Source organism: Pantoea stewartii subsp. stewartii, from assembly GCF_008801695.1.
GTDB classification, from domain to species: domain Bacteria; phylum Pseudomonadota; class Gammaproteobacteria; order Enterobacterales; family Enterobacteriaceae; genus Pantoea; species Pantoea stewartii.
In genome coordinates this window covers 1-99,558 of sequence record NZ_VZPF01000002.1, presented here as the reverse complement: position 1 = coordinate 99,558, position 99,558 = coordinate 1, and the positions used below count along the sequence as shown (strand labels likewise).

Sequence of the window (99,558 nt, the reverse complement as noted above, 5' to 3'; positions counted from 1 at the left end):
TGAACCACTGCATAACGCTGTGCAGCTTCTTCCAGATGGTCTGGCGCGTCACGCTACCTTCCAGAGAATGACAACGGTTACTTTCAATCTGGCTCCGTGAAAACACCAGGTCATCATCAACGAAATTGCTCTCCAGCCGGTTACGCAGGCGCTTAATGATGCCGGGCGGTAGCTGTTTGGTGTCGTGCTTCACGTCAGCGCGGGAAACCAGTTCAAACACGATGGCCTGTTCCTCTGCGGTCATGTCAGCGGCCAGTTCGTCGCAGCTCACGCTGTCCCACTTCATGTAGGCGATATGGTCTGCGGCCAGACGTGCGGCGTCTTTGCGCTGCTGGCGCACAATCTCGATGCCTTTTCGGGTGGCGCGGGCTTCTGCGGCTTTTGTCTGTTTGGCAACCACGATGGTGGCCTGTCCGGTTTCCCAGTTAATGCAGGAATAGCGCAGGGCGCACACATCGCTGGTACGCCAGCCAGTGCAGACGGAAATATCCCACCAGAGCAGCAACCATTCCGGCTGCGTCTGTTGGATGCGTTCGCGCAGTTTGCGCTGTTCGTCGCGGTCATAGACAGGCGTCATGGTGCGTGATCCGCGTGTGCTGATGGCGCTTACAACGTTGCCTCGCAGTTCACGCGCTCTGGCGGTCAGGGTCTGGAGATTAAGCATGGCGCACCTCCTGAACAGGCAGGCGTCCGGCAAAGACCATCACGAAGCCAGCAGGCGACATTTCACGCGCTGCACGCTCTGACGGGGCGACGATGTGAACAATGGCGCTGCCGGTGGCACAGAGAGCCAGGAAGCGAAAACGGAAATTAGGGTGATTTTGGACAGGGATCGTCATCATGGCGATGAACTCCAGTAACAGTCTAAAACTGTCACCGCCTGAGTTCTCACGCTCATAAGGGGCGGTGACGCTGGCGGGGGTGAGAATACCGGCGTTACTGGAAACCGGCCAGCCCGAAGGCTGCCCCACCAGCGCCACCATTGACACGGTGCGGATCATGGCCGCTGTGAATGGATGCGCTGTGGCGTCGACACAAAAAAAGACGCGATTAAAAATGGCGTCTGGTGTCGCCAGTAACATACACGGGTTCTCACGCCCGGTCACGGATTTTGCCGAGACAGGAAGAAGATAGCAGGCATTTTCAGAATAAGGCAAGGAAAAGTTTTTAGCCTCTGCCAGCCAGCAAGGGATCGATCCAAAGGGCTGACCTGCACTTTTCGTGTAGGTTGATTCTTCACCTACGAAATTTTCGTAGGTCAGGCGGCTAATTGTCGGATAGCCCCAACAGACGCCGGGATTGAAGTTGGCGGCAATAACTGGAGTTTTCACACTGGCTGGCTTAAAATCAGGCTTCTCACGGTACTGATTAGCCGCCTGCATTTCGGGGCGGTTTTTCTTTTCCATCACTCGCTTCCTTTTTCGTTACGCTCCTTATCGCGGTTTTTAAGCCAGCTTTCGACTTCATCCACGAACCAGCCCTTGCGGCGAATTCCAATCCGAATGGCCTTTGGGAAATTAACGCTTTCATCTGAGCAGAATTCATCAAAAGAGCTTCGCGCATTAAAGCGGAGTTTTTGCATAATTTCTTTTGCAGTAATAATTTCACGTTCCAGATAAGACATCTTTAAACCTCAATTAAAAGTTTGCTTTAGTCAGGAGAACGTAACGCTTGTGCTTAATAACACTGATAAAACAGGAAAGTAATTTTACCACATCACGCCCGGTTAATATTGTTTATCTCGTTTTAAATATAAAAAAAGGCCAGCAGAATAACTGCCAGCCTGATTTGAGTTTTTAATTTCACACTACCAGCTTAAGCCCTCTTGTGCCGTCATTGTCTACTCTCTCACCGCGCTGCGCTTTATCGAAGAAATCACCAAGCCACTGCATCATTTTTCTTCTTTGCTCCAGATAAGTAGTGCGGTTATAAGCGTTCCTCACCGCATCTGAGCCTACGTGAGCTAAAGCGGCTTCTATCACGTCTGGATTGAAACCCTCCTCGTTAAGAGCAACGCTGGCTACAGAGCGAAGTCCATGCGAGGTAAGTTTTCCCTTGAACTCGGTTCTTACTATCAACTCATTAACCATGCCTTTAAAAACAGGCTGCGATGATTTTATAAAGGAATTGAATACGTATTTTTTATTACCCGTCACCGGTCTCAATTTCGAAAGTATATCCAATGCCTGCGTAGAAAGCGGCACTACATGAACTCTCTTCTTTTTCATTTTGTGCGCCGGAATAGTCCAAGTGTTTTCCACAAAGTCAATTTCTGACCACTCTGCCCTAACCCCCTCGATTGGCCTTGTCATGGTTAGGAATTGCCAATGAACAATCATTTTATAAAATTCATCAGAATCAAGCGATTCTATAGCTGATAATAATGATGGAAATTCTTCCGGCCTGATTGTGGCAAGGTTGTTTTTTTTGGCTTCAGGAATTGCATTGCCAATTTTGCTGAGTTGGTTAGCTGAAATTAAACCTGTGTTCATGGCGTAATTCATTATTTCATTAAGACGCTGTGCATTGACTCTGGCAGATGAAATCAGCCCTTTATCAATCTGCGCCGATAGGGCTGACAGCGCCATGCGCGGCGTGATGTCTCCTACAGGTATATCGCCCAGGCTTATGTTGAGAAAATTAATGCTTCTCTCGATTTGCTTCAAAAGTGAATCACTACGGTTCATATCTTTTTTAAGCCTGAACCACTGCTCGGCCACCAGACGTAAAGTGTTACCGTTATAATCCTGACGCTCACGCAAAATCCTTCTTTTTTCTTCCTGTGGATCTATTCCGTTTCTGAGCAGTTCGCGTGCTGACTCTCTGGCCTTTCTGGCCTCAATCAGGCTCACATAGGGAAAATTGCCGACCGTAAGCGTCTGGCGCTTTCCGGTTCTGGGATGGCTATAGCGAACGCGCCATATTTTAGAGCCGGTACTTTTAATGCAGATCAGCAGGCCGTCGCCATCATAGAGCGCATAATCAGCCGTTCCACTTTTTGCTGATTTAACTTCTACGTTAGTTAGTGGACGTGTTTTTTTCGGCATGTGGATTAACCTCAGCATAGTCCTTCGCGTAGTCCATAAATAAACGGATTTAATCGCGCATAGACAGTCTTAACCAATATCTAAAAACTTCATGTGTTACCGTTAAATCAGCCATTTATCGAAATTTACCTGACTTACCGATATTCACAGATAATCTAAATCGGCTATCCTGCGTAGGCTGGTCCGGTACCGGGTCTCCGCCTGCTTCGGCAGGCTCCGGGTCGTCAGTCCGTTCGCTGTACGCTGGCGGCGCTTCGTCTTCCGCATTCTCGATATCCTCGTCGGTGATGGATGCACCCACGCCCGTGACGTCTGCGTTTTCACGCAGGTCCGTCATGCCCGCCTTAACCGTCATCAGCCCCGCATCCACGGCAGCCACGATGGCGTTAACGGTGTTGGTGGCAACCGTAGAACGGTCAACGTCCGACATCTGCCAGAGCGGGTTAAACTCAAATGTGAAATCGTCAGGGAGCGCACTGCCCAGCTCTGAACGGTACATGACGTCGAACAGCTTACGCAGCGGCTGTCGCAACCGGCGCTCCTGCTGGGTGCTGATGGTGTCGTAATAGTTGGCAAGGTCAGCGTCACCGGTTGAGAAACCTTTAGGCGACTGACCAAACAGGCGCACCAGCGGAATACCGACAGCGCCGCTTATCTGTTCGGCGAACTTGCTGATAATGTCATCGAGGCCCGCAAACGAGTACTGATGGGTATCAAACTCGTCTTCGCCGTCCATCAGCGTGAGCCCTTCATTGCTCTGAAACAGGCGTATCATGTCCATGTTTTTCATCAGAGCGTCCAGAGCGGGGCCGCCCATCGCGATAAGCTCACGGAGTTTCTTGATTTTCATGGTGCGCAGGTGCGCCTTATAGACAAGCTGAGCAGCCCCCATAGAGGCGCTGTCAAACGCCGTCAGCCTGTCCCAGATGCGCTCTACAATGGACATGCCCCATTCGTTCTCAGTCTGGGCCTGCTGGTAAGGCAGTGTCACGCCGTCGAAACGGATCAGGCGGCTGTGATGAATTTTCCATGCCGGGATACCGGATGCTGTGGCAACCACATCATAAAATTCCGGCTTACCCAGGTGCGGCCCCATGTCTTTGATTCGCAACTGAAGGTTCGGGTTAATCATCCAGCGGTCAAGTGGCAGTATTCCTTTGAACTTACCCTTCCCGATGGTTTCAAGCCGCAATGGCGTGAATGGTGCCTGCCCCTCGATCATGATGAAGCCCACCGCGCCGCCATACAGACGCGACCACTTGATGATGTCGTTGAGCCTGTCCCAGATTTCCAGATCGTCAAACAGCGATTCCAGAACGCCGCGGGCTTTAGGCTCAATTTCAGACGTGATACGCAACCCCTTACGGGTCATGTCATCGGCGATAGCGTCCACCGCCGAGCCGATGATAGACGATGAGCGGTAGGCCCATTCAATCTGCATGCGGTTGCGACTGGTGAAGTTGGCGCGGTAAGTGGACGCAGCATGCTGATTGGGCTGCTGCATCCCCACGCGGGCCATGAAGTTATCGTAACTGTCAGCGGTCTGCACGGCGGCAGGCTGGGTTTTACTGCGTCCTCTTGCCATATCCTGCCTCAGTAAAATGTCGTGAAATATCGGCTATTTAACATAATAGATGTTATCCGCCCTTAGCCGTGAGCACTCGCCGGCTAACCGGTGCGGACGGGTTGTTTTAAAACGTTATCTGATGCTGATTGCTGTAACCGGACTGCATAAACATTGCATAAAACAGGCCCGGAAATGCATAGACCTGAAACGTGATGAAAAGGCTGTTTTACGCTGTTTACTGCCTGCCCAGCCGCATCCACGTACCCAGGCTGTCGCCGCTGGTTATGTAACCATCAAGTGAGTAGCGCACCGCATCCCAGCAGTGGTTGTGCTTGTCAGCCACTACGGGAAGCACTTCGCCTGTCATGCGGTCAACCTTGTACGAATAGAGCCGCGCTTCATCGGCCATGTGCTTGCAGCGCTCATGGATAATGATTTCTTCAAATCCTTTCAGATAGGTAATGCCATCCTCAACGCTGCCGGGCCATTTGCTGGCGGCGCTGATGCTGAATCCCTGACGCGCCAGATAGCTGATGGTTTCAGGCCGGCTGTTATCGCCGTGAATGGGCCAGCGTCTGGCATCGGGAACGCCGGGATACAGCTTATCGTCGGCAACTTTCCACCGGGCAAGCTGTTCGGCGGTCGCACCTTCCTTTCCTGCGTACATCTTCCAGAGGTCATCCAGTTCAACGCCGATACCGTAAGCCTCATATTCAATATAAAGCCGGGTGCCGATGATAAAGCAGCGGATAAGCGTGCTGGGGTCGTTGGCGAAGCCAAAGTCAGCGCCGAAGAACAGTCGGTCAGCCTGTTTCCAGAGGTCATCGGGAAATGCTTCGATGCGGTACTTGCCGGAAAAGATAACTGCCTCGCTGATCGTCCTGGGCATCCCGAGCCAGATGTGCTCGTAAGCCTCATAATCGATGCGCTTGCAGTATTCCATTTCCTGCCTGAGCACGTCAGGAAAGAAGGCGTTCTCATCGTAGTTGACGCGGCGAATCATTGCGCCGCCGTCCGGGGGATCTTCTTCATGCCGCTTCATCATGCGGTAAGTCGGATCCTGCTCCTCGCGGGGGTTGAAGGACACCCACACTTCTGACTTATTCGCGCGAACGGTAGGCGTCAGAATATCCCATGAATCCTGCGAAACGGTCTGGGCTTCTTCCACCCAGCAGATGCGTATACCGTGCATCGACTTGATGCTGTTGATATTGTTGCGAAGCCCCTTGAAGGTGAAACGGGTGCCATTCCGGCCTTCAATCTCGTTATTTTTGACCTTATAAAAGTGGCTCAGCCCGAGATTGATGATTTCAGACTCGAGCAGCGCCAGTACCGAGGCGTCGATTGAGTTCTGAAACTCACGTGCGCACAGGATAATCATGGTTTCCAGCGTGCCCAACAATACCAGGGCGCGGGCTATCTCAACGGATTTACCGCCGCCACGACCACCGTACATCCAGCGCCAGCGAACAGCCCCGACCGCCTGATCGTACAGTATGCCAGGTACCCAGTCGCTGCTGAATGAGTACAGCACGCCGTTGATTATTGTTGGGCTGTCGCCTTTCCCTCGCGCAGCTTTTCCATGTGGTCGGCCCACACGTCCTCCGGGCAGTTCGCCGGAGTGACAATGCAGACCTTACCGTAACTCAGGCCCGCGAGATCGACATTTACTTCCGTTTTGCTGGTACTCATGTCAATGCCGGTGAGTTGCGCCGCATTCTTGATGTTGGGCGCAACCTGACCGAATTTTTTATCCTCCAACGCATCCTGTGCCGCTTTGTAGGAAAGTTCGGCAAGGTCTTTAGCGTTAAAGGCTACCAGCATTGCAGCCTCCTGCCTCAACTGGCGAATACGCTGGCGAACATCCGGCCGCTTAAACAGTTTTGATGCCTGGGCTTCTGCGTTGCTCGGTGCAAACCCTGCGCAGATTGCTGCATCTTTCTGTGTCATCCCCTGCGCAATGTTTTGCGCAAACTGTTCGTGCTGAGGTTTAAGCAAGCCATGCTTTTCTTGTTCGTCCGGTGGCATGCTCTGCGCAGCCCGACTATCAGCCGCATTTGATGTCGTGGGCTTTTGCGCAGTTTTGCGCAGTTCCGATTGCGCAGTCTGGTTTTGCGCAGAACTTTGCGCAGCAGGCTTTTTGATATAACGCCGCGCAGATGAATAATTCAGTCCCTGCGCTTCACACCAGTCTTTCGGTGATATACCGCTTTTGGCGTGCTCGGACAGGAACCGATGCTGAAGGTCTCCCCAGTCCGGCTTTGCCATACTAACTCCTGACGAAAGTCACTTTAGTGGTAATGAGGCGTCGAATCAGCCTGGCGGCTTCGCGTTCCATATCTGCAATGGTTTCCGGCGTAGCAGGCTTGAATGCGTATTTCCGCTCAATCTCGCCCAGCACAGCGTTAACGTCTGCATTGGCCGGTGGAAGGATTTCAACTTTAAGGCGAGACATAGTGAACTCCGGTCAGGTTAAGTCAGCAATATCGGGCGCTCTCGAAAGAACGCCCTGTATTGCTTACGCCAGCTTTTTAGCCAGTGAAGCCACATCGTCGAATACAGTATCGACGTCATGGCCTGCAACTTTCAGCAATTCTTTCACCTTTGCCAGTACGGCATCAGTTTTATCGGTTGCTGTTGTGACCGGCTGTGCAGTGGTCGCGGTGGTACCGTCATACAGTGGTTCGGACATCGTTACTCCCTCTTTTTTTAGTAAAGCCCAGTCACTTAACCAGGCGTAGCTTAATTCTTTTTTGGCGCTTCACTTTGCGCCCCCTGTGGTTGAGACATGGCTCGCTCATCCAGTTTGCTTTTCAGTTCGTCAATCTGAGCCTGAAAGCGTTGCTCTACATCGTGCCAGCCGTCACGAATGGCTGTTGATTCGGCCTCTGCCTTCTGCGGGCTGTTCTTCCAACGGAACAGGCCCACCAGCCAGCCAGCAGCGAAACCAGTGACGAGCGCAATCAGCGCCCACGTAATGAGTGCGGTAGTGGTAAACATGTGTTTTATTCCTGACGTTCATCAGAGGGAGGTTAGAAAGCGTATTTTTTTACCGTGTCCTGAGCCATAGAACCTGCAACCCGACAGATAAAACTTGCGAGAACATAGGCTATTGCTGTGAACGTGTAACCAGCGTAACCGAGTAACCCTGTCATTATCAGAAACAGAACCCATCCCATTAGCCGTGAAAAAAATCGCCTGGGTTTGCTGAGGCTCTTTAAGAATTTTTGCAGGCTACTTCTGTTTTCATCACTCTGAATGTCACCATAGGCAACAGCTGTAATGATGCCTATGAAAGCCACCAGCATGCCAAGCGTCGAGAAAATCCATGAGACAGTGACCGTTAAATTTAACAAACCTTCTGAGGGTAAATATAACCCTGCAGCCAAAATGACAGCCACGCCCCATGAAATAACATAAGCAAGAAAAGTGCTCATTGAGTTTTACCTTGTCGGGATAATTCGATTTTGCGGATGCTGGCCTTGTCCTTGTTGCAGTTTCCCAGCACGGTTAACAGCCGTTCGTTTAATTCAAGGCTGCTGCCCCACGTAAGTGGATCGGGAATTTCCGGTACCGGACAATCAGCGGTTAATTCCACCGGGATCGGGACTGGTGGAACCTGAACGAATCTGGTTTCTGTGCGTGCGCAGCTCGCGAGCAGCGGTATCAGGAACAGGCAGAGCAGCGCATTTGTCTGTCTCCACCGCCTTACGGATAACAACAATGCGGTTTTCGCTGTCGGCGTTCGCCTGCTGTTTCTGGCTCTGCGTTGAGGCTGCAATGTCGTTAAACAGTCTAACGGCAGAGATAACATTGTTGGTGACAGCCTCGGCTGATTTTGTCTGCTGGATTGCCGCATCGCGCTGTTGCTCCACTCTGAGGGTTGAATCACGGTAATGGGCAGCGGTCAGCAATAACGCTGCTATCAACACCACCAGCAGGAAAGCCAGCACAGTGCGCCAGTTCGCTATGAGCCATGTCATTGATCCAACCCCCAACAGGTAAGCTCTGATTCCTGGTCACGGCGAATAACCTGCCCGTAACAGCCATTAGAGCGAATGCGGCAATCTTTCCCGCCGTCGAATATCCAGCGTTTAATTTCAGCGCATGCACCTTTGCGATCGCCGCTGTTTAACTTGCGGTAGAACGTCGATGGGAGACATTTTCCGGGGCCGATGTTCCACGGACAGAATGACGCTATGCCAACCTTCTGTGGCTCGGTCAGCGGTACATGAACGTTTTTATCTACCCAGGCTAACGCTTTGGCCTGCTCAGCTCTGTCGATGGCGCGGCATTGGTCAGCGGTCAGGCGCATGCCCTTCACTACGGGTTTGCCATTTACGCGTGTCACACCGCCGCAAATCGTCCAGACGCCGCCGTTGTCGGCGTAAGCGATGAGGCTTGAACCCTCTTTTTCCTGCTGAAACTGATCCATCAGTACAGGAGCGGAGGCACCACCAGCAATCAGGGCTAGCATTGCAGCGCTGAGGCGATTGCGTAGTTGCGGGGATATAGCCATAGCTACTCCTTAGCAGCATCAAGCACCTTGTTTATGCCCTGAATAACTTCTGGCGATTTCTGAACAGCCGGTGAGTCTTTCGAGCCTTGCAGATAATCAAGCACCGCCTGAGCACGGACGCGGTCTAACTCCAGGCGCTCGCGCTCACTGCGCATGCTCTCTTCAATTTCCTGACGCTTCAGCTTTTCAGTGCGCCGCTTATCCAGATACCCAAAGATGGCTATCACTAAACCTGCCACGGCGGTAATCATGTACACCCGGTCGAGTGTCACGACTCCGGCGAGGCTTGAAAGAGTTGCCATCCAGGTGCCCCCGCTGATTGCAGTGTCTGCGTGTTGGTTCATGCGTATCATATCCACCCCCGAAGCGGGGACTGTCCAATTAGGAATTGTCTACTTTCTGTACTGGACACGTCCGGTTAGTCTTTTACTGTCGAGATAAAAGAACCGCTATGCCTTTGGGTAGCCAATGTGAGGGTCCGCCTAAGTGCGGATTTTTTTGCATAAAGATCGCCCACTGCCATATGGATAACGTGAGTAATTTGCGCTGAATGGCAGGGACGAAAACGAAAAAACCAGCTCTATGGCTGGTCTTTGTAATTAGATGCGGGAGCCGATCCCCGCCGCTGGGCCATGGGTATAAGGTGCTCTGACGCTACTGCGATTAACTGCCCGGCACGTCTGCCCAGAGCGAATTAATAATCATCAGGCACACTCGCAAATGTGCCTTGTGATTACTATTTTGGGTTTGGTTTCATAACCAGTGGCCAGACGATCACCACAACACCCGCCACCAGCACACCATCTGCCAGGACCGACATCAGCTTGCTTGTAAAGTCGATAGCCACCACCATAAAAAGCAAGATTCCGGCAGCAGCCCAGCGAAACTTAGACATTACAGATGATTTTCCAGACGCAGGCCGAGAACGTTGGCGATCTCTTCCAGCACCTTGCGCTCTTCCGGCTCAACTTCGCCATCTGCTTCAGCAATCGCAACAGCAACATCGAGCACGTCTTCCGCTTCGCGGGGGTCATGCTTAACGTCTTCAATCTCTCGCAGTGCAGCGCGGCGACCAATTTTGAAGTTGGTATCCAGCTGACCGACGATAGTCGAACTGATTGCGTTGATCTCGGAGGTGAATGCGGCCAGCGATGGCTGATTACGCAGAACCTGTTCAATTTTCGCCTTCTCAGAGGGCTCACACTCGCCGTCTGCATAGGCCACCAGATAGGCCGCATTAACCACGGCCTGAGCCAGATCGCGCTTTTCGAACTTCTTGATATCGCTTACTGCTTTGCGTGCTTTTTTACCGAAACCAAACATGGTGACTTTCCTTTTAGTGGGTGAGCCAGCGCCCAGGAGTCGTTAGCCCACAGAGAATGTCACACTGACGATCCCTATGGCTCACCCCTGAAAAGGCTCTGTGGTTGTATTGCGCCGGACGTGGCGCGGATGGAAACTGGAATTGCAGGCATAAAAAAACCTCGCCGAGGCGAGGTCTTGAATTTGATTAGTGGCGTATGCGTATAAATCTGCCACTATTTGGACAGAATACGCCAATTTTATGCAATGTCAATTTATTTCGTGGCTTTCATGAACACTGCGTCAGCGTGAGCTTCTTCAATTTCGCACTTGCTCACCAGCATTTCGAAAAATGGTTTCCAGTTTCGTGACCATGATGATTGCGTGAGATCAGGAACGAGCAAAGCCACTGAACGGTAAGCCATGCTTGATGGCAACCGGCGATAACCCCGGCTTGAGCAACGCTCACACTCTTTATCAACCGGCACTCCCTGACGCTTTGACGCTTCCAAATCCCGAACCCGGCCTGTTCCGTTACAGCGACAGCGGGCATAGACGCGACCTTTGCCGTCACAGCGGGTGCATTTTTCGCGGACCATCTCATCAACAATGCGCGGCGGTATCTTTTCCTCGCCGTCCACAGCGCTGATATAGCCTGGATACTTCACTACGCTGCGCATGACGTGGTTAAACCCGGTGCCGTTGCAGTGCTGGCATGGTGCTGTTGATGATGCCGAACGTGCATATTCATCAAACGCCAGCTTTGAAAGAACCATCAGACAACGCCCCAGCTTTGCGCCAGCGGCTTTCCTGAGCAGCTTTGGTGCAGTGCGGTTGGCGTACTGCAAAAGCTGCTCGACAGTACGGTAAGTTTCCTCGTTGCTGCCCGTGGATTTAGCCAGTACAGCCGAAATACCAAACGGTGCCTTGGACTGACAGAACCCTACCGCGCCCATCAAATCCGTACCAGTCAGCGAATCACTGCCTGTAGCGGGTGTGGTGGCGTCATACTGCTGGCTCTTGGGATTGAAATATTTGAGTGCTGATTCCAGTTTCATGCCGCCGCCTTTTTGTTAAATGTGAGTTCCCGAACCTGATCGCCGTTCATAATCAAATCGTTGAAATCGCCGCCGTCACACCAGCGAACTGTAACTTTTTCAACATCGTTTTTAGCCAGTAAGTTTTTATGTGCGCACTCGAACGCCTTTGCGTGCCCTGTTGCCGTGTGCCTGTCCATGTCGGTAAAAATAATCAGGTGAGTTACCCCTGCCGGCGCGAGAAACTTCTCCATGAAATTTGCGTTGATGACTGACCAGGTATTGACGCCGTAAAGCTGCTTGCATGACAGGGCCGTTTCGATCCCCTCTGCGATACCCAGCGTTGACGCTACCGGGAAAAGCCGGATAGCAACTGAGGTGGCATATTCCAGATAGTTATCGTCCTGTAGCTTTTTCTGTTTTTTCGCCATATCTACATTCGCTTTTTTATCGCCATCCAGAAGCGTGCGGTGCAGGTAGCAGAGGTTCATTTTGCTGTCGGTGGCCAGTGACCATATCGCCTGAAACGTGCCTCCAGCGTGCAGAGGCTGGCTGGGGCAGTATCTGGACGCATCCGGCACAGGCAGAGTGAATATCCCTCTGCTGCTCAGATAAGCCTGCGCTGGCGTGTCTCGCAGACCCTGCATACCTGAGAACTTGCGCAGGACAGCATCACGCACCTGCTCCACCGTTGTGACCTGCTTTTGCCGCTGCGGTGCGCTGGCGTCACGCTGCCAGACGTTGCCGATAATCTGATCCACCTCTGCAAACAGTTCGCCGATGGTCTTCTGCTGCGTGAGTTCGAGCAGCTTCCAGCCGTCACCGCTGCCGCAACTGCAAATCCACGTTCCCCGACCCTCTTTGTCATCGATGCGGAATTTGCCCTTTCGGTTGCAGACCGGACATTCCTTTGTCCAGTGTTTAAGCCCGGTTACAGGTGGCATCCCGAACGCTTTAAACACTTCCGGCCAGCGCCCGATCACTGCGTCTCTGGTATTCATCAGGCGGCACCCCGCGCTTTACTGAATGCGATAAATTTCGCCTTGATATACCCGGCAACCTCCGGGCCCGTCTCCATCGGATAATCAGACAGCCCGTTTGGCCACTCTCCGAACTTCTCCCTGAACGTGTGAGCACACCATCCGTCTGATACGGGCTTTTTGCCGCTCATTGCCCTGTACCGCTGATAGCCCTTGATCTGGCTCCACCACGCCTGCTTGTCGCTGCGGGTGTATATGCGCTTTTTACCCGTCAGTTTGTGCAGTTTGCGTGAGGTGTCCGTCTCGACGTTCTCACCGCCAACGGGCTTGAATCCGCATTTCGGGCAGACATAAACCCCGGCGGGTTTCATGAAATGGCACTGTGAGCACTCTTTGGGTTTCTTCTCGGCTTTCTCGCTGTCGCCGTAACCGGCTGCGGCCTTCATGCCGTCACTTTTGCCAGGCAGTTCGTCGTACTCGATATCGTCCGGGTAGCCCAGGCGGTGAATACTGCCGCTGTGATCGAAGATGATACAGTTCTGCTTTCCGGGTGCCGTGCGCAGGCCGCGCCCCAGACACTGTATCCAGCGCATTTCTGATTTGGTCGGGCGGGCATAGATAATACAGCGCACATCGCTGTCAAAACCCGCCGTCAGCACACCCACGTTGACGATTACCTTCGTGGCACCCTGTTCGAATCGGTGAATAATCATCCGGCGCTCATCGGATGGCGTGGCGTCAATGATGATCTCAGCAGAGACGCCAGCACGGTTAAACTCTGTCGTGATAAATCCCGCATGTGACTGATTGACGCAGAAGCACACGGTCGGGCGGTTCTCGCCATGCTGCAGCCAGTTACTGACGATATCGCCCACCAGCGCTGAATCGCCCATAATCTCCGCCAGCTGCTCCTCGTTGTAGTCCTTGCCGAAGCCACCCTTCGCGGACATTTTCACTCCGTTCAGATCCGGGTTTGTGGGTGCGTAGAATTCATACGGACTCAGGTCACCAATACCGATAAGCTCCTTCATCGTGGTTGGCTTGATGAGGCGCTCGTAATACTGGCCCATCCAGGCCGAGAACGGCGTGCCTGACAGGCCGATTACCCGAATGTCGCTGTCGCGGATAACCTCAAGCAACGCACGGCGTTTCATGTGGGCCTCGTCCACGATCAGCAGGTCAATATTTTCCGGGAATTCACGGCGAATCAGCGTATCTGCCGAAGCAATCTGAATCAGGCGATCCGGGTCGTGCGGCTTGTAATCTCGCCAGACGTAGCTGATCTGGTCTTCGGGGATGCCGTACTGAACGAAACGCGCAGCAGTCTGGTGTACCAGTGTCAGGTAAGGCGCTACAAACATCGTGCGTTTACCGCTGGCAAGCGCACGGTCGGCCAGGAATGCCGATATGAAGGTTTTCCCATACCCAACAGGGGCATACAGAAGGAAAGTGCGATAATCATTCCAGTCCTGGCGCAGCATCTGCAAGGCTGTAACCTGTTTGAGTTTAGGCTTGAGATTCAGCACAGCAAACCTCCCTGAAAACTACCGGATGAGCATCCGCATTTTTTGGCGCCTGTTCCGCTACTGATTTATCTGTGTAATAATCACTCATGGTGGTCGGCCTCGTAATTCTGATTGCCAGCAGCGGCCGGAGCGGTATTCCCGTTCAAAGATCTACCCTCCGGCTTGCTGCGCCCTCCGTTAAAAAGTTGTTCCTTCCATTCCTCAATAATCCGCTTGCTGTCCTCGCGGTGCGCCGGGTGCGGCATCATGCGATAGTCACGGTCATAGTCGATGGTGTGGAAATGGGGGTTGGTGATTTTTGGTGCCACAATTCCCACGGCACGCTTCACGTCTTCCTTGGTCGGTACGCGCTCCAGATATTTTTTGAATTCAATCTCACCTGACGCCTCGAGGCCGTCTGCAATTTTGCGAAGCTGCTTAACGGCGCGGAAAAGCTCTTTCACGAAGTCATTGTCAGCGGACGGCATAGGTTCGCCGGGGATCTCCACGCCGTTGATGTACAGCGGAATGCTGTCGAGAAACGCATCGCGGTTAAGGTGTTTGTTAACCTCGGCCGTGGTGATAATCGGGTAAGCCTTGACCAGGCCGAACAGCTTCACGGCGGTTGCGCCATCGTGGCGGCCAGACTTGCCGTTAGCGCAGCGCACAGCGGCGATCAGCGCGTCCTGATGACGCAGGCTGAGCATGTCGTAATCGCCAACAACGATGTAATGCGTGCTCAGGTCTTCCATGTTGACCGGCTTTGCATGGCTGTTGTGGGGCTTGTGCTCTTTGCGGGCTGGCGCATTCTCCTTGGTAATACGTTCTGCCTCATGTTGCGAGACGCCATTTTTAACAAGCTCAGCGACCACTCTGGCAGGCTTCCAGTTAACCTGAGCGCGAAATTTATCAATGATTTTTTGTGTCTTATCTTTGTTGATAATCATTCTCGTTTAGTCCAAAAAAATATGGGGGTACTTAAGTAAGTGATCTCTGGCAGATCGGAGAAAAAGCACCTTTGCCAGTAACACAGTCCCAAATCTGAGCCGCTTTCAGTTCCGTTCTCACCACCACCCCTCTGCAAGCTGATCGCCGCCGATCTGTGCAGCGGCAACCGGCTTGGCATGGTTACTGGCCAAGGCGGGTTTTTCGGTCAGCCCCATAGCCGCATTCTGATAACGCTGCACATACAGGCGCAGGCGCGTGTTAGCCTCGCGGCGTCCGGCGTTCTGCTGGCGGTATGGGGTCGGTTCTGCATCGAATGCAGCCTGATAGACTTCGGCATACTGCGTTGCTACCTTGTGCCGCATCGACACAGGAAGCCCGTTAAGCTGTTCCTGAATCCACTTGCCGTCTTCCTGCACGTAGAAGGCTGGCATGACGACTGAGAGGTAATCAGGCTGCATGGTCTGGGCCTGTCAAAGTTGGGTGCTCATAAGGTATTTCAGGGTTGATATGGCAGAGAATGGCAACGTCTTCTGGAACACCACGAAATTTCCATTTACCAACCGCCTGACTTGAGCGCGGCTTACCACGCTTAGGAAAATTCATTCCAATGTTAGTATTTGTTTTGTAATGCTTTTTAAGTATTTCGTAGAGATTCATAACTTGACCTCGAAACTAAAGTATCATACAAAATTAACACAACGAACCCAAAGTATCAATTTGAAATGCTACTTTAGTTTCCTAAAATATGAGGCAATCCATGAGCAACTTATCTGAAAGACTTATCAGCCGCAGAAACAGCTTAAATCTCACTCAAGAGGGTTTGGCAAAAAAAGCTGGCGTAACACGGGTGGCAATTAGCAAAGCTGAGTTGGGTCTTACTAAAAACTTCAACAGTAATACGTTATTCAAAATCTCAAAAGCGCTTAATTGCGACGCTCAGTGGTTGCAAACAGGCAAGGGTGATGCGGATAACGGCAAAGCTAATGAATGGGATACAAACGTTTCCAGCGCTCCCCAAAAGGATTTTAAATACTCATACCCAACCCTGAACTGGGTGCAGGCCGGGCAGTTCATGACTGCTGGTGATGATTTCAACATTTACGATATAGATAACTGGAAGGATTCGGTGAAGTACGCTGGTGAGAATGGGTTTTGGCTGGTAGTTAAAGGTGACTCGATGTCGTCACCAGTTGGTGTAACATTCCCTGAGGGAATGAGCATATTGATAAACCCCGATGCGGATGTTTACCCGGGCTGTTACGTTCTGGCCTATAGGAAATCTTCTGGCGAAGCAACTTTCAAGCAATACGTATGTGACGCTGGCGACGAATACCTTAAGCCCATAAACCCTCAGTATTCAGTCATAAGGATCGATGAAGATTGCATTATTGGTGGGGTAATAGTAGATGCTCGATGGGATATATTTTAATAAAATTCAATGAATAAGCCGCTTTTGCGGCTTTTTTTACAACCTCGAGCGAAAAAAAAGTATCATACAGCCTTGACCACGAATGATACTTTAGTTACATTTAATTCCAGAGCGCGACCGAGGAAGTAATAATGTTAAAGCAATTCGAACTTCAGAAACAAAAAAATGCTTTAGAAGCATCGCAAAAAATAGATTCTATCCTTTCAATTCTGTTGATTGCTTTGAGTACAGGTGATGTACAAGAAGAAGATATTGAAAATGTCATATCTACAGTTTGGGATATTAATACAAACAATCTCAAAAATTTGTCAATGGGTGAATGAATATGTCAATTAATATCGATGAACTCAATGAAGCATATACGCTTTCAAAGTCCTTGAACGTTATCATCAAAAAAATGATGGACTCGCTTCCTCCTGATCAAGATGATAACTCAGCAGCCTTTTACGGTCTGTCACATATTTGTGAATCAGTGACCGACAATCAGGGTAAAGCAATACAAAAACTCCTTAAAATCGATAATAATTAATTAAACCAATTTAATATTCACGCCCAACGGCGCGGGATTCGTGCAACCAAAATCAGGAGTGCGGGAAATGAAAGATGATGAACTTAGCAGCACTGATATCTATATCAGTCAGATAGTGGATTCATTCACCGCTATTGAAGTTGCCTATAAGAATTGCAGCAGTATTAATAGCACCGACATTGTTTCAATTATGGGCTGTGCTGAGCGTTCAGGTATGCATGCGGTTAACGAGTTAGAGAAACTTCTCTATAAATTTAAGAAGTAGTCACCTTACCAGTTTCAGCAATCAATAACTCATGGTGTTTAGATTATGAAAAATACAGATATTAATTGCGTTAACTGTGCGGGCTCTAAAGAAATTTTAGATGATTTAAAGCGCTTCCATAATCGCATTCTGCAAGCAATTACGGCGATTGACATTATTCACAATTCTGATTGTGACCATATTGAAATTGATTTGGGCCTGAAATGCGCGATTAGTTCTGCGTATGAAACTATCGAAAACATGCAGGTGCGCATCGACCGTATGGATAAAGCTAATGAGCATTAAAAACTCAACCGCATACCGTCACGCTCAGACCTGCCACCTGTCGAAGCATGACGTAATTGCAAACCTTTTTCTCCGCGCTGCTTATGGGGTGAAGTGATGGAAATTGACAATTTCGAAGAAGCCAAAAACATTTCTGAGCAGTTAAATGTTTTAGTTCAGGTTATTTATTCTTCCCAGCTATCTAATCATGAAAAAGATGTTTTGACAGGCCTGAGCCTCAACTTAAGTAATGAACTCTATCACTTCTGCAAGGCAGGGTTTGAAAAGGACGAAGCGGAATGACCAGCATCCTTGAGAACAACCGCAATTATCTGGTTGCTGCGACAATCAATTCAATGCTGATGAAAAATGGTCATAAATTTTGCACTGTAAAATTATCAAATGGTGAATCAGTCAGGTTACAGATTAATGAGACAAAGCTGATTGGCGCTCTGGTTCATTTCTTTGAGACGGCGGTTTATGCAGCTTACCCCAACGATCAGGCAGAGAGTGAAATAAGAAGCCATTACCAGAACTGCCTTAATACGAATAAAGACAGATTAACTTCTGTCGGCGTTGAATTCATGAGCGGGCTGATTGAAAACGTTGCAGAGGAAGCATTCGCCAGCAGTGGTGATAAATGAGCCTTACAACTTTTAAAGCGCCTGAATGGGTAATCGTTCAGGCAACGAAGAAATTATCGCAGTACAGGAAGCGCCGGATATTCGCCTGCCGCATTCGTAGTACCGGCTACCTCAGCCTGGCAGTTAATCCTCGTTGGCGTCTGCTGTCGCGGAATAACGGCAAAGACTGGCAGTTAATGACACATGAAACCTATAACGGAGTTAAGGACGGAAAGAAATGAAAAAATTATCAGTAATTAAAGAAGACTCAATCGACGAATCATTTCGCATCGTCAGCTCACCAGTATTCGTCGTGACCCGTCACGGCTGGTCAAAGCGTTGCCTGAGCCGCAGTGCCGCCATCAACAATCTGGCGCATTACATGGTCACCAAAACTTTTCATCACGCGGGTCTTCAGACCAACGACCCCATGCTTGATGGGTTTAACCAGCCAGTTCCGCACAGCGTTGGCCCGCACACTCAGCAGTATCTTTTTGCGCACAACCGGACGGCCCGCCGCATTCGCCGCATCCTGGCTAAAAAGCGCGAGTTTAAAGCCTGGGTGGCAAAGCACGAAGCCATCAAAACACAGTATGCCGAACACCTGGCTAACAAACCTTACTGAGAGGAAAAAAATGAAAGACGAACTTATGCAGGTCTGGTATCGCGTCACGTTCATGGTTACCGATCTTTTGGGTGAACGCCGTGAGTATTCCATTTTTTGCCAGGGCAGCAGCGAGACAGGAACGGCAGTTTCGGCGGTAGTGGGGATTCTTAACAGCAAGGAGGAACTTTCCTCACCAACGTTTAAATCTATCCGCATTGCTACTTATCACGAAGCTGAGCAATTCGATGCCGCGCTTGACGAACTGGCCGATCAGGATACAGAAAAACTGGAGGAAGAAGGCGATGAGTAAAACACTGGTTATTAATTCTGGCCTTCTTCGCGCCGCGCTGGTTTGCGTTGCCAGAAAAGACCCTCGTTATTATTTGGAGGGAGTGCATATCACGCCACAGTATCTGGAGGCAACCAATGGACACGTTGCGCTTCGGATGGAACACGGCTTTAAAACCAATAAAGACGTCATCGTCTGGTTTGGCGGCGCGGTTCCGGCTCGTGCAGAAACTACTGAGATTCATTTCAGTAAAGAACCCTACGCTGTGCATCGTGATGAAGCGGGCGAAAGAATTGGCTTTACTGTCATCAAAATTCTTGAAGGCCGGTTCCCTGACATGGACAGGGTGATCCCGAAGTCAGTCGATGAAAATGCTACCCCCGCACTGAGCGCTCATTATCTCAGCTACCCGCTGAAAATGTTTGGCAAAGGCAGCGACCTCATTCGTATTCGTCTGGCACCATCCGGTGAAACAACCGCATGCCGCCTCATGTTCGATCGCTCAGTAATGGAAAAGTTTGGTAACGCTCAGTTCGTTGTCATGCCTATGCGTTACAGCATCGAGGACTTCCCAGAGGTGAAAGCATGATTAACAAACTCCCGGTAGTGGTTGGCGTGGAAATTCCGCTTGATGAGTTTGGGCGCTACAACCTGAACACGCTGCACAAGGCCAGTGGTGAGGGTGAGAACAAAGAGCCTAACCGCTGGCTCAGGACGAAACAGGCGAAAGAGCTCATTGCGGAACTCGAATCTAAGTTGTTGAAAATGTTCCAGACGCCAAATATGGCGGCAGCTCAAAAAGTAGTCGATACGGCGATTGGCGGCGCTTCGCCCGGTACATATGCACATGAGTTGATTGCTGTGTCTTATGCCGGCTGGGTTAGGGCTGACTTCCAGCTTGACGTTAACCAGGCTTTCATCGACTTCAAGTCTGGCAGTAGTCATATCAGCCTGGAGAACATGCCCTCACTGGCGCACCTGACCGGACGCTTTGAAGAGCTGCGGCATATCGTTTCGCGTGATGAGCAACAAGAAGCGGAATTGCTGACCATTTGCAGCCTGATTATGAACGGACGCAAGAAAACCAAAGGCAAGCGCCAGTTGATGATCGAAGCGCTGGATAAAGCCGGTCAGGTATCGATGGTGCTTAAAGGCGGTGGCAAATGAAAAAAGTTGCTGAGCTGGTCATGTTCACCCTGTTCTTTTCCAGCCTCGCGGGGCTGGGATTAACAGCGGGGTTCTTCTGCTTCATTGGTTTTAGCCATTGGCTCAAGGGGGTGATCGGATGAAGTTTGATTTCAGAGATAACGGAGCCACGGCCACGCTGACTATCACCAGCAGCCTTTTTGAATATCGCAGGCACCAGCGGGCGGTTGATGCCGCCCTGCTCTCTGCTGATGTTCGGGCCAGCACGTCAGGCATCTTCTTTCGCAAGACGGTAATCAGCGGGCCGGTTAAACGTGGTTTGCGGGCATATAAGGCAGTAATGCGGGAGGCTGCACAGTGAGCAATATTCAACTGCCTAACGGCCGCATCAATATTGAAGGGCTGGATGGTATCGCCGATCACCTCAAGGCGCTGGCCATCACCAACAAAACTATCGACAGCATCAAAGTGCGCGTCGCAGAAATTGATCCATCGGACATTGGACGTTTTCGCCGCACAACTGATGCGCTCACTGCATGGCGAAAAATGCAGCGCCGGATTACCGAACGGCTTTCTGTTCTGCGTCAGGAAGAGAAGCAGATGAACCGTATGCGCAGCCAGTTTGAGAGCGAAGAACTGCTCAGGCTGTTGCGCAGCGAGGTGTCGAAGGAAAGTTTGCTGAATTGCCGCGTTCTGGCGCAGGCAATCGCTGAGCAGCGTTTGCAGGAAGAGTTGAATAAGGCGGTGGGCAAATGAGCCAGGAAAATATTTTTGAACTGATTGCACTGGTGAAAGAGGCAAAAGGTGATCCGTCCGCTGTAGTGGATATCGTTTGGGAGGCTGGATATCGTCAGCCGCCGCGCACGGAACAGGAAGCCGCGCAAATCACTATCGATACATTCTTCTACTGCGACAGCTACGGTATGCCATCCGATTTCTGGCCGAAGGATTATGACGGCGTTCTGTGTAACGAGCTGATGAAAGCTGTGCTTACAGAGGCTGAGGATGATGCTATATGCAAACTCGACCCAACCAAAGTGGCAAAAAGCATTCTGGCTGCCGGGTTCGCTAAGGTGGTTCCCAATGACGCAGCGTGACATGGCAGACCTCAACGACGAGCTGGCGATGCAGAAGCCATTCAAACTACCAGAAGTAGAGACATGGCGATCCCCTGATGCTGTTCGGGCGCAAATGGCTTATCGGGTTTTGGTTGAGAAAGCTCTTACCGCCGCGACTGCATTGCAGGTTTCGATTCCTGATGGCTGGAAGCTTGTTCCGGTAGAGCCAACGGAAGAAATGGTCATTCGCGGTTTCGAGTCTGCACCCAGCGTCATTTTTAGTGACCCAGCAGATTGGGCGGCATACGAGGCAATGAGCGGATGTCAGCAGGCAGCACACGAGGCCAAACTTTGCTATTCGGCAATGCTGGCAGCCGCGCCGGAGGTGAACGGTGGAAAAAATGACTGACACGCAGCAGCGCACGTTCGATTTCATCCGCGGCTTTATTCGGGAAAATGGTCTGTCGCCAACCATCGTGGAAATTACCGAAGGCATGGGATGGAAATCACCAAATTCAGCGGTGAACCACATTAACGCACTGGAGCGTAAAGGCTATCTGAAAATCAAGCGTGCTACCGGGCGAGGAATTACATTGCCAGCCACCAGCTACGAGCATGAAAGCCTTGCACGTGATGCAGCGACACGTATTCACGAGATGCTGCACATTGCGTTTCGTGATGGCTGGCCTGAAGTGAGGATCAAGGCGGCCATTCAGGTTGAAGTGATTAATGCATTGCAGTGGGCCGCGCCCACAGGACGGTAATTTATGACAACTGTCATTCATCTTGAGCCCAATGAGTGGGTTACTGAACAGGTTCTGATTGCGGTATCGGGCCTGAAATCTGGAACTATTGCTCGCGCCCGTAAAAACTCATGGCTTTTGGGTAGAGAGTATAAGCACGTTTCGCCAGACGGAGAGCCTAAGCCCACCAGCGAATGCATGTATAACCGAAAGGCAATTGATGCGTGGGTTTCGGCCCAGAAACATCCCATCGGATGACCGGAAGAATTTAAAGAGATAGACTGACGAGGCTCCTGGACGTCAGGAGGGAACAATGAATAAAGCAGTTTACCCGACAGGCGTCGAAAACCACGGCGGCTCACTCAGGATTTGGTTCCTGTTTAAAGGTCAGCGCATCCGGGAAAATCTGGGCGTGCCTGACACCGCCAAGAACCGCAAGGTTGCCGGAGAGCTTCGTGCCTCTGTCTGCTTTGCAATTAAAATGGGAAGTTTTGATTACGCTGCGCAGTTTCCAGAATCATCCAATCTCAAGCGGTTTGGGCTGGAGAAGAAAGAAATTTCAGTGGCAGATCTGGCGGATAAATGGCTGGATCTGAAAAAAATGGAAATCAGCGCCAATGCACTACACAGGTACAAGTCGGTAGTAAAAAACATGCTTCCGAGGGTTGGGGGGAACAGGCTGGTTTCTTCTGTTACGAAAGAAGAGCTGCTTTTTGTCAGAAAGGAACTTCTGACGGGTTATCAGGTACTGGAGCGGGGAAGGAATATCCCCGTGAAGGGGCGGACGGTGCCAACGGTTAATTACTACATGGGTACACTGGCCGGAATGTTCCGATTCGCTACTGAAAATGGCTACCTGGAAACCAACCCTTTCGCCGGTATATCGCCTCTCAAAAAGGCCAGGGCGTTACCGGATCCGATCAACAAGGATGAGTTTAGCCGGTTCATCGCTGCATGCCATAACAGGCAGGCGCGAAATCTCTGGACTGTTGCCGTTTATACCGGTGTGCGTCACGGGGAACTGGTGGCGCTGGCATGGGAAGATGTGGATCTGAAAGCCGGAACCTTGATGGTAAGGCGTAATCTGACGTCATTGGGAGAGTTTACGCTACCCAAAACGGATGCGGGTACTGACAGGCTCATTCACCTGCTAGAGCCTGCACTGAATGCGCTGAGGGATCAGGCAGAGCTTACCCGCATGGGTAAGCAATACCTGAAAGAGATAAAGTTGCGGGAGTATGGCCGGACAAGCACGCACCCCTGCACCTTTTTATTCACACCTCAGCTAACGCGGCAGGGCATCAGCAACGGCCATCATTATGCGGTAGGCGCATTGAACACCATGTGGGCCTCTGCAATAAAACGTGCCGGTATAAGATACCGCAATGCCTACCAGTCACGCCATACCTATGCGTGCTGGATGTTAAGTGCAGGTGCTAACCCGACCTTCATTGCATCGCAGATGGGCCATGCCAGCGCCCAGATGGTTTATAACGTCTATGGAAGATGGATGCCTGAGAGCAGCATGGAACAGATAAATACTCTCAATCAGCAGTTCAGAGACAGTGCCCCATTGGTGCCCCACAGTGCCAAAGCAGACAGTTAGATATCATATTAATCAACAGGTTAAGCCGTTAGCCTCAGCATAAAGATCAGATGCTGAGGCGCAATCGCCGCCAGCCGTCCTTCAGCTATCCAGCGCTCAATTATCGCTGTTTTGTCGTCCATCAACGTCTTCAGATCGCCGGCCAGTTCACCTTTCAGCAAGGGCGCACCCTGCAGCATTTCCAGGCAAAACAACTTTGATGCCTGTGGATAATCGCGAGAAACCTCCAGCTTAAGGCGAATATACTGACGCACGGCGCGCAACGGCTCCTGCTCGTAAGTCAGGGCACGTAGCGGTGCCAGCCAGACATCCAGGATCTCTTTTAATACGGCAACATAAAGCGCTTCTTTAGAGGGATAGTAGTACAGCAAATTGGTTTTGGAGACGCCAGCCTGCTCCGCGACTTTCTCCAGCCGCGTCCCGTGAATACCAAACTGGGAAAAACAAGTCAGGGCAGCCTGCAGAATTGCCGCACGTTTCGCTGCAACGGCGACCGCACGACGCGTTGGCCCGGTCGTAGCCTTTTTCATAAGTATCTCCTTCACGTTACCGTTACGCATCACGGCAACAGACTGTTTTCAGGCGGTAACGTGCCGACAGCTGTGATATACGGCGCAGGGAAAAGTCCACACTGACAGGGCCATAAGCACTTATTCTCGCGCCACTATTCATCGGAAGAGGCCGATGGCATGCTACGTTTCCAGCGCAACTCGCTGACAATGACTCCGCAGACAATCAGGATACCGCCAAGAATGGCAGCGGCCGGCAGACGCTCGCCTGCTAAACGCCCCACCACACCCGCCCAGACCGGTTCACCGGCATAAATGACCGTGGCGCGTGTCGGTGATACGCTGCGTTGAGCCCAGTTCATTGTTACCTGTATCAGCGCACTGGCTGCGCCGAGCCCGACCGCGCTGACTAACAGCGGGGTCGATAACGCAGGCACGGATTCACCATTCGGGATCATAAAGCAGAAGGCACACAGTGAAGCGACAGTCAGTTGAATGAAGGTCACCCGACGCACATCAACCTGACCGGCAAAACGACTGATAAGAATGATTTCTCCGGCAATAGCCAGCGTGCTGAGTAACGTCGCGGCTTCCCCTTGATTCAGCGCAATTCGGCCATCCTGCGGCCCCGCGACCAGAATCAATCCGCAGAACGCCAGTGAAATACCCAACCACGCCATCAGTTTTGGCGGAAGGCGCAGAAACAGCCACTGCAACAGCGGCACCACGGGAACATAAAGCGCGGTGAGAAACGCTGACTGACTGCTGGATATCGTCTGCATGCCCCAGGTTTGTAAGCCTTAGCCCCCCGCAATCGTGAGGCCGATCATCGTGCCCGCTTTGACTTCGCGCCAACAGACAGCAGCAAGATAGCGGCGGATAAAAAACGCCAGTAACAGCGCAGCGGTAGCAAAGCGTAAACCGACAAAGAAGAACGGACCTGAATAATGCATCGCCTGATGCACGACCAGAAACGTTCCCCCCCAGATTACCGTAATAAAAATAAGGACCAGTTCCTGACGCGTAATACCGACGGTCAGTTTGCGAGTCGTATCCGACATAATTCACCTGTATCTGTTTTCAGGCGCTATTGTGATCAGTGATCCGGGCGAATGCAATTCCGTTTCCTGCTGCGTGACTGTCGCCTCGCATCAGGCGGCACCCCGTCACCTGACACGGTCTGGGCTGGAGCGATAACAGGTGAACATACCTGCACCGGTTTGCGATCTTCTGATGCATGAACGTTCAGTGCCACATCGCTTCACGTGAGGCGGCTTGATGTTCATCGAAGGACATGTGCGTGAAAGCCTGTGTGACATTCCACCTTTTAGGTCTACGGATCGCTGAAAATTACATTTAGAAACAGACTCTACGCTAAGAATTGACTTAAAAGACGACGATTAATCCTTAAAAAAACCCATTCTCAGCATTTTCAGTGTCGTTACGCTGACTGTCTGACCGGTGATTTCTCACAGTCAGGTAAAGCTCTTCTATACTTTTCGATGTGTTGACTAACTCCCGGAGAGATCAATGGCTAAGATTCTGGTGCTTTACTATTCAATGTATGGACACGTTGAAACCATGGCGAACGCTGTCGCAGAAGGCGCACGCAAGGTGCCTGGCGCCCAGGTAGATGTGATGCGCGTCCCTGAAACCATGGATGCACAACGCTTTGCGGAAGTTGGCGGTAAAACTCAGCAATCCGCGCCTGAAGCGACGCCAGAGATACTGCCTGACTACGATGCCATCATCGTGGGCACCCCTACCCGTTTCGGCAACATGTCAGGGCAGATGCGAACATTCTGGGACCGGACAGGCGGCCTGTGGGCCTCTGGCGCGCTCTACGGCAAAATTGCCAGCGTCTTTACCTCCACCGGTACCGGAGGAGGACAGGAACAAACCATTACGTCTGTCTGGACCACCCTCGCCCACCACGGCATGGTCATCGTGCCTATCGGCTATGGTACCAAAGAGATGTTTGACATTTCTGAGGTCCGCGGCGGTACGCCTTATGGTGCCACGACGCTGGCCGGTGGTGACGGTTCACGTCAGCCAACCCAGGAAGAATTGATTATTGCCCGTTTCCAGGGCGAACACGTTGCCGGGCTGGCAGCAAAACTTAAGGACTAACCTTTCAGAAGGAGATCAGTATGTCGACGAATCAGTCAAAAGCACATCACGTAGGTGAATGGGCCAGTTTGCGTCACACCTCGCCCGAAATTGCCGAGGCCATTTTTGAAGTCGCAAACTATGACGAGCGCCTGGCGGAAGAGATCTGGCGTCAACAGGGAAGCGATGACGTATTAATCCGCGCGTTTGAAAAAACCGATCAGGACGTCCTCACGTGGGACGACAAAACGGTTGAGCGAAAGAACGTCTGACGGCATGGCGGGCCTGGCCCCGCCCTTTTTTTATCGTTGACCACGGAGAATTCTATGTCTTCCTATCAAAGCATCAACCCGGCAAACAATCAGTTAATGAAAAGCTGGCCTTCCCATGACAGCGCGGCCGTGACGCAAGCGCTGGAAACGGCGGATCGGCTGTTCCACTCTGACTGGAGTAAAGGCGCTATTCAGCCACGACTTCAGGTATTGAAAAAACTGGCTGATCTGATTGATGACCGTGCGGAAGAACTGGCGACTATTGCCAGTAAAGAGATGGGCAAGCTGATCGGCCAAAGCCGTGGCGAAGTCAAAATCTGCGCGCAAATCGCCCGCTATTACGCTGAGCATGCAGAACGCATCCTGAAGCCACAACCTTATGAAAGTGAGTTTGGCGACGCCTGGGTTGAGTATCATCCCATTGGTGTGCTGGTTGCGGTCGAACCGTGGAACTTCCCCTACTACCAACTGATGCGCGTGCTGGCACCAAATCTGGCACTGGGTAATCCGGTACTGGCTAAACACGCCAACATCGTGCCGCATTGTGCCGATGTCTTCGAAAAGCTGGTGAAGGAAGCGGGCGCGCCTGAGGGTGCCTGGACCAACCTGTTTATCTCTACCGATCAGGTTGCGGAACTGATTGCCGATGACCGGGTACAGGGCGTGGCTCTGACAGGATCCGAACGGGCGGGAAGCGCCGTTGCTGAACAGGCCGGTAAGCATTTGAAAAAATCCACGCTGGAATTGGGCGGCAATGATGTCTTTGTGGTCACGGAGGATGCCGATCTGGATGAAGCCGTTCGTCAGGGCGTGCAGGCGCGGCTGAGCAACTGCGGTCAGGTCTGTACAGCAGCAAAGCGTTTTATTCTGAACGAGAAGATTGCGGATACCTTTATCGATAAATTCAGTGCGGCGCTTAACGCTGCGGTGTTGGGCGATCCGCTGGATGAGAAAACTACTCTGGGACCGCTTTCGTCGGCTGATGCGCGCGATCGTCTGGTTAAACAGGTTGATGAAGCCGTCGCAAACGGCGCTAAGCTGGTCACAGGTGGTAAAGCGGTGGCGGGCGTAGGGTGCTATTACCAGCCCACGCTGCTTACCCATATCACCCGCGATAACCCTGCCTATTTTCAGGAGTTTTTTGGCCCGGTGGCGCAGGTTTATGTGGTCGCCAGTGATGACGAGGCGGTGGCCCTGGCCAATGATTCACACTATGGGCTGGGCGGTTCCGTGTGGACACGCGATATTGCACGTGGCCGTAAACTGGCCTCCGCCATTGAAACGGGCATGGTGTTCATCAACTCGCAGAGCGACACCTCTGCGGAGCTGCCTTTCGGCGGTGTGAAGCGTTCTGGCTACGGACGCGAACTTTCCGATCTGGGTATCAAAGAGTTTGCGAACCAGAAACTGGTGGTTGTGGCCGGATAAGCGCAGCCTGAAGCGTAAAAAAACCCCGTCTTAACGGGGTTTTTTGTTTTCAGTGACCGAAAGATATTAGTTGGCGGCAGCGGGCTGCTTCGCAGGACTGTTATCTGTTTTATTTTGCGCGTTGGCGGCGTTTTCCGCTTTGGCTTTGTCATCCGCCGCTTTCTGGGCAGCAGCCTTATCAGCGCTGGCCTTCTCATCCGCCGCCTTTTGCGCGGCGGCTTTATCAGCTTTCGCTTTCTCGTCAGCCGCTTTGTCCGCCTTTACCTTATCGTCAGCCGCTTTCTGGGCAGCCGCGTTATCAGCCGTCGCCTTATCGGCGCTGGCTTTATCGTCAGCTTTTGACTCCGCAGGATTCGCCGCGCCCGCGTTGGCACTGGCCGCTGGCTGCTCTGCCGCCGCCGGTTGCAACGCAGTCCCCTGCAGCGCGCTGTTCAGCACCTGGGTAAACTGCTCCCAGCTGCAGTAACCGTTCGCGTCAGTCGGGCAACCCGCCAGTTGCAGGGTGACGCGCTTCGGTGGCGTTTTCAGACTTAACACCTGGGCATCGCGCAACTGATCGGCGGTCTGATACACGTATTCCATCTTCAGCAGGTCTTTGTTGTTTTTGGCATCATGCCAGCGTTCAAACACCACCTGCCCACCGATGGGTGTTTTCTCATAGGTCTCTGGCAGATCATAAGGTTTGACCTGTAAGGCGCTCAACAATGACGCTATGTTGGAGTCATGCCCTACCATCAGGGTCACTTTGGGTGAGTCAGCTTTATCCTGATCGATGAGCTGGCTGCGGATATAATCCACCAGCGGAGCCGCGACGTTGCGTGCCACATCTGGTGTGGTAAACAGCGTGTCCTGATAACCGTTTTTGATCGCTGACAGTGACTGCCACTGCTCAGGGGTTTTAATTTGCCCCCAGGCAACCTGATCCAGCGGGAAGCCTTCGTAATATTGCAGCGTAAAGGCATCCATAAGGGAATTCCCCACTTTCAGCGGTCCGTTCACGCCAGGCTCTTTGCCGTTTTCAACAATAAAGGTATTTTGCCCACTGCTCAGATCGCACTGCTTTTTGTTATTACAGGCCGGAGAAGACTTGTAGTCGACAATTTTGTCCAGACGCTGATACGCTGGCTTCAGGGCCAGCTTCTCATTAGCGGCAGTCATGTCCGCCAGCGCTTTTTTGATGAATTCTTCATTGCCGTCGGTGATCACGGGATTAAATACCGGATCCATGCTGCCCATTTCATCCTGATGGGTCACCGTAATATCACAGCCCGGGAAGGCACCATTTACAAAAAACTGGGCCGTCGCTACGGTACGTTGCAGGCTGTTTGCGTAGACAAACACACTGTTGCTGTCCGGACAGGCGCCGTTCTTCACCAGGCCCTGCTGCGCAAGCCACTGGCGCGTGTAGTTACCCATATAGACTTCCAGCACGCCACCTTTGGTGGTCAGTTGCCCGCCGGGCACCTCCCACTCTGGCCAGCTTTTTTTGGTGGACTGTGCCAGTACGCTACCGTTATCCGCAAGCGGCGCACGCAGATTATGGCGGCTAAACATCAGTACCTGCTGGAGCTGCATCTCGTTATCCGCGGCGTGGGCCAGCGTCCCGATCGGTAATGCAGCGAGTACCGACAATGCGCAAAGACTCAGTTTCTTGATCATTGTGCCTATTCCATTCATTCAGTAAAAAAACACTCTGGCTATCAACCGATTAGCTCGCAATAGAGCGACGTGACGGATAGTGTAACTCAGCTTGCCCCTGAAAAGCGCCAGGTGACAGTAAAAACAATTACTGGACTATAGCAGAGATACCGGACGCGGGTAAAAACAGTCCAGTTTACTGAAAAGGCAGGGATAATAATCAAGAAACGTGTCAGGCACGTAAAACGAAACAGGCCAGCACGCTGTGCTGGCCTGTAAATGTGGCGGAGGAAGAGAGATTCGAACTCTCGGATGGTTTCCCATCGGCGGTTTTCAAGACCGCTGCCTTAAGCCGCTCGGCCATCCCTCCGGGTTGTCATACTATTGCAAAGGCAAGATGCGATAACGCTGTCTTACCACTTCACTCTTAAAGAGATGAAGTGGCGGAGGAGGAGAGATTCGAACTCTCGGATGGTTTCCCATCGGCGGTTTTCAAGACCGCTGCCTTAAGCCGCTCGGCCACCCCTCCGCAATGACGCGCACTATAAACATCCCCTATGGAGATGTAAAGCCTGTGATAATCCGTTCGCCTGAAAAACAGTCAAAAAAGCGTTATTCGTTGTCAAAATCGCCAGTGTGCTCAAAGAATTAGCGTTTTTTTCGCGTAAAGAAGGGTAAAACCTCTTTTCCCGCTTTATCGCGCTGCGTATTCTCAACGCATATTTGGTGTTCTGCCTTACAGGAGCGCAACATGGACAGAATAGTTTCATCATCATCGCGACAGTCATTACTGAGTACGCACAAGGTCCTGCGTAACACCTATTTTCTGCTGGGCCTGACCCTCGCCTTTTCCGCGCTGACCGCAACAGCGAGTACACTGCTGGCCCTGCCCGCCCCGGGTTTGATCCTGATGCTGGTGGGCTTCTATGGTCTGATGTTCCTGACCTACCGTCTGGCTGACAGCCCGACGGGAATTTTAGCTGCTTTCGCATTTACGGGCTTCCTGGGCTACTGTCTGGGTCCTATCCTGAGCACCTATCTGGCCGCAGGGATGGGTGACGTGATCGCCCTGGCGCTCGGCGGAACGGCACTGGTGTTTTTCTGCTGCTCTGCCTATGTCCTGACGACAGGACGGGATATGTCCTTCCTTGGCGGCATGATGATGGCGGGCTTTGTCGTGTTACTGGTCGCCGTTGTGGCGAACCTGTTCCTGCACTTGCCAGCGCTGCAACTGGCGATTAGCGCCCTGTTCATTCTGTTCTCGGCGGGGGCTATTTTGTGGGAAACCAGCAACATCATTCATGGCGGCGAAACCAACTATATTCGTGCAACGGTCAGCCTGTATGTTTCCCTCTATAACATCTTCGTGAGCCTGTTAAGCATTTTAGGTTTCTCACGTAGTAACTAACGCACTGCATGTAAACTGAAAAACCCCGCTCAGGCGGGGTTTTTGCTTTTTCTGTGGGGCCAGTTTGGTAAACTGCAGCCCGAACGAATCTGAGGATGCACTATGAATTACAACGGTGACGAAATTGCTGTCGATGCCGAAGGTTATCTGAAAAACCATCAGGACTGGAGCGAAGGCCTGGCGCTGCAGATTGCGGCAGAAGAAGCCATCACCATGACAGATGCCCATTGGGAAGTCGTGCGCTTCGTACGCGACTTTTATCTGGAATTTAATACTTCCCCCGCCGTAAGAATGCTGGTGAAGGCGATGGCAAAAAAGTATGGCGAAGAAAAAGGAAACAGCCGTTACCTGTTTCGCCTTTTCCCCGAGGGCCCTGCTAAGCAGGCAACTAAAATTGCCGGTCTGCCAAAACCGGCAAAATGCCTGTAATCAACCCGTGGTGAAGCCGTGCGGCATGTCAACGGCATGATGCGGCTCCACCAGGACCTTTTCTACACGGGCTGTGCGCGGCCCGCCCGCTTTTAACCAGTCAAGTAATGCATTGACCTGTTCGGCATCGCCGCAGGCCAGGACTTCCACACGACCATCTTCAAGGTTCCGTGCGTAACCCTGCACGTTAAGTGTGTTTGCTTTCGCCTGGGTGCTGTAACGGAAACCCACGCCCTGCACCGTGCCCTGTACCCAGGCTTTGTAACAGACCTTCGCCATGGCCTTCTCCTGCCTTTCGTTGCAATTTGCCGTTATCCACTGGACAATAGCGCCTCATTTTTTCAGGTAAGCATAGCAAATATGACCGTTCGATTGATTCTCGGGAAGGGACGTGAAAAGTCCCTGCTCCGTCGCCATCCCTGGGTTTTCTCTGGGGCCGTTGCTCGTCTGGAAGGCAAAGCGCAACAAGGTGAAACCATTGATGTCTGTGACAGTAATGGCAAATGGCTGGCTCGCGCCGCCTATTCACCGCAGTCACAGATTCGCGCCCGCGTCTGGAGCTGGCAGCAGGACGAATCCATCGATATCGCCTTTTTCGTGCGGCGTTTTCAGCACGCGCTGGTCTGGCGTGAATGGCTGGCTGAGCGCGATGGGCTGGACAGCTATCGCCTGATCGCTGGCGAGTCGGATGGTCTGCCTGGCGTGACTATTGACCGTTTCGGACGCTTTCTGGTGCTGCAGTTATTATCCGCCGGCGCAGAATACCAACGCCCGGCTATCATTTCAGCGCTGCAGCAGTGCTTTCCAGATTGTGCTATCTACGATCGATCTGATGTCGCTGTCCGTAAAAAAGAAGGGCTGGAACTGGCGCAGGGCACCGTTACCGGTGAGTATCCTCCCGCACTCTTGACGATCACCGAACACGATATGAAACTGCTGGTGGATATTCAGGGTGGGCATAAAACAGGCTATTACCTTGACCAGCGCGACAGTCGTTATGCCACACGGCGCTATGCCAAAGATGCTCGCGTGCTTAACTGTTTCTCCTACACCGGTGGCTTTGCCGTATCAGCGCTAATCGGCGGTTGTCAGGAAGTTATCAGCGTAGATACGTCTCAGGACGCGCTGGATGTTGCACGACAAAACGTTGAGCTGAATAAGCTGGATCTCGCGCGTGCTAAATTTCAGCGCGATGATGTCTTTAAACTGCTGCGCCGCTACCGTGATGAGGGTGAAAAATTTGATCTCATCATTATGGATCCGCCTAAGTTTGTGGAGAATAAAAGCCAGCTCATGGGAGCCTGCCGGGGCTATAAAGACATTAACATGCTGGCCATTCAGTTACTGAATCCCGGCGGAATATTGCTGACCTTCTCCTGTTCGGGCTTAATGGCTACCGACCTTTTCCAGAAAATCATCGCAGATGCCGCACTGGATGCCGGCCGTGACGTGCAGTTTGTTGAACAGTTCCGCCAGGCGGCCGATCATCCCGTGATTGCAACCTATCCTGAAGGACTTTACCTGAAAGGCTTCGCCTGCCGCGTCATGTGACTTGAAATGACTGTCCCTGCCCCCATATAACAGGCAGGACAGTTTTTTTCGGAGGTCATCATGATTGCCAGTAAATTTGGTATTGGTCAGCAGGTTCGTCATCGCCTCTCCGGCGTGCTGGGTGTCATTGTCGATGTCGATCCTGAATACGCGTTAGATGAGCCGCACCTGGATGAAATTGGTGCCGCCGATACCATGCGCAGTGCGCCCTGGTATCATGTGGTGATGGAAGATGAGCAAGGCAGTCAGGTTCATACCTATGTGGCTGAAATTCAGCTGGCCGGTGAAACCAGCCCGGAACATCCTGAGCAGCCCTCAATGGATGAACTGGCCGCCTCGGTACGTAAACAGCTTCAGGCTCCTCATCTGCGCCATTAACACCGGGCGGCAACGGTGTTGCCGCGCCTGATATTAGTGTCCCAGCCCCAGTCTCGGGATCTCGATTTTGGAGCAACGATCCATAATCACCGTCATTCCCGCATCCTGGGCCAGCAAGGCGGCCTGCTCATTGATTACCCCAATTTGTAACCAGAGCGAATCGGCTCCGGCAGCGATGGCTTCCTGAGCCACTTCCCATGCTGCCTCTGAATTGCGGAACACATCCACCATATCGATTTTTCCCGGCACCTCTGCCAGCGATCCATAGGCTGTCTGCCCTAACAGGGTTTTGCCTGCCAGCTTCGGACTCACCGGAATAACCTCATAGCCTTGATCAAGCAGATACTTCATTACGCCATAACTGGGGCGTTCCGGACGATCACTCGCCCCCACCAACGCGATGCGTTTTGTCCGGGTCAGTACGTCACGAATAGTCTGATCATTCATGTCCATCTCCTTTCACTTTAATCTTTAGTGTAGATGAGGCGTTACAGAGTTCGCACCTGGCGTAAAGACATATTGTGCCGCTTCGCTCGAATATATATGTATAATTGTAAACTTAATGCCATAATGTAAAAAATTGCTACATCCACCCACTTTTGACCGGAGTCGAAATGAAGCTGTCAATGGCTGTAACGGGGTTTATTGCCCTCCTCGTTTCGGCGTCCTGTTCTGCAATTACGTTAAAACTTGATCCGCAGATTACGCTAATGGTACTGGACGGGCGTAAGATATCAGGCTCTCTCTTGAAAGGGGCCGACAGCCTGGAGCTTGAACGGGGTCAACATCAATTTTTATTTCGGGTAGAACAACCGGCAGATCCGCGTAAGACGGCGCTACCGGGCTACCAGTCCGTGCCCATGATCGTGGCATTCACTGCGGCGGCAAAAACCATCACGATTCGCCTGCCACCGCTGACCAGTGCGCGCGAGCGACATAACTTCGACCGAACGCTGGCCTTCAGGCTGGTGGATGAGAAGGGCAAAGAAATATTCAGCGTGCGCGATCGGCTGCCCACCAGCCCGGGCGTGGACATCGAAAAAGCCATGGTTAAGTATAATCGCATGGGCCTGGCGGCCTCTGTGCCGCAATTCGCGAATCTTACCGCGCCCTCTCCTTCCGCCCAACTGACGGCGGACCTCGCCTGGTCCGTTCAGAGCACAACGCCTTCAATTCAGCGCTGGTTTGAACGTTTTGATGAAGCAACCCGCCAGCAATTTATCAATCTGGTCAAAATGCTGCGGGCAAGTTGATAGACAGAAAGCGTACAAGGTAAACTGCGGCAACGGGCTGTTGGGCTCACTGGCATCAGGATGCTGTTATGGACTACACCGTACGAACGCTTGGTCAACAAAAACATATCGCGCTGGTCGCCCATGACCATTGCAAAGCGTCTCTGCTGGACTGGGTTACACGTAACCAATCCGCACTTGAACCCCATATTCTTTACGCAACCGGGACGACCGGTAATCTCATCAACCGTCACACCGGTCTGAACGTGAACGCGATGCTCAGTGGCCCGATGGGCGGCGATCAACAGGTCGGTGCGCTCATTGCCGAAGGCAAAATAGATGCGCTGATGTTTTTCTGGGATCCGCTTAATGCCGTGCCCCACGATCCTGACGTTAAGGCCCTCCTTCGTCTGGCGACAGTGTGGAATATTCCGGTCGCCACCAATCGGGCAACGGCCGATTTTATTATTCAGTCACCGCTTTTTTCGCAGACAGTGGACGTGCGAATCCCGGATTACGCGCGCTACCTTGCCAAACGCCTGAACTGATTCAGGCTTTACGTAATACGGGTACATCCAGTGCCCGGAACGCATCGACAAAGACTGAGGGTTGCTGTTTATCGAACAGCAACCAGACCTGTTGCCGCGCGCGCGTCAGGGCAACATACGCCAGCCGGCGCTCCTCTGCATCGGGGAAGTCTTCGGGCTGCGGCAGCAGCCCCTGCTCCATAATGGACTCACGCTGCGGCGCGGGAAACCCTTCTTTGCCTTGCTGCAGACCCAGCACAATGACGTAATCGGCCTGCTGACCTTTACTGGCATGAATGGTCATAAAATCGATACGCATTTTTGGCCAGCGGGTTTTTGCCTTATCCAGCAGTTCAGGACGCAAATAGTGATAGCGAGCCAACAGCAGTACGCGCTCATCCGCTTTAACATAACCGCTTAGCTTGTTAAGAAGTGCCTCAAGCTGATCGTGCGGGAGCAAAGCAATCGACTTTTTATTCCCTTTCGTCAGACTGTTTAAGGGCTTACGCAGTTGATGCGGATTTTGCTGGATAAACCGATTCGCCACTTCACCAATACGATCATTGAAACGATAGGTCGTATCCAGCACACAACGATCGCCCTCACCAAAATAGTGATGGAATGCCGTTGTCAGACTCATCTCTGCGCCGCTGAACCGGTAAATTGCCTGCCAGTCATCGCCCACCGCAAACAATGTCGTGCGTGTGTTTTGCTGACGCAGCGCGCTGAGTAAAGCCGCGCGTTGTGGCGAGATATCCTGAAATTCGTCAACCAGAATATGCTTCCAGGGGCTGACAAAGCGGCCCTTTTCGAGGATCGCGATGGCCTGATGAATCAGCCCGGAGAAGTCGACTGCGCCCTCGTCCTTAAGCGCACTTTTCCAGGCTTTCAGAAGGGGTGCCATCAATTTAATCCGCTTACTGAATACGTCGCGCAGCGCGTCAGGTACATCCTCAATCATGGCGGCCTGTGCGCCGCCATGCATCCGCATCAGGCCAAGCCAGCGTTCAAGACGAGACGCCAGGCGCTGTGCTAAACGATCATCCTGCCAGAAAGGGCCTTCGCTGACCTCCCACTCCAGTTCATCACGCAACCATTGCCGCCAGCCATTCGCCTGAGCTTTTTTTTCATTACACTGCTGACGCCAGTGGTCGATCAGCCATGTCCGACGCGCGTCGGGATCGCTTTCGAGTTTACTGATGACCGGCTGTTTATGACTTCCTTCCCGAATGATATGCAGGGCCAGCGCATGAAACGTACGCGCCTGGATATCCCCGGCCCCTAAGCGGCTTTGAATACGGTCATTCATCTCTTCCGCCGCATGACGACCAAATGCCAGCAACAAAATCTGATCGGCAGCGGCCAGTCTGCGCTGTAACAGCCACCCCGCGCGGGCCACTAATACTGACGTTTTGCCGCTGCCAGCGCCCGCCAGCACCAGCACAGCGTCTTCGCCGTTAACCACCGCTTCTGCCTGTGATTCGTTCAGCGGGGTGGATTCCACCGTGGCGAAAAAATCCCGGTAGCGGGTCAACATGGCGGCCGTCCAGTCACGATTGCGCTGCGTCATCGCCGTCTCGCCCTGCTGCAGCCAGTATTGGCAAAATGCCCAGTTTTCACGGCAGGAATCAAACTGCTCAATGCGGGAAAGCGGCAAAGGTAACGCGTCAAATTGTTTGCGGATCTTATCTTTGATCGCCTGAAGTTCGCTGCGCTTCAGCCAACGCTCCTGTTCGCTGAATCCCTGAATGTCGTCGCGCAGCGCCTGTAAAACCGCCGCGCATACTTCACTCATTTCCTGACTCCAGCTTTGCCACGACTGCATGAGGTAGTGGAAAAAACGCTGCGTCTCCTGCCATTCAGTACCGTGCAAACGCACAACCTTGTTGTCCGCCAGTAAGAATTCCAGTTCACCCCACACCATTCCCCGTTTACAGGTGATGTCGGACAACTGATTGAAGGGGATCAAATATTCGTGTTTGTCGCCGCTGACCTCAACGCCCGCGGATAACAGGCGAACACGATGATAAGGATGCTGGGCAAGCCGTTTGCCCATGGATGTTGCTTTAAGTTCCACGCCGACACCAACGACCGAGATAGAGAGTAATCGGAGTTTACCTGTCAGACTCTTGACGCTCCAGCCTTAAAACACGCTAAACTTGGCGGCACAGATTGCGGAGTGCAAAAGGAAAAGCCTGTTATGCGTACTGTTTTAAATATTCTTAATTTTGTCCTGGGTGGATTTTACACCACGCTGAGTTGGTTATTCGCCACGCTCATCAGTATCGTCCTGATCTTTACCCTGCCCTTAACGCGCTCCTGCTGGGAGATCACTAAGCTGTCATTTCTGCCGTTTGGCAATGAAGCGGTCCATGTTGACGTTCTGCGCCCGGAGAATAAAAGCTCTATCATGAACACCGGCGGCACGTTTCTGAACATTTTCTGGTTTATCTTTTTCGGTTGGTGGTTATGCCTGTCGCACATTTCTGTCGGCATCGTGCAGTGCATCAGCATTATTGGTATTCCGGTGGGCCTCGCCAATTTCAAGATTGCCGCCATTGCACTCTGGCCGGTAGGACGTCGGGTCGTCTCTGTGGAAGAGGCGCGTGCCGCGGGTGATGCCAATGCCCGCCGCCGCTATTAGTATGCTGTCCGGGTGGCGAAAGTATCTTTTTAACAGCACCTGGCGTTATCTGCTGCGCATTCTGTTTGCCTTATCAGGATGTGCGGCTGTGCCCTGGATACTGCAGCAAATTGAGTGGACGATTCCGTTAACCCTCGGCGTGGTTGCCGCCGCGCTGGCCGATCTGGATGACAGGCTGGCCGGGCGGCTTAAAAACCTGCTGATTACCTTACTTTGTTTTTGCATCGCTTCGGTTTCAGTAGAGCTGCTGTTCCCGCATCCGTTGGTATTTATTATCGGCCTGGCAGGTTCAACATGGGGATTCATTCTGTTAGGCGCGCTGGGACAGCGCTATGCCACCATTGCATTTGGCGCCTTACTGATTGCCGTTTACACCATGCTGGGCATTGGGTTGTTCTCACAATGGTATATGCAGCCCATGCTGCTGTTGGTTGGGGCTCTGTGGTATAACCTGCTGACGCTGCTGGGCCATTTAATGTTTCCGGTTCGTCCAGTGCAGGAACAACTGGCAGCCAGTTTTTCACAGCTGGCCCACTATCTGGATGCCAAAGCCAATCTGTTTGATCCTGACGCGGGTGAACAGGATGATGCTGCATTTGTTAAAGCCGCGATGGTAAACAGCCAGCTTGTTGCACAGCTCAATCTGACCAAGACCACCTTGCAAAGCCGTTTACGAGGTGACAGAGGCTCACGCGGTACCCGACGCAGCCTGCACTATTACTTCGTGGCTCAGGATATCCATGAACGCGCCAGCTCTTCGCATCTGCAGTACCATCTTCTGCGTGGCGACTGGCGTTACAACGAGATCCTGTTTCGCTTTCAGCGTTTACTGAATATGCAGGCACAGGCCTGTCGCCAGCTTGCCCGGGCGATTCTGCTGCGCGAACGCTGGGAACATGATGGCCGCTTTGAGCGTGTTTTTGAACGTCTGGAAAATGCGATTCACCGGCTGGCACAGAGCGAGCCGGATGCCGCCCATACCGGTGCACTGCTTTGGCTGCTTCGCAACCTGCAGGCCATCGATGCACAACTAGCCTCAATCGAAACCGAGCAGGCGCAGGCAGTTGATCCGCAGCACAGCGACAACCTGCTGTCACGCGAAGAACTGAGTGGCTGGAGTGATATTAAACTGCGCCTCAGCCTTCACCTGAGTCCGGCCTCTGCCCTGTTTCGCCACGCCGTACGCATGTCGATTGTGATGTGTGTGGGATACGGATTTATTCAGATTACCGGGCTGGAGCGCGGCTACTGGATCCTGCTGACCAGTCTGTTTGTTTGCCAGCCTAACTATAGCGCAACCCAACGCCGACTGGCGCTACGCATTGGCGGCACGCTCGCGGGCATTGCGCTTGGACTGCCCCTGCTCTGGCTGGTCCCTTCCATTGAAGGCCAACTGGTCTTGATTGTGGTCACGGGCGTCATGTTCTTTGCGTTTCGTCAGGTGCAGTATGCTCATGCAACCTTGTTCATTACTCTGCTGGTGTTGTTCTGTTTTAATTTGTTAGGCGAAGGCTTTGAGGTGGCCCTGCCCCGGGTAGTGGACACGTTACTGGGCTGTGCGCTGGCCTGGCTGGCCGTCACCTTTATCTGGCCAGACTGGCGTTTTCGCCAGCTTCCGGCGGTGGCGACGCGCACACTCAATGCCAATTGCCGTTATCTGGATGCCATTATGGAACAATACCATCAGGGCAAAGATAATCGCCTCGCTTACCGTATTGCCCGCCGCGATGCACACAATGCTGACGCGGAACTGGCCTCCGTCGTGTCGAATATGAGCAGTGAAACCCGTACCAACCCTAAGCTGCGGGAATCGGCCTTTCAGCTACTTTGCCTGAACCACTCGTTGCTCAGCTATATCTCCGCGCTGGGGGCGCACCGCGATAAAGTCACTGATCCAGCGCTGCTGGCACTTCTCGACGACACGGTGTGCTATGTCGAAGATGTGCTGCAAACCGACATCGTCAGTGACAGCCGGGCTGAGGAAATGCGTCGGGAACTGGAACAACGCCTTACCCGGTTTACCGCCGGGTCTGATTCGCCTACGCCGCTGGTACTGCAGCAACTGGGGTTACTGGTTGCCTTGCTGCCGGAAATCGCTCGCCTGCGGCGTGCTTTAGGTTCTCACTAAGGCCCTTTCTTCGCCTCTTCCACTGTTTTGAGCGCAGCCTGGTACCATTCACCCAGCTCCACTTTAACCGTTGGCGGGAGAGCGGCTTCATGATGGCCCGAAATAGCACCCTGAAGCACCAGCAAGGTTTTGAAACCGAGGTGCTGGTTATAACGTTTTAGTTTTAACCAGCACGCCCTGGCTCCGACCTCGTGCAGGTGTTTAACGCTGCAAATGCCTATCTCATGCAACATCATTTCCAGCCGTAAGCTGACATTAGGCAGATCTTTTAAACGCACCCGGCCTTGTCGGTCATCCTGTTCCCGACGGGCGGTCTGTAGTGAGGCCGCTGAGAGCGCAACCAGATGCTCCGGGTCATACCATAAATTTTCATCGACCCTGAAATAATTCAGGCTGACCGGCATACCGCGTTTGCGAAAAATAAGCGGCTCCAAGGGCCGTTTAGCCACATATTCCCGCAGGGCTTCGCTGGCGCGCAGATAAAGCTGATCGTCTTTTATCAAGGCAAACACGACGCGCTCAACAGCTAAAGCGTAACCGCCAAACTGAGTACGGGATTCGACATTACCTAAAGGCGCCAGTTGTTGTTTTGATCGCAAAACGACCCGCTGTTCTTTCTTCATATCATCACCTCCTTGTAACAAAAACCTGTTAAAAACGTTACTATTCAGTCGGTTAGAAGATAAGAAAATTCAGTTGCAGGTTCAATGAATAAATCACTTTGGCGTCAACATTATGCGAATTTTGCGAGGCATTTTCAGAAATTCAGGTTGATCTTTATCCAGGATGTCATTACTGTATATCCATACAGTCAACTGCTGAGTGATTAATTTATGCGCACCCAACATCCCCGTAATGTATGCCCGACTCACCGTTACGCTTCGCCTTCTGACCCCGCTTCTCAGAGCGGCTGGATTACTGAATTGCGCTATAGCGAAAAACCGGGAATGATGCAGATGCTGCTGTTACCGTTGCTTCAGCAACTGAGCCAGCAATCCCGCTGGCAGCTTTGGTTAACACCTGCGCATAAGTTGAGTCGGGTCTGGATGCAGGAAGCAGGCTTGCCCCTGGAGAAAAGTATGCATATCGCCGACGCTGAACGTTACAACGCCGTCGAGGCCATGATTAAGGCCCTGCGTACGGGAAATTACAGTGTCGTTTTAGCCTGGATTCCCTACGATCTGGATGAAGATGGGCGTCGGGAACTGGAGCTCGCTGCGGCTGAAGGTGAAGCGTTAGGACTCATCCTGCGCTCGGGTGAGTCCTCTAAAACGCCAGTCAGACCAGAAAGTCGGCTAAAAATTCAGTCTGATTTGTTTCATTAAGTAAAAAATGAGATTTATCTCAAGAAATTTTTTCTCTCGCGTTGGGCTAAGACACTGATTCTGCTCCTGCCAGTAATGACAATGGCTTAGCCCCCATTTTGGGGGTTACCCCCATCACAGAAGTTCACCCTAAATTGTTAGAATTTATGTATAAGACACTGTTTTTTTACATAAGTGCCTCACATCACACTTGTAAGTTTCCAATCTCGTTGTAGACTTTATCTCGCTAGGGTGCTCAATAACCTCCGTTTTTTGCGGTAGAGTCATAAGCGAGCGTTTTGACCCGGCGAAGGATTAAACCAAGAGCAACCTTTATGCTCATTGCCTATTTGGATGATAACGAGGCGCAAAATGAAAAAGACAGCTATCGCAATTGCAGTGGCACTGGCTGGCTTCGCTACCGTAGCGCAGGCCGCCCCTAAAGATAACACCTGGTACACCGGTGCTAAACTGGGCTGGTCTCAGTATCACGACACTGGTTACTACGGTAACGGTTACCAAAATAACGACGGCCCAACTCACGAAAGCCAACTGGGTGCTGGCGCATTCGCCGGTTACCAGGCTAACCCATACCTGGGTTTCGAGCTGGGTTATGACTGGTTAGGCCGTATGCCTAACAAAGGCAACGTCACTAACGGCGCTTTCAAAGCACAGGGCATCCAACTGGCTGCTAAACTGAGCTACCCAATCGCTGACGATCTCGACGTTTATACCCGCCTGGGTGGTATGGTATGGCGCGCTGACTCAACTCAGCAGAACGTAGCCACTGGCAACCGCATCAGCGACCACGACACCGGTGTTTCTCCACTGGCAGCGGTTGGTGTTGAGTATGCTCTGACCAAAAACTGGGCAACCCGTCTGGATTACCAGTGGGTGAACAACATCGGTGACGCACAGACCGTTGGTGCTCGTCCAGACAACGGCATGCTGAGCCTGGGTGTTTCTTACCGTTTCGGTCAGGATGATGTTGCTGCGCCAGCTCCGGCTCCAGCACCAGCACCAGCGCCAGTTGTTCAGACTAAGCGCTTTACTCTGAAATCAGACGTTCTGTTCACCTTCAACAAGTCAACGCTGAAGCCAGAAGGTCAGCAGGCTCTGGATCAGCTGTACAGCCAGCTGAGCTCAATGGATCCTAAAGACGGTTCAGTCGTTGTTCTGGGCTTCACCGATCGCATCGGTTCAGAGCAGTACAACCAGAAACTGTCTGAGAAACGTGCTCAGTCTGTAGTAGATTACCTGGTATCTAAAGGTATCCCTGCTAACAAGATCTCTGCTCGCGGCATGGGTGAATCTAACCCAGTAACTGGCAACAATTGTGACAGCGTGAAAGGCCGTAAAGCCCTGATCGACTGCCTGGCGCCAGACCGTCGTGTAGAAATCGACGTTAAAGGTATCAAAGACGTGGTAACTCAGCCTCAGGCTTAAGTTATACGTGATAAAAAACCCCGCGCATGCGGGGTTTTTTTTGTCCTTTAATCCGGAGCAGGCCTGAATATTGCTCCGTAAACTAACCGTTGTCAGTATCCGACTTGCCCAGTATAGCCTGCAAATCCTGCTTCAGCGTCGACATCTGGCTGGCGTACTTTTCTTTGCGTTCGGCATCTTCAATTAGCTGCACAATCGTTTCAGACAGGGTGCAGTTGCGCCGTTGCGCCAGGCCGGCCAGCCGCTGCCAGACCAGATATTCCAGATCGATGGATTTTTTTCGTGTGTGCTGATGCTCGGCATTGAAATGCCGTTTTCGCCGCGCACGGATCGTTTGTTTAAGCCGGTTGTCCAGTTCGGGATGAATGTGTTGGTTAATCCAGTCGTTAACGTCGACGGGATTATTCTCCATCATTAACAGCTTATCGACTGCCGCCTGTGCCGCGCTGAGTTCAAGGTGACGCGTGATCAGTTCACCTTCCCGATGTTTTTTCACCAGGTATTTCCACTTCCATCCACATTCAAGATTTTCGAGCTGCTGGTATTTCATCGGAATCTCATCGTGATCACGTAACGAACTAAGAATAACAGCTTTTTTACTGGATGCAGCAACGAAAAACATGTCGTCATGTGTCACAACTTCTGATTGAACTCCGCAGTGCTTAAGCACAGTGAATCCTGTATAATCTCGCTTTTCTCAAAACAGACAAATGCGATTATTTTGACCAGCACTCAACTCACGTGGCAAACCTTACAGCCGGATAGCGCGCAATATCAATCCGTTTTCTCCCGAATTGCTGATGAAGAAACCGATGCTTTAGCAACGGTGCAGCCCCGATTGCTGAATGCGCTGGCCCACTTGCACCATCAGAGTCAGGGTTTTCCTTTGCTGCTGGTTCGCAGCCAGGAAAACCGCGATTATCTCTCGCTGATCGCCAGTGCGGCACAGCGCGTAATGGGCACCGCTTCGTCCCTGGCGGGCGGGGATTATCATATCCTGGCCGACAACGTCACGTTGCAGGCGCCCACTGACAGTCAGCGTCCTTTTACCAGCCAGGGTGGTGTGCATTTTGCCGACTGGATTGAGCAGGAGCAGCTGTTTGGCTGTGTCCGGGTACATAAAGATCGTATTCAGCTGGAACCTGGTCTGATCCATCGTGCCAATGGCGGAACGCTGGTGCTTTCACTCCGTGCGCTCCTCGCTCAGCCCCTGCTCTGGCTGCGGCTGAAAAGAAGCATTGAGCAAGGCTACCTCGAATGGCTGTCGCAGGATGAGCGCCGCCCTTTGCCTGTCTCTGTCCCGCCGCTTCCGCTGAAGTTAAATCTGGTGCTCTGTGGCGAACGCGATACGCTCGCTGATTTTCAGGAGCTGGATGCCGAAGCGCATGAGATGGCGATTTACACTGAATTTGAAGAAAACCTTCAAATTGTGGATGAAGATGATGTGCTGGCATGGTGCTGCTGGACAGTAGATTTGGCCGCACAGGCTGATATCGCTGCGCCAGATGAGGACTTTTGGCCTGAGCTCATCAAAGAAGGCGTTCGCTATAGTGGCGATCAGGAAACCTATCCCCTTTGTCCACGTTGGCTGCTGCGTCAACTACGTGAGACCGCGTTGATGGGTGAAACACTAAACGCTGAAGCCTTGCGTGACGCGCTGGAAGCACGTCTGTGGCGCGAAAATTATCTGAATGAACGCATGCGTGATGAGATTTTGCTGCGCCAGATTTTGGTCGAAACGGAAGGCGAAGTGGTGGGCCAGATCAACGGTCTTTCCGTCGTGGAATATCCCGGTCACCCGCGGGCCTGGGGCGATCCCTGCCGTATCACCTGTGTGGTTCATCCTGGCGACGGTGAATTTACCGACGTCGAACGCAAAGCGGAGCTGGGCGGCAATATTCATGCTAAAGGCATGATGATTATGCAGGCCTATCTTATTGCGGAGCTGGAGTTAGATCAGCAACTGCCTTTTTCTGCTTCGCTGGTGTTTGAACAATCCTATTCGGAAGTTGACGGCGACAGCGCGTCGCTGGCAGAACTGTGTGCTCTGATCAGTGCCCTTGCCGATACGCCGCTAAATCAGCAAATCGCGGTCACGGGCTCGGTCGATCAGTTTGGTAACGTCCAGCCGGTCGGTGGCCTGAATGAGAAAATTGAAGGCTTCTTCGACATCTGCCATCAGCGTGAGCTCACGGGTCAGCAAGGTGTGATTATTCCTGCCTGCAATGTGCGCCACCTGAGTCTGAATCAGCAGGTTGTGAGTGCGGTCGAAGCCGGCCGTTTCCATATCTGGGCAATCGATACGGCTGATGAAGCGTTGCCCTTATTGACCGGAAAAGTCTGGAACACGGAAGACGGCGAAGGCGAATGCCTGCTGCGTACGATTCAGGAGCGCATCAGTCAGATGAATCAGCCTGAGCCCACCCCTCGGGCATGGCCGTTGAGATGGCTTAACTGGTTCAACCACCGTTAATCTCATTTGCTCAGTGTACAACTGTTCGCTAATATTCGTGATTCACTAAAAGAAGGCTTAATAAGAACATGGTAGATAAACGCGAATCCTATACCAAAGAAGACCTGATCCTGTCTGGTCGCGGTGAACTGTTCGGCGAAAATGGTCCGCCACTCCCTTCCGGCAATATGCTGATGATGGACCGCGTGGTCAAAATGACCGAGGACGGCGGGAAATATGATAAAGGCTTCGTGGAAGCTGAACTGGATATCAATCCAGATCTGTGGTTCTTTGGCTGCCATTTCATTGGTGATCCGGTGATGCCTGGCTGTCTGGGCCTGGATGCGATGTGGCAACTGGTTGGCTTCTATCTCGGCTGGCTGGGTGGCGAAGGAAAAGGCCGCGCGCTGGGCGTGGGTGAAGTTAAATTCACCGGTCAGGTTCTGCCAGACGCGAAAAAAGTCACCTACCGCATTCATTTTAAACGCGTGATTAACCGTAAACTGGTTATGGGCGTGGCAGATGGTGAAGTGTTTGTTGACGGGAATTTGATCTATACAGCCAGCGATCTGAAAGTTGGCCTGTTCAAAGATACTGCTGCATTCTGACGTTTCATTCCACAGAAACGAAAACCTCCGCACAGTGCGGAGGTTATATCCCTTTTCAGTGACATCCGGCTAAGCCGCAGCCGACCTGTCCTCCATGGCTTGCCGCCAACCTCCCAACCAGTGAGACTTAGCGTCTATCATTTGATACGGACACATCTCTTTAGAGCGTCCTGTAATGCCAGCTTGATAACCACGTGAATGGGCGCGCTCAAGGCGGTCTCGTTTCTGTCTCTTCATACTCCGTGTCCCTCATGTAAGGTCTGTGGAATCTGGTGGAAAGAAAAAGGTGGCGAATTAATGTTCAGCCACCCTTTTGTTTTACTCGCTCTGTATGAAAAGATCAATGCGCAATATTCACGCCAGTGTCACAAATATGACCTGCTCCAGACATATACTTTCTGTTTAACCCTATGAAACTGTGACGATATCCGTATGATTTATAAAGAAAGCCTGGAAAACGTCAGAAAAATTGTATGTGCTGAAACAACACATTAACTAAAGCCCTGTTGCGGTTGACTCTGCCGTGGTTGCACCGCGTGCAATCTGCTGTGCGATTTGCTGCCAGCCCTGTGCCAGCGTTTTAACCAGCGAATCATAGCCATCTTCCCGCTGCGGTAGCACCAGATTAAAAGCCTGCTTTGTGAAGCGCCCCTGATGTTCCAGTGTCCACTGACCGCTGATTACCGCCTTGCCATCATAACGGCCCTGGAAATCATTCACCGTTACGCTCAGCGTATCGTGCTCCTGACCGATAAGCGTCTGGATAACCAGACGGCCGGGTAACGCTTTCGTCAGATTAGTGATCAACGTTTGTTGCAATTGCTGATCGAGCGGGCTGGCCCACAGATTATTAGCGGCAATGACATATTTTACGTCGCTGGTCTGATAGACCAGCCCATTGCCCGCCAGATAGTCGGGGACCGTAATTTGCTGCACCCATAATGTCGGCTGCGCATTCGCCTCGCTGCTTATCACCTGCATTGAGGCTGCCCCCGAGGGCAGCTGATAATAGGTAGTATTGACCGTACTGCTACAGGCACTCAGTGCGAGAGCGGCAAAAAGCATTAATCCTTTTTTCATTGTTTCGCCCTCTTTGGCTGGGGATCCTGTCCCGGTTTGGCCTCAAACACTAACGCATTACTTTTCGCATTTAACGTTTTTAACACGGGCTGAAGTTCACGCAGCACCTGATCAAGCCGTTGCATATCGCCCACCAGCTTGCTGTAAGCCGGGGAGCCTGGCTGTAACCCTTTCATGCTACGGTTCAGCTCACGAAGCGTCTGCTGCGTTTCTTCTGGCAAGGTCTTCATCGCCGGACTGCTGGTCACCACATTGATGTTATCAATAGTACGCTGCAGATCCCTGAGCGTCTTCTGACTCTCTTTCAGTGTGCCCGTGGCTTCCGTCACCATGTTGTTCAGCGGTAAACTGTTAATCTTATCCAGCGCCGCCATCAGTTTTTGCTGGATCTGACTGAGGCCGCCGCTTACTGTTGGAATCACTTCGTATCCCGCGACTTTATCCGGACCGGTATACGGCGGTGCGTTATTATAGAAGTCGATATCCACATACAGCGCACCGGACAGCAAATTGCCCGTTTTCAACGTTGCGCGCAGGCCACGTTTCTTACCATCCTGCAGATGCTGCTCAAGATCGAAGTTTTGCCCTAAACGGTTAATAAAGCGATCGGGTTCAATACGAATCAATACCGGCACGCGATAATCATTATTTAACGCCTGAGCGGTGCCCGCATTCATGAACGGCACTTCCGCAACGGTACCCAGACGAATGCCGCGGAATTCAACCGGCGCGCCCACCTGCAAGCCACGAATCGAATCCGAGAAGAACATCAGATAGTCGATATGATTGGTGTACAGCGAATCCTGAATACTGCGTTGATCGTCGAACAAATGATATTCAGCCTGATTCTGCGCCGCTTTGCCTAAATCCCACCCGTCCGGGACGTCAAAACTCACCCCGCCGCTAAACAGCGTGGTCAGGGATCCCATTTCGACGCGCATCCCTGAGGCCGACATATCGACCGCGATGCCGCTGTCTTTCCAGAAGCGCACATTGGTCGTCACCAGGCGATCGTAAGGCGCGGCGATAAACAGCTGATAGGTCATCAGGCGTTGATCCGTGTCGAACGTGCTGGTTTCAACGGTGCCGACACGGAAACCGCGGAACAGAACCGGATCGCCCGGATTCAGTTGGCCTGCTTTATTACTGTCGAGCGTAATCCGGATACCTTTGGCATCCGGCGGCGCAAGCGGCGGTGAAGCCATCAGGGTGTACTGCTCCAGAGGCGCTTTTTTGGTGCCGGGCTGCAGCTCAATATAGGCCCCGGAAAGTAACGTTCCCAGACCGGTGATCCCTTCACGGCCCACCTGCGGTTTAACTACCCAGAAGACGCTGTCGCTGTGCAACAGTTTTTCCATACCGGCATTCAGTCGGGCTTTAATTTCCACATGATGAAGATCGTCTGTCAGCACCGCACTTTCCACCACGCCAACGTTCACGCTGCGACTTTTAATCGTGGTTTTGCCCGCTTCGATCCCTTCTGCACTCTCGGTGATCAGGGTCACTTCGGGCCCCTGATGGCTGAAGTGATAAAACAGAATCCAGCCGCCTATTAATAACGTGACAATAGGGACGATCCATACCGGTGACCAGCGCTTGATCTGGTCCACTTTGGCATAACCGTGATTATTTTCCGTCAAGATGCGGCTCCTTCATGTTTTTCTCACCAGCACGATCCCAGGTTAAGCGCGGGTCAAACGTCATTGCCGCAATCATGGTCAGAATCACCACCAACGCAAACAACACCGCTCCCCATGCCGGATAAATTTTCATTAATTGCCCCATGCGCACCAGCGCAGAGAGCACGGCAATCACAAAGACGTCAATCATTGACCAGCGCCCCACAAACTCAACGACTTCATAAATCCGGTGCATTTTGTGGCTGTCGCGCTGCCCTCGCCCACTGGCATCCCAGCACAGCCAGCCAATCGCCAGCATTTTCAGAGACGGCACCATAATACTGGCGATGAAAATCACCAGCGCGACCGGATAAGAGCCATCGCCCCACAGCAAAATGACGCCAGCCATGATGTTGGACGGCATCGCGGAGCCCAGGGTTTCCGTAATCATGATGGGCAGCAGATTGGCCGGCACGTAGAGCATAACGGAGGTGATCAGCAGTGCCATGGTCCACTGCAGGCTGTGCTTACGTCGGGCATGGGCAACTACGCCACAACGGGGGCATTCCTGCTGCGCCACGGGCAAGATCGCCGTACAGCAAGGACAGGAGCGCAGCCCCTGCCTGAGCCCGCTAATGCCGGGCTGTGGTGCATGCGGCAAAGGCGGCGGTGCCTCAATTTGCAGCCAGAGCCAGCGACGGTCCAGGCACTGAAACGCCCGCAGTTGTAAAAGACAAAACAGACACCAGGGCCAGAAACTGGTTTCAAGGCTGATTTCGCCATAGGCCATGAGCTTCACAAAACTTACCAGCACACCGGCCATAAAAATTTCGGCCATGCCCCAGCTCCGCATATGAAACAGAATACGCGCCAGCCCCAGTTTCAGGCTAAGGGGCATCTTGACCTGGTTGACCAGCAGGACCAGCGTGACCATGCAAAACGCCGGAATCGCCTGAACAAACAGCAGAAACAGGGTGGCCAGGCTGGCATAGTCATCGGCCACCATGACACCAGGAATTTGCATCAGGCTAATCTGGCTGGAGAGCCCAGCCACTTTCATGGTGATAAACGGGAACAGATTGGCCAGGACTAACATAAACAGTGCCGCCAGCGCATAGCCGGTGGGACGTTTGCGTGGCTCTGACCAGTTGACTGTCAGGGACGTGTGGCAGCGCGGGCATGACGCGCGGCTGCCAACAGGGATATCCGGCAGTTTGACCATCAGGTCGCATTGTGGACAAAGCATCCACGCACTGGTTTTGTCTGCAGAACACATTCCCTGACCCTTATCGCTAGCCGCCGTTTTTCATTGATTCCAGTTCTTCCCAACGCGCAAACGCGGTTTCCAGCTGCGCTTCCACCTGAGCCAGTTCATCCAACACCGGCTGCGTTTTATCGTGCGGCTGGCTGAAGAAATCCGGGTGGCTCATGCTTGCCTGCAGTTCGCCGATACGCGCCTCTAACTGTTCCAGTTTTTGCGGTAACTGCTCCAGCTCACGCGTCAGGTTATAGCTTAGTTTGTTCGCGCTGCGTTTGGCAGATTCATTTTTCGGTTCAGCAGACTGAGCGGCACGATTTGCCTCTTTCGCTTTCGCGGTCACCTGCGTTTTTTGCTGCTTATAGGCCGCACGCTGCTGTTGGGCATCGTGATAACCCCCGACGAAGGTGCCAATCTCACCATTGCCTTCAAAGATCCAGCACTCCGTCACGGTGTTATCAACAAACTGACGATCGTGGCTGACCAGCAGCACGGTGCCCTGATAGCCGTCGATAAGCTCTTCCAACAGTTCCAGTGTTTCCACATCAAGGTCGTTGGTCGGTTCATCGAGGATCATCAGGTTACTTGGGCGCAGAAACAAACGCGCCAGCAGCAGGCGGTTACGTTCTCCACCGGACAGCGCTCTGACAGGTGTCATCGCCCGCTTGGGATGGAACAGGAAGTCCTGCAGATAACCCAGCACATGGCGGGGCTTACCGTTCACCAGTACTTCCTGCTTCCCTTCGGCGAGGTTATCCATCACCGTTTTGTCGGGATCGAGTTCTGCACGATGCTGATCGAAATAGGCCACTTCAAGCTTGGTGCCTGAATGCACGCGGCCATGGTCGGCCTTAAGCTGTTGCAGCATCAGGCGCAGTAAGGTGGTTTTGCCACAGCCATTTGGGCCAATCAGGGCAATCTTGTCGCCGCGCTGAACCTGCGCCGAGAAATCGTTGGCCAGTTGCTTACCGTCTACCGCGTAATCGACATTCTCCAGCTCAAAGACAATTTTGCCGGAACGGGACGCTTCGCCGACCTGCATATTGGCTTTACCCATCACCTCACGGCGCTCTGAGCGCTCGCGACGCAGGGCTTTTAACGCGCGGACGCGGCCTTCATTGCGGGTACGTCGCGCCTTAATCCCTTGACGGATCCACACTTCTTCCTGTGCCAGCTTGCGATCAAACTCGGCGTTTTGCATTTCTTCAACGCGCAAGGCTTCTTCTTTGCCTTCCAGATAGGCGTCGTAGTTACCCGGCCACGAAATCAGTTTGCCACGATCCAGATCCACGATACGGGTGGCCATATTGCGAATAAACGAACGGTCATGAGAGATAAACACGATGCTGCCGCTGAAACTTTTCAGGAAGGTTTCCAGCCAGTCAATCGTTTCAATATCCAGGTGGTTCGTTGGCTCATCCAGCATCAGTACGCGTGGATTACTGACCAGCGCGCGTCCGAGCGCGGCTTTACGTAACCAGCCGCCCGATAACGACGACAGCTCCGTATCCGGCGACAGGCCAATCTGCTGCAACACGTCATTGATGCGACTTTCCAGTTGCCACAGATTGTGGTGATCCAGAATGCCCTGCAAGCGTGCCATCTCATTGAGGTTCTTGTCGCTCGGATCCTCCATGACCTGATGGGAAATCGCGTGGTAGGCTTTCAGATGCTCCGCCTGTTCCTGCACGCCTTCTGCCACAAAGTCGTAAACCGAGCCGGTAATATTTCGCGGCGGATCCTGTTGCAGACGTGCGACGACCAGATCGGTCTCATAAATGATGCGACCATCATCCAGCGGTTGCTCGCCGTTGATGATTTTCATCAATGTGGATTTACCCGCACCGTTACGACCAACCAGACACACGCGCTCATTCTCTTCGATGTGCAGCTCGGTGTTATCTAACAGCGGCGCATCGCTGAAGGAGAGATAAGCGCCGTGGATACTAATTAATGACATGTAGCTTATTCCTTACCGGCATGTGTAATCAGCCAGCAGTTGTGAATTTGGCGATTACGCGCAAAATCCTGTGACAGGGTTTTCTGTGTGATGTCCTGCGCCTGAAGGCCTAATGCCTTAAGGCCGTCCAGATCCATTTTGAAACCACGTTTGTTATTCGAGAACATGATGGTGCCGCCTTTGCGCAGCAGACGCTTCAGATTGCGCATCAGCATCATATGGTCGCGCTGCACATCGAAACTCTCTTCCATACGTTTAGAGTTTGAGAACGTAGGCGGATCGATAAAGATCAGATCGAAATTTTCATCAGTTTCATTCAGCCAGCTCAGGCAGTCCGCATGCAATAAGCGATGCTGACGGCCTGTCAGGCCATTCAGCCGCAGGTTCCGTTCCGCCCATTCCAGATAGGTGCGCGACATATCCACTGTGGTCGTAGAACGTGCGCCGCCCAGCCCCGCATGGACGCTGGCGGTGCCGGTGTAGGCAAACAGATTCAGGAAATCTTTGCCCTGGCTCATCTGGCCCAGCATTTTGCGCGCAATACGGTGATCGAGGAACAACCCGGTGTCCAGGTAATCGGTCAGATTCACCAGGAAGCGGGCATTGAATTCCTGCACCTCGAAATAATCGCCCTTCTCGCTCAGTTTCTGATACTGCGCTTTGCCCTTTTGGCGTTCGCGGGTTTTCAGGATGAGGCGGCTGGACGGCAGCTCCAGCACGCTGAGCGTCGCGCTGATAACATCGAACAGGCGCTGACGGGCTTTATTTGCGTCGATGGTTTTCGGTGGCGCATATTCCTGTACCACTACCCAGTCCGCATAGCGATCCACCGCCACGTTGTAGTCAGGCAGATCGGCATCATAAATGCGATTGCACTCAATCCCTTCCTGGCGCGCCCATTTATCGAGCTTCTTCAGGTTTTTACGCAAGCGGTTAGCGTAATCTTCGGCAATCTGGCTGGCGCGCTCATCACTGGCGGCAGATAACTGATAATTCTTCTGTACGCAGTCCAGTGGTCCGTTTTTCGCCTTGAACTGTCGATCGGCGCGCAGTTGCAGGCAACTGAGCAGCTCGGGTGAGGCGCTGAACAGCGATAAGTTCCAGCCCGCAAAATGCTGCTTCATCAGCCGCCCCAACTGACTGTGCAGGGCAATAAGCGCAGGCTCGCTTTCCAGACGCTCACCGTACGGTGGGTTACTCAGTACCGTGCCCGTTACGCCGTTCTCAAGCGGATTGTTCAGCTTCAGCAGGTCCTGTTGCCCAAAGGTGAACAACTCGAAAACGCCTGCGCGGCGGGCGTTGGCTTTCGCCCATTCCAGCACCCGGCCATTATTATCGAAACCATAAAAACGTGCCTGACAGACCGCCGTGCCCGCACGGGCCCGCGCCTGCGCATCGCGTTTAACGTCCAGCCACAGGCTTTCGTTAAAGCCGGCCCAGGCTGTAAAGCCCCACTGGCTCCGGAGTAAACCTGGCGCACGATCGCAGGCCATCAGTGCCGCTTCAATCAGCAGCGTACCGGAACCACACATCGGGTCGATGAGCGGCGTAGTCGTTTGCCAGCCTGAACGCATCACAATGGCTGCGGCCAGGTTCTCTTTCAACGGCGCCTGACCGGTTTGCTGGCGATAACCACGCTGATGTAATGCGCTGCCGCTGAGGTCCAGTGCAATGCTGGCGCGATCGTCGTCGAGCCAGACGTTAATGCGGATCTCCGCCTGTTCACGATCCACATCCGGCCGTGGCAGATTGCGGCGGGTAAAGCTGTCAACAATCGCGTCTTTGACACGCAACGCGCCAAACTGACTGTTACGGATCGCCTCGTTAGTCCCGTTAAAATGCACCACAAAGGTTTTATCGCTGCCAAAGGCAGCAGGCCAGTCAATGCCCTGCACACCAAGATAAAGATCGAGATCGCTGTACACGCCCACCTCCGTCAGCGGAAGCAGAATGCGCGACGCCAGACGGCTCCACATCAGGCTTTGATACATGACGCGATCGTCAGCTTTGAAGTGAACGCCTCCCTGTACCACTTGCAGGTCCTGCGCGCCCAGCGCGTCCAGCTCATTTTTTAACAGCTCTTCGAGCCCACGCGCCGTGCTGGCAAACAGAGAATTCATATCGTCACTTTTTACTCTTGAGAAAATTGTTGCGCATTATAGCGAATCGCAGACCTATGTCATAAAGTTAGCTTCTTTTGTCTTGCGCGCCTGCTTCAGGAGACTGTCATGATTACGCTTTCCCGCTTGTTTATTCATCCTGTTAAATCAATGCGGGGGTTGCAGGTTTCCCATGCCTGGGCTGCCAACAGCGGATTGACCTTCGATCGCATTTTTATGGTGACCGAACCCGATGGCACTTTTATTACTGCGCGCCAGTTCCCGGAAATGGTGCAGTTTACGCCCGCCGTCACCCCTGAGGGATTATTTTTACAGGCGCCCGACGGCAGTCAGTCGCTGATTCGCTTCGCCGATTTTACGCAAACGGAAGCGCCAACAGAGGTATGGGGAAACACCTTTACCGCCCGTATCGCGCCCGAGGCGATCAACCAGTGGCTGAGTGCCTTTTTCCCAAGACCGGTCCAACTGCGCTGGACTGGACCACAGCCGTCACGCCGCGTGAAGCGCTTCACCGAGGTGCCGCTGGGGTTTGCCGATGGCTATCCTTATCTGTTAGTGAATAATGCCTCTCTGCGGGATCTGCAGCAGCGCTGTCCGGCCAGCGTGCGCGTTGAGCAATTTCGTCCTAACCTGGTGGTCAGCGGTGCGCCTGCCTGGGATGAAGACAACTGGGCGGAGGTTACGGTAGGTCAGGTACATTTTGCCGTCCCTAAGCCCTGCGGTCGTTGCGTGTTCACTACGGTTAGCGTTGAAAATGGCCAGAAACATCCTGACGGACAACCTCTCGCCACACTTCAGGGCTTTCGCACCGCACAGGACGGCAGTGGTGACATTGATTTTGGCCTGAACCTTATTGCGCTAAACAGCGGGATTATTCGTGTCGGTGATGACGTCAAGGTCGTCAAACGCCAGCCGCCACGCGCCTATGGTGCGGGAGAGGTTGTGGAAACCCTCAAGCCGCAGCAGCAATCCCCCAATGCGGTGACGATTTCGTATCAGGGCCAGACATTCAGCGGCGATAACCAGCAAATTTTGCTTGAGCAGCTCGAAGCCCAGGGGTTCCGCATTCCCTACTCGTGTCGGGCAGGTTTGTGTGGCAGTTGCAAAATCACCCTGGTGGCGGGAAAAGTGAAGCCCTTAAAACAGAGTGCCATCCGTGAGGATGGCACAATATTGAGTTGCAGTTGTATTCCTGCCGGCGATATTGATGTGAAGTAAGTTACACCGCGCGTGCATAACGCGTGGTTTTTTCCTGCTGATGCGGTTGAAGACGGTCGTTCATCACTTTAATCGCATCCCCTAACACCATTCCTTTGCCCGCCAGCGTTAACGCGGGCTGCGCCAGCAGGCAGAGCGCGGCGTTATCGCCATTTTCAACCACCAGCAAACGTGCCTGCTCGCCATTCTCGGCCAGCGTGACCTCAACCATCTCGCCGACCGCAGGTTGCATTGGCTGGCGATGTGCGGAGAAATGCCAGCTTTTGGGCATCAGGGGTTTTAGAAAGCGGGCGGCCACCAGCGCATTTAACACCAGTTCGGCGCGCTGATTACTGCTTAACGGGCTCTGGCGGCACTTCTCTTCAAAGGTGAAATAGAGCGCGGCGTCATCAACACAAAATCCGGATTCCGTGAAAGCATCCGGTGTCAGCATTTTGCGTGCATAGCGGGAACGAAAAAGCATACCGTCAGCCAGATCGAGCATCATCCGGTCGTGCTCGGCGTCATAATACCAACGCCAGTTGTCATCGGGTTTAATTTTCATCGTGTGCCCTGTATTTACCGCTGTGCTAAAGGCAAAATATCTGTCGAAGAATAATGAATGCTGAAAAATCGTGCAACAGGACAAAATATAAACGAGCCGGAGAGAGAAATAAACCCCCCGACGCATTAATAGATCGATTCTCTTAGATGTGGGTCACGATATCTTTAATTAAGCCCGGACCTTTATAAATAAAACCAGAATAAATTTGAACGAGCGTGGCGCCGGCAGCGATTTTTTCTCGTGCCGCGGTCAGTGAATCAATTCCGCCCACGCCAATAATGGGCAAACGCCCCTGCAGCTCTTGTGACAGACGCTGAATGACGGCGGTGCTGCGCGACTGAACCGGACGTCCACTTAATCCCCCGGCTTCCTCGCTATATTTCAGTCCATTCACCAGGGTACGATCCAGCGTAGTATTTGTGGCAATGACGCCATCAATTTGGTGGCGAACTAAACTGTCAGCCACCTGGATCAACTCGTCTTCAGAAAGATCCGGCGCGATCTTTACAGCGACAGGCACATATTTGAGATGCCGTTTTTCCAGTTCTTTTTGTTTTGATTTGATGGAACTGAGCAGATCGTCAAGCGCCTCACCATATTGTAGAGAACGTAAACCTGGCGTATTCGGTGACGAAATATTGATGGCAATATAACCGGCATGGGCATAAATTTTCTCCATGCACAGCAGATAATCGTCTTTGCCCTGCTCCACTGGCGTATCTTTATTTTTGCCAATATTGATGCCCAGCACGCCCTTGAATCGGGATTTTTTGACATTTTCCACCAGATTATCCACGCCGAGATTATTGAATCCCATGCGGTTAATAATCCCTTCGGCTTCAACTAAGCGAAACATGCGCGGCTTATCGTTACCTGGTTGAGCCCGTGGCGTGACCGTTCCCACTTCAACAAAACCAAATCCCATTGCGCCAAACGCATCAATGCACTCGGCATTTTTATCCAGCCCGGCCGCAAGGCCCAGCGCATTATCAAACGTCAGCCCCATACAGGTCACGGGGCGCGAGGGTAAACGCTGGCGGATAAGGGCTTCCAGCGGCGTGCCGCTCATAAAGCGTAACTGCTGAAAGGTGAGATGGTGCGCGCGCTCAGGATCGAGCCTGAATAACGCCGGTCGGACGATTGAGTAAAACATGCACTCTCCTGGAAGACGGAAGCGACGGTGGAAATCAGTGCACAGGAAATTGTGCGCCAGAATGGTAAGGTGCTCTGGCGCAAAAGTAAATCGTGGGGCGTTAAGCGAGGAAACTGTTTGACGCAGATTTGATCTTACACAACGGAATCGTTTGCCGTGCGCGAATTCATCCTGTCCGGAAACGCATAGTCACGCCAGATATTGTGGCGAACCATAATGCCAAAAATACCGATACAGACCAGCACTTCCGCCAGCACCATTGACCATGCTGCGCCGATCGCGCCAAATTTCCACGCCAGCAAACAGCAAACAGGTACGTTGACGACGCCCGCAACCATCATCACCATCATGCGCTGACGCGCCAGCCCGTGCGGAATCAGAATCTGCAGTCCGGCGGGATAGGCGATATTGCCGAACAGGAAGCACAGCACAAAGACGCGGAGAACATCGGCTGACGGCAGGAAGTCTTTGCCTAACAGCAATGACACCACCTGATCGGCAAACAGCCAGGTAAAGATCACAATAGACAGACTGAGGCCAAAAGACAGCATCAGGCTTTTACGTGTGGCAGCAACCGCAGCCGCTTTATCGCGACCAAACAGATGGCTGACGCGCGGGAAAAACGCGCTGCCAATCTGCTCCGGTACAGAATTCGCGGCTTTGCGCAGCCTGTCCGCACCGTTGTAGATCCCCACCATGTAGTGGGAGGTAAAGCTGGCGAGAATCACGACGTTTACGCTGTTAAACAGGTTAGCACCGGCAATGGCGATAAACACATCTGCACTGTCGGTAATGCGCTGTTTGATCTCTTTCGGTTCGAAGCGATACGCGCCAATCACCTTCATTTCCAGCACAAACTTAAGCGTAATAATGGCGTTAATAATGGATACCGCGCCCGGTATCAGCGCCGCCAGCCAGGTATCGTCCGGTGTTTTCACCAGTAAAAACGTCAGCGGGATGGCACAAAAGTTGCCAAAGGTGGCGATCATCGCCGTTTTACCCAGCTTCTCAAAACCCTGCATCAGCCAGCCAAAGGAAAACAGTGAACCCACTAATGTGGTGCAGTTAGCCAGAATAATAAAAAACAATGAATGCCAGGACGGATTAAACCAGGTCGCCGTGAGCAATATGCCGCTGGTCAGCAGCAGCAGCATCAGTTTGGCATTGAATGTTGACCAGAAGAGTTGCGTCACGCGCGCCTTGTCATCACGGTGGTGGGCAATGTCTTTAGTCGTATAAACATTGAACCCCCAGTCAGAAATCGTACTGCAGTAAAGTACGCAGGCGATGGCCAACGCCAGAATCCCCATATGATCGACGCCCAGCACGCGCGCCAGGTAGGGTAAGGTCGCCAGCGGAAACAGGAAAGAAGCTCCCCGGTACGCCAGCAAAGATAAGATATTGACTACTAAACTTTTATCGAGCACTTTTGCCATGTCGCAACAACCTTATACACATTGCATGCCTCACCTTCTCATTTCGCTCAGGTGCAAACAATATCACTTGCCATTTTTCGGAATTACGGAACGCGTTTGAGTTCTTTTTTCACTTTATGGCTTTGCAATAAAATGAAGGTTTCCGGACTGTTGAACAGCAGCCACTCTTTCAGACTACTGGCTTTAACTCTGCGCCCGAAATAACGAATCGCATTAAGCACATAGTCAGGAACGGGCGTCTGGTTGTAGAGCGACAAATAAATCATCAACCGGAAGGAATGAAACAGGTAGGCTTTTTCTAAATCCTTTTTCAATTCACTTTTATGCAGTGAACGGCACAATGTGTTGAAGGTTGTAATAAATGCATTGTAGCGTTGAATAAAAAAGGTCGGGTTTTTGCTACTGTTGGTCAGTGAGCCGCCACGGATGCGCTGTTTGTAATAGGTTTGACGGCTTACCCAGACCTGATTGCATTTCATAAACACCGATAACGTAAAATTATGGTCTTCATGAACACGATCGATAAAACGTAACTGATGCTGCTGGATGACGCTTTTTTTCACGACATAATTCCAGGCGGCGGAAGTATACGAACCGTTTTGTAACAATCCCAACAGGACATCCTGCGGGCGCTGAATGCCAAACAGGCCGTGCCTGACTTTCGGCCACGTGATTTCCGGTTTGTCTTCACGGTAAGCACTGGAATTAAAACAAAACAAATCCGTATCCGGATAATGCTCAATGACCTGAGCCAGTTCGCTGACAAGGCCGTCCACCACCACATCATCAGGATCGCAGAAAAAAACAAACTGTCCTTTAGCGGCCTCTACGCCTTTGTCACGCGCATTGCCTGCTCCTCCATTCGGAATCGTGATCACCTTGACCTGGGGCAGGTGCGCATAATGCTGTTCAATTAACGCCACTGTCCCGTCAGTCGAACTATCGTTAACAATGATAATTTCATTCGGCGTGCGAATTTGACTTACCAGGGAGTCAACGCATTCAACAATATATTTCTCAACATTATACGTTGGAATAATGACCGATAACAGGATGTCAGACATACATGATTTCTCTGCTGTTAGAAAATGAAAAATAAAATCCACCAGCCTGAGACAGGCACTGACTAAGGGCGAATAGTTATATTTAAAATAACAGGCGCTTACATTGAGCAGCGTTATTTTAATGCCTGATGCCGAAAAATGCCTGCCTCAATATCGTGCGGAGGCAGCACAGGCAAAAACCATCGTAAGAAAAACTAAAGTTTAACCCCTTAACTTTCGTCACTTTGTTGAGAAATCATTTAATAAATACATCAGTCCCCTTTTCACTTTCGCCCTGCCGCCTGTAACCAGTTGTGAAATTCCATTAAAATTTTTATAAATGCTGGCCCTGTTTATCTGATACTTTTGTGGAACCCGTCTTAAACTCAGGCTTACGGCATCACAAAACCCCATTGAAACATCGAATCTTTTTCGCTTTTTCCATTTTGATAACTCACAATCAGAAAAGACCACTCTTTTCTTTCATGGATTTATTTCAATATTGCGATATTCAAGTAACCAAATGTACGAAATCCATCTGCGACAGAGAATTCATTCATCCGGATTAATGTATCCCGTTACGTACCAGGCCGTTTTTAAGATTTGTCGTAGCGGTTTTCTCCTGGATTCCAGATGCCACGCCTTATCTTCCTTTTGCGCTTTTCACCTTTAGATTGTCAGAAAAATCATTTAAGCCCTGCCGTGGCCTCTGCCAGGATGAAAGCCTGAGTTCTCAACAACAGATAATCAATAACTTTCAGTTATAAGGAGTAGTGAATGCGAGTGCTTACCCTGGCAGGCAGTCCACGGTTTCCTTCACGGTCCACCTCGTTACTGGCGCTGTGCCAGCACAAACTGGAAGCACGCGGCGTGGAAGTTATTCCCTGGAATATTCATAACTTTCAGCCGGAAGACCTTATTAACGCCCGATTTGATTCCCCGGCGATTCTGGCGCTGAGTGAGGACTTGTCTGCCGCCGATGGTCTTGTGATTGCTACGCCCGTTTACAAGGCGTCTTTCTCGGGTGCGCTGAAAACGGTACTGGACCTGTTGCCCGAACGCGCACTGGCCCACAAAGTCGTGCTGCCGCTTGCCAGTGGTGGCAGCGCAGGCCACATGCTGGCGCTGGATTACGCGCTCAAGCCCGTTTTAAACGCGCTGAAAGCGGAAGAAGTGCTTCATGGGGTTTATGCCGAAGATAAACAGATCACGCATTACGATCGTCAACCAGAACTGGATCCCCTTCTGGCCACCCGCCTGGATGAGGCGGTGGATTCTTTCTCACTGGCATTGTCACGCCGTCATCAACCGGTTGCCTAGGCAGTATAAGGATTAAGCATGAAACGGATAGTAAGCGCGTGGTTACTGGCAGGGATGTTGATAACGGGAACTCAGGTTTATGCTGCTGAGCCAGCCCCCGAACAGGTGCGTATCGGCTACCAGAAAGGATCGGTCAGTATGGTGCTGGCAAAAGCTCACCGGTTACTGGAAACGCGTTTCCCTCAGACCAAAATACAGTGGGTTGAATTTCCAGCCGGGCCGCAAATGCTGGAAGCCCTGAACGTTAACAGTATTGATATTGCCAGTACCGGCGATATTCCACCCATTTTTGCCCAGGCGGCGGGGGCAGATTTACTCTATATCGGCTCGGAGCCGCCTAAGCCCAAAGCCGAGGTGATTCTGGTCAGCCAGGACAGCCCGCTGAAATCGGTGGCCGACCTGAAGGGCAAAAAAGTGGCCTTTCAGAAAGGCTCCAGCTCGCACAACCTGTTACTGCGCGCACTGGAGGAGGCCGGCCTGTCAATAAAAGATATACAGCCGGTTTATCTTACGCCTGCCGATGCCCGCGCGGCCTTTCAGCAGGGTAACGTTGATGCCTGGGCGATATGGGATCCCTATTATTCCGCAGTGCTGCTTCAGGGGCACGTTCGCGTTTTAAAAGACGGTACCACACTCAATCAGACCGGTCCGTTCTACCTTGCGACGCGCGCATTCGCCCAGAACCATAATGACTTTGTCTTAGCAACGCTCAAAACCTTTAGCGATGCGGAAGCGCTGACGCGCAGCGAACGTGACCAGAGCATTCATCTGCTTGCCACCTCCATTGGCCTGCCTGAGGCGGTCATTGCCAGTAATCTGGATCATCGTCCCCCTAGCCCGGTCAGTCCGGTCAGCGCGCACACTGTTGCGTTACAACAGAAAACCGCCGATCTGTTTTATGCCAATCACCTGATTCCCGTGAAAGTATCAATTGCCGATCGCATCTGGCATCCCCGTAGCGTGACGCAATAAGGAGAGAAAAATGAGTGTTTCCGTATTCTGGTTCCTGCCCACCCATGGTGACGGTCACTACCTTGGCACGGCCGAAGGTGCGCGCCCGGTCGATCATGCGTATATGCAGCAGGTCGCGCAGGCAGCCGATCGCCTGGGTTTTGGTGGCGTGCTGATCCCGACCGGCCGCTCGTGTGAAGATGCCTGGCTGGTGGCCGCCTCATTAATTCCGGTCACTCAGCGCCTGCGTTTTCTGGTTGCCCTGCGCCCTGGCGTGATTTCACCGACTCAGGCCGCCCGCCAGGCCGCGACGCTCGATCGCCTGTCTAACGGACGTGCACTGTTTAATCTGGTAACGGGCGGCGATCCCGAAGAGCTGGCAGGTGATGGCGTTTTCCTCGACCATCGTGAACGCTATGCCGAATCGGCCGAGTTCACCCGCGTCTGGCGCCGGGTGCTGGAAGGTGAAACAGTGGACTACGAGGGCAAGCATGTGCATGTGCGCGGGGCGCGCCTGATGTTTAAGTCGGTGCAGCAGCCTCGTCCACCGCTGTGGTTTGGCGGGTCATCAGAGCCCGCTCAGGATCTGGCCGCTGAACAGGTTGATGTGTACCTCACCTGGGGCGAGCCACCTGAACTGGTAAAAGAAAAAATTGAACAGGTGCGCGCTAAAGCCGCTGCTCAGGGCCGCCAGGTTCGTTTTGGTATCCGCCTGCATGTCATCGTCCGTGAAACCAATGAAGAAGCCTGGCAGGCTGCCGACAAACTGATTGCTAACGTCGATGACGCCACTATTGCCAGAGCGCAAAGCGCCTTCCAGCGTACCGATTCCGTTGGGCAGCAACGCATGGCCGCCCTGCACGGAGGTCGCCGTGACAAACTGGAGATTAGCCCCAATCTCTGGGCTGGCGTTGGGCTGGTTCGCAGCGGTGCCGGTACCGCGCTGGTGGGCGATGCCCCAACCGTAGCGGCGCGAATGAAAGAGTACGAAACGCTGGGCATTGAAACCTTTATTCTTTCCGGCTATCCGCACCTGGAAGAAGCCTATCGCGTGGGCGAGCTGCTGTTTCCCCATCTGGATCTGAAGATACCTGAAGTGCCTCAACCTCGGGTCGTTCAGGCGCACGGTGAAGCAGTTGCGAACGATTTTACCCCCGAGAAAAAAGCCGCACGGGCCTGAGGAGATCGCCATGATCCGATTACGTCAATCCTTCTCAGCGGCGCTTGTACCCTGGCTGTTACCGGTGTTACTGGTCGTGGTCTGGCAGATTGCGTCGCAGACCGGCTGGCTCTCCAGCCGTATCCTGCCGGCACCGGAGAAGATCGTCACCACCTTCTGGCAACTGGCCGCCAGCGGCGAGCTGTGGCGGAATCTGGCTATCAGCAGCTGGCGCGCGCTGCTGGGCTTCAGCATCGGCGGTTCGATCGGGTTAGTGCTGGGATTGATTACCGGCACCTCACGTCTGGGCGAGCGCCTGCTGGATACCTCGGTACAAATGTTACGTAACGTGCCTCATCTGGCGCTTATCCCGCTGGTCATCCTGTGGTTTGGTATCGATGAAACCGCCAAAATTTTTCTGGTGGCGCTGGGCACACTGTTCCCGATTTATCTGAATACGTATCACGGCATTCGCAACGTGGATCGGGGGCTGGTTGAAATGGCACGCAGCTATGGCTTATAGGGCTGGAGCCTGTTTGTGCAGGTGATATTGCCGGGTGCGTTACCGAGCATCATGGTCGGCGTGCGTTTTGGTCTGGGATTAATGTGGCTCACGCTGATTGTGGCTGAAACCATTTCCGCTAACGCCGGGATTGGCTACCTGGCCATGAATGCCCGTGAGTTTCTGCAAACCGATGTGGTGATGGTCGCCATTATTCTTTATGCCCTGCTGGGGAAACTGGCCGATGTCAGTGCGCTACTGCTGGAACGTGTCTGGTTACGCTGGCATCCGGCTTATCAACATAAGGAGGAAGCTGCATGATTAACTCCGCTATCCCGGCGCGTCTGACGGCCGGTACGCCGGTTGGTGTAAAGGGCGTCAGCAAAAAATATGGCGAGCGTACGATTCTTAATAACCTCGACCTGCACATACCGTCTGGACAATTTGTGGCCGTCGTGGGCCGCAGCGGCTGCGGCAAAAGTACCCTGCTGCGTTTGCTGGCCGGGCTGGAAAACAGCACTGAGGGTCAGCTACTGGCCGGCACTGCGCCATTGCACACGGCGCGCGACGAAACCCGTCTGATGTTCCAGGATGCGCGACTGCTGCCCTGGAAAAAAGTGATTGATAACGTGGCACTTGGTCTGCGGGGCAATGCCTGGCGGGAAGCCGCACACGAGGCGCTGGCGGCCGTTGGGCTGGCCGATCGCGCCAGTGACTGGCCTGCCGCCCTGTCTGGCGGTCAGAAACAGCGCGTGGCACTGGCTCGCGCCCTGATTCATCGCCCCGGTCTGCTCCTTCTGGATGAGCCACTCGGCGCGCTCGATGCGTTAACCCGAATTGAGATGCAGGAGCTGATTGAATCACTGTGGCAGCAACACAATTTTACGGTGCTGTTGGTCACCCATGATGTCAGTGAAGCGGTTGCAATGGCGGATCGGGTTCTGCTGATTGAGGAAGGTCGGATTGGGCTGGATTTGCAGGTTGATTTGCCGCGTCCCCGGCGGCGGGGTTCCGCCCGTCTGGCCGAGCTGGAAGCGGAGGTGCTGGATCGGTTGATGCGTCGCAGTGCGGCAGATAAACCGCCGCGCTATGCGCAACAGCGCTGATGAAACGGCGGGCCATGGCCCGCCGTTTTTTATCAGGCGTTAAGCGCCTTGGTAATTTTCTCGTACAGATCGCCCGACAGTTTCTCCAGACCCTGTAGCTGCTCCAGCGCCTGGCGCATCAGCGCCTGACGGCGAGTATCGTAACGTTTCAGACGAATCAATGGCTCAATCATGCGCGACGCAACCTGCGGATTTCGGGTATTTAAATCCGTCAACATCTCCACCAGGAAGCGATAGCCGCTGCCATCTTCGGCATGGAAGGCCGAGGGGTTCCCCGATGCGAAGGCACCGATCAATGAACGAATACGGTTGGGGTTCCCCATGCTGAACGAACGATGCGACAGCAACCGGCGCACGTTAAGTAACGCATTCTGCGCCGGGCTGGTGGCCTGCAACATAAACCATTTGTCCATCACCAGGCCATCGCGATGCCAGCGATCGTCATAGTCAGCCAGTAAGGCGTCACGGCACGGCAACTGCGCCGCCACGGCGGCCGAGAGTGCCGCCAGGGAATCGGTCATATTATTCGCGCGCTGATACTGTGCCTGAACCAGTTTATCGGCCAGATCCATGTCACCAAACGCCAGATAATACAGGCAGATGTTTTTCAGTGACCGTTTGCCTGTTTCCGCATGATCAACGTGATAGTCCGCCTGCTGATTGGCGTTATACACGGCAAAGAATTCATCCGCCAGTTCACGCGCCAGCGTACGGACCAACGCTTCGCGCACCAGCGCAATGGCCTGCGGATCGATAATCTCAAACAGCTCGGCAATTTCGTTCTCACTCGGCAACGTCAAAATCAGCGCCGTCAATGCCGGGTCGCTGTCTGCGTCAAGCAGCACGGTGCGGAAAGCATCGGCAACGTGCAGCGGCAGTGACAAATGCTGCCCCTGCTGATGACGCGCAACATTGAGACGTAAATAGGTTGCCAGCAGACTTTGCGCCGCATCCCAGCGGGAAAAATCGTTACTGGCATGGCGCATCAGGAAGGTGAGCTGGGCATCGCTCCACTTGTAATCAAGTTTCACAGGTGCGGAGAATTCACGCAGCAGTGACGGCACCGGCTGGAAATAGACGTTATCAAACGTAAACGTCTGGAACTCTTCCGTCACGTTCAGGACGTTATGCACAGGATGGCCATCGCGCTGCAACGGAATCACCTTGCCCTGGCCGTCATACAGTTCGATATCCAGCGGGATGTGTAGCGGCAGTTTTTCTTTCTGATCGGCTGTCGGTGGCGTGTGTTGCGTAACGTGCAACGTGTACTGCTCCAGTTCCGGATTGTAGTCGTCGCGTACCGTGACGGTTGGTGTACCTGACTGGCTGTACCAGCGGCGGAACTGAGACAGATCAACGCCAGACGCGTCTTCCATCGCCTGAACAAAATCATCGCAGGTGGCGGCGCTGCCGTCATGCCGTTTGAAGTACAGTTGCATCCCTTTCTGAAAGTTCTCCTCTCCCAGCAAGGTATGCATCATGCGGATCACTTCCGATCCTTTTTCATACACGGTTAAGGTGTAGAAATTATTCATTTCGATCACCTGATCCGGCCGGATCGGGTGCGCCATCGGACTGGCATCCTCAGCAAACTGCGCGCCGCGCATGATACGGACATTATCGATACGATTAACGGCGCGCGATCCCAGGTCTGAACTGAATTCCTGATCGCGGAAGACGGTCAGGCCCTCTTTGAGGCTCAACTGGAACCAGTCACGACAGGTGACGCGGTTGCCGGTCCAGTTGTGGAAATATTCATGGCCTATCACGGCCTCAATCCCCAGGTAATCTTTATCGGTTGCGGTTTCGGCTTTTGCCAGCACATATTTGGAGTTAAAGATGTTAAGCCCTTTATTCTCCATCGCGCCCATATTAAAGAAGTCCACCGCGACAATCATAAAGATGTCGAGGTCATACTCCAGGCCAAAGCGCTCTTCATCCCACTTCATGCTGTTTTTCAGCGAGGTCATTGCCCAGTCGGCGCGGTCCAGATTGCCTCTGTCAACAAAGATCTCCAGTGCGACATCACGCCCCGAACGCGTGGTAAAGCTGTCGCGCAGCACGTCAAAATCACCTGCCACCAGCGCAAACAGATAGCAGGGCTTCGGGAACGGATCCTGCCATTTCACCCAGTGACGTCCCTGCTCGTCATGACCACTGTCGATACGGTTGCCGTTCGACAACAGGAAAGGATAGCGGTTGCCATCGGCAATGATGGTGGTCGTGAAACGCGCCAGCACATCCGGCCGATCCAGATACCAGGTAATATGGCGGAAGCCTTCGGCTTCACATTGCGTACAAAGTGCCTCACCGGACTTGTACAATCCTTCAAGCGCGCTGTTGCGGTCAGGATGAATGTCATTCACGATTTTCAGCGTGAAACTGTCTGGCAACTGGCTGAGTACCAGTGCGCCTTCTTCCTCTTTATAAGCCGTCCAGGCCTGGCCATTAACTTCCAGCGAGATCAGGGTCAGATCTTCACCGTCCAGACGCAATTCAGCCCCGTTATCACCCTGGCGTTTAACCTGACTGATGGCCGTGACGCGCGTGGTCGACTCGTCCAGTTCAAAGGTTAAATCAATATCGGTGATGGTATAATCGGGAGCCCGGTAATCGTGGCGATATTTTATTTTTGGCTGCTGCGTCATATTTCGTCTCGCAATGAATAGTTTACCCGTCAAAGTCTAAGCCTGATGCGTTAAGCTTGCCATGCGTAATGCATGTCGTGGGCAAAATGGCTACACTTTCTTAACAATGACACAATTCGGCCTCGACTCGCTATCCTGAAATATGCTGTGATCGCCGTCTGTTAGTGATTTATACTTTTGCGTCTTTGTGACGTTTAATACACCGGGCTCTGCGCCACCGAACAGGATGCCGAAACGCGCCATGACAGGACATGCTTCCCCGATACTGACTTCGCTGCTGGATACTGACGCGTATAAGCTTCATATGCAGCAAGCCGTCTTCCACCGCTACTATGATGTTACGGTAGCGGCGGAGTTTCGTTGCCGCAGCGATGAGTTACTGGGTTTTTATGCTGACGAAATCCGTGCAGCGATCAATGCCATGCAGACGCTGGCGCTGACCGACGCCGAATATGCCTGGTTATCTGACCTCCCCTTCTTTGCTGACGACTACCTTAATTGGCTGCGCAATTTTCGCTATGACCCCCAGCAGGTCGACGTGCAAAATCACAACGGCAAGCTGGCCATCCGAATTCAGGGGCCCTGGCGTGAGGTCATCATGTGGGAAGTTCCCCTGTTGGCCTTGATCAGCGAAGTGGTGCATCGCCATCGTACACCACACACCGGCAGCCAGCAGGCCGTGGACTTTCTGCACCAGAAACTGGCGACGTTTAAAACGCAAATTGCGGATACCGATATGTCACGTTTTCGGTTGATGGATTTTGGTACCCGTCGCCGCTATTCCCGGTCGGTGCAGGAAGCCATTGTCAGTACGCTGAAGCAGGACTTTCCCTGGCTGATGGGCACCAGCAACTATGATCTGGCCCGCCGTCTTGAACTGACACCTGTCGGCACGCAGGCGCACGAATGGTTTCAGGCTTTTCAGCAAATCAGTCCGGTGCTGGCGAACAGCCAGCGGGCCGCGTTACAGGCCTGGCTGGATGAATATGATGACAAACTGGGTATTGCGTTAACGGACTGCATCGCTATGGACGCCTTCCTGCGCGACTTCGGCCCGGTCTTCGCCCGCCGTTACCAAGGTTTACGCCATGATTCGGGCGACCCGGTTGAATGGGGTGAAAAAGCCCTGGCGCATTATCAGCAACTGGGCATAGATCCACAGAGTAAAACCCTGGTGTTCTCCGACAACCTGAATCTGGATAAAGCGCTGGCGCTCTATCGCCACTTTGGTCAGCGTACTCACGTAGTATTTGGCATTGGCACCCGACTGACCTGCGATATTCCCGGCGTGACGCCACTCAATATTGTCATTAAGCTGGTGCAGTGTAACGGGAAGCCGGTTGCCAAGCTGTCAGACAGTCCGGGCAAAACCATTTGTCAGGATAAAGCCTTCGTCAGAGCCTTGAGAAAAGCCTTTGACCTGCCACTGGTAAAAAAAGCCAGCTAAGCGCTATGTGACTGGGGCGCGCTGCGCGCCGCTTTCCTGGCAATAAATCTGCCCTTCCCCCTGAATTTTGCTTGTTTCCTGTTGACTCGCAAGTAACATAGCAACACCCCAGTCTGGGGAATTCATTCACACACTTCTTCTATATAGAGAGATATTTATGAGCGTAGTGCCTGTAGCGGATGTACTGCACGGTCGCGTCGCGGTTGACAGTGAAGTCACCGTACGTGGTTGGGTACGTACCCGAAGAGATTCAAAAGCCGGTCTGTCCTTTATCGCCGTGTATGACGGCTCCTGCTTTAATCCCGTTCAGGCCGTCGTCAATAATTCTCTGAATAATTACCAGGACGAAGTGCTGCGCCTGACTACCGGCTGCTCCGTCATTGTCACCGGTACCGTTGTGGCATCTCCGGGCCAGGGGCAGGCGTTTGAAATCCAGGCGACAAAGCTGGAGGTGGTAGGCTGGGTGGAAGATCCCGACAGCTATCCTATGGCGGCCAAACGTCACAGCATTGAGTATTTGCGTGAAGTGGCCCACCTGCGTCCACGCACGAACCTGATTGGTGCCGTAGCCCGTGTTCGTCACACGCTGGCGCAGGCGCTGCACCGTTTCTTCCATGAGAACGGCTATTTCTGGGTTTCTACGCCGCTGATTACCGCTTCCGATACCGAAGGTGCGGGTGAAATGTTCCGCGTATCAACGCTGGATCTGGAAAACCTGCCGCGTGACGATCAGGGCAAAGTCGACTTTTCAGAAGACTTCTTTGGTAAGGAAGCTTTCCTGACGGTATCCGGCCAGCTCAACGGCGAAACCTACGCCAGTGCGCTGTCAAAAATTTATACCTTTGGCCCCACCTTCCGGGCCGAAAACTCCAACACCAGCCGTCATCTCGCCGAATTCTGGATGCTGGAGCCGGAAATAGCCTTCGCCTCCCTGGATGATGCGGCCGATCTGGCGGAAGCCATGCTGAAGTATGTGTTTAAAGCCGTCCTGGAAGAACGTGCAGACGACATGGCGTTCTTTGCCGAGCGCGTTGATAACGACGCCATCGCTCGTCTGGAGCGTTTTGTTACCACAGACTTTGCGCAGGTCGACTATACCGATGCCGTCGAGATTCTGATGAACTGCGGCCAGACGTTTGAGAACTCTGTCTCCTGGGGCATTGATTTGTCTTCTGAGCATGAGCGTTACCTGGCGGAGAAACACTTCAAAGCGCCTGTCGTTGTGAAAAACTACCCGAAAGACATCAAAGCGTTCTACATGCGCCTTAACGAAGACGGTAAAACCGTGGCCGCAATGGATGTGTTAGCGCCTGGCATTGGTGAAATTATCGGCGGTTCACAGCGTGAAGAGCGTCTGGATGTACTGGATGCGCGTCTGGAAGAGATGGGGCTGAAAAAAGAGGATTACTGGTGGTATCGTGATCTGCGTCGCTATGGCACCGTTCCCCATTCCGGATTCGGATTAGGTTTCGAACGTTTAATCGCCTATGTCACAGGCGTACAAAATGTAAGAGATGTTATCCCGTTCCCACGTACGCCACGTAATGCGAGCTTCTGATTTTCAGCATTTAATATAAGAAATTCATATATATAAAGAGGTCGGCTTCGCCGGCCATTTTTTATTTTTGTAAATTTTGATATGACTCACAAAGTTCCGTTGTTTTTACATTTAGAAATAAATTTTTTATCTTTGAAACAAGATTACGACTTTTGTAACATTTTCACAGTAGAATTACCCGATGGGGGATGGAAAGATGCGTGCAGACACAGGAGACACCAAACTTCTTTCAAGGTTCATGTAAAGATTTCTTGACGGCAGTGGCAGGTGTCCAAATAACTCCAATGAGGGTAATAAATAATGATGAAGCGCAACATTCTGGCAGTGGTTATCCCTGCTCTGCTCGCCGCTGGCGCAGCCAATGCAGCAGAAGTTTATAATAAAGACGGCAATAAGCTGGACCTGTACGGTAAAGTGGATGCGCGTCACCAGTTCTCTGATAACTCAGACGATGACGGCGATCAGACTTATATCCGCTTCGGCTTCAAAGGCGAAACCAAGATCAATGACCAGATGACCGGTTATGGTCAGTGGGAATACAACATCCAGGGTAATAACTCTGAAGGTTCTGACGCACAGAGCGGTAACAAAACCCGTCTGGGCTTCGCAGGTCTGAAATTCGGCGACGCTGGCTCAATCGACTACGGCCGTAACTACGGTGTGGTTTATGATGCAATCGGCTGGACCGATATGCTGCCAGTCTTCGGTGGTGACTCAGGTAACTCTGATAACTTTATGAATGGCCGTAGTGGTGGTCTGCTGACCTACCGCAACACCAATTTCTTTGGTCTGGTGGATGGCTGGAACTTTGCGCTTCAGTATCAGGGCAAAAATGAGAACTCAAACCGTAGTGATCGCAGAGCGAATGGCGATGGCTGGGGTGTGTCAACATCTTACACCTCGCCAATCGGCGTGGGCATTGTAGGTGCCTATAGCAGCAGCGATCGTACTAATTCTCAGGCTGCTGGTGGACAGACAACTTATTCTAACAATGGCAGCACCACTACCACTACTGACGTAACAGGTCAGGGTGCCGGTAAGCATGCCGAAAGCTGGGCAACTGCACTGAAGTATGATGCTAACAACATCTACTTAGCTGCCATGTATGGTGAAATGCGCAATGCCGCACCAATTTCATCTTCTTCTACTGGCAACTTTATTGCAAACAATGGTCAGACTTTCACCAACGCATCATTCGCTGGCTACGCTAACAAAGCGCAGATCATTGAACTGGTAGCACAATATCAGTTCGATTTTGGTCTGCGTCCGTCTCTGGCCTATGTCCAGTCTAAAGCGAAAGACATCGAAAATATCGGCGATGCTGACCTGTACAAATACTTCGATGTGGGCGCAACCTACTACTTCAACAAAAACATGGCCACCTACGTTGATTATAAAATCAACCAGCTGGACAAAAACAACCCACTGGGCATTCCTAACGACGACGTAGTCGGCCTGGGTGTGGTTTACCAGTTCTAAGTTTGTTGATGCAGTACAAAAAACGGAGCTTCGGCTCCGTTTTTTATTGCCTTTATTCAGCGTAGCCGATACGTGGCCCCCCTCTCCCTATAAGTACCGGTAATTCTGCCGACCGGACAATGAATTTTATCGCAAACGGTTGGCATTTCGCCGTGCTGACGTTAACCTGATGCTTCATTTGCTAAAGTTCACGCTACTGGACCCGACTCATGTTTGAATCGATCTCTGCTGCACCTGCCGATCCTATCCTTGGCCTGGCCGATCTGTTTCGTGCCGATGACCGCCCGAATAAAATTAATCTCGGTATTGGCGTTTATAAAGATGAAACCGGGAAAACCCCGGTGCTCACCAGCGTTAAAAAAGCAGAGCAATATCTGCTGGAAAACGAGACCAGCAAAAATTACCTGAGCATTGACGGTCTGCCGGATTTCGCACACTGCACTCAGGAATTGTTATTTGGTAAAGGCAACGCCCTGATTTCGGCGGGCCGCGTACGTTCCGCGCAGACGCCAGGCGGGACAGGTGCACTGCGTGTCGCTGCGGATTTTCTGGCCACGCAGACGTCGGTGAAGCGCGTATGGGTCAGCAACCCGAGCTGGCCGAACCATAAAAACGTGTTTAACGCCGCGGGTCTCGAGGTGTGTGAATACTCGTATTATGATGCGGTCAACCATACGCTGGACTTTGACAGCATGCTGGCCTCGCTGAAAGCGGTTAAAGCCGGTGATGTGGTGCTGTTCCACGGCTGCTGCCATAACCCAACCGGTATCGATCCGACAGCAGAGCAGTGGCAACAGCTGGCTGCGCTTTCCAAAGCCAATGGCTGGTTGCCGCTGTTTGACTTCGCCTATCAGGGCTTTGCCCGTGGGCTGGAAGAAGATGCAGCAGGTCTGCGCCTGTTTGCGGCCAGCCATCAGGAGCTGATTGTGGCCAGTTCCTATTCCAAAAACTTTGGTCTGTATAATGAACGCGTGGGTGCGATTACGCTGGTGGCGAGCGATGCAGCCACGGCCGATACCGCCTTCAGTCAGGTGAAGTACACGATTCGCGCGAACTACTCTAACCCACCGTCACACGGTGCGGCAGTGGTTGCAACCATCCTGGGAAATGACGCGCTCCGTACCATCTGGCAGCAGGAGTTGTCCGATATGCGTCAGCGTATCCAGCGCATGCGTCAGCTGTTTGTGAATACGCTGGCGGAAAAAGGGGCGCAGCAGGATTTCAGCTTTATCATTAAGCAGAACGGCATGTTCTCGTTCAGCGGGCTGACCAAAGATCAGGTCATTCGTCTGCGTGAAGAGTTTGGCGTATATGCGGTGAACTCAGGTCGGGTGAACGTGGCCGGGATGACGCCCGATAATATGTCTGCCCTGTGTGAAGCGATTGTCGCCGTGCTGTAATCCTGTCCTTATGAAAAAAAATGGGCCTGACTGGCCCATTTTTTATTGCAGAAAAGGATTCGTCAGACGTTCACGACCTAAAGTGGATAGCGGACCGTGACCGGGCAAAAACGTCACATCATCTCCCAGCGGCAACACTTTGTTTTTGATGGCATCAATCAGATGCTGATGGTTACCCTGCGGAAAGTCGGTGCGTCCTACACCACCGTTAAAGATCACATCACCGGAAACCAGTAAACGCCACTGTCGGTCAAAAAACACGATATGGCCTGGCGTATGACCGGGACAGTGCAGAACCTCAAGATTAACCTGACCAACCTGAACAGTGTCCCCCTCTTCCAGCCAGCGATCGGGCGTAAGCGGCGCGCAGTACTCAAGTCCAAACATCTGGCTCTGCGTGGGCAATGCCTCAAGCCAGAACGCATCCTGTTTGTGCGGGCCTACCAGCGGTATGTTCCAGCAGGCCGCCAGTTCCGCCGCGGCCCCGACATGATCAAGATGACCATGCGTCAGCAGGATCTGGCCAGGCGTTAAATCAAGCTGTTCCAGCGTTTGCCTGATTGTATCGGCGTCACCACCCGGATCCACAATCGCAGATTCACGTGTGGTGTCGCACCAGATAACCGAACAGTTCTGCGCGAAGGCGGTAACGGGGATAATGTGATAATTCATAACGCTCCATGGTCGGTACCCGCAGCGTTGCCGACGTTACGACCAGTGCCTGACCGGACCGGTATCAATATGTACAAAGTTGCTGCTGGGGTAATATCCTACACCACCCGCCCGCATTTTTAACGCAGCTTTCCGGACATTCGCCAGACTAATCCCCTCAATATGGAAATCCATCGCCTGACCTTTGGTGTGGTAGCTGTGTTTGGCGACACCAGGACCAGATTCGCGCAGCATATTATTGGTGGCCAGAGTACGGTAGCCCGAGATCAGCTGAACGGGCTTACGCGTTTCCAGCAGCGTCTGGAGGCGGTAGAGCTGATCGAAAAGGTGGGGATCGATACTTTTGATTTTATTGGCGCGGTAGTCACGGAAAAAATGGTTAAGACGCGATAACTCGCTCTTGTCGTAACTTTTACCGTTGAAGAATTCTGTTTTGAGGGTTTCACCCGTGTGAAGGTTATTCAGCGTTAAGACGCGCGGTCGTGACGTAGAGAGTGAAGCCATCGCTGACGTCGGCAACAAAGCCAGTCCCGCAGCGGCACTTCCGCAAAACAACAGTTTGCGACGGACAGAATCAATTGTAGACATGAAGCGTTTTACCTGAGAACAGAGCCAATGACACGTGCAAAAAACGCACTGGCGGAACCATAACTTTCTCGCGATAGCACGTCAACCCATGTCTGGCAAGTTTGGAAGACGGCGCCTCATCGGAGACACCGCCTTTCTCAGGTCATCTTCCCGTGCGCAATGCGCACTTACGGTTAAAAATCAACCGTTAGAGGAGCAACTGCTGCGCGCGACTCAGCACCAGACTCCCGGAACGGGCAGTATTATCATAATTGTAAATATCTGTACGAAACTGCGTTTTACCATCATCCGCGACCCAGGCGGTTAAATAATACAGGTTAACCGGTATCCGATGGCGAATAGGCACATAGCGCGTATCACCCTGTTTTAACGTCCCTGAGATACGGGCATCATTCCAGCCTACATCCTGCAGCAGAATGCCCGCCAGTTCTGACGCTTTGTTGACCCGCACGCAGCCCGAGCTGAGTGCGCGAATATCACGCTGGAACAGATTATGATTGGGCGTGTCGTGCAAATAGATAGCATCTGAACTGGGCATATTAAATTTGAAACGGCCCAGTGAATTAGTCTGCCCCGGCGCCTGACGAATTCGGTACGGGAACGACGAGGCAGACACCATACTCCAGTCGATCATGGTGGGATCGATCACCTCCGCATCCGCACTCAAGCCCGACAGCAGGGTATATCCATGCTTATACAGGTACGTCGGGTCCTGTTTCACTTTTGGAATGATGTCCTGGCGCACCAGCGTGGTAGGCACATTCCACGGCGGATTCAGCACCACGTTGTTGAGCGCGCTGCGCATCAGTGGCGTTTTACGGTCTGGCCGGCCCACAATCACCCGCGATGTCAGCACCCGGGTGCCGTTGTTGTAATAATTCAACGAGTAATTAGGAATGTTGACCATAATGCCGTTGTGCATATCATCCGGCAGCAAACGCAGGCGTTGAATGTTCAGCGCCAGCAGGGCGGCACGTTGCTGAGGTGACACATTCAGCCATTCACGCGTACGCGGACCAATGGCACCATCCGCGTCCAGCCCCTGCCACTGTTGAAAGCGTTTTACCGCTGCAACCAGATTATCGTCATAGACATTGACGCCACTTGTCGCCGTAGGTGCCACTTGTACGTTGTCCGGCGCGCCTGGCGGTGGCGGCGGAATAGCGTTTACGGCAACGGCAGACGGACTGACCGCGACGGGTTCACTGTGGCTGACCGTAACTGGCGCAGTAGGAACCGCATCGTCATTCGGTGCAGGTGCCGTCGTCTGTGCACTTAACATACCGCTGCGCCGCAGGATTTCCCGCAGTGCCGGTACATCATCACTGACCTGACCGGGCCTTACCGTGTCGCGATTTTTGATTTGCGGCCACGGCTGTTTATCGTTAAGCAGGTTTATTAACGCTTTGTGCATTAAGGGATACTGCGGATGTTGCGGTTCCAGCGAATTCACAAAGGCCGCTGCCCGCCCCGCATTCACGGCGTTTTGCCAGGCATTAATGACGGACACCGACGGCACCGCCAACTTATAGGGCACCGTACTGTAGAGCCACGTTTCCCCCTGTGCGGGAACCGATGAGACAAACTGCAGATAACCCAGCATGGCATCGGACAGTGTCACATCGCGGGCGAATCCGGTAATGGATGGATCGGTCAGACGCTCCACCCACCGGGTAAATTGTGGCTGGACGCCGGATAACGCTACCTCAGCCAGCTGCTGCTGAAACTTCTGCACGGCGTCATGATCCTGCCAGATCGGTTGCATATTTCGTGCGGCATACAGGGCGGCCAGTGAAGCACTGTAAAAAGGCTGACTGTCACTGGCAAACGCCTGGCGAATTTTTTGCTGACTGGCAGAAACAGAGGTGGTGGCCTGGGTCGAATGGACACCGGGCATGGCCGCGATGATAGCCGCCTGGGACGGCACGCACGGACTCAGGGCAAGTGCCAGCACCAGCCATGAACTAACCTGATGAATTGTTAAGCCTTTATTCAGTAACATCCCTGCCCCCTTCATTAATCTACCGCGCAGCCTGAGAGGAAAAAGCTGCAATCGGGCTGTTACTCATATGACTGAGTATACAAACAAAAACGGCATTTGCCTCCTGCGACAAATGCCGTTACCAGATTAACCAATGGCGCTGTTTTTGACTATCCTTGCCGCACGAATATTATGTCGTCGTTTCACTGGCCGAATCGGCTTCACTGCCGCGTTTGGCAGGCAGCGGATCGGCGGCGAAACCCCGTAATCCCACGACATGAACGTGTTCCGTGTTGTTAAACACTTTACGCATCAGTTTGTAGGTCGTGCCCTTCTCAGGACTGATGTTCTCAGGTGCAGCGATGACCAGTTGCATCTCCAGGCGCTCACAGAGTTCAAACAGCGTGGCGATTGAACGCGCATCCAGACGGGCGGCTTCATCTAAGAACAGCAAGCGGCAGGGTGAGATATCTTTCCCACGCAGACGGCGTGATTCCTCTTCCCAGCTCTGCACGACCATGACCAGGATCGACATACCGGTACCAATCGCTTCACCGGTAGAGAGCGCACCACTTTCTGCACGCAGCCAGCCATCGGAGCCACGATTCACCTCGACTTCCATCTCCAGGTAGTTACGGTAATCCAGCAGTTCTTCACCAATTGTCTGCGGCGTGCGCTGTCCCATATCGATCTGTGGATTGAGGCGTTGATACAGTTTTGCCAGCGCTTCCGAGAAGGTCAGTCGGTTGCTGTTAAACAGATCCTGATGCTGTTCATGCTCCTCGGACAAGGTATCGAGCAGCATCGCGTGTGTTTCCCGCACGTTCACGTTGAGCCGCACGCTGCGCACCTGTCCAAAGCTGACGGTCTGTAACCCCTGGTTCAGCTGGCGAATACGGTTCTGTTCACGCTGAATCGTTTTGCGAATAATGTTCGCCACGCTGCGTGAACTGATGGCCAGCGTTTGCTCGCGGGCGGTCAGCTCTTCCGTCAGACGGTTCAGCTCGATTTCCATCTGTTCGATGGCTTCAACCGGATCGTCGGTGCGGATAATGTCCTGACGGATACGTTCGCGCAGATGCTGATACACGGCGATAAAGAACTGAATTTTACGCTCTGGTCGTTTGGGATCTTCCGACAGGCGCAGCACATCGCGCAGGTGTTCGTTATCCGCCACCGCCAGGCGCAGTGCACCGAGTGCCTTATCCGACATTGAACGCAGCTCATCCGCGCTCAGGTAAGCCAGCTCCCGACGATGCAGACGCCGCTCCACGCCATTGTCCTTCACCAGACGCAGCACCATGCACCAGCCTGCTTTGGCACTGACCACCTGTTCGCGGATCTGATGATAGTTGCGCTCAAGCTGGCGCAGTTTCTTCTGCAGATTGTCCATTTCGGCTTCGCAGAAAGTGAGCTGTTTCTCCAGCTGGTTACGACGGGCACGATTGTGACTGAGCGCGGTATACAGCTCGTCACGGCGGATACGGGCGCGTTCTTCCGCGCTGGCATCCGCCTGCACACCGATATCCTGCATCTCCTGCTGCAACTCTTTCAGCATGTCGCGTTTGGCGTCATAAGCGCTTTTCAGCGATGCCAGCACCTGAGAATACTGGGTCAGCTGCGACTGATGGGCACGCAGGCGCTCACGGCAGCGGCTGCGCTCCGCTTCCGCCTGCTCCAGACGCTGGCGCAGCTTATCACTCAGATCGGTGTTGCCACCGAGCATACTGGCCGAGTCGTCATAGCTGAAGTGAGCGCGACGCTGTACCACCTCGGTCAGCGCAAAAGCCTGCTGACGCGCGCGTTGCTGCTGCTGCTGTGCATGCTGGTAATCTGCCTGCAACTGGTCGTGCTGTTCCGGATCGCTCTGCAGCACCGCCAGCATCGGTTCAAGTTTGGCCAGCTTCGCCCCATGCTGATGGAGGAAGCGTGCGGCTTCCTGCGCGTCTTCCACCTGCTCACGGATCTCTTCGCAACGGTCTGCCAGCGTGTCGTCCAGTAACAGATTAACGCGCGGCAACAGGCGGTTAAGCTGCGCAACGCCCTCTTTGGCCAGGTCAAACTGCTGACGTTGCTGCTGATTGTTGCTTTCATGCTGGTTGAGCGCACGTTCCAGCTCACCCCGACGGGCGCCGAGCTGACGAATCTGCGCTTCGGGATCGTCATCAAAGGCGACCGCCAGATGGCTACCGATAAAACGGCTGAATGACTGATGAAGCCGCTGCGTCTTTTGAACGTCAAACGACAGGGTGGCATACCGTTCCGCCAGACGATCGCGTTCGTTATTGAGCAACTCCAGCTGGTTTTCGCGTGCCGCCCGGCCGAAAAGCGGGATTTTAGGGAAGCGGGAATAGCGCCACTGGCGCTCGGCCACCTTGACCACGACGGCATTTTGTAACTCGTCGACGCTGAACACGCTGTCATCAAAGGATTGCGGATCGCCCTCGATCAAATAGAGATCTTCCGGGCACTCTTCCAGGCCATCCAGTTGCTCACGCACCAGCGAAAGATCGGGCACCACAATGGCGTGACGTGACGGGCCGTACAGGGCGGAGAAGTAAGGCGCATCGTCGAGCGTGACATCGTCATAAATCTCAGACAGCAGCACACCGCCAAAGCGTTCGGCCAGCTGGTTCAGTCGCGGATCTTCCGCACCGCCCGGCTGGCTCAAGCGCTCAATCTGCTGCTCAATTTCACGTTTCCTTGCGGCCACTTCATCACGTTCAACAGTGGTTTCACGTTCCCGCTCCAGCAGCTGCTGCATGTATTCCGTAACGTCCTGGCTGCTGGTCAACGCCTGACCGGTTTGCTCGCTGAGCTGCGTCAGGATTTCTTGCGCAGCCAGCCAGTGCGGCGCACGCGCGGTCAACGTCGCGATGCGCTGACGGAGCTGTTCCAGCTCCTGACGCATCAACATACGCTGTTCGCCCGCATCGGCAACGCTGCTGTTCAGCTGCTCGATTTGGGCTTCCAGTTCACGCTGCAATCCTTCCAGCGCATCAGGCTCATATTGCTGCCCCTGACGCTTGCAGAATTCCGCCAGCAGGCGTTCTGCCTCCTGCTGCTCGCGCAGGCGTTGTTCAAGTTCGCTCAGACGCAGGCGCAGTGAAGCAAGCTGATCGGCGTGGTGACGCTGATTGCTGGCATCACGCAGGAGATCGCGCCCGACTTGCCAGGCCTCTTTACGGCTGACCTCACCGGCAATGCTGGTCACCAGCGATAAGGCCTGTTCAAACTGACTGTGCGCCGCTTCGGCCACACTCAGTTTCTGCTCCAGGCGCAACAACTGCCCGGTTGCTTCTTCTTCTTTGGCCTGGAAGCTGGCCTGCCATTCCGCCGCGTTGTCGATGTTCAGCTCAGGCAATTCACACAGCGAACGCGCACGTTCCAGAGCCTGTAACGCCTGCTGATACTGAATGGCACGGGTTTGCTGCACGTCCAGCGCCTGCTGAAAATCGGCCAACTGACTTTTCAGCTCATCCACTTCCAGTTCGGCCGCTTCAGCACGGGCTTCATTTTCTTCCTGGATTTCACGCGCTTCGGCCACGACTTCACTCTGTTCTTCCAGGCGAAGTGTCAGATCCTCAATATCACTGTCATAGCGGGTAATTTTTTCCTGCTGGCGCATTGCCGTCTGCACCAGATTCAGGTGATCGCTTGCGGCCTGATAATCGATTTCAAGATCGTTCTCTGCCCCGCTGTGTTCAGCCAGCTCTCGTGCCATTTCCACGTGGCGATACTGCTCCGACGCCAGCTGCTTGCGGCTGGTGAACAGTTCATTGCGCAGTTGTAGTGCGCTATCCAGGTGGATGCGTCGTTCATTGGCATGACGCATATAGTCGGCCGATACATAGCTGGTGGCTTCAGAAATCAGGTGCTTAAACAGATCGCGATCAGACTGGGTTACGCGGATCGCTTCCAGCGTCATACGGTTTTCGCGCAGCGCAGCTTCCATGTCCTGGAACGCTTTACGCACGCCACTGTTTTCAGGCAACAGATAATCGCGCAGAGAACGGGTGATGGCGCTGGAGATACCGCCGTACAGAGAGGCTTCAATCAGGCGATAAAACTTACTGCGGTCGCTGGCGGTACGCAGACGACGCGGCACAATCCCCAGATCAAACATCATCGCGTGATAGTCCGTTACCGAGCTGTACTGCCGATACTGGACACCTTCCAGCGCCTCGACGCGTTCTTTGACCTCGTTAAGCGGTAACACGCGCGCCTGACGGCTGTTCAGAATTTCCGTGAGCATGTCCGTGGGCAGCGTATCCGTGGGCAGGCCATGGATACTAAAGGGCTTGATATCAACCTTTTTGTCACGTCCTGCCACCTGCTGTAACCGGACCCCGACCACCACACGTTGATGGCGTGAGTTCACTACGTCCAGCATCGCGTAGCAGACGCCTGCCCGCAGTTTGCCGTGCAGGCCTTTATCGCGTGAGCCTGAAGTTGCGCCCGCTTCGGTGGTGTTACGGAAATGCAGCAGGGTTAAGTCAGGAATCAGCGCCGTGACAAAGGCCGCCATTGTGGTGGACTTACCTGCCCCGTTCCCGCCCGACAGCGTGGTGACCAGTTCATCCAGATCAAAGGTTCGGGCAAAAAACCCGTTCCAGTTGATCAGGGTTAGCGAACGAAATTTGCCGCGTTCAATCATGCCTGCTCTTCCTCCGCGATATCACCCGCATCGCTGTCATTCTCTTCACTGTCATCAGCCTCTGTGGCTGCCGTCGTGTTGTCCAGCAACATCGCTTCGCCATCGCGGATCAGGCGCAGTTGCGCTTCACGCGCATCATCACCGCTACGGACATCGGCACCAAAGCGGAAGACAGACTCGGTAATACGAAACTTGCTGCTGTCGTTGCCAAAAAACCACACCATGCCCAGACGGCGCAGGCGGCTTAAGGACGCACGCATTTTTTCCTGTAACTTAGCCCGATCGAGATCCGACCCGGTTGAACGCTGGTTAACCAGCTTCAGCAGCTTGCTTTCGTCCGCCAGGGACAGCAGTTCATCATAGAGTTCCTGTTGCGTGAAAATGCCTTCATTCGCCAGGCGTTCCGGGCTGAGATACAGATAGCAGAGGATTTTCCCGACCATCATGTCCAGTTCGGAAAGCACGGAACGGGGAATCAGCGTGGTTGAGCGTGGACGCAGATAGAAAAAGCCCTCTGGAGCACGAATCAGCTCAACGTTGTAGCGCGTGTAAAACTCTTCCAGATACTGCTGGTAATCCATCAGAAAAGCGTGGTTATCCAGCTCTTCAATGCCAATATGGCGACCGGCACGTAACTGGCTGTCCAGCGCCGGAAAAATCGGATTTGCCAGTGCCTGTGCCAGCTTAACCGGCATCACTTGTTCAATATTTGTCGATGACATGTGCCTGCACCTTGGCTCCGTAATCATTAATGGCTTGCCATTCCACAGGCAAACCGGCTAAATCGGCTTCCGCTACACCTAATCGCACCGCCTGGTCCACGACAATGCGCGCAAGGTCGAAGTGACGCGCGCGCGGGTACTGGGCCAGATAGTCGCGCATGACGGCGGCGAGGTTAAGCGGTTTTTGCTGCGTTTTATAAATCGTTAAGGCTTCTTCGATCATGGCCGCCAGCTGCTCGCGAATTTCATTAAATTCTTCGAACTCCAGTTCAGCAGGTAATTCGCCCATCACTTCGTCATTACGCAGCGTCAGCTCATCGTCACGCATATCGTAAAGACGTTCGGCATTGGCATAAGTCAGCGCCCAGGGTGAGTCAAAATAGTTCTGTACGGATACGCGCAGGCGCTGGGCAAAAACACGGTTTTTGTCCATGTCGATAGCGGTGCGGATAAATTTATGTACGTGGCGGTCATAACCAATCCACAGGTCAATGGCCTGCTGTCCCCAACTGGTGATGCGGTCGAGTTTACTTTGCAGATCGAACACCAGTTTATCGACGAAGCCCAAATCCGGGCTGTCCAGCGTCGCATCCTGAATACGCAGCAGATTTTCCTGGAGTTTGTCACCAGCCGCTTCCAGCGTATCCTGCAATTCACGCAGCGTACCGGAAGTTTCCGACAGTAACATTTCACAGCTTGAAATCGCGGCGCGCCAGTCTTTATTCAGTAGCTCCGCAATATCCGCTTTCACCGCCTGCTGCTGCTCATCCATCAGGCGTTGCGTCATATCAATGCTGTCGAAGATTTCGGCTACGGAGTATTTCAGCGGCGCGAATACGTTACGATGCCAGTAAAATTCATCGCCATTCTCCTGCGCAGCGTCGGCGGCACGCTTAAGTTCAGCGGCAACGATGGAAAGCTGCATGGAAAGCCGCAGCGTGGAGAACTCGCGCTGGCGGATATAGTAATCCGTGATGCCGATGGCCAGCGGCGTCAGACGATAAATTGCATTGCCTTCAGTTAATTCACTGGTGAAACGGTTCAACAGGCGCTGACGCACCATATCATTGATGGCGTTGTTGGCCCGCACCAGTACGGTTTCGCTGGTTTGTTCAAACGCTTTGCTGACATGACGAAACGCATCGACCAGGTCACCTTCACTCATTTCTCCGTCCATGCGCTCGCCATTCAGCGTGGCGATGGCCAGCAAAAAAGCCAGACGTTCAACGGGCAGCGCAAGGGAGAAATCGTTCTTGCGCGCCCAGGATACCAGCTCCGGTACCGTCTGGGAAAATTCACTCATAATTCGTCCTTCTGCCCGGGTTTGCGCGCGGTCACGTGGATGTAACGCCCTAAGCTTAAAAAGGGTTCCTGACGGCAAAAACGCCGCTCCATCTCAATGATTTCGTCGTCGCTTTTTGGCTCGCCTTTAGGCGGCTTCATATAGTCGCTGAACACCCGAATCCCGGCACGCTGTTCAATCTGGAAACCGCAGGCCTCTAACCAGCGTGACACATCGTCAGGATCGCGCGGATAGTCCGGTGACAGCGTGCGCTTCTTACGCTTGGTTAAGTTGGTACGAAGGTAACCAAAATTGCCCAGCGTCAGGGTGCGTAATGTTAACCCATGCAGGTTATAAAACATCAATGACAGCACGCCCCTCGGCCGCAATGTATCAAACAGGGCTTTCAGCACGGTTTCCGGTTCAGCGACCCATTCAAGCACAGCGTGAAACAATACCAGATCCACCGGCTTATCCAAATGTTCACCGACCTGCTGCGCGCTAATTTGTTTGAATTGCATGTTATGGCTCACACCCAGCGCATCCGCATTTTCCTGGGCACGGCGCAACATTTCACCTGAGAGGTCGCACAGCAGAATCTGATGGCCCCGCGCGGCCAGTCCACTGGAAATTTGCCCAATGCCACCGCCCGCATCCAGCACGTTCAGTGAGGGAGACGAGGACGTCAGGCTGGGAAGCAAGGCTTCAAGCTCATCCCAGACGATTGCCTGACGCACCCGGCCTTTGGTGGTGCCGTAAATATTTTGCGAAAATTTATCCGCGAGATCGTCAAAGTTACGATCCTGCATGGCATGGACTCCGGTATGCTGCGGTAAAACGTATGCTATTTTGTCACAGGTGCCGTAAGAATGAAGCTTTCATGCCCTTCTTCTGCTCTGGCTGCTGTTTTTTCGGACAACAAGAGGGATTTTACATGTTTTTTATGCTGAAAAAGGCATTTGGCAACCTGTTACTGCCCCTGCCTTTTCTGCTTCTTTTAATGGCTGTCGGTATTTTGCTGCTTTGGTTCAGCCGCTGGCAGAAAAGCGGTAAAATCTTTATCTCAGTGAGTTGGCTGATGTTATTACTGATAAGCCTACAGCCGGTCGCCGATCGCTTACTGTTGCCCGTCGAATCGCATTACCCGACGTGGAATGGGACTGAAAAAGTCGATTACATCGTGGTGTTAGGGGGCGGCTATACCTATAACCCGGCCTGGGCGCCCAGCTCGAACCTGCTGAACAACAGTTTGCCTCGCGTGACAGAAGGTGTGCGTCAGTGGCAGCGCCATCCGGATGCTACCCTGGTCTTTACCGGTGCTGCGGCAGGGCAAAATCCCAAAAGTAATGCCTGGGTCGCCGCACAGGTTGCCGAAAGCCTGGGCGTACCTTCATCGCACATTCGTCTGCTGGATCAGCCAAAAGATACCGCACAGGAGGCGCAGGCTGTCAGCACGCTCATCGGGCACCACCCTTTCCTGCTGGTTACCTCAGCTAATCATATGCCGCGCGCGATGCGGTTTTTCAATCAGGCAGGCCTCAAGCCGATTGCAGCGCCCGCCAATCAGCTGGCGATTACTTCGCCACTTAACTGGTGGGAACGTTTTTATCCTTCCCCGCTGTGGATGAGTCACAGCGAACGCGCGATCTACGAAACGCTGGGGAGCGCATTGCAACGCTTCTCATCCGCCTCACCCTCTGCCGCACGATCTGATGGATAGACGCAAAGGCGCACATCCGTCATGGCGCAGGCTGAGTGCGACCGGAACCCGGCGCCTCAGCCGCGTGCGCAGACGGTCATCGCACAAGAAGCGGAACAGGTCAGCGAAGCATCGCGGCGCGAACCCGGGTGAGATCCTCTGGCGTATCCACGCCAACGCCGGGAATCGTTTTTGCCACCGCAACGTGGATCTTTTCGCCGTACCACAGCACGCGCAACTGCTCCAGCAGTTCGATCTGCTCAAGCGGACAGGGTTCCCAGCTGATATAGCGACGAATAAACCCGGCACGATAAGCATAAATGCCGATATGGCGCAGCAGCGTGTCACCGATCTGTTCCCGGGACTGCGCATAACGTTCACGATCCCAGGGAATCGTCGCGCGTGAAAAATACAACGCGTAGCCTCTGGCATCCATGACTACCTTGACGGCGTTGGGATTGAACGCTTCTTCCGCATCCGTAATCGACACCGCCAGCGTCGCCATGCCGGCGTCAGCCTGAGCCAGATTGGTCGCCACCTGATGGACGATATCAGCGGGGATCATGGGTTCGTCGCCCTGAACATTGACGATGATCTGGTCATCCGCGAACTGAAATTTTTCAATCACTTCTGCAAGGCGTTCCGTACCGGAATGATGATCGGCGCGTGTCATACACACCTCGCCACCGGCAGCCTCGACAGCGCGGGCCACCTCAGGATGATCGGTCGCGACAATCACACGGCTGGCACCCGATTCCCGGGCGCGCTCCATCACATGCACCACCATTGGCTTGCCATGAATATCAACCAGGGGTTTACCCGGTAAACGGGTGGAAGCATAACGCGCAGGAATGATGGCAATAAAACTCATGGATGGATCTCTTCAACCGATAACGTACGGGCTTCGTTTTCCAGCAGTACCGGAATACCGTCACGCACAGGGAAAGCCAGCGCGTCGGGCTTGCAGATCAGCTCTTGCTGTTCTTTGTTAAAGTACAATTTGCCATTACAAACCGGGCAGGCAACGATTTCGAGTAAACGGTGATCCATATGTCCTCCATCTCGGACCGAGAGCGTAAGGACTAAAGCATATCACAGCGCTGATGAGAGCGGGTAAATCACACCCGCGCTGCATCAGGAATTGTTAAGCTGCCAGCGCGTTGGCCAGTGTGTCAGTAACGCCGAAGGCGCATTTTTTAGCAAGACCGTTTCGGCCCCCTGCCAACGGGCGAAGCGTTCAATAGCACGTTGCACGTCATTGAGAAAGGAAACGGTTACCGCGACGTCAGGTTCAAGCCAGATGTTGTTAATTTCCAGCAAGGCTGTTGAGCGCACCATCCGTGCATCCAGACGGGCTTTGAGTTGGCCCCGATGCAGCACCGGTAAGACAAAATAGCCATATTTACGTTTGGCCGCAGGCGTGTAACATTCAATGCGGTAGTCAAAGTCAAACAACGCAAGCGCACGTTTCCTGTCCCATACCAGCGGATCGAAAGGGGATAACAGCGTGGTATGTGTTGCGATCAACGGCGTGGCTAATGCGGCCTGAGCGTCCCGATGCAGCCACATCTCTCCCATGCCGTCGACCTCAACCGGCATGATTTCGCCGGCCGCCTGTGCCCATAAGATAAAGTCTTTAACGGGCGCGCGCTTTAGCCGGTAATAGTCTGCCAGCCACTCACGGCGAAAAATGCCCAGACTGCGTGCGCTGTTCACTAACATCAGGCGGACAGCGTCATCCTCACTGAGAGCATGCAGCGCATCCTGCCAGTCAGGCATGACACGTGAGCGTAAATCATAGACGCGCTGAAAATTATGGCGCGCTGACACCATTAGCTCCCCTGAACTGAACAGGTTTTCGAGATGCCGCTTGTGTGGTTTCCATGCCCACCATCCTGGCTTATGATTTTTTCCACTGGCGAAATCAGCCGATCTGACGGGCCCGTTGTCGCGTATATAGGTAAGTAGATCAGCGATTTCCTGCTGATGTTCCGTTGCCCAGTCTGCACTGTACTTCCAGCCCAGGCGCTCTGGCGACAGCATGCGGTGCCGCAGTAACCGGTAATCTGCGCGGGGAATAAAACAGGCTTCATGCGCCCAGTATTCGAAAATCTCCCCCTGCGCCAGCGACTCGTCCAGCCAGACGGGCGGGTAGTCGCCTAAGCGACTGAATAAGACAAGATACGGACTGCTGGCCACCACATTGATGGTGTCGATTTGCAACAGCGACATGCGGCTAATGCAGGCTGAAATATCCTGAAAACGTGCCCGACGTTTCACCGGACGCAATAACCCCTGCGCCGCGAGCTGAATATTACGTGCCTGCTGTCGTGAAAGTGAATGCGTGCCCATTCTCTTCCTTCTCAGTGGGAATTAGTGCGGCTCCCGTGATGAATACGTGCCACACAGGCGTTGTATATCGTCTAACAGTAGCCTCGCTGCCTCAGCCTGCAGATGAGCATCGACTGGAAGATACCACCATGAGGATTGCGCGAATGCGCGGCATTTAACGGCATCTTTCTCCGTCATCAACAGCGTTTGGCCGGGCGTGACCAGACGCGACAGTTCCTCTTCGCTGTAAGCATGATGATCGGCAAAGGCGATCTCCGCAACGGGCGTCAGACCGTGCTGTTTTAAGGTATGAAAAAAACGCGGCGGATGACCAATGCCGGCCATGGCGACGACATCGTGCAACGTGTTGAGCGGTCGTTGTTCACCGCTGAGCAGATGGGTTGCCATCCCCGCATGCAGTTGCATGGCAATTTCACCCTGTTGCGCTTCACCACCGTTAACGATCACCGCGTCTACCGTCTTAAGGCGGGATGCCCGTTCCCGCATGGGGCCGGCAGGTAACCACCAGCCGTTGCCAAAACGTCGCACGCCATCCACCACCACAATTTCCCGATCGCGCTGGAGCGCATAATGTTGCAGGCCATCATCAGTCACGATGAGATCCAGTGAATGATGTTGCAGAAGGGCTTCGATCGCCTCACGGCGTCGCGGTGCCACTGCCACGGGTGCAGCTGTGCGCTGCGCAATCAGCACCGGCTCGTCACCCGCCTGATCGGTGGCGGTTTCCGCAGTGACACGCAGCGGATAGCGGTCTGCTTTCCCCCCGTAGCCGCGGGAAATCACACCTACCCGTAATCCTCGCTGCTGCAGGGCGTCAACCAGCCAGATGACCACGGGTGTTTTACCATTCCCGCCCGCGGTCAGATTCCCCACCACGACAACAGGCAAGGGCGCACGCCAGCTTTTACGCCAGCCACGCCGGAAACTGAGGCGGATCAGCGCCGTAATGGCGCCATAGAGCACACTGAGTGGCCACAGGACTAACCATAATGGCGAGCGGCCACTCCAGATGCGCTCAATCATTGGCCGAACTGCATTTTATGGAGTTGAGCATAAGCACCTTTTTCCGCCAGCAGGTCGGCGTGCGTACCGCGTTCGATGATATTGCCCTCTTCCACCACCACAATTTCATCCGCTTTTTCAATAGTAGAAAGGCGATGCGCGATCACCAGTGAGGTGCGGTTTTTCTGCAGCTCATCCAGAGCAGACTGGATAGCTCGCTCGGACTCGGTGTCCAGCGCAGAGGTGGCTTCATCAAGAATCAGGATAGGACAGTCACGCAGCAGAGCGCGGGCGATGGCGATACGCTGGCGTTGACCGCCTGATAGCAGCACACCATTTTCGCCGATGACGGTATCCAGCCCCTTGTCCATGTTTTTGATAAAGTCCATCGCGTGTGCCATCGTCGCCGCCTTTTCGATTTCCTCGCGGCTGTACTGTTCACTGCGCGCATAGGCAATGTTATTGGCAACGGTATCGTTGAACAGATGCACATTTTGCGACACAAGTGCGACCTGATTACGCAACGACGCTAAGGTGTACTCACGCAGGTCATGGCCATCCAGTAAAATCTCGCCCTGCTGAATATCATAAAAACGCGTCAGCAAACTGGCGATAGTCGATTTACCTGAGCCGGAGCGCCCGACTAAGGCAACGGTTTTTCCGGCAGGCAGCATCAGGTTAATGTTTTTCAACGCAGGTGTTTCACGGCCGGGATAGGTGAAGGTCACACCACGGAATTCGACATCACCTTTTGCGCGCGTGATTTCACGCGTACCGGTGTCGTTCTCCTGCTCACTGTCGAGAATGGAGAACAGCGTCTGACAGGCCGCCATACCACGCTGAAACTGCGCATTCACGTTTGTCAGCGATTTCAGCGGGCGCATCAGAGCGATCATAGATGAGAAGACTACCGTAATGGTCCCCGCAGTCAGCGTATCCATCACGCTGGGGAAACTGGCGGCGTACAGGACGAATGCCAGAGCCAGAGAAGCAATGAGCTGAATAACCGGATCGGAGATTGAAGAGGCTGAAACCAGCTTCATCCCCTGCTGACGCATGCGGTTACTGACCTTGGCAAAACGCTCGGATTCAATGTCCTGGCCACCAAAAATCAGTACTTCTTTGTGCCCTTTCAGCATCTGCTCGGCACTGGTCGTCACCTGTCCCATGGTGTTTTGCATCGATTTGCTGATGTTGCGGAAGCGTTTTGACACGGTACGAATCGCGAAGGATACGATCGGAGCCAGAACAATCAGAATCAACGACAGCTGCCAGCTGTAATAAAACATCATGACAAACAGGCCAATTATTGAAGCGCCTTCACGCACCACGGTGACCAGCGCCCCCGATGACGACGAGGCGACCTGCTCCGAATCATAGGTGATGCGAGAGAGTAACGTACCCGTGGACTGCTGATCGAAGAACGCGACCGGCATGCCCATCATATGGCTGAACAGACGACGGCGCATATTCATCACCACATTGCCTGACACCCATGAGATGCAGTAGCTGGAGATATAGCTGCTTACGCCACGAACCAGCATCAAGCCGATGACTGCCAACGGCATCCACAGCATCACGGATCTGTCCGCTTTACCAAAGCCGTCATCCAGCAAAGGCTTCAACAGGGAGAGCATTAACGTATCGCCTGCGGCATTAATAATCAGGGCAATAGCCGCCACAATTAAGCCAGCTTTGTTGGGTGCGATCATCGGCCAGAGTCGACGGAATGTCTGCCACGTTGAGAGATCTTTATCTTGATGCATTATTTATTCACGTTGTTGGAAATAGCCGGTCATTCTACCTGGATTCGCGTTTGACGCCAAACCACTGATGATACCAACGGGGCACTAATTGTTCTCTGAAGGAAAAAACCTGCACGGTGTTTGCCTCTATTTTGATACTTATTTGTCCGGACTGACCGGTATCACGCCAGTCATAAGCGTGTTCACGGTAATTTCGCAGCACGGACTTCGCGGGCATTTGCCACGCATTATAGCGTGCTACAGAGGCGATGGCGGTATGGCCGGGGATGCTGCGCAGCAGTATGCGCGATGAGGATGACCGGCTGCCATGATGAGGTACCTGCAGAATATCCGCCTTTAACTGCTGCTTTTCCAGCCGCACTAACTGCCGCTCCGCCTCGGTTTCCAGATCGCCCGTGAGTAACAAACGGACGCTTCCATCATCCACACTCACCACACATGAATCGTTGTTTTCCCCCTAGTTGGGAGACGTTGCTGGCCAGAGCACCCGGAAATGTAGCCGTTTCCAGCGCCATGTGGTACCGCGTACACAGGGTAAATGCCCGCTTTCTGCAAGTCCGCTGCGCATCCATACAGTAGGGACATGTTGCAGAATAGCCGACAGCCCGCCGGTATGGTCAAGATGCCGGTGGCTGAGAATAACCTCCAGCAGTCTGAGTCCTTTACGTTCAAGCCAGGGCAGAATAACGCGGCTCCCTGCATCGCTGTATTTCCAGCGTGGACCGGTATCGTAGAGCACCGCTTCATCGCCCTGACTGATGACGACGCTCAATCCATGCCCCACGTCCAGCATATCAATGCGCCATAGCGCTTCCGGATTAGCATGGCGGGAAAACAGGATTGCCAGTGCGACAGCGCTACAACTGAACGGCATGGAGAACAGTACGCTGGAACGCCACAGGAGTAGCCCTCCCTATATGGCTATTATCAGGAAAGGTGCGCCTTGCAGCGGCCACCAGCCTGCCGGTAGCAGGGCAAGGCCGGAGAACAGAAACCGCAGGGACAGATCGGCCGCCTGCCACCCCCACACTGATAATGCCGGGAAAGGTAGCAACAGGGTGATGAGTATCAATGGCACCGTAATAAACGACACGACAGGAATCGCAAACAGATTAGCGAACAGCGCGGTCAGGCTGATGCCATTAAATAATGCGGCCTGAAGCGGCACCATCAGGATCATCATTCCCAGTTGCAGATGAAGGAGTTGCAGTAAAAACCAGCGCCGCCTGTCACGAAAGCGCTCGGCCAGAGGAAACCAGCGATACCAGGTCAGCAACATCCCCACCGCCAGCACCGACAGCCAGAAGCTGTCCGAGAGAACGGTAAGCGGATCCAGTGCCAGCAACAACCCTACGCAGAGCGTCCAGATTTGCCAGGAGCTGAGCTGTATACCTGTTATACGTGTTATTGCCCATAGCGTCAGTGCCAGTAATGCCCGCTGCGCTGGCGCCTGGGCCCCTGAAAGCCACGTATAGAGTGCGGCACAGAGCCAACTGACAATGAGCGGATACAGATAGCTAATGCAGCGTGCCGGTAACAAAAACTGGCTGCCCCGCGCCAGTAGCCATCCGGTGCCCGCGGCCAGGCCAATGTGCATACCTGAAATGGCCATAAGATGCGCCGTTCCGGTATCACGTAACAGCTGACGGGTTGCCTCACTCAGATTGTCGCGAATGCCAAAAGCCAGTGCCTCCAGCGTAGCCGGAGCGGGTAAATGTTCGTAATGTTGCCTGTGGCCACGAATATGCTGCCAACGCCAGCTGCATTCAGACTGCACAGGATGTTGCTTGATAATGCGCCCCTGCACCGGGGTATGATTCGCCATGGAAAAGCGTTGTGCGTCGAATTCTCCCTCATTGAGTCTGGCATGAACAGCGCGTAACCTGAGCCGCATTTGCCAGCTCTGCCCCGGACAATAGGCTGTAGCGTTATCCTGCAGTGACAGCCAGGCAAAACGGGGAGGAAAGAAAATCCGGTTTCCCGCTTTCAACATTCTGACCCGAATACGTGACGCGTCTTGTTTTACCTCTTCAATTTGCACGACAAACCAGGCGGGTCGGGTACTCATCCATTCCGTGTCGTTGACCAGGGATTGCGCATTAACCAGCCCCCAGGCGGCCAGCAAAAGCGCACAGCCTGCGATGCGGACATAACGTACGGACATCGCCACCAGACAAGTGCCACACAGCAGCATCACGACAATAAACGTTCGCGAAGGGAGCTGAGGCACGATCAGTAAGGGTAACGCGGTCAGCGAGGCCAGTCTCGCCAGTCCAATCCATGTCAACATACCGTATCCCGCTGATGAACTGGCGTAAGTATGTCCTTCAGACTTTGAGGGTAAAGCGCGTAAAGAGTGAATTAAGAAAGGGTTTCCAGAGAGGATAATTCGTTGCAGCGCAGACGCATTTTTTTGCGGGAGAGCGAACATAATCACGCGGGCAAAAAAAAACGACATCCGGAGATGTCGTTTAGGCGTTTCGGTATCGGCTTAGCCGTAGATGTTAGCACGGTCACGCAGTTCTTTGCCCGGCTTGAAGTGGGGAACGTATTTACCTTCCAGATCCACTTTGTCACCCGTTTTCGGGTTACGGCCAGTGCGCGGTGCGCGATAGTGCAACGAAAAGCTGCCGAATCCCCGGATTTCAATGCGTTCGCCCTGTGCCAGCGTTGTGGCCATGTGCTCAAGCATCTCTTTGACTGCATCCTCAACGACTTTCGCCGGTATATGAGTATGCTGTCCCGCCAGCCTTTCAATCAATTCTGACTTGGTCATGTAACCTCCGGTTAATCCCTACAGGAATGTATGACAGCCTTTACCGAAACCGGGCGGATGAATCCGCCCGGTGCAAGGTCGATTACTCGCCTTTAGCCGCTTTGAACGCTTCAGCCATTGCGCTTGAGAAGTTGCCTTCTTCCTGTTTGGTGTTAACAGTGTTGATAGCTTCTTTCTCGTCAGCCTGGTCTTTCGCACGAACAGACAGACTCACTAAGCGGTTTTTACGGTCAACGCCAGTAAATTTAGCTTCAACGTCGTCACCGACGTTCAGAACCAGTGTAGCGTCTTCGATACGGTCCATTGAAGCTTCAGAAGCGCGCAGGTAACCCTCAACGCCGTCTGCCAATTCAACTGTAGCACCTTTCGCATCAACTGCAGTCACTTTACCGGTGACGATAGCACCTTTCTTGTTCAAAGTGATGTAGTTGTTGAACGGATCTTCTGCCAGCTGTTTCACGCCCAGAGAGATACGCTCGCGCTCTGCATCAACCTGCAGTACAACGGCAGCGATTTCGTCGCCTTTTTTGTACTCACGAACGGCTTCTTCGCCAGTCGCGTTCCAGGAGATGTCAGACAGGTGAACCAGACCGTCGATGCCACCGTCCAGGCCGATGAAGATACCGAAGTCAGTGATTGACTTGATTTTACCTTCAACGCGATCGCCTTTGTTGTGGGTCTCAGCGAACTGCTGCCATGGGTTAGATTTGCACTGCTTCAGACCCAGGGAGATACGACGACGCTCTTCATCGATGTCCAGAACCATCACTTCAACCACATCGCCTACGTTTACAACTTTAGACGGATGGATGTTTTTGTTGGTCCAGTCCATTTCTGAAACGTGTACCAGGCCTTCAACGCCTTCTTCGATTTCAACAAAGCAGCCGTAGTCAGTCAGGTTGGTTACACGACCAGTCAGCTTGGTGCCTTCTGGATAGCGCTTAGCGATAGCCACCCATGGATCTTCGCCCAGCTGCTTCAGACCCAGAGATACACGGGTACGCTCGCGGTCGAATTTCAGGACTTTAACGTTGATTTCATCGCCAACATTCACGATCTCGCTTGGATGCTTAACGCGCTTCCAGGCCATGTCAGTGATGTGCAGAAGGCCGTCAACACCGCCCAGATCAACGAATGCACCGTAGTCAGTGAGGTTCTTAACGATACCTTTAACTTCCATGCCTTCCTGCAGGTTTTCCAGCAGCTGATCGCGCTCTGCGCTGTTCTCAGATTCGATAACCGCACGACGTGAAACCACGACGTTGTTGCGTTTCTGATCAAGCTTGATCACTTTGAATTCAAGCTCTTTGCCTTCCAGGTGCAGTGTGTCGCGTACTGGACGCACATCAACCAGTGAACCTGGCAGGAACGCACGGATACCGTTCAGCTCAACTGTGAAGCCACCTTTGACTTTGCCGTTGATAATACCGGTAACAGTTTCAGCTTCTTCGTAAGCTTTTTCCAGCGTGATCCAAGCTTCGTGACGCTTAGCTTTCTCACGTGACAGCAGAGTTTCACCGAAGCCATCTTCCACTGCGTCCAGAGCAACGTCAACTTCGTCACCAACCTGGATTTCCAGTTCGCCGGCTGCGTTTTTGAACTGCTCTGCAGGGATTGCAGATTCAGATTTCAGGCCCGCATCAACCAGAACAACGTCTTTGTCGATAGAGACAACAACGCCACGAACGATGGAACCCGGGCGGGTTTCGATTTCTTTCAGGGATTCTTCAAATAGTTGAGCAAAAGATTCAGTCATATTGATAATCTTAGGATTCTTCAATTTAACGTCCATCTGACATCATGTCGGATGGGGTTGTTTCACATGCCCTGCACCGGATCCGTGGCACAGGGTTAATACATTCGTTTAAGCCGGAAGATTACACACCAAGCGTTTTGCGGGCATAATTTAACGCGTTATCAATAACCTGCTCGATGGACATCTGGGTTGAATCCAACACCAAAGCATCAGCAGCAGGGACTAACGGTGCGATAGCGCGGTTGCGATCGCGGTCGTCGCGTTCTTTTATCTCGGCTAAAAGGCGATCAAAGTTAACATTAAAGCCATTCTCCTGCAACTGTAGCATACGTCGCTGAGCACGTTCTTCCGGGCTGGCATCAAGGAAAATCTTTACAGGCGCATCGGGGAAAACGACGGTGCCCATATCCCGTCCGTCTGCAATCAAACCGGGTTCCTCGCGAAACGCGCGTTGACGACGTAACAGCGCTTCCCGAACGCGAGGGAAAGCCGCGACGCGTGAGGCGGTATTACTGACTTCCTGGGTACGAATTTCGCTGGTGACGTCTTCCCCTTCCAGGATGACCTGCATTTCGCCATGATGAGAAAGGAAACGCACATCCAGATGGGCGGCGATAGGCACTAACGCCTCTTCAGACTCAATATCGACCTGATGATGTAATGCGGCTAAGGCCAGTACACGATAAATTGCGCCGGAATCCAGTAAATGCCACTGTAATGCTTCCGCCATCGCCTTGCACAGGGTGCCCTTTCCCGCGCCACTTGGCCCATCAATTGTTATGACCGGGGCAGTTGCTGTCATCATTCCCTCCTGTTGCTGCGCGCATTTTGGCCGGTTGGCCGTCACAAATGTCGGGCATTATACGCTGCCCGGCGACGCTTAGTTACCTTTTGAGAAGAGGCAATGAGAAATTTAGCCAGGAAAAAGGCCTCTGGCGTGGAAAAGCGTCCTGAAGATGATGAGCCCGATGCACGACATCGGGCGAGGGGATTAGGCGTTTTCGCTAATTTTTTGCAGCTGTTCAAAATAATCAGGGAAGGTTTTTGCCGTACAGCCTGGATCAAGAATGGTAACGGGCGTATCGGACAGCGCAACCAGCGAGAAACACATCGCCATACGGTGATCGTTATACGTGCCGATGTCGGCATGCTTCAACGTCTCAGGCGGCGTGATGCGAATAAAATCGTGCCCTTCTTCCACCTTGGCACCGACTTTACGCAACTCGGTTGCCATAGCCGTCAGACGATCCGTTTCTTTAACTCGCCAGTTATAAATATTGCGCAGTTGCGTCGTACCTTCTGCAAACAATGCCGCAGTGGCAATGGTCATGGCAGCATCAGGAATATGGTTCATATCCATATCAATGGCGCGTAATGTCCTGGCCGTGCAGGCAATATAGTCATCGCCCCACTCAATTGATGCACCCATCTTTTCGAGTACATCCGCAAAGCGAATATCGCCTTGCACGCTGTTGCGACCAATGCCGGTGACACGCACGGTACCGCCTTTGATTGCGGCTGCGGCAAGAAAATAGGAGGCAGAAGACGCATCCCCCTCCACCAGATATTCACCTGGTGACTGGTAGTGCTGTTTACCCTTAATCAGGAAGTGTTGATACTGCTGATTCTCAACCTCGACACCAAAGCAGCGCATCAGGTGCAGAGTAATATCGATGTAAGGTTTGGAAACCAGCTCACCTTTAATGCTGATACGGGTAGGATTTTCAGCTAACGGAGCCATCATCAGAAGCGCGGTCAAAAACTGGCTGGATACGCTGCCATCTACTGTAACGTCGCCGCCAGTAAACCCACCCCGCAGGCGGACTGGGGGATAATCTGTATTTTCGAGATAGTCTATAGTAGCCCCACCTTGCCGTAGTGCATCGACCAGGTGCCCGATAGGGCGTTCTTTCATGCGTGGTTCGCCCGTCAGGATGACATCCTGCACACCCAGGCAAAGCGCTGCCGCAAGCGGTCGCATGGCAGTGCCGGCGTTGCCCAGAAACAGCTCTGTGGGCTGTGATGCATGCAGCGGCCCACCCTTTCCTGTCACCTCGCACACCGTACGATCGCTGGAAAGCGTGAACTCAACACCCAGTGCATCAAGCGCATTAAGCATGTGCTTAACATCGTCGCTGTCCAGCAGATTAGTTAATCGGGTTTTACCTTTCGCCAGTGCAGCAAGCAGAAGCGCACGGTTTGACACGCTTTTGGAACCGGGCAAATTAACCGTACCATTAACGCGAGCGATGGGCTGAAGGGTCAGGGAATCTTGCATGTGAAACGTAATCCTTAAAAAACGATGACTCCGCCAGAGGGCGGAGTCGGGTGTCAGTCATTCCACTGACAGTGAAAGACTTAGCCGTGGCGGCGTTCGAAATCAATCATGAAATCGGTCAGCGCTTTAACGCCTTCCAATGGCATCGCATTGTAGATTGAGGCACGCATGCCGCCCACAACACGGTGACCTTTTAATGCGTGCAGACCTGCCTTAAATGACTCTTCCAGGAAGAGGCTGTCCAGCGAGGCATCAGCCAGTTGGAAAGGAATGTTCATCCGGGAACGGTTTTGCAGTGCCACATCGTTACGGTAAAAATCGCTGTTATCGATGAGACCATAGAGTAATCCGGCTTTTGCCTGATTAATTTTTTCCATCTCAGCGACACCACCCTTCTGCTTCAGCCACTTAAAGACCAGGCCACTCAGATACCAGGCAAACGTAGGTGGCGTATTAAACATGGAATCATTTTCAGCCAGAACGGTGTAGTCAAGGATGGAAGGCACGCTTTGATGCGCGTTGCCGAGAAGATCGTCCCGTACGATAACCAGGGTAAGGCCAGCCGGACCAATATTTTTCTGCGCACCTGCGTAAATCACACCATAGCGCTTGATATCAATTGGGCGTGACAGAATCGTGGAGGAAAGATCGGCGACCACAACCTTGTCACCAAAGTCAGGCTCTTCGTCAATAGCCAGACCGTCAATGGTTTCATTTGGGCAAAAATGCAAATAGGCGGCCGTGTCGCTGACATCCCATTCGCGCATCGGCAGGATGGCGCGCTTACCCTCTTGGGTCGTTTTGACATCCAGCGTCCGCGGTGAGCAATATTTTTCCGCTTCTTTAATGGCACTGTGAGCCCAGTAGCCTCCATCTGCATAGTCCGCACTGGTCGCACTGCCGAGTAAATTGCCCGGTACAGCAGCAAACTGCGCACGTGCGCCGCCATGACAGAATAATACTTTGTAATTGGAAGGAATTTTCAGCAGATCGCGGAAGTCCGCTTCAGCCTCTTCTGCCACCTGAATAAATTCTTTACTGCGGTGGCTTATCTCCATTACTGAAGTTCCCAGACCATGCCAGTTTGTCAGTTCTTGTTCTGCACGGCGGAGTACTTCGCTCGGCAGCATCGCTGGCCCAGAGCTAAAATTATAAATTTGCGTCATTTCCCTCACCACTGTCATATTGAACGGTTATGAATAACGATTCGGTTTTATCACTGCCTTCTGGTGGCTGCAATCATAAATCGAACTGCGGTCACATTTTTTCGGCATGACGCACCGAAGGTTATATTACCAATGTAATCCGGCACGAAATATTGTGAGGCGGCTTCCTTTCATGCAGTCCCGGCTTTGGCTCAGATGACAAAGCATGAGAAAAACGACGGTAAAATTGCGGCGTCTTGATAGCGAACAGACGGTAAAAAACGTATCATTGCGCGCTTTATGTCTCCCCATTTACAGAGAGAGCGGCACCATGACGCAAACTTTTATCCCGGGCAAAGATGCCGCCCTGGAAGACTCCATTTCACGCTTCCAGACCAAATTACAGGATCTGGGTTTTAATATTGAAGAAGCCTCCTGGCTGAATCCTGTGCCACACGTCTGGTCTGTCCACATTCGTGATCGCGACTGCCCCCTCTGCTTCACCAATGGTAAGGGCGCCAGCAAAAAAGCCGCTCTGGCCTCGGCGCTGGGGGAATATTTTGAACGCCTGTCCACGAATTACTTTTTTGCTGATTTCTGGCTTGGCAACAGTATCGCCCAGGGGGATTTTGTTCACTATCCCAATGAAAAATGGTTTGCTCTTCCTGAAGACGACAGCCTGCCTGAAGGCATCCTGGATGCGCGCCTGCGCGCCTTTTACGATCCTGAAAACGCCCTCTCCGCTTCAGATTTAATCGATCTCCAGTCGGGTAACAGCGCACGCGGCATCTGCGCCCTGCCCTTTACCCGTCAGTCCGATCAGCAGATCGTTTATATTCCGATGAATATTATCGGTAACCTGTATGTGTCGAACGGCATGTCCGCCGGCAACACGGCCAACGAGGCACGGGTACAGGGGCTGTCAGAAGTTTTCGAGCGCTATATTAAAAATCGTATCATCGCCGAGTCCATCAGCCTGCCTGCCATTCCTGAATCCGTGATGGCGCGTTACCCCGATGTGGTTGAGGCCATCGCCCGTCTGGAAGCCGAAGGGTTCCCGATTTTTGCCTATGACGCGTCACTGGGTGGGAAATATCCGGTTATCTGCGTTGTGCTGTTTAATCCTGCCAACGGCACCTGTTTCGCCTCTTTTGGCGCGCACCCTGATTTTGGTGTCGCGCTGGAGCGTACCGTTACCGAACTGCTTCAGGGCCGCAGCCTGAAAGATCTGGATGTGTTCACGCCGCCCACGTTTGATGATGAAGAAGTGGCAGAGCACGCCAACCTGGAAACCCACTTTATCGATTCAAGCGGCCTGATCTCCTGGGATCTGTTTAAAGAAACAGCGGATTATCCCTTCGTTGACTGGAAATTTGATGGCACCACCGAGCAGGAATTCAGTACGCTCATGGCGATTTTCAAAGCCGAAGGTCAGGACGTTTACATCGCTGATTATGAGCACCTCGGTGTGTATGCCTGCCGCATTATTGTGCCCGGTATGTCAGATATTTATCCGGCTGAAGACTTGTTGCTGGCGAATAACAGCATGGGTGCAGGTATTCGTGAAACGCTTCTGGCCCTGCCCGGCAGCAACTGGAATCCGGAAGAGTACCTGGATTTAATTTCTCAGCTGGACGAAGAAGGTTTTGATGACTTCACGCGTGTCCGCGAGTTGCTGGGACTGGCGACAGGCAAAGATAACGGCTGGTACACGCTGCGCATTGGTGAACTCAAAGCCATGCTGGCCCTGGCTGGCGGTGATCTCGATCAGGCGCTGATCTGGACGGAATGGACAATGGAATTTAATGGCTCCGTATTCAGCCCGGAGCGTGCAAATTATTACCGCTGTCTGCAAACTCTGCTGCTGCTGGCGATGGAAGATGAGCGGAATCCGCTTGAGTATCACGCAGCCTTTGTGCGTATGTATGGTGCTGACGCTGTCGACGCCGCCTCGGCCGCAATCAGCGGTGAGGCGGCCTTCAATGGCCTCCAGCCGGTAGACAGTGATCTTAAGGCTTTCCCTGCTCATCAGGCTTTGCTTGCTGCCTATGAAAAGCTGCAAAAGGCGAAACGTCTTTACTGGAAAAACGCCTAATATTTCGCGGCTCTGTTTCAGGATAAAGCGATAATAATCTCACAGGCACCTTATTTAATGGGTGCCTTTCTTTTTTTGAGAATAAGTATTTAAGGGATGTATTGTTCAGCGTTTTTATCATCATTATTTAAAGGTAAGCGTCGCATTCAGACCGTATTGACGTTCAGGCAGAGGGAAGCTCGACCTTCCATGGCAGCAGATCGCGGACCCGGTTCACCGGCCAGTCCTGTATATGACCGATGACGTAACGCAACCACGT

104 protein-coding genes, 2 tRNA genes and 4 pseudogenes are annotated in these 99,558 nt (G+C 53.0%); 47 read left to right on the top strand and 63 right to left on the bottom strand.

Annotated features, from left to right (window positions below):
• From F7Q90_RS01075 to F7Q90_RS00975, 23 genes are all read right to left on the bottom strand, one after another.
• On the bottom strand, window positions 1-664 hold a 664-nt coding region (locus F7Q90_RS01075), incomplete at its 3' end, for an integrase (protein ID WP_151160723.1).
• Window positions 657-1,406 (bottom strand): host cell division inhibitor Icd-like protein, encoded by a 750-nt coding sequence (locus tag F7Q90_RS01070; protein WP_006118721.1) that lies wholly within the window; start codon window positions 1,404-1,406, stop codon window positions 657-659. The genes F7Q90_RS01075 and F7Q90_RS01070, both read right to left, overlap by 8 nt.
• On the bottom strand, window positions 1,406-1,624 hold the full coding sequence (locus tag F7Q90_RS01065; protein WP_006118720.1) for a helix-turn-helix transcriptional regulator: 219 nt from the start codon (window positions 1,622-1,624) through the stop codon (window positions 1,406-1,408). Before F7Q90_RS01065 ends, F7Q90_RS01070 begins: the two co-directional genes overlap by 1 nt.
• Before the next feature lie 178 nt (window positions 1,625-1,802).
• Window positions 1,803-3,047: an integrase arm-type DNA-binding domain-containing protein gene (locus F7Q90_RS01060; protein ID WP_006118719.1), complete on the bottom strand. Its 1,245-nt coding sequence runs from the start codon at window positions 3,045-3,047 to the stop codon at window positions 1,803-1,805.
• A 115-nt stretch (window positions 3,048-3,162) separates the two neighbouring features.
• The gene (locus F7Q90_RS01055) at window positions 3,163-4,632 is read right to left on the bottom strand and encodes a DUF1073 domain-containing protein (RefSeq protein WP_006118718.1); all 1,470 of its coding nucleotides are present in this window, start codon (window positions 4,630-4,632) and stop codon (window positions 3,163-3,165) included.
• 217 nt (window positions 4,633-4,849) lie between these two features.
• The gene (locus tag F7Q90_RS01050) at window positions 4,850-6,070 is read right to left on the bottom strand and encodes a PBSX family phage terminase large subunit (protein WP_006118717.1); all 1,221 of its coding nucleotides are present in this window, start codon (window positions 6,068-6,070) and stop codon (window positions 4,850-4,852) included.
• Between the two features lie 86 nt (window positions 6,071-6,156).
• On the bottom strand, window positions 6,157-6,882 hold the full coding sequence (locus F7Q90_RS01045) for a terminase small subunit (RefSeq protein WP_006118716.1): 726 nt from the start codon (window positions 6,880-6,882) through the stop codon (window positions 6,157-6,159).
• Between the two features lies 1 nt (window position 6,883).
• Window positions 6,884-7,069 carry a hypothetical protein gene (locus F7Q90_RS01040; RefSeq protein ID WP_006118715.1) on the bottom strand — a complete coding sequence of 62 codons (186 nt, stop codon included), beginning with the start codon at window positions 7,067-7,069 and terminating at the stop codon, window positions 6,884-6,886.
• Window positions 7,070-7,132: 63 nt separating this feature from the next.
• Window positions 7,133-7,306, bottom strand: coding sequence for a hypothetical protein (locus tag F7Q90_RS26545; protein WP_006118714.1), 174 nt, complete (start codon window positions 7,304-7,306; stop codon window positions 7,133-7,135).
• A gap of 50 nt (window positions 7,307-7,356) precedes the next feature.
• Complete coding sequence (locus F7Q90_RS01035; protein WP_006118713.1) at window positions 7,357-7,614, bottom strand: hypothetical protein; 258 nt, start codon at window positions 7,612-7,614, stop codon at window positions 7,357-7,359.
• A 32-nt stretch (window positions 7,615-7,646) separates the two neighbouring features.
• A complete protein-coding gene (locus F7Q90_RS01030; RefSeq protein WP_044241783.1) occupies window positions 7,647-8,051 on the bottom strand; it encodes a hypothetical protein in 405 nt (134 codons plus the stop codon).
• Complete coding sequence (gene lysC, locus F7Q90_RS28090; RefSeq protein WP_418304269.1) at window positions 8,048-8,218, bottom strand: Rz1-like lysis system protein LysC; 171 nt, start codon at window positions 8,216-8,218, stop codon at window positions 8,048-8,050. Before lysC ends, F7Q90_RS01030 begins: the two co-directional genes overlap by 4 nt.
• Window positions 8,196-8,597, bottom strand: a complete 402-nt coding sequence (locus tag F7Q90_RS26540; protein WP_156879132.1) for a hypothetical protein — start codon at window positions 8,595-8,597, stop codon at window positions 8,196-8,198. Before F7Q90_RS26540 ends, lysC begins: the two co-directional genes overlap by 23 nt.
• The gene (locus F7Q90_RS01020; RefSeq protein WP_044241780.1) at window positions 8,594-9,133 is read right to left on the bottom strand and encodes a lysozyme; all 540 of its coding nucleotides are present in this window, start codon (window positions 9,131-9,133) and stop codon (window positions 8,594-8,596) included. Before F7Q90_RS01020 ends, F7Q90_RS26540 begins: the two co-directional genes overlap by 4 nt.
• Before the next feature lie 2 nt (window positions 9,134-9,135).
• On the bottom strand, window positions 9,136-9,435 hold the full coding sequence (locus tag F7Q90_RS01015; RefSeq protein WP_141119364.1) for a hypothetical protein: 300 nt from the start codon (window positions 9,433-9,435) through the stop codon (window positions 9,136-9,138).
• Between the two features lie 434 nt (window positions 9,436-9,869).
• Window positions 9,870-10,028 carry a DUF3927 family protein gene (locus F7Q90_RS01010; protein ID WP_044241776.1) on the bottom strand — a complete coding sequence of 53 codons (159 nt, stop codon included), beginning with the start codon at window positions 10,026-10,028 and terminating at the stop codon, window positions 9,870-9,872.
• Window positions 10,028-10,456 (bottom strand): tellurite resistance TerB family protein, encoded by a 429-nt coding sequence (locus F7Q90_RS01005; RefSeq protein WP_006118708.1) that lies wholly within the window; start codon window positions 10,454-10,456, stop codon window positions 10,028-10,030. Before F7Q90_RS01005 ends, F7Q90_RS01010 begins: the two co-directional genes overlap by 1 nt.
• A gap of 254 nt (window positions 10,457-10,710) precedes the next feature.
• Entirely contained in the window at window positions 10,711-11,493 is a 783-nt protein-coding gene (locus tag F7Q90_RS01000; protein ID WP_006118707.1) for an antitermination protein Q, read from the bottom strand.
• Window positions 11,490-12,473, bottom strand: a complete 984-nt coding sequence (locus F7Q90_RS00995; protein ID WP_006118706.1) for a DUF7146 domain-containing protein — start codon at window positions 12,471-12,473, stop codon at window positions 11,490-11,492. The genes F7Q90_RS01000 and F7Q90_RS00995 overlap by 4 nt, the downstream gene beginning before the upstream one ends.
• The gene (locus F7Q90_RS00990) at window positions 12,473-13,978 is read right to left on the bottom strand and encodes a DEAD/DEAH box helicase (protein ID WP_006118705.1); all 1,506 of its coding nucleotides are present in this window, start codon (window positions 13,976-13,978) and stop codon (window positions 12,473-12,475) included. Before F7Q90_RS00990 ends, F7Q90_RS00995 begins: the two co-directional genes overlap by 1 nt.
• Window positions 13,979-14,058: 80 nt before the next feature.
• Window positions 14,059-14,904: a hypothetical protein gene (locus F7Q90_RS00985; RefSeq protein ID WP_006118704.1), complete on the bottom strand. Its 846-nt coding sequence runs from the start codon at window positions 14,902-14,904 to the stop codon at window positions 14,059-14,061.
• A 117-nt stretch (window positions 14,905-15,021) separates the two neighbouring features.
• Entirely contained in the window at window positions 15,022-15,363 is a 342-nt protein-coding gene (locus F7Q90_RS00980) for a hypothetical protein (protein WP_006118703.1), read from the bottom strand.
• Complete coding sequence (locus F7Q90_RS00975; RefSeq protein WP_071988744.1) at window positions 15,353-15,562, bottom strand: hypothetical protein; 210 nt, start codon at window positions 15,560-15,562, stop codon at window positions 15,353-15,355. The genes F7Q90_RS00980 and F7Q90_RS00975 overlap by 11 nt, the downstream gene beginning before the upstream one ends.
• 100 nt (window positions 15,563-15,662) lie before the next feature.
• Between F7Q90_RS00975 and F7Q90_RS00970 the strand changes: the two genes are divergently transcribed.
• From F7Q90_RS00970 to F7Q90_RS00875, 20 genes are all read left to right on the top strand, one after another.
• Entirely contained in the window at window positions 15,663-16,334 is a 672-nt protein-coding gene (locus F7Q90_RS00970) for a LexA family protein (protein WP_044241774.1), read from the top strand.
• Window positions 16,335-16,465: 131 nt separating this feature from the next.
• Window positions 16,466-16,657, top strand: a complete 192-nt coding sequence (locus tag F7Q90_RS00965) for a hypothetical protein (RefSeq protein ID WP_044241773.1) — start codon at window positions 16,466-16,468, stop codon at window positions 16,655-16,657.
• 2 nt (window positions 16,658-16,659) lie between these two features.
• Window positions 16,660-16,863 (top strand): hypothetical protein, encoded by a 204-nt coding sequence (locus tag F7Q90_RS00960; RefSeq protein WP_006118702.1) that lies wholly within the window; start codon window positions 16,660-16,662, stop codon window positions 16,861-16,863.
• 67 nt (window positions 16,864-16,930) lie between these two features.
• A complete protein-coding gene (locus tag F7Q90_RS00955; protein ID WP_006118701.1) occupies window positions 16,931-17,128 on the top strand; it encodes a hypothetical protein in 198 nt (65 codons plus the stop codon).
• 45 nt (window positions 17,129-17,173) lie between these two features.
• Window positions 17,174-17,413, top strand: a complete 240-nt coding sequence (locus F7Q90_RS00950; RefSeq protein ID WP_006118700.1) for a hypothetical protein — start codon at window positions 17,174-17,176, stop codon at window positions 17,411-17,413.
• A 96-nt stretch (window positions 17,414-17,509) separates the two neighbouring features.
• A complete protein-coding gene (locus F7Q90_RS00945) occupies window positions 17,510-17,695 on the top strand; it encodes a hypothetical protein (RefSeq protein ID WP_006118699.1) in 186 nt (61 codons plus the stop codon).
• Complete coding sequence (locus F7Q90_RS00940; RefSeq protein WP_006118698.1) at window positions 17,692-18,036, top strand: hypothetical protein; 345 nt, start codon at window positions 17,692-17,694, stop codon at window positions 18,034-18,036. The genes F7Q90_RS00945 and F7Q90_RS00940 overlap by 4 nt, the downstream gene beginning before the upstream one ends.
• On the top strand, window positions 18,033-18,257 hold the full coding sequence (locus F7Q90_RS00935) for a ParE family toxin-like protein (RefSeq protein WP_044241770.1): 225 nt from the start codon (window positions 18,033-18,035) through the stop codon (window positions 18,255-18,257). Before F7Q90_RS00940 ends, F7Q90_RS00935 begins: the two co-directional genes overlap by 4 nt.
• Window positions 18,254-18,640: a hypothetical protein gene (locus tag F7Q90_RS00930; RefSeq protein ID WP_006118697.1), complete on the top strand. Its 387-nt coding sequence runs from the start codon at window positions 18,254-18,256 to the stop codon at window positions 18,638-18,640. The genes F7Q90_RS00935 and F7Q90_RS00930 overlap by 4 nt, the downstream gene beginning before the upstream one ends.
• A gap of 10 nt (window positions 18,641-18,650) precedes the next feature.
• Window positions 18,651-18,932: a hypothetical protein gene (locus F7Q90_RS00925; RefSeq protein ID WP_006118696.1), complete on the top strand. Its 282-nt coding sequence runs from the start codon at window positions 18,651-18,653 to the stop codon at window positions 18,930-18,932.
• A 4-nt stretch (window positions 18,933-18,936) separates the two neighbouring features.
• On the top strand, window positions 18,937-19,500 hold the full coding sequence (locus F7Q90_RS00920) for a bacteriophage protein (RefSeq protein ID WP_044241815.1): 564 nt from the start codon (window positions 18,937-18,939) through the stop codon (window positions 19,498-19,500).
• Window positions 19,497-20,078 carry a KilA-N domain-containing protein gene (locus F7Q90_RS00915; protein ID WP_006118694.1) on the top strand — a complete coding sequence of 194 codons (582 nt, stop codon included), beginning with the start codon at window positions 19,497-19,499 and terminating at the stop codon, window positions 20,076-20,078. Before F7Q90_RS00920 ends, F7Q90_RS00915 begins: the two co-directional genes overlap by 4 nt.
• Window positions 20,075-20,200 (top strand): hypothetical protein, encoded by a 126-nt coding sequence (locus F7Q90_RS00910; RefSeq protein ID WP_006118693.1) that lies wholly within the window; start codon window positions 20,075-20,077, stop codon window positions 20,198-20,200. The genes F7Q90_RS00915 and F7Q90_RS00910 overlap by 4 nt, the downstream gene beginning before the upstream one ends.
• Window positions 20,197-20,418, top strand: coding sequence for a hypothetical protein (locus F7Q90_RS00905; RefSeq protein ID WP_006118692.1), 222 nt, complete (start codon window positions 20,197-20,199; stop codon window positions 20,416-20,418). Before F7Q90_RS00910 ends, F7Q90_RS00905 begins: the two co-directional genes overlap by 4 nt.
• Complete coding sequence (locus F7Q90_RS00900) at window positions 20,415-20,813, top strand: hypothetical protein (protein WP_006118691.1); 399 nt, start codon at window positions 20,415-20,417, stop codon at window positions 20,811-20,813. The genes F7Q90_RS00905 and F7Q90_RS00900 overlap by 4 nt, the downstream gene beginning before the upstream one ends.
• Window positions 20,810-21,154, top strand: a complete 345-nt coding sequence (locus F7Q90_RS00895) for a hypothetical protein (protein ID WP_006118690.1) — start codon at window positions 20,810-20,812, stop codon at window positions 21,152-21,154. The genes F7Q90_RS00900 and F7Q90_RS00895 overlap by 4 nt, the downstream gene beginning before the upstream one ends.
• Window positions 21,141-21,524: a hypothetical protein gene (locus F7Q90_RS00890; protein ID WP_052310115.1), complete on the top strand. Its 384-nt coding sequence runs from the start codon at window positions 21,141-21,143 to the stop codon at window positions 21,522-21,524. The genes F7Q90_RS00895 and F7Q90_RS00890 overlap by 14 nt, the downstream gene beginning before the upstream one ends.
• Window positions 21,517-21,879, top strand: a complete 363-nt coding sequence (locus tag F7Q90_RS00885; RefSeq protein ID WP_006118688.1) for a LexA family protein — start codon at window positions 21,517-21,519, stop codon at window positions 21,877-21,879. The genes F7Q90_RS00890 and F7Q90_RS00885 overlap by 8 nt, the downstream gene beginning before the upstream one ends.
• 3 nt (window positions 21,880-21,882) lie before the next feature.
• Window positions 21,883-22,116 (top strand): excisionase family protein, encoded by a 234-nt coding sequence (locus F7Q90_RS00880; protein ID WP_044241767.1) that lies wholly within the window; start codon window positions 21,883-21,885, stop codon window positions 22,114-22,116.
• Between the two features lie 55 nt (window positions 22,117-22,171).
• Window positions 22,172-23,464, top strand: coding sequence for a tyrosine-type recombinase/integrase (locus tag F7Q90_RS00875; RefSeq protein WP_006118687.1), 1,293 nt, complete (start codon window positions 22,172-22,174; stop codon window positions 23,462-23,464).
• Window positions 23,465-23,490: 26 nt separating this feature from the next.
• Here F7Q90_RS00875 and rutR read toward each other — a convergent pair.
• Together rutR and F7Q90_RS00865 are read right to left on the bottom strand one after the other, a co-directional pair.
• Window positions 23,491-23,994: pseudogene (gene rutR / locus F7Q90_RS00870) on the bottom strand (HTH-type transcriptional regulator RutR); the annotation flags it as partial.
• Between the two features lie 134 nt (window positions 23,995-24,128).
• Window positions 24,129-25,034 (bottom strand): annotated as a pseudogene (locus tag F7Q90_RS00865) (DMT family transporter).
• Between the two features lie 469 nt (window positions 25,035-25,503).
• Between F7Q90_RS00865 and wrbA the strand changes: the two are divergent.
• From wrbA to F7Q90_RS00850, 3 genes are read left to right on the top strand one after another with little or no spacing between them, the layout of a single operon-like run.
• Window positions 25,504-26,103, top strand: a complete 600-nt coding sequence (gene wrbA / locus F7Q90_RS00860) for an NAD(P)H:quinone oxidoreductase (protein ID WP_006118683.1) — start codon at window positions 25,504-25,506, stop codon at window positions 26,101-26,103.
• A 20-nt stretch (window positions 26,104-26,123) separates the two neighbouring features.
• Complete coding sequence (locus F7Q90_RS00855; RefSeq protein WP_006118682.1) at window positions 26,124-26,354, top strand: YccJ family protein; 231 nt, start codon at window positions 26,124-26,126, stop codon at window positions 26,352-26,354.
• 54 nt (window positions 26,355-26,408) lie between these two features.
• Window positions 26,409-27,782 (top strand): NAD-dependent succinate-semialdehyde dehydrogenase, encoded by a 1,374-nt coding sequence (locus F7Q90_RS00850; protein WP_006118681.1) that lies wholly within the window; start codon window positions 26,409-26,411, stop codon window positions 27,780-27,782.
• Window positions 27,783-27,848: 66 nt separating this feature from the next.
• Here F7Q90_RS00850 and agp read toward each other — a convergent pair whose 3' ends face one another.
• From agp to F7Q90_RS00835, 3 genes are all read right to left on the bottom strand, one after another.
• Window positions 27,849-29,441: a bifunctional glucose-1-phosphatase/inositol phosphatase gene (gene agp, locus F7Q90_RS00845; RefSeq protein ID WP_006118680.1), complete on the bottom strand. Its 1,593-nt coding sequence runs from the start codon at window positions 29,439-29,441 to the stop codon at window positions 27,849-27,851.
• Between the two features lie 261 nt (window positions 29,442-29,702).
• Window positions 29,703-29,790 (bottom strand) — tRNA-Ser (locus F7Q90_RS00840).
• Between the two features lie 71 nt (window positions 29,791-29,861).
• A tRNA-Ser gene (locus F7Q90_RS00835) sits at window positions 29,862-29,949 on the bottom strand.
• Between the two features lie 222 nt (window positions 29,950-30,171).
• On the opposite strand from F7Q90_RS00835, the gene yccA reads away from it, so the two are divergent.
• The gene (gene yccA, locus F7Q90_RS00830; RefSeq protein ID WP_006118679.1) at window positions 30,172-30,828 is read left to right on the top strand and encodes an FtsH protease modulator YccA; all 657 of its coding nucleotides are present in this window, start codon (window positions 30,172-30,174) and stop codon (window positions 30,826-30,828) included.
• Between the two features lie 102 nt (window positions 30,829-30,930).
• A complete protein-coding gene (gene tusE, locus F7Q90_RS00825) occupies window positions 30,931-31,257 on the top strand; it encodes a sulfurtransferase TusE (protein WP_006118678.1) in 327 nt (108 codons plus the stop codon).
• On the opposite strand, the gene yccX is transcribed toward tusE, so the two are convergent.
• Window positions 31,258-31,536: an acylphosphatase gene (gene yccX, locus F7Q90_RS00820; RefSeq protein ID WP_006118677.1), complete on the bottom strand. Its 279-nt coding sequence runs from the start codon at window positions 31,534-31,536 to the stop codon at window positions 31,258-31,260. It abuts the gene before it with no gap.
• A gap of 81 nt (window positions 31,537-31,617) precedes the next feature.
• On the opposite strand from yccX, the gene rlmI reads away from it, so the two are divergent.
• Window positions 31,618-32,808, top strand: coding sequence for a 23S rRNA (cytosine(1962)-C(5))-methyltransferase RlmI (gene rlmI, locus F7Q90_RS00815; RefSeq protein WP_006118676.1), 1,191 nt, complete (start codon window positions 31,618-31,620; stop codon window positions 32,806-32,808).
• Between the two features lie 60 nt (window positions 32,809-32,868).
• The gene (hspQ, locus tag F7Q90_RS00810; RefSeq protein WP_006118675.1) at window positions 32,869-33,186 is read left to right on the top strand and encodes a heat shock protein HspQ; all 318 of its coding nucleotides are present in this window, start codon (window positions 32,869-32,871) and stop codon (window positions 33,184-33,186) included.
• A 33-nt stretch (window positions 33,187-33,219) separates the two neighbouring features.
• Here the strand turns inward: hspQ and F7Q90_RS00805 are convergent, their stop codons facing one another.
• Entirely contained in the window at window positions 33,220-33,633 is a 414-nt protein-coding gene (locus tag F7Q90_RS00805; RefSeq protein WP_006118674.1) for a CoA-binding protein, read from the bottom strand.
• Between the two features lie 167 nt (window positions 33,634-33,800).
• Here F7Q90_RS00805 and F7Q90_RS00800 point away from each other — a divergent pair, with 167 nt between their 5' ends.
• Together F7Q90_RS00800 and mgsA are read left to right on the top strand one after the other, a co-directional pair.
• The gene (locus tag F7Q90_RS00800; protein ID WP_006118673.1) at window positions 33,801-34,439 is read left to right on the top strand and encodes a YccT family protein; all 639 of its coding nucleotides are present in this window, start codon (window positions 33,801-33,803) and stop codon (window positions 34,437-34,439) included.
• Window positions 34,440-34,507: 68 nt separating this feature from the next.
• The gene (gene mgsA / locus F7Q90_RS00795; protein WP_006118672.1) at window positions 34,508-34,966 is read left to right on the top strand and encodes a methylglyoxal synthase; all 459 of its coding nucleotides are present in this window, start codon (window positions 34,508-34,510) and stop codon (window positions 34,964-34,966) included.
• A 1-nt stretch (window position 34,967) separates the two neighbouring features.
• On the opposite strand, the gene helD is transcribed toward mgsA, so the two are convergent.
• The gene (gene helD, locus F7Q90_RS00790; RefSeq protein ID WP_006118671.1) at window positions 34,968-37,022 is read right to left on the bottom strand and encodes a DNA helicase IV; all 2,055 of its coding nucleotides are present in this window, start codon (window positions 37,020-37,022) and stop codon (window positions 34,968-34,970) included.
• Window positions 37,023-37,145: 123 nt separating this feature from the next.
• On the opposite strand from helD, the gene F7Q90_RS00785 reads away from it, so the two are divergent.
• Window positions 37,146-37,589, top strand: a complete 444-nt coding sequence (locus F7Q90_RS00785; RefSeq protein WP_006118670.1) for a YccF domain-containing protein — start codon at window positions 37,146-37,148, stop codon at window positions 37,587-37,589.
• A complete protein-coding gene (gene yccS, locus F7Q90_RS00780; protein WP_006118669.1) occupies window positions 37,570-39,717 on the top strand; it encodes a YccS family putative transporter in 2,148 nt (715 codons plus the stop codon). The genes F7Q90_RS00785 and yccS overlap by 20 nt, the downstream gene beginning before the upstream one ends.
• Here the strand turns inward: yccS and F7Q90_RS00775 are convergent.
• The gene (locus tag F7Q90_RS00775; protein WP_006118668.1) at window positions 39,714-40,340 is read right to left on the bottom strand and encodes a TfoX/Sxy family DNA transformation protein; all 627 of its coding nucleotides are present in this window, start codon (window positions 40,338-40,340) and stop codon (window positions 39,714-39,716) included. The genes yccS and F7Q90_RS00775 overlap by 4 nt on opposite strands.
• 210 nt (window positions 40,341-40,550) lie before the next feature.
• Between F7Q90_RS00775 and sulA the strand changes: the two genes are divergently transcribed.
• Entirely contained in the window at window positions 40,551-41,042 is a 492-nt protein-coding gene (sulA, locus tag F7Q90_RS00770; RefSeq protein ID WP_006118667.1) for an SOS-induced cell division inhibitor SulA, read from the top strand.
• A 351-nt stretch (window positions 41,043-41,393) separates the two neighbouring features.
• Window positions 41,394-42,467 carry a porin OmpA gene (gene ompA / locus F7Q90_RS00765; RefSeq protein ID WP_006118666.1) on the top strand — a complete coding sequence of 358 codons (1,074 nt, stop codon included), beginning with the start codon at window positions 41,394-41,396 and terminating at the stop codon, window positions 42,465-42,467.
• Window positions 42,468-42,549: 82 nt separating this feature from the next.
• Here the strand turns inward: ompA and matP are convergent, their stop codons facing one another.
• Entirely contained in the window at window positions 42,550-43,017 is a 468-nt protein-coding gene (gene matP / locus F7Q90_RS00760; protein WP_006118665.1) for a macrodomain Ter protein MatP, read from the bottom strand.
• A gap of 96 nt (window positions 43,018-43,113) precedes the next feature.
• On the opposite strand from matP, the gene F7Q90_RS00755 reads away from it, so the two are divergent.
• Entirely contained in the window at window positions 43,114-44,940 is a 1,827-nt protein-coding gene (locus F7Q90_RS00755) for an AAA family ATPase (RefSeq protein WP_044241759.1), read from the top strand.
• A 68-nt stretch (window positions 44,941-45,008) separates the two neighbouring features.
• On the top strand, window positions 45,009-45,527 hold the full coding sequence (fabA, locus tag F7Q90_RS00750; protein WP_006118663.1) for a bifunctional 3-hydroxydecanoyl-ACP dehydratase/trans-2-decenoyl-ACP isomerase: 519 nt from the start codon (window positions 45,009-45,011) through the stop codon (window positions 45,525-45,527).
• 69 nt (window positions 45,528-45,596) lie between these two features.
• On the opposite strand, the gene rmf is transcribed toward fabA, so the two are convergent.
• The 6 genes from rmf to rlmKL all read right to left on the bottom strand — a co-directional run bounded on the left by rmf (window position 45,597) and on the right by rlmKL (window position 53,564).
• Window positions 45,597-45,764 (bottom strand): ribosome modulation factor, encoded by a 168-nt coding sequence (gene rmf, locus F7Q90_RS00745; protein WP_006118662.1) that lies wholly within the window; start codon window positions 45,762-45,764, stop codon window positions 45,597-45,599.
• Between the two features lie 258 nt (window positions 45,765-46,022).
• On the bottom strand, window positions 46,023-46,607 hold the full coding sequence (gene pqiC / locus F7Q90_RS00740; RefSeq protein ID WP_006118661.1) for a membrane integrity-associated transporter subunit PqiC: 585 nt from the start codon (window positions 46,605-46,607) through the stop codon (window positions 46,023-46,025).
• Complete coding sequence (gene pqiB / locus F7Q90_RS00735; RefSeq protein WP_006118660.1) at window positions 46,604-48,247, bottom strand: intermembrane transport protein PqiB; 1,644 nt, start codon at window positions 48,245-48,247, stop codon at window positions 46,604-46,606. The genes pqiC and pqiB overlap by 4 nt, the downstream gene beginning before the upstream one ends.
• Window positions 48,234-49,502: a membrane integrity-associated transporter subunit PqiA gene (pqiA, locus tag F7Q90_RS00730; protein WP_006118659.1), complete on the bottom strand. Its 1,269-nt coding sequence runs from the start codon at window positions 49,500-49,502 to the stop codon at window positions 48,234-48,236. The genes pqiB and pqiA overlap by 14 nt, the downstream gene beginning before the upstream one ends.
• Window positions 49,503-49,518: 16 nt before the next feature.
• Entirely contained in the window at window positions 49,519-51,444 is a 1,926-nt protein-coding gene (locus F7Q90_RS00725; protein WP_006118658.1) for an ABC transporter ATP-binding protein, read from the bottom strand.
• A gap of 5 nt (window positions 51,445-51,449) precedes the next feature.
• Complete coding sequence (rlmKL, locus tag F7Q90_RS00720; RefSeq protein ID WP_006118657.1) at window positions 51,450-53,564, bottom strand: bifunctional 23S rRNA (guanine(2069)-N(7))-methyltransferase RlmK/23S rRNA (guanine(2445)-N(2))-methyltransferase RlmL; 2,115 nt, start codon at window positions 53,562-53,564, stop codon at window positions 51,450-51,452.
• A gap of 108 nt (window positions 53,565-53,672) precedes the next feature.
• Here rlmKL and F7Q90_RS00715 point away from each other — a divergent pair, with 108 nt between their 5' ends.
• On the top strand, window positions 53,673-54,782 hold the full coding sequence (locus F7Q90_RS00715) for a YcbX family protein (protein WP_006118655.1): 1,110 nt from the start codon (window positions 53,673-53,675) through the stop codon (window positions 54,780-54,782).
• Between the two features lies 1 nt (window position 54,783).
• Here the strand turns inward: F7Q90_RS00715 and F7Q90_RS00710 are convergent, their stop codons facing one another.
• The 4 genes from F7Q90_RS00710 to F7Q90_RS00695 form a co-directional block, all read right to left on the bottom strand.
• Entirely contained in the window at window positions 54,784-55,326 is a 543-nt protein-coding gene (locus F7Q90_RS00710) for a cell division protein ZapC (protein ID WP_006118654.1), read from the bottom strand.
• 142 nt (window positions 55,327-55,468) lie between these two features.
• On the bottom strand, window positions 55,469-56,479 hold the full coding sequence (gene pyrD, locus F7Q90_RS00705; protein WP_006118653.1) for a quinone-dependent dihydroorotate dehydrogenase: 1,011 nt from the start codon (window positions 56,477-56,479) through the stop codon (window positions 55,469-55,471).
• A 134-nt stretch (window positions 56,480-56,613) separates the two neighbouring features.
• On the bottom strand, window positions 56,614-57,915 hold the full coding sequence (locus tag F7Q90_RS00700) for a flippase (RefSeq protein WP_006118652.1): 1,302 nt from the start codon (window positions 57,913-57,915) through the stop codon (window positions 56,614-56,616).
• 83 nt (window positions 57,916-57,998) lie between these two features.
• Window positions 57,999-58,979 carry a glycosyltransferase family 2 protein gene (locus F7Q90_RS00695; protein WP_006118651.1) on the bottom strand — a complete coding sequence of 327 codons (981 nt, stop codon included), beginning with the start codon at window positions 58,977-58,979 and terminating at the stop codon, window positions 57,999-58,001.
• Window positions 58,980-59,735: 756 nt separating this feature from the next.
• Between F7Q90_RS00695 and ssuE the strand changes: the two genes are divergently transcribed.
• The 5 genes and pseudogenes from ssuE (at window position 59,736) to ssuB (ending at window position 63,996) form a co-directional block, all read left to right on the top strand.
• Window positions 59,736-60,278 carry an NADPH-dependent FMN reductase gene (gene ssuE / locus F7Q90_RS00690; protein WP_006118650.1) on the top strand — a complete coding sequence of 181 codons (543 nt, stop codon included), beginning with the start codon at window positions 59,736-59,738 and terminating at the stop codon, window positions 60,276-60,278.
• 18 nt (window positions 60,279-60,296) lie between these two features.
• Window positions 60,297-61,250 carry a sulfonate ABC transporter substrate-binding protein gene (locus F7Q90_RS00685; RefSeq protein WP_006118649.1) on the top strand — a complete coding sequence of 318 codons (954 nt, stop codon included), beginning with the start codon at window positions 60,297-60,299 and terminating at the stop codon, window positions 61,248-61,250.
• Between the two features lie 10 nt (window positions 61,251-61,260).
• The gene (gene ssuD, locus F7Q90_RS00680) at window positions 61,261-62,409 is read left to right on the top strand and encodes an FMNH2-dependent alkanesulfonate monooxygenase (protein WP_151160721.1); all 1,149 of its coding nucleotides are present in this window, start codon (window positions 61,261-61,263) and stop codon (window positions 62,407-62,409) included.
• Between the two features lie 10 nt (window positions 62,410-62,419).
• Window positions 62,420-63,211: pseudogene (gene ssuC, locus F7Q90_RS00675) on the top strand (aliphatic sulfonate ABC transporter permease SsuC).
• On the top strand, window positions 63,208-63,996 hold the full coding sequence (gene ssuB / locus F7Q90_RS00670) for an aliphatic sulfonates ABC transporter ATP-binding protein (RefSeq protein WP_006118647.1): 789 nt from the start codon (window positions 63,208-63,210) through the stop codon (window positions 63,994-63,996). Before ssuC ends, ssuB begins: the two are co-directional and overlap by 4 nt.
• Window positions 63,997-64,028: 32 nt before the next feature.
• On the opposite strand, the gene pepN is transcribed toward ssuB, so the two are convergent.
• Window positions 64,029-66,644: an aminopeptidase N gene (pepN, locus tag F7Q90_RS00665; RefSeq protein WP_006118646.1), complete on the bottom strand. Its 2,616-nt coding sequence runs from the start codon at window positions 66,642-66,644 to the stop codon at window positions 64,029-64,031.
• Between the two features lie 241 nt (window positions 66,645-66,885).
• On the opposite strand from pepN, the gene pncB reads away from it, so the two are divergent.
• The 4 genes from pncB to F7Q90_RS00645 all read left to right on the top strand — a co-directional run bounded on the left by pncB (window position 66,886) and on the right by F7Q90_RS00645 (window position 72,528).
• Window positions 66,886-68,091 (top strand): nicotinate phosphoribosyltransferase, encoded by a 1,206-nt coding sequence (gene pncB, locus F7Q90_RS00660; RefSeq protein WP_006118645.1) that lies wholly within the window; start codon window positions 66,886-66,888, stop codon window positions 68,089-68,091.
• 157 nt (window positions 68,092-68,248) lie between these two features.
• Window positions 68,249-69,649, top strand: a complete 1,401-nt coding sequence (gene asnS / locus F7Q90_RS00655) for an asparagine--tRNA ligase (protein WP_006118644.1) — start codon at window positions 68,249-68,251, stop codon at window positions 69,647-69,649.
• A 300-nt stretch (window positions 69,650-69,949) separates the two neighbouring features.
• The gene (locus F7Q90_RS00650; RefSeq protein WP_006118643.1) at window positions 69,950-71,128 is read left to right on the top strand and encodes a porin; all 1,179 of its coding nucleotides are present in this window, start codon (window positions 69,950-69,952) and stop codon (window positions 71,126-71,128) included.
• Between the two features lie 209 nt (window positions 71,129-71,337).
• Complete coding sequence (locus tag F7Q90_RS00645; RefSeq protein WP_006118642.1) at window positions 71,338-72,528, top strand: amino acid aminotransferase; 1,191 nt, start codon at window positions 71,338-71,340, stop codon at window positions 72,526-72,528.
• Between the two features lie 42 nt (window positions 72,529-72,570).
• Here F7Q90_RS00645 and F7Q90_RS00640 read toward each other — a convergent pair whose 3' ends face one another.
• From F7Q90_RS00640 to cmoM, 7 genes are all read right to left on the bottom strand, one after another.
• Window positions 72,571-73,200: an MBL fold metallo-hydrolase gene (locus tag F7Q90_RS00640; RefSeq protein WP_006118641.1), complete on the bottom strand. Its 630-nt coding sequence runs from the start codon at window positions 73,198-73,200 to the stop codon at window positions 72,571-72,573.
• 36 nt (window positions 73,201-73,236) lie between these two features.
• Complete coding sequence (locus F7Q90_RS00635; protein WP_006118639.1) at window positions 73,237-73,788, bottom strand: YcbK family protein; 552 nt, start codon at window positions 73,786-73,788, stop codon at window positions 73,237-73,239.
• Window positions 73,789-73,975: 187 nt separating this feature from the next.
• Window positions 73,976-75,790 (bottom strand): L,D-transpeptidase, encoded by a 1,815-nt coding sequence (ldtD, locus tag F7Q90_RS00630; RefSeq protein WP_006118638.1) that lies wholly within the window; start codon window positions 75,788-75,790, stop codon window positions 73,976-73,978.
• Window positions 75,791-75,959: 169 nt separating this feature from the next.
• Window positions 75,960-80,426, bottom strand: a complete 4,467-nt coding sequence (gene mukB / locus F7Q90_RS00625) for a chromosome partition protein MukB (protein ID WP_006118637.1) — start codon at window positions 80,424-80,426, stop codon at window positions 75,960-75,962.
• Window positions 80,423-81,148, bottom strand: coding sequence for a chromosome partition protein MukE (gene mukE / locus F7Q90_RS00620; RefSeq protein WP_006118636.1), 726 nt, complete (start codon window positions 81,146-81,148; stop codon window positions 80,423-80,425). Before mukE ends, mukB begins: the two co-directional genes overlap by 4 nt.
• Window positions 81,129-82,451 carry a chromosome partition protein MukF gene (mukF, locus tag F7Q90_RS00615; RefSeq protein WP_006118635.1) on the bottom strand — a complete coding sequence of 441 codons (1,323 nt, stop codon included), beginning with the start codon at window positions 82,449-82,451 and terminating at the stop codon, window positions 81,129-81,131. Before mukF ends, mukE begins: the two co-directional genes overlap by 20 nt.
• Complete coding sequence (gene cmoM / locus F7Q90_RS00610; RefSeq protein WP_006118634.1) at window positions 82,448-83,239, bottom strand: tRNA uridine 5-oxyacetic acid(34) methyltransferase CmoM; 792 nt, start codon at window positions 83,237-83,239, stop codon at window positions 82,448-82,450. Before cmoM ends, mukF begins: the two co-directional genes overlap by 4 nt.
• Before the next feature lie 125 nt (window positions 83,240-83,364).
• Here cmoM and elyC point away from each other — a divergent pair, with 125 nt between their 5' ends.
• Window positions 83,365-84,150 (top strand): envelope biogenesis factor ElyC, encoded by a 786-nt coding sequence (gene elyC, locus F7Q90_RS00605; protein ID WP_006118633.1) that lies wholly within the window; start codon window positions 83,365-83,367, stop codon window positions 84,148-84,150.
• 100 nt (window positions 84,151-84,250) lie between these two features.
• On the opposite strand, the gene kdsB is transcribed toward elyC, so the two are convergent.
• From kdsB to serC, 11 genes and pseudogenes are all read right to left on the bottom strand, one after another.
• Window positions 84,251-85,000: a 3-deoxy-manno-octulosonate cytidylyltransferase gene (gene kdsB, locus F7Q90_RS00600; protein ID WP_006118632.1), complete on the bottom strand. Its 750-nt coding sequence runs from the start codon at window positions 84,998-85,000 to the stop codon at window positions 84,251-84,253.
• Window positions 84,997-85,179, bottom strand: coding sequence for a Trm112 family protein (locus F7Q90_RS00595; protein WP_006118631.1), 183 nt, complete (start codon window positions 85,177-85,179; stop codon window positions 84,997-84,999). The genes kdsB and F7Q90_RS00595 overlap by 4 nt, the downstream gene beginning before the upstream one ends.
• 84 nt (window positions 85,180-85,263) lie before the next feature.
• Window positions 85,264-86,481: a winged helix-turn-helix domain-containing protein gene (locus tag F7Q90_RS00590; RefSeq protein ID WP_006118630.1), complete on the bottom strand. Its 1,218-nt coding sequence runs from the start codon at window positions 86,479-86,481 to the stop codon at window positions 85,264-85,266.
• Between the two features lie 21 nt (window positions 86,482-86,502).
• Window positions 86,503-87,504 (bottom strand): tetraacyldisaccharide 4'-kinase, encoded by a 1,002-nt coding sequence (gene lpxK, locus F7Q90_RS00585; RefSeq protein WP_006118629.1) that lies wholly within the window; start codon window positions 87,502-87,504, stop codon window positions 86,503-86,505.
• On the bottom strand, window positions 87,501-89,249 hold the full coding sequence (gene msbA, locus F7Q90_RS00580) for a lipid A ABC transporter ATP-binding protein/permease MsbA (RefSeq protein WP_006118628.1): 1,749 nt from the start codon (window positions 89,247-89,249) through the stop codon (window positions 87,501-87,503). Before msbA ends, lpxK begins: the two co-directional genes overlap by 4 nt.
• Before the next feature lie 34 nt (window positions 89,250-89,283).
• Window positions 89,284-91,539: pseudogene (locus tag F7Q90_RS00575) on the bottom strand (DNA internalization-related competence protein ComEC/Rec2).
• A gap of 201 nt (window positions 91,540-91,740) precedes the next feature.
• On the bottom strand, window positions 91,741-92,025 hold the full coding sequence (gene ihfB / locus F7Q90_RS00570; RefSeq protein ID WP_003849360.1) for an integration host factor subunit beta: 285 nt from the start codon (window positions 92,023-92,025) through the stop codon (window positions 91,741-91,743).
• A gap of 82 nt (window positions 92,026-92,107) precedes the next feature.
• Complete coding sequence (rpsA, locus tag F7Q90_RS00565) at window positions 92,108-93,781, bottom strand: 30S ribosomal protein S1 (protein ID WP_006118624.1); 1,674 nt, start codon at window positions 93,779-93,781, stop codon at window positions 92,108-92,110.
• A gap of 121 nt (window positions 93,782-93,902) precedes the next feature.
• On the bottom strand, window positions 93,903-94,583 hold the full coding sequence (gene cmk / locus F7Q90_RS00560; RefSeq protein WP_006118623.1) for a (d)CMP kinase: 681 nt from the start codon (window positions 94,581-94,583) through the stop codon (window positions 93,903-93,905).
• Between the two features lie 189 nt (window positions 94,584-94,772).
• Complete coding sequence (gene aroA, locus F7Q90_RS00555; protein ID WP_006118622.1) at window positions 94,773-96,059, bottom strand: 3-phosphoshikimate 1-carboxyvinyltransferase; 1,287 nt, start codon at window positions 96,057-96,059, stop codon at window positions 94,773-94,775.
• A gap of 80 nt (window positions 96,060-96,139) precedes the next feature.
• On the bottom strand, window positions 96,140-97,225 hold the full coding sequence (serC, locus tag F7Q90_RS00550; RefSeq protein WP_006118621.1) for a 3-phosphoserine/phosphohydroxythreonine transaminase: 1,086 nt from the start codon (window positions 97,223-97,225) through the stop codon (window positions 96,140-96,142).
• Between the two features lie 310 nt (window positions 97,226-97,535).
• Between serC and ycaO the strand changes: the two genes are divergently transcribed.
• Entirely contained in the window at window positions 97,536-99,299 is a 1,764-nt protein-coding gene (gene ycaO / locus F7Q90_RS00545) for a 30S ribosomal protein S12 methylthiotransferase accessory factor YcaO (protein ID WP_006118620.1), read from the top strand.
• 163 nt (window positions 99,300-99,462) lie between these two features.
• Here ycaO and F7Q90_RS00540 read toward each other — a convergent pair.
• A partial coding sequence (locus F7Q90_RS00540; protein WP_151160719.1) for a transposase domain-containing protein occupies window positions 99,463-99,558 on the bottom strand: 96 nt, incomplete at its 5' end.

Bases quoted from the DNA above. Each gene is read 5' to 3' on its own strand.
- F7Q90_RS00960 (WP_006118702.1), top strand. From the start codon at position 16,660: ATGTCAATTAATATCGATGAACTCAATGAAGCATATACGCTTTCAAAG.
- F7Q90_RS00880 (WP_044241767.1), top strand. From the start codon at position 21,883: ATGACAACTGTCATTCATCTTGAGCCCAATGAGTGGGTTACTGAACAG.
- rmf (WP_006118662.1), bottom strand. From the start codon at position 45,764: ATGAAGAGACAGAAACGAGACCGCCTTGAGCGCGCCCATTCACGTGGT.
- F7Q90_RS01005 (WP_006118708.1), bottom strand. From the start codon at position 10,456: ATGTTTGGTTTCGGTAAAAAAGCACGCAAAGCAGTAAGCGATATCAAG.
- ssuE (WP_006118650.1), top strand. From the start codon at position 59,736: ATGCGAGTGCTTACCCTGGCAGGCAGTCCACGGTTTCCTTCACGGTCC.
- F7Q90_RS00685 (WP_006118649.1), top strand. From the start codon at position 60,297: ATGAAACGGATAGTAAGCGCGTGGTTACTGGCAGGGATGTTGATAACG.
- F7Q90_RS00710 (WP_006118654.1), bottom strand. From the start codon at position 55,326: ATGAAAATTAAACCCGATGACAACTGGCGTTGGTATTATGACGCCGAG.
- F7Q90_RS00895 (WP_006118690.1), top strand. From the start codon at position 20,810: ATGAGCCAGGAAAATATTTTTGAACTGATTGCACTGGTGAAAGAGGCA.
- pepN (WP_006118646.1), bottom strand. From the start codon at position 66,644: ATGACGCAGCAGCCAAAAATAAAATATCGCCACGATTACCGGGCTCCC.
- F7Q90_RS00965 (WP_044241773.1), top strand. From the start codon at position 16,466: ATGTTAAAGCAATTCGAACTTCAGAAACAAAAAAATGCTTTAGAAGCA.
- rlmKL (WP_006118657.1), bottom strand. From the start codon at position 53,564: ATGAATTCTCTGTTTGCCAGCACGGCGCGTGGGCTCGAAGAGCTGTTA.
- F7Q90_RS01015 (WP_141119364.1), bottom strand. From the start codon at position 9,435: ATGGCAACTCTTTCAAGCCTCGCCGGAGTCGTGACACTCGACCGGGTG.
- F7Q90_RS01040 (WP_006118715.1), bottom strand. From the start codon at position 7,069: ATGTCTCGCCTTAAAGTTGAAATCCTTCCACCGGCCAATGCAGACGTT.
- asnS (WP_006118644.1), top strand. From the start codon at position 68,249: ATGAGCGTAGTGCCTGTAGCGGATGTACTGCACGGTCGCGTCGCGGTT.
- F7Q90_RS00800 (WP_006118673.1), top strand. From the start codon at position 33,801: ATGAAGCTGTCAATGGCTGTAACGGGGTTTATTGCCCTCCTCGTTTCG.
- F7Q90_RS00955 (WP_006118701.1), top strand. From the start codon at position 16,931: ATGAAAGATGATGAACTTAGCAGCACTGATATCTATATCAGTCAGATA.
- F7Q90_RS00975 (WP_071988744.1), bottom strand. From the start codon at position 15,562: ATGAATCTCTACGAAATACTTAAAAAGCATTACAAAACAAATACTAAC.
- F7Q90_RS00915 (WP_006118694.1), top strand. From the start codon at position 19,497: ATGATTAACAAACTCCCGGTAGTGGTTGGCGTGGAAATTCCGCTTGAT.
- F7Q90_RS00930 (WP_006118697.1), top strand. From the start codon at position 18,254: ATGAAAAAATTATCAGTAATTAAAGAAGACTCAATCGACGAATCATTT.
- F7Q90_RS26540 (WP_156879132.1), bottom strand. From the start codon at position 8,597: ATGACATGGCTCATAGCGAACTGGCGCACTGTGCTGGCTTTCCTGCTG.
- F7Q90_RS00700 (WP_006118652.1), bottom strand. From the start codon at position 57,915: ATGGCAAAAGTGCTCGATAAAAGTTTAGTAGTCAATATCTTATCTTTG.
- pncB (WP_006118645.1), top strand. From the start codon at position 66,886: ATGACAGGACATGCTTCCCCGATACTGACTTCGCTGCTGGATACTGAC.
- msbA (WP_006118628.1), bottom strand. From the start codon at position 89,249: ATGCATCAAGATAAAGATCTCTCAACGTGGCAGACATTCCGTCGACTC.
- F7Q90_RS01045 (WP_006118716.1), bottom strand. From the start codon at position 6,882: ATGGCAAAGCCGGACTGGGGAGACCTTCAGCATCGGTTCCTGTCCGAG.
- ompA (WP_006118666.1), top strand. From the start codon at position 41,394: ATGAAAAAGACAGCTATCGCAATTGCAGTGGCACTGGCTGGCTTCGCT.
- hspQ (WP_006118675.1), top strand. From the start codon at position 32,869: ATGATTGCCAGTAAATTTGGTATTGGTCAGCAGGTTCGTCATCGCCTC.
- elyC (WP_006118633.1), top strand. From the start codon at position 83,365: ATGTTTTTTATGCTGAAAAAGGCATTTGGCAACCTGTTACTGCCCCTG.
- F7Q90_RS00905 (WP_006118692.1), top strand. From the start codon at position 20,197: ATGAAGTTTGATTTCAGAGATAACGGAGCCACGGCCACGCTGACTATC.
- mgsA (WP_006118672.1), top strand. From the start codon at position 34,508: ATGGACTACACCGTACGAACGCTTGGTCAACAAAAACATATCGCGCTG.
- cmoM (WP_006118634.1), bottom strand. From the start codon at position 83,239: ATGCAGGATCGTAACTTTGACGATCTCGCGGATAAATTTTCGCAAAAT.
- F7Q90_RS00650 (WP_006118643.1), top strand. From the start codon at position 69,950: ATGATGAAGCGCAACATTCTGGCAGTGGTTATCCCTGCTCTGCTCGCC.
- pqiA (WP_006118659.1), bottom strand. From the start codon at position 49,502: ATGTGTTCTGCAGACAAAACCAGTGCGTGGATGCTTTGTCCACAATGC.
- F7Q90_RS00945 (WP_006118699.1), top strand. From the start codon at position 17,510: ATGGAAATTGACAATTTCGAAGAAGCCAAAAACATTTCTGAGCAGTTA.
- matP (WP_006118665.1), bottom strand. From the start codon at position 43,017: ATGAAATACCAGCAGCTCGAAAATCTTGAATGTGGATGGAAGTGGAAA.
- F7Q90_RS00890 (WP_052310115.1), top strand. From the start codon at position 21,141: ATGACGCAGCGTGACATGGCAGACCTCAACGACGAGCTGGCGATGCAG.
- F7Q90_RS01065 (WP_006118720.1), bottom strand. From the start codon at position 1,624: ATGTCTTATCTGGAACGTGAAATTATTACTGCAAAAGAAATTATGCAA.
- wrbA (WP_006118683.1), top strand. From the start codon at position 25,504: ATGGCTAAGATTCTGGTGCTTTACTATTCAATGTATGGACACGTTGAA.
- F7Q90_RS00645 (WP_006118642.1), top strand. From the start codon at position 71,338: ATGTTTGAATCGATCTCTGCTGCACCTGCCGATCCTATCCTTGGCCTG.
- F7Q90_RS01060 (WP_006118719.1), bottom strand. From the start codon at position 3,047: ATGCCGAAAAAAACACGTCCACTAACTAACGTAGAAGTTAAATCAGCA.
- tusE (WP_006118678.1), top strand. From the start codon at position 30,931: ATGAATTACAACGGTGACGAAATTGCTGTCGATGCCGAAGGTTATCTG.
- F7Q90_RS01055 (WP_006118718.1), bottom strand. From the start codon at position 4,632: ATGGCAAGAGGACGCAGTAAAACCCAGCCTGCCGCCGTGCAGACCGCT.
- rpsA (WP_006118624.1), bottom strand. From the start codon at position 93,781: ATGACTGAATCTTTTGCTCAACTATTTGAAGAATCCCTGAAAGAAATC.
- F7Q90_RS00980 (WP_006118703.1), bottom strand. From the start codon at position 15,363: ATGCAGCCTGATTACCTCTCAGTCGTCATGCCAGCCTTCTACGTGCAG.
- F7Q90_RS01000 (WP_006118707.1), bottom strand. From the start codon at position 11,493: ATGAAACTGGAATCAGCACTCAAATATTTCAATCCCAAGAGCCAGCAG.
- mukF (WP_006118635.1), bottom strand. From the start codon at position 82,451: ATGAGTGAATTTTCCCAGACGGTACCGGAGCTGGTATCCTGGGCGCGC.
- serC (WP_006118621.1), bottom strand. From the start codon at position 97,225: ATGACGCAAATTTATAATTTTAGCTCTGGGCCAGCGATGCTGCCGAGC.
- F7Q90_RS00695 (WP_006118651.1), bottom strand. From the start codon at position 58,979: ATGTCTGACATCCTGTTATCGGTCATTATTCCAACGTATAATGTTGAG.
- F7Q90_RS00925 (WP_006118696.1), top strand. From the start codon at position 18,651: ATGAAAGACGAACTTATGCAGGTCTGGTATCGCGTCACGTTCATGGTT.
- F7Q90_RS00725 (WP_006118658.1), bottom strand. From the start codon at position 51,444: ATGTCATTAATTAGTATCCACGGCGCTTATCTCTCCTTCAGCGATGCG.
- F7Q90_RS01020 (WP_044241780.1), bottom strand. From the start codon at position 9,133: ATGGCTATATCCCCGCAACTACGCAATCGCCTCAGCGCTGCAATGCTA.
- F7Q90_RS00970 (WP_044241774.1), top strand. From the start codon at position 15,663: ATGAGCAACTTATCTGAAAGACTTATCAGCCGCAGAAACAGCTTAAAT.
- ldtD (WP_006118638.1), bottom strand. From the start codon at position 75,790: ATGTTACTGAATAAAGGCTTAACAATTCATCAGGTTAGTTCATGGCTG.
- ycaO (WP_006118620.1), top strand. From the start codon at position 97,536: ATGACGCAAACTTTTATCCCGGGCAAAGATGCCGCCCTGGAAGACTCC.
- F7Q90_RS00850 (WP_006118681.1), top strand. From the start codon at position 26,409: ATGTCTTCCTATCAAAGCATCAACCCGGCAAACAATCAGTTAATGAAA.
- F7Q90_RS00935 (WP_044241770.1), top strand. From the start codon at position 18,033: ATGAGCCTTACAACTTTTAAAGCGCCTGAATGGGTAATCGTTCAGGCA.
- F7Q90_RS01050 (WP_006118717.1), bottom strand. From the start codon at position 6,070: ATGTACGGTGGTCGTGGCGGCGGTAAATCCGTTGAGATAGCCCGCGCC.
- fabA (WP_006118663.1), top strand. From the start codon at position 45,009: ATGGTAGATAAACGCGAATCCTATACCAAAGAAGACCTGATCCTGTCT.
- sulA (WP_006118667.1), top strand. From the start codon at position 40,551: ATGCGCACCCAACATCCCCGTAATGTATGCCCGACTCACCGTTACGCT.
- mukB (WP_006118637.1), bottom strand. From the start codon at position 80,426: ATGATTGAACGCGGCAAATTTCGTTCGCTAACCCTGATCAACTGGAAC.
- F7Q90_RS00635 (WP_006118639.1), bottom strand. From the start codon at position 73,788: ATGTCTACAATTGATTCTGTCCGTCGCAAACTGTTGTTTTGCGGAAGT.
- F7Q90_RS00885 (WP_006118688.1), top strand. From the start codon at position 21,517: ATGACTGACACGCAGCAGCGCACGTTCGATTTCATCCGCGGCTTTATT.
- cmk (WP_006118623.1), bottom strand. From the start codon at position 94,583: ATGACAGCAACTGCCCCGGTCATAACAATTGATGGGCCAAGTGGCGCG.
- aroA (WP_006118622.1), bottom strand. From the start codon at position 96,059: ATGCAAGATTCCCTGACCCTTCAGCCCATCGCTCGCGTTAATGGTACG.
- F7Q90_RS00855 (WP_006118682.1), top strand. From the start codon at position 26,124: ATGTCGACGAATCAGTCAAAAGCACATCACGTAGGTGAATGGGCCAGT.
- yccS (WP_006118669.1), top strand. From the start codon at position 37,570: ATGCCCGCCGCCGCTATTAGTATGCTGTCCGGGTGGCGAAAGTATCTT.
- yccX (WP_006118677.1), bottom strand. From the start codon at position 31,536: ATGGCGAAGGTCTGTTACAAAGCCTGGGTACAGGGCACGGTGCAGGGC.
- F7Q90_RS00785 (WP_006118670.1), top strand. From the start codon at position 37,146: ATGCGTACTGTTTTAAATATTCTTAATTTTGTCCTGGGTGGATTTTAC.
- F7Q90_RS00590 (WP_006118630.1), bottom strand. From the start codon at position 86,481: ATGGGCACGCATTCACTTTCACGACAGCAGGCACGTAATATTCAGCTC.
- lpxK (WP_006118629.1), bottom strand. From the start codon at position 87,504: ATGATTGAGCGCATCTGGAGTGGCCGCTCGCCATTATGGTTAGTCCTG.
- F7Q90_RS00985 (WP_006118704.1), bottom strand. From the start codon at position 14,904: ATGATTATCAACAAAGATAAGACACAAAAAATCATTGATAAATTTCGC.
- F7Q90_RS00775 (WP_006118668.1), bottom strand. From the start codon at position 40,340: ATGAAGAAAGAACAGCGGGTCGTTTTGCGATCAAAACAACAACTGGCG.
- F7Q90_RS00640 (WP_006118641.1), bottom strand. From the start codon at position 73,200: ATGAATTATCACATTATCCCCGTTACCGCCTTCGCGCAGAACTGTTCG.
- pqiC (WP_006118661.1), bottom strand. From the start codon at position 46,607: ATGAAAAAAGGATTAATGCTTTTTGCCGCTCTCGCACTGAGTGCCTGT.
- mukE (WP_006118636.1), bottom strand. From the start codon at position 81,148: ATGTCATCGACAAATATTGAACAAGTGATGCCGGTTAAGCTGGCACAG.
- agp (WP_006118680.1), bottom strand. From the start codon at position 29,441: ATGATCAAGAAACTGAGTCTTTGCGCATTGTCGGTACTCGCTGCATTA.
- F7Q90_RS00910 (WP_006118693.1), top strand. From the start codon at position 20,075: ATGAAAAAAGTTGCTGAGCTGGTCATGTTCACCCTGTTCTTTTCCAGC.
- F7Q90_RS00950 (WP_006118700.1), top strand. From the start codon at position 17,174: ATGAAAAATACAGATATTAATTGCGTTAACTGTGCGGGCTCTAAAGAA.
- ssuD (WP_151160721.1), top strand. From the start codon at position 61,261: ATGAGTGTTTCCGTATTCTGGTTCCTGCCCACCCATGGTGACGGTCAC.
- ihfB (WP_003849360.1), bottom strand. From the start codon at position 92,025: ATGACCAAGTCAGAATTGATTGAAAGGCTGGCGGGACAGCATACTCAT.
- ssuB (WP_006118647.1), top strand. From the start codon at position 63,208: ATGATTAACTCCGCTATCCCGGCGCGTCTGACGGCCGGTACGCCGGTT.
- F7Q90_RS01030 (WP_044241783.1), bottom strand. From the start codon at position 8,051: ATGAGCACTTTTCTTGCTTATGTTATTTCATGGGGCGTGGCTGTCATT.
- yccA (WP_006118679.1), top strand. From the start codon at position 30,172: ATGGACAGAATAGTTTCATCATCATCGCGACAGTCATTACTGAGTACG.
- F7Q90_RS00595 (WP_006118631.1), bottom strand. From the start codon at position 85,179: ATGGATCACCGTTTACTCGAAATCGTTGCCTGCCCGGTTTGTAATGGC.
- kdsB (WP_006118632.1), bottom strand. From the start codon at position 85,000: ATGAGTTTTATTGCCATCATTCCTGCGCGTTATGCTTCCACCCGTTTA.
- F7Q90_RS00875 (WP_006118687.1), top strand. From the start codon at position 22,172: ATGAATAAAGCAGTTTACCCGACAGGCGTCGAAAACCACGGCGGCTCA.
- F7Q90_RS00995 (WP_006118706.1), bottom strand. From the start codon at position 12,473: ATGAATACCAGAGACGCAGTGATCGGGCGCTGGCCGGAAGTGTTTAAA.
- F7Q90_RS01035 (WP_006118713.1), bottom strand. From the start codon at position 7,614: ATGTTTACCACTACCGCACTCATTACGTGGGCGCTGATTGCGCTCGTC.
- F7Q90_RS00805 (WP_006118674.1), bottom strand. From the start codon at position 33,633: ATGAATGATCAGACTATTCGTGACGTACTGACCCGGACAAAACGCATC.
- F7Q90_RS00715 (WP_006118655.1), top strand. From the start codon at position 53,673: ATGATTACGCTTTCCCGCTTGTTTATTCATCCTGTTAAATCAATGCGG.
- F7Q90_RS00940 (WP_006118698.1), top strand. From the start codon at position 17,692: ATGACCAGCATCCTTGAGAACAACCGCAATTATCTGGTTGCTGCGACA.
- F7Q90_RS26545 (WP_006118714.1), bottom strand. From the start codon at position 7,306: ATGTCCGAACCACTGTATGACGGTACCACCGCGACCACTGCACAGCCG.
- F7Q90_RS01070 (WP_006118721.1), bottom strand. From the start codon at position 1,406: ATGGAAAAGAAAAACCGCCCCGAAATGCAGGCGGCTAATCAGTACCGT.
- F7Q90_RS01010 (WP_044241776.1), bottom strand. From the start codon at position 10,028: ATGTCTAAGTTTCGCTGGGCTGCTGCCGGAATCTTGCTTTTTATGGTG.
- pyrD (WP_006118653.1), bottom strand. From the start codon at position 56,479: ATGTTTTACTCAATCGTCCGACCGGCGTTATTCAGGCTCGATCCTGAG.
- rlmI (WP_006118676.1), top strand. From the start codon at position 31,618: ATGACCGTTCGATTGATTCTCGGGAAGGGACGTGAAAAGTCCCTGCTC.